Below are 113,814 nucleotides of genomic sequence, written 5' to 3' on the forward strand. Positions count from 1 at the left end.
TCTTGCTAACTACTTGATTCTAAACAATTCGGTGGTGGAGACGGCGGGAATCGAACCCGCGTTAGTATATGGCAAACCTTCTCGTGCCTACCCGAGCTTTGCCGCCATATCCTCGGCGCTCTCGTTGTAATAGATCTGGAGCATACGCAAATCCCTATGGCCGACCATGCGCGCCAGGTCCAGCACGTTTAGTTTTTTTGCCAGTCGTGTGATGGCCGCATGCCGGCTGTCGTGGAAGGTCAGTCCCTCGATGCAGGATCGTTCGCGCGCTTTACGGAAAAGGGCATCGAGCGAGGATGAGGAAATACCGAACAATGGCTCCTCGCCGGAGTCCGGCAACAGCGCCAGGAGTTCCAGCGCGCGCTTTGAAAGCGGCACGTCTCGTCGCACGCCGTTTTTATTGATTGAGGCGGGGAGGCGGGCGACGGCGCCATTCACCCAGGCTGGCATCAGTCCGCAGATTTCCCCGGCCCGCATCGCTGTCTCGATGGCGAAGAGGTAGGCGACCGCCACGGCCTGGCTCTTGGTCGCCACAGGCTCGTCGGCGAAGCCAAGTGCGTTGCACAGGCGTTCGATTTCATCCTCGGTAGGAATGCGTTCGCGTGAGGCGGCAGGCTTGGGGCGGCGCACGTCGCTGGTCGGACTGTCCGCAAGCCATTTCCATTCCTTGCGCGCAGTCGTAAAAACGTGAGATAGCAAGTTCAGCTCACGATTCACGGTCGCGCCGGTGACCTTGCTTTCACCGGTCATGCGCTGATCGCGCCAGGCGCCGAGCAGTTCAGGTGTCACGTTGGCCAGTTTGATATCTTTGATTTTCTGGCCGCCAATGAGCACTTCGCCGATGGCGTTGAGGCGCAGCCTTTCCCAGCGCTCGCCGCGCTTGTGGATGGATACTTCTTCCAGATACCTGTCGAATGCGTCGCCGCAGCTTTTCCCGATGACGATGCCACTGTCGGCGCCGCGCCGGATTTCGGTTTCGCGTTCCGACGCCCAGGCCGCAGCCTCGGCCTTGGTGCTGAATGTTTTAGATTCCCGTGTGCCGAGGATGGCGATTTCTGCCCGCCAACCGCCAACCCGTTTCCTGAATGAAGCCATGCATCCCTCTCGTTGAGGCGTAATCATGGCGTAAATTTGGCGTAATCGCTACTGGTTTTTGTCGGGTTTAATCTGGATTAAGGGAAATGTCGGGACGTAAAAAAAGCCACTAACCCGTTGATTATATTGGGTTTAATGGCTTTTTCGATGTTTCCAAATTCTGTGCGCTGGTGCCCGGAGCCGGAATCGATTTTCTATTAAAATCATGGAGTTAAAAGTTATTTTGGTAAATTTGCACCAAAATAACACACGCCAAAAGAACTCGCCGGGTCGAAATGGGAATCGAACCGATTCCTCTATTCCTGCTGACAGCCCATTATAACTGCCTCCAACTGCTCCTCATACTTTCGGGCGCGCAGCCAGTCCCGCGCCAGCGCCAGGACGATCTCGCCGTCCGTTGCCGCCGGCGCCAGCTGGTCAAACTCGTAGGTAGGCCGCTGCGGCACCGCGCTGATGCACGGCGCCATCACTGGCACCTCGACGCGCTGCGACGCCGGTGGCGTGGCGGCGCAGCTGGCCAGCAGTGCAATCGACGTGAGTTGTAAAGCGATACTTGACAACTGAATTTTCATCGCACACCCTCCAGCAGCAGCCTGACGGCCGGCATAGCCTCGTCGCAAGTCGTGGCGCGCGCGCCCGCGACCTGCACCAGGGCCGCGTCATACTTCTTGCCCTTGGCAGCGGCTGCCGCCTGTGCTGCAGCACCTCGTTCCTGTGCCGCCAGGGTTGCCTTGGCCATGCCATCGATGGCGCGGTTCTGCTCGCTGATCGAGGTACGCAATTGCGCGCTGATGCCCTGCTCTTGCGCCAGCGCCGCGCGCGCGGCATCCCGGTCGTCGGCGGCCAGCCACCAGCCAGTACCGCTTGAACTGGCCACAAGCAGCAGCACGGCGGCAAGGACGATGGCCGCAGCCTTCCAGATGCCGCTGACGGCGGCGCCCGCCAGCGCGCCCAGGGCGCTCACGCCAGCACCCGCTGCGCCACCGCGAACAGCGCCAGGCGCTCGGCCAGACCGTTCACGCCACCGTTGATGCGGCGCGTCACCCGCTCCTGGTCGCCAGCATCGGCCAAGGCGTTCAGCCCCTTCGTCTGCCAGAACCAGCCCGCCGAGCGGCAGGCGTTGACGGTCTGCTCGAGCAGCTCGGGCTTGGCCAGCAGGTCGAGGCCCAGCGCCTTTCCACAGGCGCCGTAGTTGGTGCGGCCGGTCACCTGCAGCAGGCCACGGCCACGGAAGCGCACGCCATCGCCGCGCTGCGTGTTGCCCAGGTCGACGCGGCCCTCGTAGGCCTGTCCGCTGGCCAGCTCACGCACATAGCGCAGCTGGCCAGACTCGTGCCCCACTTGGGACAGGAACGACGCCCGGCGCGCCGGCGTCGTGATTCCGAATTCCGCCATGGCTGCATTCAGCGGCTCCAGGAAGGCAGGCGCGCGCGCACGTGCCAGCGGCATGATGGCCACCAGCTGCGCCAGCGTCACGGCGCTCACAGGCCACCCCGAACGTCACGGACAACAGCGGCCGCGTCGCGCGCCAGCTCGCCGATGTCCTTGTCCTTGCGCTTGTCGAGCCAACGCACCGTGGCACCCAGTACCCACCAGGCGGGCAAACCAGCGGCCACCATCAGCGGTGCGGCGATGAACAGGAAGCCCATCGTTGGGTCGCTGCCGTACAGCACTGCCACTTCTTTCGCATTGTCGAACAGACTGGGCCACCAAGAGCGCACAGCTACCACCAGCGCAGGCCCCAGCAGGAAGGAAGAAATGATCGTCACGAAGAAGCGCGCGAACGCCTCCTTTTTTGTTTTTGGCCACATAAACATGAACCCCAGTGAGGTTGCGGCAGCACCGGCCAGAACCGGGATGCCAAAAATCTTAATCAGTGCGCCGCCGGCGGCGGTCGTTTCAAGGGCCATGGAGATATCTTTCATATGTTTAAAATGGAAAGGCCGCTTCAGCTAGCCCAAAAATCAGATGAAATTACCGTCTGAAATTCTGTTGTAGGATAGTGTGGCTACGAATGGCGTTAAATTGGCATAGGTATATGTGACCGACGTACCACCCACGCTGATAGCCCCCGACCCGGCATTATTTGTCGGCCCAGCCAGGGTCTGCAGGATCGATCCGCCGGATTGCCGCTGCGTGAAAATGAATGTCGCGGTGTTGAGCAGTGCCCCGTTACTAATTGCATACGAATTTGCATATACCAGATACACGCCATCGGAAAGAATCACTGCGCCTAAATTGATGGTTTGCGTTGCGCCATACGTTGTGCCGGCGATGAGCTTTGTTCCCTGAACCGAAAGACCGCCAGAGCCACGAAGAATCTGTTTGGGAAAATTGCCGCCTCCCTCACTACCTGGACCGATCAGGTCGGCTGGCTGGATGTTGATGTACCGGTCATATCCATCATGCCCAGAACCGTTATATGGGGCTGTTATGTTATGGCCCTGCACCAGATTATCGGAGCTGATACCGGCAATTGATACTGTCAGGACGCCGTGCCCATTGAAAGTGCCACCGATCGTGGAGGCCATCAGAGTCGGCGAACATGTCACTCCACGGCAGCCGTCCAGTTTTATGGCTGCGACATAGTCCGATGGGCCAGTGCCAGGAGGGGCATCTAATCCACTATTGTCGAAAACACCCGTCACACGCCCCCCGCGCGCTAATACCAGTCGGACGTCGTTGCTAGTTGTGGCGCCGCTAAATGTGCAGTCGATATCCACCACATCAGTCCTGTCAATATCGATCGCCTCCGTAAATCCCTGGCGCTGAATATCAACACCTGACATTTTGAATAATTCCAGATGCGAGGTGCGCACACGAATGCTGGAATAGATGCCACCGGGTGTACCGAACATGCGCCCGCCGTTTTGCACATAGCGACCGGTGCAGCCAGTGATGTAACTCGGCGCGCCGAACATTTCCGCGTTAGCATTGTTAATATCGATATAACTCAGGCTTGCATCGATATGCGCACCGGCCGTGTCCAGTTCACAATCCACTAAAAACAAATTAACGCCGCGGTTACCAATGAAACCATCAGAACGTATTGCCGGCGTGGTACCGACACCTGCAATACGGATGTGAGCTGGGGCATTCTGGAATACGCACTGCACAATGCGGAAGTCAGTCGCATCGACGTCGAAATATAGCGATCCGCCGTTAGGGTAATCTCCATAGTTGATGCCGCTCCCCGATAACGGCAGATCAAACGTACTGCCCACAGTCACGTACCAGAACTCCACCCATTGCACAGCGCTAGTTACGGCTGCGTTACAAAGGGTGCTGCCGTCCAGGCTGGCGCGACTCCATTTAATGATGGGTTTGTTCCGATTATCGCCAGCGACCACCGCAAAGCAGGTCCATGTAACAGTCCCGTCATTGACGGTTGCGCCCACAGTCGTGGGCCAGACGGGTTCGACAGCACCAGATACCCCTTTCATATTTGCGCGGTAATAAAACCCGTTGGATGTGGTAGGTAGGCGTGTGCTGAATTGCTGGAACTGATAGCTGGCCTGCCAGCGCCCCGAGGGCGTCACCCCCGTACTATCCATGATGATTCGCGTGTGACTACCTGTATTAGCGGGGTGCGCACGCGCAGTCAGCAAAATATTCGTTGGGAAGGTCGTTGTGCCCGTGACGCGCAGACGACCAGGCTCAACAATACCAACTGGCCGGCCCTGCCCAATTCCTGCCCACGGGGTGTTGGTGCTCACCGCGCGCCAAAGGCAGTTGGCAAATTTCTGGAATGCCACTGTGCTGTCAGTTTGACCTGTGTGGTCACAACCAAACCAAGCACTGGAGACACCACCCTCAAAGTTGCGCTTCCAGCATCCACCGCCAGCAGCCCTAAAAACGGTACCATCATCTGTGACCGAGGTGTTGTCGGATGGGTCTAGCACGAATGATCCCGCAATTGGGGCTGGTCGTGCAGTGACGAGGTAACCAGACACGTCAACGCGCTGACGTGGTCCGCTGTAGGCTTTTAGTGCTGCATAATCGGGAAGTTGTAGCGCTTGAAAAGATTGCGCGACAGTTTCGCCACCGTTGCCGATATTTTGCGATCCGGTAGCAGTTGACAGGTTAATAGACCCAATGTTATCGCGATCCCAGATCGTATTCCCCTGCGCATCCCTCAAGATGATCCGGTACAAATCATCACCGTACATCACGACCTCGCCGCGCGCGTTAGCCAGCGTAGGGTTGGTATTGGCAATGGTCAGCGCCGCATCCTGAAAGGTATTTTTCGGCGTCAGCGTACCAGCTGCGTACGTGAAGATCTGGCCGCCAATCAGCGGATTCCAGTTTGCATCCTGGAACAACTGCTTCGGTTGGGGTAATAGGCTGCCTGCCATGGACGTTCCAATAAAAAAAGCCCGCTAAGTAGCGGGCGTTTGTCGATGTACCGCACGGGGCGGGAGGTATTTTTGGTGCGGCGATGGCCGCCGGGGTTACTGGCGGTCACCTGGTGTCAGCGACGCCGCGCGATAAACTGTCGGTGCCGCTTTGTCGATCAGCCGATTGGTGTCCGTGCCGATACGCGTGGGCTGCTGCAGCTGCAGGTAGCGGCAGACAATGCTGTGTGTCACTACGGTGTTAGCGGCACCTGCACTGATGGGGCGAACAGCTTGTTGGCCGCCTGCGCGCCGCCAACACCGCCAAGGGCGCCGACGCGCGTCGAGAGCTGCAGGTTTTTGTCGTTGATACGTTGCACCAGGTTGACCAGGGAATTCATCTGCTGCTCGGCTTCAGGGCCGCGCATCAGCATGATCCGGCCCATCTGGTCACGTACGCGTTCGGGCGTGGCCACGCGGTTCCATGCATTTTTGGCTGAGCCAACGGCACTGAGCAAATTGCCGCCCTTGGCCGAGCCGAGCGCATGGGCGGCGTCGTTCATCGCCGACAGATCCAGGTCACCCATCCCCGACTGGCGTTCAGCAGTCTGCGAGCCTTGGTTGATGCGCTGAATATTCTTCATTTGCGCTTCCCGTGCTACATCGGCGGCGAACTCACGGTAGGCCCGGTCGCTGCCGAAAATGACGCGCAGCTTTTCCTGCATCGACGGGTTTTTCCACATGTTCATTATCTCGGTCTGCCCGGACTGCGATCCCAACTTGTCGCGCAGTCCCTCGAAGGCGCCAATACGGAAGGCCTGCTGCTCGCCTTCGCTCATATCGCGCACCACCGCCCTGATGGCGCCACCCTTTTGCTGAATCGCTTTCTCGCCGGCCTTGGCTGCATCCATCAAATCCGAGGGTTTTGAGTAAGCGTTACGAGCCGCCTGGTACAGCGATTGGCCAGTCTTCGTATCGGTTGTGACCTTGTCTAGTTCGTTCACCAGCTTGGTCCGCAGGTTGGTAACCTCTCGACCAAATGAGGTTACAGTGCCATCGCTTTTCAGGGCGGATGAAGATTTCAGCAGATCGTCCAGGCCCTGTTTAATATGGTCGAGATCTCCCATCTTCCACTTGCTGACCTGGTTGGTCAGGCCATTGACCGCTGGCGCCGTAACATCGAGGGAAAAAGGCTGCTGAGCAGCGGTGGCAATATCTCGAGCCATTTTTACGGCTTTTAGTTGGTCGGCCGCCTTGACGATCTCTTGCAGGTTACTCGAGGGGACCACTTCCACCTGACGTAGCTGCGAGTACAGCGGTGCTGCGTCCGCGCTGCGGCGCTTGGTCAAGGCAGCAATTGTCGACTCCATGCGTTGACCCTGCGTGTCGAGCGCGCTTTCAGCATCGGCCCGCAGGCGCGCGCCGGACGTGGCAGTGCGCTGATGCTGCAGGTTCGCCACGGCCTGCTTAGTACGCCCTGGTAAGGTAGCCAGCACGTCGAGCAAGGCGGACGAATTGCGGCCGCCCGCGTCGGCCAGCACGGCGGTATCATCGCCCAAGCGGTTGAAGCGCTTGGCGATCTGCAGCACGGGATTGATCGCCCCGCTGGTAAACAAGTCGCCAGTGGCATCGCGCGCGAAGGCCTGGGCAATTTTTTGGCGTGCATACTCGGCCGCAGCTGTTTCTGAAACGCGCTGCCTGACGTTGCCCGCGACGGCGCCCAGCACGCCAGTAACGGGCGAGGCGATGCCGCCGAAGGCCGCACTGGTAGCAGCTCCTTTGGCGCTGTCCGCGAGCGTGCCGCCAATGGTGTCCGCATTTGAATGCGTGGCGCCCAGCACGCCGCCGTACGCAGCGCCAACGCCGGCTGCCTGCGCCGCCCGTGGAGCCCAGCCGGTGAACTTTGTCCCGGTGCCAACGGCACCGGTTGCCTTTGCCAGTGAGTTGGCGCCCTTGAGCGCGGCGCCGCCCAGTGGCAGCGTCGCGAGGATTTCGCCGCCCACCTCGCCAGTGGCCGCCAACAGCGGGTTGCGTGCCTTGTACGGCGCAAGCTCCTCCGTCATCTTGGCGCGGCCGGCGTCGGCGTCGTTGACCAGCCAGGTACCGGCGCGGCTGAGTGCCGATTTTTTTGGCTTGTTCCCGGTCACCAGGTCGGACATTGATGGCGCGGTACCGCCGACGGCGTCGCCGAGGAATTCATACCATTTCCCGAGACCGCGCTGCGCGCCCAAGACCAGGCCACCAACACCTTTGCCCAGGCCGCCAGCGAGTGTGATGGCACCATCGACAACGCCGCCATCACCATCACTGGCAGCGGGCGCAGCTGCGGGAACGGGCTTTTCTTCCGGCATAGTCTGGATATATGCCGCCAGCTTTCGGGCACCTTCGGTATCGCCTGCCTTGTCGGCATTGCGCAAGGCAGTGTGCAGCTCGTCGCGAGTAGCCATCATTTGCCTCCATATTTCTTGAGCAATGCATCGATATCAGATGGCGCGCTGTTGGAAGGCGGCGCCACCGGGTTGGTAACGGTAGCGGCTTCCTTCTTGTAATTGAAGCGGGAGCCTGCATCTTTTCTGCCGGTCGACAATTCGTATTGCCGCTCCAGATTGTCCTTTTGTGCGGACATCAGATGCAGATAGCCGCCGATCACACCCTTCAGCTGCTTGGTGGTTTTGGCGTTGTCAAGCAAGTGCGACAGCTCTTGCCGCTCTTCCACACCGCCACCGCCGGCCACAATCGATTTAAGGACCTCTTTCGCCACAATGCCTTTTACAGCGTCAAAGTTCGTTGGCGCCGTACTGCCAGTGCTCTGCGCCACCGTGTTGGCAATCTTGTTGGCCAGCGGGACATTGCCGTTCCCCAGCGCGTCGACCAATTGATCCAGTTGCGACAGGTGGTCAGTTGCGGTCGAAAAGGAACGAATCGAATTGCCGGGCGTGCCGGTGGAGAAATCACGCATCGCCTTTTGCTTTGCGTCGTACTCTGTCGCATCGAAATTGGGGTATTTCGCGTTCACCCGGTCCATCAGGTTGGCAATTTTCGGATTGCGAAGCGCATAGCCGGTCGGCGCCTTCATGCGGCCTTGGCCGATTGCATCAACGGACGACTCCGAAAGGTCGGACGGAGCGTTGCCTTCTTCCTTGCTCTTATCGAATGTCAGTCGTTCGCGCGCCGTGCGGGCGCTGCTGTCGGTGGAGTACCTCGATGTATTTGCCGAGAGCACTGCATTGGCGTCAGGTTTGATGTAGGACATCGCATCCTTCGCCTTCATGACCTGCGCCATCACGCCATTGGCCCAGCCGTTCAGGCTCTTAGGGTCATCGCTAATGGCGCCGAGCTCGTCGAGCTTGGCCTGAGCCACCTGCGGCGAGATCACTCCGCTGTGCGCAGCTGCATTCAGCCCTGATTGGATTTGCGCCTTGGTCACCGCGGGGTTGTTCACCCAGGCATTGGCGAGCTGGCCGGCGATTTCAAATTGATGCATTGCCGTCTCTTGCAGCGACTTGCTGGTGTCGGCCTTGGTTTTCCCGACGTCAGCGGTTTTTGCGTCAATCTCGGCGGCGGTCTTGCGCTGGTCTTGAAATTGCTTGCCGTATGCCAGCCCGCGTGCGCCATAGCCTTGGGATGCCAGGCCGCGCACCACGTCGTCGCCGCTCTTGCCATCGGCAAGCAGCTGCGACAGGGAGTTTTCGCCTGCGCGCTCACGCTGGCTGTCGGCGAACGTCATGTCGGCCAGCCGGTTCTGGTTGCGCGCCTGCTGTACTTGCGCGACCTTGCCATAGGTGTCAAGAGGGTTGTCGAGCTGCACGCCGCGCGCTTGCAGAATAATGCTTGGGTCAAGTGTCATATTTTTATTCTCCGAATTTAAGGCGAGTAGCCGCTGCCGTAGTAGTCAAAATTCCCGGTCTGGTTGGTGGCCCCTTCCGTCACGCCGCTGCCCGTTCTACCATTGAGCAGTTGGTTTTGCGTGTACCAGTTGGTTGCCTGCCCCAGGCTATTGGTCAAGGCATTGCCATTCGCCACGTAGCCCGAGGCGCGCGCATTGCCGGCGCCCAGCTGGTTCTGGGCCACGCCAGATGCCGTGTTCAAGCCGGAGGACGTATTCACGTTGGACGCGGTCTGGCCGATGCCGGCAATGCTGGCCAGGCGATTTTTGTTGGTGGCGTCGCGATTGAAGGCATCGTTGAACTTGGTACTGGCGTAATCGTTGTTGTACTGGCTGGCCGCTTTCAGCGCAGCGCCGGACAGCAGGCCGCCGCGCGCGGCGGCGCTATTCGTGACGCCCTTCATGCCTTCGGTCAGGCCAAACTGGTAGCCAGGCTCTCCCTGCAAGTCCGCTCCAGTAAAGTCCTTCATTCCAGCCAATTTATTCATGGCCGTTACGCCCGCATCATAGAAGGGCTTGTTATCCTCGCGCGACTGGTTGTACATCGCCAGCTGCGTATCGTTCGCCTGATTTGCGGCCGACGTTTGTGCCTTGGCGGCCTTATTTGCTGAGTTCGATGCTACTACGCCACCCACTACGGCACTGCCAATTACCGCTGCTGCAACCATGATCAGCCTCCCAGCCATTTGCTGTAGTACGTCTCGACAGGCTCCGCGTCGATCAGCTTGAAAAGATAGCTTGCGTCCATGTGCACCTTCGAACCCATGAACCAGCGCTGTACGCCACGGCGGCGCAGCTCGCTTTCGACGAACTGGAACATGCGCAGGCCGGCACCACCCTTACGCTTGTCGGGGCGCAGGTAAAAGATATCGGTGGTGCAGGTCAGGCATGTGCGGTAGTGCAGGCCCGGGGCGATGAAGCCGATGTAGTAGCCCACCAGCTCGCCGGCGTCGCGCAGGGTGACGAACAGCAGGCCGCCCTGGCGCTCGCGCTCGATGTAGACGGCATATTGCGGATCGAGCGGCACCTGATCCTGATTCAAAGCCAGTTCGCGGTAATGACCGGGCAGCAGCGCCTTCAGCTCGGGCAGGTGCTGCTCGAAGTTTTCGATATGGCAGGTGATCATTTGGAGGTCCTCACGTCAATAATCATGTGGATGCGGTCGTCGGCGCTGTTGTTGATCACCTCATGTTCCTGGCTGTTATCGAACCACCACAGCTCGCCGGTAGCCATGTAGGTAGATTCGTCGCCGGCGCGGAAGACCACGCCGGGCTGGCTTTGTAGCACCAGGTGGAAGCGGCTGTAATAAGCAGTGTGGGCGGGCGTGTCGGAATGCGGGTAAATCAGGCCGCCTGGTGCGATCTTGTTGATCATCACTCGGCCCAGGCGCTCGCCGTCGACGCGCGCCATCACGCCCATCACCAGGCGCCGCGCCTCTGGCAGCACCGCATAGGCCGGATGGTCGATGCTTTCGTGCTGGTCGTACTTGCTGAGGTGATCTTTCAGCTCGGCTTCGGTTTCCAGCACGGCTTTTTCCGGGAAACGCAGCATGATCGATTCGATCTGCGCAAAAGGGCCTTGCGGATAGTCGCGCAGGTAGGTGTCGGCCTTCCACAGGCCGGGCCGGCGCTTGATCGCCAGCAGCAGCGGCATGATGTCGATTCCGGCGGTGATGAGTTGGAAGTTTTTCATGAGTAATAGGCCCCGGAAATAGCTTGAATGTTGACCACGCCAGCCGTGCTGGCGAAGCCCTGCAGGAAGTCCCCCGCCTTCATCTGCGGCACTTGCACGTCGACGTAGTCGTTGGCTGGGACGGACTTGGCGGGGAAGAAGTTGTTGGTGGCGCCGTTCGCGCCCGCCAGCGGCACGCTGTACAGCGTCACTGCCACGGCGGCGGCGCTGGTGTTAGTCAGGCGCAGGATGCCGTTGCGCAGCAGCATCGATGCCACTGCCGCTGGTACCGTCAGGATGGTGGCCGCGGTCGCCGTCAGCAGCACAGGCTCGAACAGCTTGTTGTATTGCATTGCCATCAGGTGACTCCATTTTCAAGGGTTGCGACGCGACGCGCCAATTCATTGCCGCTGATGCGGCTTGCTTGCAGTTCCGCCTGCAGGTCGTCGATAGTGCGCAGCAGACCGGTCAGCGCGATATCGCTACGCTCGAGCGCGGCCTGCTGATCGTCCAAGCGGCGCAGCAGGTCGTTGTTGGATGGGGGCAGGTTGTCTTGCTCCACCTCCAAGATGGACAGCATCACTTGCGCGGCCGCCACCAGAATGACGAGGTTGTCGACGATGGGTACCAGGGCGCTCGTTTGCTCGGTCAGCTGGGGCAGCGTGGTGCCGCCGGTCTCTGGCCCCACCTGGCGGACCAGATGGCGCACTGCGTCGACAAACACACGGTCAAATCCAGCAGCCAGCAATGCCGACTCGCTGATCTTGACGATGCTCATGCGTTATCGCTCCAGTTGGCCTTGATCAGTCGCTTGGACATGCCGTATTCGAACAGCTGGTTGGTGCCATAGTCGTGGCACACCAACTGCTTTCCGGCCATGCCATAGTTTCTCCGTTTGAAGTCGCACAAGAAGATGGGCATCTTTTCAGGGTAGTCTTTGTCGCTGGCAGGTCGCGTTCGGCGCATTACAAGAACCGAACCATTTGGGCTGATCGCCAAGCATTCGGCGAACCAGCGGCGCAGAGGCGTATCTTTCACCCTCTGCCACGTCTCCCACTCAACGACGTTTTGAAAGATGCCAGCGCGCTCTTCGACCTTTAAAACGCAATCGGGCATGAGGTTGCTGGTCCACACGGCGCGCGACATGCCCGTATAGAGCAGTTCATCGCACATCAAATTGAAAACCTCTTTATGCATCGGAGGGTGCTGGCTCATGACGTACCTGCCTTCAGGTCAAGATACGCGCCTTGCAGCACGATCTTGGCGTTGGCCGTGGTGGAGACTTCGAACACCCGGTCGCGGCCACTTCCAAGCCGGTTGAAATCGGGCTTGTTCAGGTATTCGCCCACCTTGCCGAGCGACTTGGTCAGCGTCGACGACCAGGTCTTGCCACCGTCGTCCGACCAGCGCATCCATACTTGCGGATCTGGCTCGTTGTCGTTGCCGACACCGGCCTCCATGTCCAGCGTTAGTTTGCTGAAAAACTGGCGCACGCCGCTGGTGGTCAGGTGCTGGAAGCTCTTGGTGCGGCGGATCGGGGCGCCGTTGTCGGTGTAGGTGTCGAGGTCGAGCTCGTAGATGTTGCCATTTTCCCAGTCGCCGACCAGATGCTTGCGCTTGTAGGCCACGTGGCAGTTGTCGCGCACGCGGCCGAGCTGGTTGCGCTCATCACGGTAGGCGCGCTCGTGCCACAGTCCTGTGGCCGAATCAAAGGCCCACGTCTTGCCAACCGTTGGGAAGCTGAGGACGTAGAAGCTGTGGCCACCTTGCTGGTAGCTGTAGGCCTGCGCATCATCGATGCGGCTGTACAGGCGCATTTCCTCTTCCAGCGCGTGCGTGCTGATGCGGCCTGGCTGGTAGCCGTTGGCGCGCCAGACCATGCCGTCACCACGCTCATCGCTCCCCAGCCAGAACAGGGAGTTGTCCATCTTGCAGACCGAGTTGGCTGCGGCGCAGCCGGTTTCCATCGTGGCGCCGCTGATGCGCTCAAACGGGAAGGTGGCGGTAGAGGCGCCGAAGACCTCAATTGACTCGGTGCCGAAGAACCAGATTTCGTTGTGGTCCTTGATCTGGCGCAGCAGCACGTCCGGTACGGACTCGGCGCTGGCGAAGTCGAGCGGGTCAAGTGTCAGGTCGAGCGCGCCGGTGATATAGAACTGCTGCGTGCCCGGCTTGTTGAAAATCAAGAAACTGTTGAGGATTTCCACAAAATCAGCGCCATACCAGCCCGCGCCGGCCATTGCCCCCACCGCCAGGGTGGTCAGGTTGACCGTGGGCGCCGTGGTCGTGCCATCCACGAACACGGCGGCCACGCCGTTGTCGGCCGCGCTGACCTGTCCGGATGCCGAGCCAAGCGCCGCCATGCGGGTCCAGATGCTGCCCGTGTAGCGGTACAGTTCACCACCGCGCGCAGCATACAGATCGCCATTGCTGGCCAGGTACAGGCAGCGCACGCCGCCGCTGCCGGGCACGGTCGACCACAGTTTGCGGCCGGGCGTGCCATAAAACGTGGTCGGCGCCGTGGCGTCCGGCGGATTTTCTTCCGGATACAGGTTCACGCAGCGCTGAGCATTGGCCAGCAGCGAGCGCGCCGTATAAGACGCGGAACTGAGCAGCACGCGGGCCATCAGCCACACACCCCAAAGCTGATGGGGGCACTTTCGGTCGCATAGGCCAGGGCCAGGCCGCGCCGCGCAAGGAAGCGCCGCTCGATATCCTGCCGGTCGCCAAGATTCACGCCGAACTTGATCGACACGTCGTTCGCGATCCACAGGCCAAGCAGGCCCAGCCACGTTTGCGCCACGTCGGGCATGGCGCCAAGCGCCGCATCAATGCCGATAGCCTGGTAGGTTATCGACAGACCCGGATTGGTGGCTGGCACCGGCCACAGATAGCCCGCACCATTGGCCGCGATGTAGATCTTTTGCGGCCTGGCGGCGACGTAGTCGGGTTGCTGGATCGCGTCGTAGTCCACTTTAGGGATCACCAGCAGATCGATGTTGGCGTTGTCGACCGTGTAGGATACGACCGGCACGCCGAAATAGTCGGCGGGCATGGCCACTTGCGCAGGCGTACCCGCCGACCAGGCCAGCGCCACTGGTGCAGCCGTGATCTTCGGCCACGACAGGTCGTGGATCGGCAGTTCCTTGATGATGTTCTGCAGCGCGTTCATGCACACGGTGTAGTCATCGGCCGCTGCTGTCTGGCCGGCGCCGATCACGCCGACGATCTGCAAGGCGTCGGTAATGGCATCCTGCGCCGTCAAGGTCCAGGTGGTGGACATTAGGCGGGCATGGCGCTGTAGGCGAAGCGTGGGATGCGCACGGGGCGCTCGGTGCCGTCTTCGGCCTTTACGGTCGTTTCGACCACGGCATGCTTCAGGCATTCCAGGAAGGCTTCCGAAATCGTCACTTCCTTGTCGCGCTGGATCAGGATCTGTTTGAAGTTGTGCACCAGCGGCACGTCGCCCTTGTCGGTGGCATCTTCGCCGCTGTGGATGGTGACTTTGAACATTTTTGGCGCCGGGGCGGCCTTTTCTTTTTCGAGGGTGGACATTGCATTGCTCCATAAAAAATGCCCGCCGGTTCAAGGGCGGGCATTCTGGGGTGGGAAACGCTGCAGCAGCGCTGCAGCCGGGTATTACAGCGACGCGGCAGATTCCAGGCGGATCATCCAGCTGTCGTTCAGGATCTTGGTCGTGGTGGTGGCTTTCCAGCCCACGGTGGAGCGCTGCTCCAGCGGGTCGGCGGTACCAGCCGAGCCCAGCGCCTTGACGTAGGTATTCATGGCATTGCCGGACAGCGGGCAGACGCCGTAGGAGTTATCGGCCAGGATCAACGTGACGTACACGTCGAAATTGGCGCCGTTGTTTTTGTACAGCGCCGTGCCAGCCGCGCCGCCGCCCGCGAAAATCTTGCAGTTGGTCGACGAGATGAAGCGGATATTCTTATAGGCGCCGATTTCATCTTCCAGCACGCCTTCCTGGCTGCCGTAGTCGGAAACCGAACGGTAACCGGCAATTTGCTCCAAGTCGAATTCCACGTCAGGATGCACCAGGGCGATGAAGGCCTTGCGCACCGAGCCCGTGCCCACCTTGTCGGTCGGCATGATACCTTCCTTGATGAACTTGGCGTTTTGCACCTTCAGGAAGCGAATCGCCTTGTCCAGGTCGGCCGCCGAGATCTTCACCGCGACGGTAGCGCGCGATGCCACGCCATTGGCGTAGGCGACGTTGGTGCCAGCCACCATGACGTCACGGCGCGCTTGGTCAATGGTGGTGCCCGCCTGGTCGCCCAGTACGTCGGTAGCTTCGGTAACAACCGCATCCTGGTTGGTCATCGAGACCAGGTCGGACAGGGTGATGAAGTCGCCGTACTGCGCCAGCGTGGCCAGCAGGTCGGTCACTGCCAGGCTGGAACCGGCTGGGGTGACGCCTTCGGTCAGCGGCACCGAGGCCACTGCCAGCTGCGAATAGCGGCGGAACTTGATCTGATTGCCATTGCGGGTGGCAATCGGGCGCTTTTGGCCGAAGCGGCCATGCACTTCGGCAGGCTGCGCGCGCGCCAGCAGGTTGCGGTCGTAAAACGCCTGGACGCCTGGTGGCACCTGGGTGATGGTGGTGGTTGCCATATCGTGAAGCTCCTATTGGTTGGTGGCTATCGATTAATAGCCTTTGACGCGCCTTACCTCTTTGGCAAAATCCGCGTCGCTCATGTTTTGAATGCGCTGAACGGCCTCCAGGTCCGGGCTGGCCGTAGCGCGTGTTGCGCCGCTGCTTGCCCCTGGAACGCTCATCGCCGACTTTTCCGCCTGCTTGGCCGCCTCGATGGCAAACCGCTTGCCCACCTGGCGTTCGGCGAACGCTACTTTTTCTGCTGTGATCTCACGAATGACCGCCAGCGGGTCGGCCCAGGCTTCACCCATGGCGTCACGCTTGGCCACCAGGGCCGCTTCCAGTTCCGGATCGATGGTGGTGTCGAAGATGCCCGGGTGGGCCGCTGCGACGATCGACTGCCAGTCCTGCTGCTGGCGTTGCGCTTGTTGCGCCGGGGCTGGGTCGCTGGTCACGTACTTGATGGCCTCGACCAATTCCGGGTTTTCTTCCAGAATCGCCGGCCGGGTAGCCTCGCGCTGCGCCTGCTGGCGTTCGCGCTCGATCTCGGCCAGAAGCTGGCGGCTCTTGGTGCCCCATGCCTGGGTATCCTTCAGCGCCTTTTCCGTCTTTGCCAGCCGGGTGCGCAGCTCTTCCAGGGTTTCTACAGCGGGCGCCTCGGTGCTGGCCGGGGCCGAGGTAGCCGCTGCTGGCGTTTGGGCCGTCTCGGCAGCTGCCGGGCTGGGCGTGACTTCGGTAGTGGTGCCGGTCGTGCCGGCGGCCGCCGCGTCAAGTTGGGCTGCTGCTGCATCGTAGTCCCTCTGGTATTGCTGCTGGGGTGTGAGATCAGGCATTGCTATTGCTCCTTGCTGGGTCCGCCGGGCGGCGGATAGTCCGTTGTTAAGCCGCGTCCGGATCGGATAGTGCGGCGCTGATATGGTCGCGCTCATGCAGCAGCGCGGCCGGTAATTCCAGCAGATCACGCAGCGCCTTGATGGCGCCACGCGTTTGTTCGTTGTTCTCACCGATCAACTGCACGGTCTTATCATCAATGCGCTGCTGAATCTCCAGGGCCACGCGCGGCCAGCAGCCGTTCAGTGCGGCCAGCGTGGTGTTCAGGCAGTCCAGCCGTGCGTCCAGCGTCGGATCGGTCGTCATTGGCCGCTCTCAGGCGTAAAAAAACCGCCATCGGGCGGTGCGTTGAGGTCGGGTGGTTGTGGCGGCATGCCTTGCGGATCGCCATCTATGGCGGCGGGGCCGGGATCGAGCGCCGCATCGGGCGCTTCAGGTATGGCTGGCTGGCCTGGCTGTTCCTGTACTTCGCCGGGCGGCATGCCTGCCATGCCTGGCGCTTCTGGTACGGCGGGCGTGGGCGCTGGTGCGGCGCCAGGTTGCGCCGCGGCCGCGGCCTGCTGCTGCTCGACAATCAACTCAATGCCGAATTCCTGCGCCAGTACCTGCGCCAGCTGGGCCGGCATGGTCGGGTAGATCAGTTTCAGGCGGTCGGTCTCTGCGCGGTAGCGGTCCAGCAGCAGCTTCTGGTTGTCGACTTCCTTGCTGTCACTCAGATCGTTGTATTTCTCGCCGATTTCCTTGAGTGAGGCCTCCAGCATCTGCACGTGCTGGTTAGTCTGCTCCATCTTCTGCTTAACCTGCGGCGGCACCTTGTCGCCGTCCTCTTCCTTCAGGATCGGGCTTTCCTTGCCGATTTCCATGCAGTGCCACGTTTGCTCGAGCAACTCGCGCGCGTCGATCAGCGCGGCCGTGGCTGGATTACTCATTGCCCAGTCGGCGAACGCGCGCAGCTTGTTGATTAGGATTTCTTTTTGCATGAAACTGCTCGTGCCGGTGGCCTGCCAGTCCATGAACGACGTCTTGCCGAAGCGCTTGATCTCGGCCCAGGCCTGCGCCGCCTCGTCACCGTGGATCTTCTGGACCGTCTCGACCTCTAGATACTTCAGGTTCCAGTTGATGATGCTTTCGATGATGGGCTCGATCCAGTTGGCGTCGATGTTCTGGATCACCTCCTTGATCGGCAGCGACGAGGCCGACATGATCATGCTGATGCCGGCCGCCGTCTTGTTCAGGTTGCGCGAGTCGTCGCCCTGGGTGTACTTGGTGATGCCGGTGTCGTCATCGCTGAACTGCTCGGACATGCGGATCACGTCGAGCCAGCCGCCGGTGATGTCCTCTTCCTTGTGGTCGATGATCGCGTTGGCGCGCTCTTCTGCCGACAAGCCCGCCTTCATCTGGAACACCTTGCCGGGATATTTCTTGAAGTCCTCGGTAGGCAAGAACTTGCTACGGTCAACGCTCTTGGTGCCCAGCAGAGCCATGCCTTTGCCTTCCATGAACAGGCGGAATGCCGCATTCACGGTCTTCTGGTGCGCGGCGTTGTTGTCGGCCACGCCCACGCCCCAAATCTCGTGGTCGACTTCCTCGTAGCAGCACGACAGCGCGGGCGTCTTGTCGCCATATGGGCTTTCGCTGACCTTCACCACCACGCCGCCAGCCATGATGGCGATCACGCTGATCATCGTGCCGGCATCGATACCGCTGGCATTCGGGTCGATAGGGCCGCCCAGCGCGCTGCGCGGCACCTTACCGAAAAAGCGCGCCACCTTGATGCGGCCGTTCTTGTTCCAGAATTCCATGTTGCCGCGCATCTGGCCGGCGATCTCCGAACCCGTCTCGCTGCCGTTGTTGGCGGCGCCCTGCAACGCCTCGCTGATGTTGCGGTACGACTTGTCGGCACGCCAGGCAGCGACGGTGTGCGGGCTCTCCATCGTTACCCAGAAGATGCCAAGGCCATCAGGGATGGTGCGTGCCTCTGGGTCGGGGTAGGCGTCCAGCGTGCTGCCCAGCTCGAAGTATGGGAAATCGAACTCGTATTTCTGTTCCTTGATCTGGGTGTGACCCAGGGAGTTGTCCGCCACGGTTTCGGTCAACGTTTCCTTGCGCACAAACGGCCCGTACACGAAGCCGGTACCGTAGGTGGCCAGCGTGTTGACGCCGGTCTTGATCATCTGCCGGAACTTCATGCGCTCCAGCTGCTCGGTGACGATATCCTCGACGACGTCGGCGAACTTGGCCAGCGACTCATTGGTCGGGTTGGTGTCGAAAGGCAGCTCACCATTGCCGAACAGCGCGTCGTTGATCTTGGCGCGGCTGGCGCGCACCTTGTTGCGGGTCGAGCCGATGAACAGGCCCGCGGCCTTCTTGGCGCGCGCGGCGCCCGTGCCGCTGGTGTCGTCGGCGCGCGGGATGCGCATCACGTCCTGGTAGCACTCCAGCAACTTGAGCTCTTGCGGCTTGCGCGCGCGCTCCCACTCCATCAGGCGCTCTTCCAGCAGGTTGCCGAGGGCACTGGTGGATTGGACTGCTTCGGTCATGGGTAGGCGCCTTAAAAGTAAAAGCCGTTGGAATCCGGCATCTGTTGTTCGATTTCGACGGAGAATTCCGCCTCTTTCCTACTGATGCCGTAGCGGCGCATCATCCAGGCGTAGCGCGTGGCCGCCATCAGGTCATCGGCCAGCTTGACGACCTTGCCGTCCTTGCGGTGGTACATCCGGAATTCTTCGAACCATTCCGTCAGGTGGCTGAACACCTTGAACTTCTTCAGCTGCATCCGCTGCAGCATGTCCTGCAAGCCTGCCTCGACGCCATTGGTGCCATCGGGGAAGGTGGCGCGCTCGGGCATCATCTGCAGGCCGGTCTTCTTGTACTGCGCGGCCAGCTGCTCGCCGCTGCCTTTGTCGTGTTGCAAGCCGTCATGCGGCCAGGCGATCGGCAGCCACCTCGGCCATTCCTTCAGCGACAGCGCGAACATTTGCGGTGTCTGCTCTTTCTGGCGGTGGCAATCAGTGACGTAGAACGTGTCGGTGTCGCGGTCCCATGCCACCTTGACGCCGGCGCTTGGGTGATCCCAGCCGAAGTCCATGCCGCCGCTCTGCGCCCAGTGCGCCGGGATCGGGAACGCTTCAACCTTCAGCGACTCTTCGTCGACCGGGAAGATGCGGCCCGAACCCAGCGACGGGATGCCTTTGGTGCGCGCCTCACGCTCGTGCGCGGGATAACTGGCGATAATTGCTTCACGCTGCTCGGGCGTGTAATGCCCTGCATCGTTGATCGTCATGTTCGTGACGTGGGTACCTGCTGGCTTGTCCAAGATGAAACGCTTCACCGTTGTCGTCATGCCCTTGAGGGGGGTGAAGGTCATGTACACCAGGCCATTCGTGGCGTTGGTACGGGTCAGACCTTCCATGTAGACGTCGTCATCGGGCTCTTCATCGAACCAGACCAGCTGCAGCGTCTCGGCCTGGAACTTCTCTCGGCCCTGGTCATAACTTTTAAAGCCCAGCAGACTCTCACCAGCCTGCACGTCGCCACCACCGCCGTGCAGGATCACCAGCGTATCGAGCGCATCGGCCACGCCGCGCTTGAGCGATTTATCCTTGATCGCGTCTTTCGGGATGGCGCCGGTACCGAGCGCGTTGATACGGCCACACAGCACTCGCTGTACTGAATCGCGCGTTACCTCGGTCGTCACACCGGCGGCCCAGCCCGCAATCGGCTTGTTGAAGACGCGGCCTTTCCAGTCATCGGGGTAGCGGCCGGTCATGTGCATGGCTGTTTCGAAGCCAGCGGACCAAGTCTTGCCAAGCTGGTTGCCCGCCATCAGTAGGCGCTCGCGGAACGTCAGGCCGGCAGCATGAAATTCCTGCTGCTTGGCGTACGCGCTGTAGAAGTTCAGGGCATTCTCGCGCTTGAATAGCTCACGGCCCTCCATCAGCTCCAGCAGCTCCATGCGCTCATCAAGCGACAGCAACGATAAATCCACCTTTACCCGCCAGCCTTCGCCAGAAGCTCGTTCAAGCGCCTATCGACCTGCTCCGGCGTTTTCTGCGGCGGTGGTGGCGGCTCGTTGTCCTTGTTCGCGTTCAGCAGCTTCAAGGGAATTTCCGCCGCACTGTTCGCCAGCTTGTGCAGCGCCGCCATGGCCGTCAGGTGCTGCGGCGTGCTCATCGGGTCCACTTCATCGACACGTTCGAGCGCCTGGCTGGCCATCAGCGACAAGCGGTGCATCGACGATGCGTTCAGCTCGGCGGAGCAGGCGACGTTTTCGCTGATGTTCGACAGCTTGCGCGCCAGGTCGGAAACGATGCGCTGCTTGCCGAGCGGCAATGTGCCGAACAGTTCGGCAATTTGCTTATTTGCCGCATCGGCCTGGACCATCTTTTCCGCTATGACACGCAGGTCTTTTTGCGCATTCGGCGCTTCGGCTTTATTCGGCTTTATTCTTCGGCGAATCGACGATTCATTGACGCCGAATTCTTGCGCCAGCGCGTTGATCGAAATGCCGTCGACCAGGTGGCGCCGCTCGACTTCAATCCACTGGGCATCGGTCAGCGACGATTTGCGACCCATGACCAGTTCTCCTATGAAAAAATACGCGCAGAATGCAAAAAGCCCGCGACCATTTCTGGTAGCAGGCTTATTTCCGGGCGCACGAAGCCCCGACAGGTCGAAATATACGCGGCTTTTTTCTTGGTTGCAACCTCTTTCAGCAGGCGATGCGGCTTTTCAGCAGCGAAAACAGCGATTCAATGGCGAGATCGAACACCACTTCAAAGTCCGCACGCCAGGCATTGAACGTGTTCAGCCCATAGTGCGAAAGTACGGCTGTGCGCTGCAAAACCGGCAGTTCCCACACGGCAGAATCGACCGCGCGCACTATGAGCTTGTCCACTTCGACCTCGATATCCTCGATGGAGTGAATGCGGGCGTCGGGCGCGCCCAGGCACTCACGCCGCGCGCCTTCGCCGACGGCGCCGCCGACGCTCATGCATTCCGCCCAACGGTCGAGCATGCCTTTGATGCTGTCGTAGTGTTCTTGTCGCATCGAATTTCCTATTTTTAATCTGTTTTTAATTGCACTTTTTGCCATTTTCCGAGGCGGTGCGCTGGATTTGTACCGATGACTACCGATAATCGTGCTATTCAGGATTCATGCGGTTTGCCGGGCTGGTCTTCGCCAGTTTCTCGCCGTGGTGTGAATCCCATTTTTTCGGCCATGCGGCCCTGGGCTTGCACAGCGATGTCGAGGTTCTTCTCAAGGTAGGCCATGGTGGTGCTGGGGTTCTTGTGACGCATGACCTTCTGGATGGTCTGGATCGGCACGCCGGATTCCGACAGCAGCGTGGCAAAGCTGCCGCGCAGGCGATGCGGCGTGATGCCTTTCGTCTTGCAGTGGGCGTTGGCAGTAGAGATCGGACGGCGCGCGAAGCCGGGCGGCTGCTGGCTGCCGTCCTTGCGCGCGGTAATCAGGCCTTCGGGTTGGCGCCGGGGTTGCAGGTAGTCGACCAGCCAAGCAGGCATAGGCACCGGCTCGGCTTCTTTGCCCTTGGTGATGCCGGGCGTGTAGGTGCGGCGCTCCCAGTCGATCCATTCCCAGCGCGCGCTGGCGGCTTCGCTTTCGCGCAGGCCCAGGCCGAACATGAAGCGGATGGCGGTGGAGACGGCGGGGGAGCGGCGGCCGGCGCCGTCGATGGCATCGAGCCACTGCATGGCCACGTCGAGCGGCAAGATCTTGCGCGGGCGCTTCTGTGTGCTGAGCATGGCCACGTTCCATGGCCGGCATGCCAGCATTCCCTGCGAAACAGCCCAATTCGTCACCAGCCGCATCACGCGCAGCCAGTGGTTGGCCGTGGCCGGCTCGCGCGTGGTCAGGTGTTCGTTACGGGCCAGCTCGATGTGGCGCGCAGTGATCTCGCTGACGAGTAGATCGCCCAGGTCGTACAGGTGCAGGCGGTAGCAGGTGCTGACGCTGCGCACGTGGGCGGCGCTCGACACCGGGCCGCGCACCAGTAGCCACTCGGCGAAGAGCGCGCGCAGCGTCGGTACCGGTTTACCGCCGTTCGTGCGCACCACCTCTTCATCGTAGGCGCGGCTGGCCACCGCTTCAGCGCGGGCCTTGGCGCGTTCGCGCGTGCTGCGCTGAACGCGGCTGCCGGCCACCTGGAAGCGGTAGTGCCAGATTTTTTTGACCTTGAACAGGGCGAATGTCATGGGCGCCACCAGGCGGATTGGTTGGGTGATTTCATCGTGCTACTTCCTCTTGTGGCTGAAAAAACTTGTTTATGGCATCGCTACGTCAGGCCGAGTACTTCCTTGGCATTCGCGATCTGCACCGCATAGAGCGTTTTGTCGCCAGCGTCCACGCGCTGCATGATCCGCCGCGCCCAGCGCAAATGGTCGAAGTCGCGCGGCTTGGCGGCCTTGTTCACGCCCATGGCGTCGAGCTCACGCAGCATGCGCGCGGCATCCTCTTTCGACAGGTTGGCCAGGCCGGGCGCGGGTAAGGCAACGGCGGGCGGGGGAATTGGCGCCCACTCGCTGCGCGCCATCTGGGCCTTCAGGGCGGCGGCCCAGCGGTCTTTCACCTGTCCATAGGATTGCGTCATCAAATCGCGTGAGAGCAGCATGGCTGCCCAGTAGACGGCTGGGTGCGACCACACCCCTACCTCACCCTTGCGACGAGCTTGTATACCATCCACAGCCTCGTGGTAAGCCTGCACAGGGTCTGCGAAAGGTTTGCATGCCTGGATAAACTCGGCGCAGGAGGGTGGTTTCTGGTAGCGGGTACGGCAAGCCTTGAGGCCGACCGCTACGTCTTCGGGCGTGATCCCTTCGTCTTCGAATGCCTCGACCCATGATTCGGCCCAGTTGTCGATCGCCTGCTGGCTGGCGAAGTTGGCGCTCCACCAGTGCGGGTAGGCGCCATCGAGCCGGTTGTACAGGTGGTCGATCATCGAAATACCGAGGCGGGGGTGCGGGTCGAACCACTTCGAATACGGCCGCGTGGTCGGCTCGGCAAGCGCGCCACCGGCCATGCCGGTCAGCGCGCTCATGTTGCAGGCCCTGGCGGCGGCCGGTGGCGGTTGACGTGCGCAGTGGGGTCGAACTTCGGTGGTCGGCCGCCGCCAAGGCCTGGCAGGGCACGCTCATTGCGCACCCAGTTGCGCCAGGTGGCCGCCCAATCGGCCTTTTTGCCCTTGGCGCCAGGCACCGCGATCCAGTAATCGCGGAAGCGCTGCACGGTTGCCTCGGCGGACAGGTCTGGCCGCTCGGTTTTGCAGAACGCGATGTCGGCTTCGGTCGGCGCCCAGTCCGCAGGCAACCGCGAAGCGGGTGCGGCTACCTCTGCTCTTGACCTTTCTTTTGTAGTTAACTTCTTCTCTTCTCTTTTCTTCTCTTCTCTAGCTAACGCTGGTGTAACGTTCTCAGCGTTACATGTAGCGTTACTCGGGGCGTCAGTGCGGAAATTCGCCACACGTTTCGCTGTCTGTGCGCGACCTTTTGCGGTTGCACCGTTGTGTTTTTCGAAGTTCGGCAGCATCAAACCGGCGCCGGTTTCCACCAGCCATGCCACGTCGATCATCGCTTGAGCGAACCCAGCAGCCCCCGCGATACGATCAAGTAACGCACATGTAACGCCGTCAGCGTTACCATTTACCGTTTGCTGGTCGAACCAGCGCCAGATGCGGAAAAGCTTGCCGACTGTCAAATCCGGGTCATCCCAGCCCATGCGCGCAGTGATCGCGAAGACCTCGGGTTTATCCGGTGTGGAGCATTCCAGTTTGAGCCATTCGCCTGCCATCACGCCACCTCGCCAGTTTCAGCGCCGCCCTGGCGGCGCACAACCGTCACTGGCTGCGGCTCGCTCGGGCCACGATGATGCGCCGTGGCCACGCTACAGGCGCTGGCAGCGGTCTTGCCCTGCAATGCCTGGCGCGTCGATGCCTTGATGGTGTAGGTGATGTTGCTGAGCTCGATGTGGGCCAGCAGCAGGCTGGCGAAATGCTTGCGCATGTTGCATTCCATGCCGGACTCTTCCAGATCAAAGCCAGCGCGCTCGCAGATCTGGTAGAAGGTGCCGGGACCGACCAGCAGCGTTTGCAGCACCAGGTATGGACGGGAGCCGACATACGGCATCAAGCGCGCCGTCATGGCTTCACCTGCGCTGCCTGGGGCTTCATCGAAAACGCGGAGTATGTTATTCTTGGCATGTTCGTTTTAAGTAAGAGTTTTAGGAAGCCCGCCTTGTACGCGGGCTTTTTTTCGTCCGTGCTTATTGCGCCTGCTGGTGCAGCGTTTCTTTCAGGAGGTAGCCTTCGAGCGCCCAGATCTTCTGCTCGGCGTTCAGACGCGCCACTTCCTGGCCGATTTCGGCGTCAAAGTTTTCCGGACTGGCACAAGCGCTTTCGCCGGTGACGGTGAAACCATTGCGCAGCACCAGGACGCAGAACGTCAGCAGATGCAGCGGCGGGGTCGAGCCATCGTCGACACCGCCATCGATGGCCGCGCCGCGCACGCCGTCAGCGGCCGTGAAGTAGTGCGTCTGTGCGATGGCTGCTTGAATGTCTGCTGGCGTGATGCGCGGCGCAGTCTTGCCCTTGGCCTGGATTTGCTGCTCGATTTCTTGATCGTTCATATTTCGCTTTCGATGTGTCGCCCGACCCGGTGAGCGACTGCCCGTCTTTCTCGTGCTTCCTTGCGCTGCATCTGCTGCACTTTTGATGAAGCGCAGACCTGATAGCTATCTGCGCTGCCATCCTGTAGCTGTCGGGGACTGCTTCCCGCTACGACGGCGGATCAGACGTGTTCATGTACTTGTCCGCCGCCTCGCGCAGCTTGTTGGTGTCGCGATACAACTGCGAACTCGCTTTAGCCCGCGCTTGCCCCTCTGGCTGGGCCTTGGCTGCCAGGTTGGCTCTGTCGCTCAGGCGCCATACGCACACTGCCTGCAGTGCGTAATCCGCTGCCGTCGCGCGCTGCTCTTTTTTCATCCTGTCCCTCGTCTTTCTGCGCCGGCGCTATCGGCCGGCCTATCGGTCTGATTTCGTACATTGGTTCCGCCTCTATTCCGTTAAACCCGCATGTGCATCTTGGGGATGACGCCGAAGCTCGGGCGGCAAGGCAGCAACTGGGACCGGCGGCGCGGGCCACCGTTGGGCCCTTCGCGACGGCTGCCTGGTTGGCTACCATGACGTTGCTGGCGCGCCCAATGCAACAAGCTCTGGCGGGCCTGGTCGCTGCGCGTGACGCCAGCTGCGGCGCATGCCTGCAAGATGGTTTTCTCTTCCTCGGGGTCGAGGTAGGTTTTCAACAGCTTCGTGCGGGTGGTGATACTCATGGGTTTCCTTTTAAAAGTGGATCTGGACTACGGGTACTGCGGTACTAAAAAATAGGGCGGGATACACCAACGTGTTAAATTACTAATTCCACAAAGCAATTAACTTGAAAGGTGTATCCCATGACTATTTGCCCTCACTGCAATCAGCAAATCGGCTCACTAACCATCCAGGCCCATACTGGCTATGCGCAAGGAGGAAGCTGGAAATGCATCACACTGGATTGCCCGAAATGTCACAAAGTTCTATCGGCGCAGATCGATCCAATCGCAATTAAATCGGATACGATCAACGCAATTAAACAGCGGTAGCCGAGCGGCAGCTGCACTCTGCTGCATTGCCTTTGCCTGCGCAGGCAGGCGAATGACGTACTTCCTGGCATCCCACCATGCCTTCCGCGCGCGGCGGACTCGCCAGGTGGGTGCGGTTCGAACCGAAGGGCATGGCTTCCACCTTGATCAGCACGCCGAACAGCTTGGCGACCAAGTGGACGGGGAGGACGCGCCAGCGCGCGTGGGTGGTGGTGCGGTTCATGGCTTTTCCTTTGGTTCGAGCGACGGCGGGGTGGCGGGCAGCACGACGCTGCGCGCTGGGACGGTGTCGAGGATGTTGGTGGGGGATGGGGGCTGGCGGCCGGCGTGGCCATGAGGGCGGGCGACAAGTCCGGGTGACTGGTTTAGGCGCAAATATTCCCAATCAACCTTCGCATTGAGTGCCTCGCACCGTGAGGCGCCATTTGAAAATTTTTCAATTTCAGGACATTTGTCCGCCGGAGCGTACCCGCGTTTGATCCACTCATAAACCGACACTGGACTGATCCCAAAATGGGCGGCCACTGCCGCAACACCCCCAGCACGAGCAATGGCTTCTTTGACTTGGGCTTGTGTATTCATAGGCTAATTATCAGGTTAAACCTAATAATTAGTCAAGGTTAAACCTTCTTTATTTTTGATAGGCTATGCCTTATGAAATTTCCTGAAATATTGCGGGCTCGCCGTAAAGAACTGGGGCTTACCCAGCAAGACATAGCCGATATCTGGGGCATAAAATCCGTCAACGTTTCCGACTGGGAGCGAGGAAAGGGTATGCCCGAAACAGCACGCCTCGGCGCACTAGCAAAACGCCTAGGGATGACCATCTCGGAATTGATGGGGGAAGCTACGCCTCGCCTTGACGCAAAAGATCGCACTGACGGCTCACGTGGAGCATCAAAGGTTAATGCGATTCACCCTGACGACCCGATGGACGATGACGTGGTCTACGTCCCGGAGTCGCGGATTGAATTTGCTGCAGGCAATGGCCGTAATGCCATGTATGAGCTGATCGAGGATCAGGAGCCGGCAAGCTACCGCCTGTCCTGGTTTCAAAAATACGGAATCAACCCCGAGCGCGTGCGTCGTTTCCGCGTTTCCGGCGAAAGCATGGAGCCGATGCTATTTGATCGAGATACCATCCTTGTCAATACAGACGAAGTAAACATTATTGATGGAAAAATGTACGCCATTCGATACGGCGACGAACTGCGGGTAAAGTATCTTTTTCGAAAACTTGACGGCACACTGACGCTTCGTAGTGTCAATCCACTGTTTAAGGACGAGGAAGTGCCGTCGCAGCTTGCGAATGAACACATATCCATAATAGGTCGGGTACGCGACCGCAGCGGGACAGGCGGGCTTTGAAATTTTCCGCGACAATTCGATAGATTTCCACATAGAAATATTTCATATAATGCAGCGGTGTAGCGTTGCGCCGAATGCTGAGCATAGGGAATGAGATGAGTAAATTATTCGTAGCAATCGCAGTGCTTTTTATCTCGGGATGTGCCACTCAGACGGGAGTCATATCCACCGGGCAGGATTCATATATGATCCTCAACCAAGGCACAGGGTTCTGGGCATCGTCGAGCACGTTAGTTGCAAATGCTACCCGCGAAGCTGGAAATCATTGTGCGAACCAGCGCAAACAGCTGGAGATTCTATCAACACAAGAGCGCCCAGTTGGGTTGCGACCTGGCGCCTACCCTGAGGGAGAAATTCGTTTCGCCTGCAAATAAAAAACACTACGCCCATGCTAGTACGGACAAGGCGCAACAGTAAGTCACCCTGTCGATAACTAAAAAGTAAAAATGAAAACAATAACCACGCTTGCGATTGTCGCTTTACTCGCAGCATGTCAGTCTGTAAGTGATGTTGTGCCAGCTGGGCAAGATACCTACCTGGTCGGTGCCACCGTCCGTGGCGGCATGAGCTCAGATGCCGAAGTAACTGCCATCAGCATCCGGCGTGGCAACGAGTTTTGTGCCGCTAAAGGGAGGCGCTTTGAGATCATGAATGCCGCCAACTCCGGCACACAAGGATGGACGCCGCAGCAGTCGCAAGTGATGTTTCGTTGCGTGGATGCGCAGATAGGCAACCCCTTATGATCTCGGGCACCTCTCAATAGCCCCCTCATAAACCCACGAAATGTGGGTATTTTTTCGCCCGTTGATTCGGACGCGGGATTGCTCTCAACAAAATTTCAAATAATTTAAGGTCAAACCTTGATTATTTATAGGTTAAGCCTTGCATTAAATTAAGGTTTAACCTAATATTCAATCCATCGACGCACCACATCAACCGATGGAGAGAAAATGTCACACACCGCCAGCCTCACCGCCACACCGTTCATCACCAGCACCACGACCACCGATGTCGGCAGCCAGTCCTTCATCCCGCCAGCGTTCCAGCCTGGCTTCATTCCTGCCGCAATCGGCGCCGCTTTTGCCGGCGGCATCTATGCCGGCATCATCCGCGGCGTGGATGGCAGTCCTGATCAGCACCTGGTTCTGGTGGAAGGAGAGGGCGTTGATTTGTCCTGGTCTGCCGCCGGCGCTTGGGCAGAGTCCGTGGGCGGTTCGCTGCCGACGCGCGCCGAGCAGGCGCTGCTGTTCGCCAACCTGAAAGACCAGTTCAAGTCGGACTGGTACTGGTCGGGCACGCAGGCCGGCCCCTCTCACGCGTGGGGTCAGGATTTCGACTATGGCGGCCAGAACGACGACCACCGCTCGTACGAGGGCCGCGCCCGCGCCGTCCGCAGATTGCCAATTTAATCCTTTATCCATTTCCTTTTCGTCCCGACCACGACATCCCAACACGGAGCCACTCATGATCAGCAATGCCGCCACGCCTTGTGCTACACCAGGCGCTGCCATCCCTCTCTCTACCTGTTCCCTTTGCCATCGCTCAGTCGATGCCAACAGCAATGCACGTGCTGACGCCATTGTCAGCGGCTTGCTCGACGCCGAATTGTGGCCGGTCGATAGCGAGCTGGTCACCGAAATCCGCGCCATGTTCCTGGCCCATTGGGGCATGGATAAGGGGCAGGCTGATGCGCGGATGTCCCGCCTCTATTACAGCTCGGCTGCCGCTTTGGTCCCCGTGGCCGGGCCTGGTGCCATTGGCAGTGTTTACGCTGGCGGTATCTATGCCGGGATCATGCGCGGCGTCGATGGTGCGCCTGACGAGCACCTGGTGCTGATGTCAGGTCAAGCCGAGGGTGTGACCTGGGATGCGGCGTGCGCCTGGGCCAAGTCGATTGGTGGCGAGCTGCCAAGCCGTCGCGAACAGCGCTTGCTGTTCATCAACCTGAAAGATGAATTCAAGGCTGAGTGGTACTGGTCCGGTGAGCAGGCCGGCCCCTCTCACGCGTGGTATCAGGTTTTCACCGATGGCAACCAGCTCAACCTCAGCCTCCGCTCGTACGAGGGCCGCGCCCGCGCCGTCCGCAGATTGCCAATTTAATCTTTTATCCATTTCAGCATGAGATCCGCCATGACTCTCGAAAACATTGCCTCAGCGTTGCCCGGAAATGCGCAAAGCTCTCCGCCGGACCGCGTGCGGCGCGTTTCCCTCGCCATGCCAAGCAAGGCGCTCTGCCTCGTTGGTGCCACCTACAGCCTGGCCAATGGCCGTGGCGAACGGATTGCAATGGTGTCGGTTGTGCCTCAAGGGCTGGGCGCCACGCGTACCGCTGCAGCTCGCATGGCGTACTCATCGGAAATGGCTGGAGTGATGCGTACCGCCAGCTTGGACTATGAATTATCCGGAGCGGTGGCACCGGAAACGGTCAGCTTGATGCGCCGCTTGCTCGAAGACATAGGTGCGGCATGAGTGCCCCGGACTTGCTTTTGATGATTCGGCACTGCGCCGCTGATGCGCACGCAAAGGAAGCAAGTGATGTGGATGCGCGTGCGCACGCTTTCATCGCTGCCTTGTCGGGCGCGTTGGAGCAGCACGATGCCATCGGTGCAGAAATGGTGTTTTCAATTCTGAGCATTACCCCAAAAGGAGATGCCAAATGATGGCCTTCACCGTCACCGTGCGCAGTGCAGGGCGCCTGCTGACGTATCCAGCCATCGGCAGCGACAGCTGCGCCGTGCACATGGCCGCCCTGGATCGATTCGGCGCCTGTTCCATCACCGTCAAACCAGCGTAAGGAATTGCCATGCGCAAGATGATCACCCTGCTGCACATGTATCGCCACTTCCGGCGCCTGGGCGCAGGCCAGTTTGGCTCTGCCCTCAAGGCTGTACGCGTCTACCAGACTGGATTCTGATATGCCGCGCGCCGATCCGGACCGCGCCGCACTGGAAATTGCGCACCACGCGCTGCAGACCACCATGTCGCTCGACGACATGCTGAAGCAGCGCCACTACGAACTGATTTTGAAATGCCTTGCCCGCCGGCACATGCAGCGCCGCGCGCGCATGGATGTGAAAAAGCTGCAAGCCAACGATCACGACTGATTTTAACCACGAGGAAACCATGGATATCAATACCCCAGCAGCACTTGTAAATACCCCGGGCGCCATTGGCGCTGCATTCGGTGGCGGCTTCTTCGCCGGCCTGATTAAAGTCGATGGCAAAGCATTCGCCCTGGTCGTGTCGCCAAAGCTGTTCGGTGAGTTCAAGGGCCGCTGGATCGCATCAGATGAAAGCGTGCCGGGCGCCGAGGATTATGCCGATGGCCTGGCCAACACGAACGCCATGGCCGCTGCTGGTAGCGAACTGGCCAAGACGGTGCGCGGTAGTGTCATCGAAGGCTTTGATGACTGGTATATCCCGGCTCGCGACGAGTTGGAGCTGATCTATCGCAACCTCAAGCCGACTGATTATGAAAACTCCGCCTCGTTCCGTGATGGTGAAAACCCGAGCAGCATGCCGATGGGGCGGCACTACACGGAAGATTGGCCGGCGCAGACCGGCGTGGCCGACTTCCGCGAAGGCGGCACGCAGGCGCTGGACGCGGTCTGGCACTGGTCCAGCACGCAGGCCGGCCCCTCTGGCGCGTGGGGTCAGGATTTCAGCCTTGGCTGCCAGTTCACCAACGGCCGCTCGTGCGAGGGCCGCGCCCGCGCCGTCCGCAGATTAGAAATTTAGCCCTTTAACCATTTCAACATGGCCAACCATACCGACCTGCCGATTTCCAAAGTTGCTTACGACCTGCTGGTGGTGGCAACCGACCTGACAAAAAATATGCCCCGCGACTTCAAGGCATCGGTCGGCAAGGAAATCCGCGACGAGTGCGTGCGCTTGACGGTGCTGATCTTCCGCGCAAACGTCGCGGGCGACAAAACACCGTACCTCGACAAGCTGCTCGAGCGCGCGCAGGTGATCGAGCTGCTGTTCCGGCTTTCCAAGGATCTGCGCTTTATCTCCGTCGCGCAGTATGCGCGGGCCATCGCACTGACCAGCATGATCGGCAAGCAGGCCGGCGGCTGGAGGAAATACACCGCATCGTCGCCTGCATCTTCCCGGTCAAGGCCGAGTTGACTGTGCGAATTTTTAATCTGGTCGTGCCGCTGGCTCACAAGGCCACCGCTATGCGCACCACAGTAACCACCTGGCGGCGTCCAGGCAGGCCTGGCGCAGTTTCCCCACTGATCGGCATGGCTTTCGGTGGGGCGACGTAGATAGCACGAATTGACGCAGGCCGGCCCCTCTAACGCGTGGAATCAGAATTTCAACAATGGCAACCAGAACAACAACAACCGCTCGTACGAGGGCCGCGCCCGCGCCGTCCGCAGATCATCCCGATGCGGACTTCACGCTCGAGCAGCTGGCCGTCGCATATTTCGACTGCCGCCGCAGCAAACGCAATACCCCCAGCGCCCTGGTGTTTGAGCAGCACCTGGAGCGTAACCTGATCAACCTGTTCGATGACTTGCAGGATGGCTCGTATGCGCCCGGCCAGTCGATTTGCTTCGTCGTCACGCGCCCGAAAGCGCGCGAGGTGTGGGCGGCCGACTTCCGTGATCGCGTCGTGCACCACCTGCTGTACAACAAAATCTCGCCTCGCTTTTACGCTTCGTTCATCAAGGACACCTGCGCCTGCATCCCCGGGCGCGGCACGATGTACGCGGCCAAACGCCTCGAGGCGAAGATCCGTAGCGTCACGCAGAACTGGGCCCGCCCGGCGTTCTACCTCAAGTGCGACCTGGCCAACTTCTTCGTCGCCATCGACAAGGACGTGCTGCGTGGGCAGATCGCCGCGCGCGTCAGCGAGCCCTGGTGGCTGCGCCTGGCCGAAACGATCCTGTTTCACGACCCGCGCGAGAACTACCAGCTGCGCGGCGAGACCGACATGCTGGCGCGCGTGCCAGCGCACAAGCGCCTGGTCAATCAGCCAGCGCACCTGGGCCTGCCGATTGGCAACTTGTCGTCGCAGTTCTTCGCCAACATCTACCTCGATGCACTGGACCAGCATGCCAAGCACAAGATCGGCGCCCGGCACTACATCCGCTACGTCGACGACTTCCTGCTGTTGCACGAATCGCCGCAATGGCTGGGTGCAGCGCTGGTCAACATCAACGAGTTCCTGCCCCGCGTGCTGCACGCCAACCTCAACCCCAGCAAGACGATCCTGCAGCCGATAGCGCGTGGCGTCGACTTCGTCGGCCAGGTCATCAAGCCTTGGCACAGCCGCACACGGCGCCGCACCGTGCGCGAGGCGGCCAGCCGTATTGCCGGCATCCCGGCGGCCGACGTGTTCGCGGCGGCCAACAGCTACTTCGGCCTGCTGCGCCAGGCGGACAGCAGCCACGCTGACCGTGCGGCGCTGGCGCGCGCGGTGATGCGGCGCGGGCATTGCGTCAACGGGGCGCTCACCAAAACCTATAGGAAATCCGCATGAAGCGCGACCTCTTCACCATGGCCCTTGACCTGGGCAACGAATTGATCATCGACAACTTCGCCGGCGGCGGCGGCACCAGCACCGGACTGGAACAGGCATTCGGCCGCCCGGTAGATATCGCCATCAACCACGATCCCGAGGCGCTGGCCATGCACGCAGCGAACCACCCGCACACCACGCACCTGTGCGAGAGCGTGTGGGACGTCGATCCGATCAAGGTGACGGGAAATCGTCCGGTGGGCTTGGTCTGGCTCAGCCCCGATTGCAAGCATTTCAGCAAGGCCAAGGGCGGCAAGCCCGTAGAAAAACGCATCCGTGGTCTGGCATGGGTGACGTTGCGCTGGGCTGCCAAGTGCAAGCCCAGGGTCATCATGCTGGAAAACGTCGAGGAATTCAAAACGTGGGGCCCGCTGCTGGTCGAGGCCGACGGCAGTGCCAAGCCGGACCCGGCCAAGAAGGGTAAGACGTTCGACAGCTTCATCCGCCAGCTGCGCGCGCACGGCTATACCGTCGACTACCGCGAAATGCGCGGCTGCGACCACGACACGCCCACCATCCGAAAGCGCTTCTTCCTGGTGGCGCGCCGCGACGGCATCGCCATCAAGTGGCCAGAGCCTACCCATGGCGCGCCGGACAGCATCGGCGTGCGCGCCGGCAAGCTGCGGCCGTACAGAACTGCGGCCGAGTGCATCGATTTCAGCCTGCCATGCCCGTCGATCTTCGAGCGCGACCGGCCGCTGGCGCCGGCCACGCTGCGCCGCATCGCCAAGGGCATCATGCGCTACGTGGTCGACGCGGCCGATCCGTTCATCGTCGGTGCTGGCGGCCCAGCGCGCGCTGGCGAGCCGCGCCCGACGGCCCGGCCGTTCGGTACGCTGCTGGCGCGCAACGACAGCTACTTCTGCGCGCCGACCATCGTCCCGGTAACGCACCAGGGCGGCGACCGCACCGAATCCATCGGGGAACCGTTCCGCACCATCACCGGCGCGCACCGCGGCGAGAAGGCGCTGGGCGTGGCCACGTTGGTGCAGGTGGGATACGGAGAGCGTGAGGGCCAAGCGCCGCGAGCGCTGGACATTGAGAAGCCGCTGGGCACCGTCGTCGGCGAGAGCAAGCACGCGCTGGTATCTGCCGTGCTGGTCGATGCCGCCCATGGTGAGGTATCGCCTGGCGGTGTAAAGCGCTGGGGGACGGGTGCGCACGACGTCGAGGCACCGCTCGGTACCGTGACGGCCAGCGGCAACAAGGCCGTGGCCACCGCGTTCCTGGCCAAGCATTACACGGGCGTCGTGGGTTCCGACCTGGCCGATCCTATCGGTACGATCACCGCCTGCGACCACCACAGCCTTGTGACGGCTTTCTTGACCGAGCACGCCAACGCGAGCAATCAGCGCGTGATGCCGGCCGACGAGCCGCTGCGCACCATCTGCGCCCAGGTCAAGGGCGGACATTTCAGCATGGTGTCTGCGCATATCCAACGCGACATGGGCGCCAGCGTCGGCCACGCCGCCGATGCGCCGCTCGGCACGGTCACGGCTGGCGGCGGCAAGTCGGCTCTGGTCACCAGCAATATGATCAAGCTGCGCGGCACCAGCACGGCGGCCGGTACCGACGAGCCGCTTGGGACTGTCAGCGCCGGGGGCCAGCACCACGCCGAGGTGCGCTCGTTCCTGCTGGCCTATTACGGCACCGACCAGTCGCAAGGCCTGGCCGATCCGCTGGCCACCGTCACCAGCCGCGACCGGTTCGGCCTGGTAACAATCCACGGCCAGGACTATCAGATCGTGGATATCGGCCTGCGCATGCTGCAGCCGCGTGAGCTGTTCCGGGCCCAGGGCTTCCCCGACGATTACATAATCGGCGATGACCCCGCCCAAGGACTGAAACTGACGAAGAGCGCCCAGGTGCGCATGTGCGGCAATTCTGTGTGTCCGCCCATGGCAAAGGCGCTGATTCTCGCCAACTTCGCGCATGAGCGCGAGATTGCGAGGGTCGCATGATGTACGACCTCGCCCGAGTCGAACGCCAGCACCAGGCAAACAACAAGGGACCGGTGTATTCGCTAATCCGCAAGCGCTGCGCCTGCGGCAAGGTCAGCACCGCGCGACAGCTGCGCCAATATGGTCGCTGTGTGACCTGTGTCCGGAGTACGCCATGACGAAATGCATCACCAGCGATAAATGGCGCGGCGAGCGTGACGAGCCTGTCAACCCGTCCACCGTGCGCTACAAGGCGCAGGAAGCGACCGCGCCCAGCTGCGAAGGCTGCCTGTTCGAGCGCTCCGTGGGCGTGTGCTCGACGGCCGCCGCGATGGCCGTGGCCAACGACCAGCCGGACTGCGACGACCGCTCACCGGCCGGCACGACCTACATCTACGTGCTGGATAAAAGCGATCCGCGCCAGCTCGACCTGATCAAACCCCTGAAACATCTGGAAAGCACATCATGAGCACTATGACCGAAGTACGAAAATTCCTGCGCCTGCCCTCGGTGATCGAGATCGTCGGTATCCAGCGCACGGCCATCTACGACCGCATCAAGAAGGGCACCTTCCCTGCGCCAATCAGCCTGGGCCCACGCGCTGTAGTGTGGGATTCGACAGCAATTGCCGCATGGCAGGAAAAAATTATCGAGGATGCGCGCGCGCCGTCGGCAAAAAACTAATGGGGGTAGAAATGGGGGTAGGAGAAAAAGAAAAAGCCCCTCTAGAGGGGCTTTTTCAAAATACTGGCGGAGACGGTGGGATTCGAACCCACGATACAGGTATAAGCCGTATGCATCCTTAGCAGGGATGTGCCTTCGGCCACTCGGCCACGTCTCCTAGCTGATTACTCAACTATGTCTCTGTAGCTAACTGCGCTGCAGCGACGAACGTCATAATATCGATTGCCCCCCCTTTGGTCAAGGGCGTGGGGCAATATTTTTAGATATTTAAGCTTTTTCCAGCTCGAACGCCTTATGCAGCGCGCGCACGGCCAGTTCCATGTACTTTTCATCGATCAGCACGGAAATCTTGATCTCGGAAGTGGAGATCATCATGATGTTGATGCCCTCTTCCGACAGGGTACGGAACATTTGCGACGCCACGCCAACATGGCTGCGCATGCCCACGCCGACGACGGACAGTTTCGACACTTTAGCGTCGCCCGTGATGCTGGCCGCGCCCAGCGATTCGCGGTTCGTTTCCAGCACGGCCAGCGCGCGCGTGTATTCGCCGCGCGAGACAGTGAAGGTGAAGTCCGTTTTACCGTCGACCGACTGATTCTGTATGATCATGTCGACTTCGATATTCGCGTCCGCCACCGGTCCCAGGATGTGGTAGGCCACTCCCGGGCGGTCGGGCACGCCGAGCACGGTGATTTTGGCTTCATCGCGGTTGAAGGCGATGCCGGAGATGACTGCTTGTTCCATGTTTGTATCTTCCTCAAACGAAATCAGGGTGCCTGAATTGGCTTCTATTTCCAGCGGCAACATCGGGTCGGTCAGCGACGACAGCACGCGCGTGGGAACGCGGTAGTTGCCGGCGAATTCCACCGAACGCGTTTGCAGCACTTTGGAGCCCAGCGAAGCCAGTTCCAGCATTTCTTCAAAGGTGATGGTCTTCAGGCGGCGCGCCTCGGAGACCACGCGCGGGTCGGTCGTGTAGACGCCATCAACGTCCGTGAAGATCAGGCATTCTGCCGCCTTCATGGCGGCGGCGATGGCCACGGCCGAGGTGTCGGAACCGCCGCGACCCAGGGTCGCGATGTTGTCGTGTTCGTCGACGCCCTGGAAACCGGTAATGATGACAATCTTGCCCGCATCGAGGTCGCGTTTGACTTTTTCGTCATCGATCGACTGGATGCGTGCCTTGGTAAAGGCGGAATCGGTCTTGATCGCGACTTGCCAGCCAGCATAGGATACGGCTTGTTTGCCGATCGCCAGCAGTGCCATCGACAATAGGCCGACGGACACTTGTTCGCCTGTCGAGGCGATCATGTCAAGTTCACGGGGATCGGGTTGATCCATGATTTCCTTGGCCAGTCCAATCAGGCGGTTGGTTTCGCCCGACATGGCCGATGGCACCACCACGATTTGATGCCCAGCGTCGTGCCACTTGGCAACGCGCTTGGCGACATTCTTGATACGGTCAGTCGAGCCCATCGACGTACCGCCATATTTGTGGACGATTAATGCCATAAGAGTGAAGTTTCCGCTCAAGAAGAATAAAAAAGGAGGGCTTTACTCTACATGCCGCAATGCAAAATAACAAGCTAAAAAGCGCATTAGCTCATACCGATTGCGCATATGGAAATAACCAATCCATGCAGTCGGGAGCGCATGGGCAGCCACTTGGCGGCCACCCCGGGAGTGGCCGTGGCGGCTGCCCTTACGCTCAGCAGGAGACCCAGCGCAGGGCGACGCGAGGACGATCCAGCAGACTCAGGCAATGGCAGTCGAGGCCAATACCTGCCGCGAACAGCAATTGTTGCGCCGCACAGACAAGGGGCAGGCGTTCACGTTCCCAGGCGGGCACGTCAAACGCCTGGTAGTGGTATTTCAAGCTCTTGGTGGGACGGTTCAAGGCCAGTTTCAGGCGCTCGCCGCCCTGGCGGAAGTCGATGGTCAAGGTTTGAGCTTGCAACCAGGCAATATCGATGCCTTGCCCGCCCGCTTCCACCGCATCGAAATGCAGCACGCCTCCGTAGGCGGGGAAGGCCAGGCTGGCTTCGCCCTGCCAGGTAAATTGCTGGCCGGCTTTTTCCAGACCCGGGATGCCGACATCGCTCTTGTCGCGCATGCCGGCCAGCTCATCGAGCTTGGGCGTCAGGTACAGCCGGTCGCGGTGGCGCCGCACGTGGCATTCGGGATGCGTCACCAGTAGTTGTGCATCGGGCCGCGCCTCTAACAGTTGCGCCAGCATTTCCGCCAACCATGCCGTCGACGGCATGCGCAAGCCGCGCGTGCCGAACCAGTGGCGCAGCAGGTTGTAGCAGCGGTCCGCACTCAGCTCGCGCAATTTCGCCAGCTCGATGCAATCGCCGTCCAGACAGTTTGCCAGGTCTTGCGTCGCCAGTTCCGTCAGCAGGCGCTGCGCCGATTGCGCGTGCTGGGCGCTGCGGGCGAAGCGTTCCTGGAATCCAGGAAAGGCCTGCGCCAGCACGGGCATCACCTGGTGTCGCAAGGCATTGCGGGCGAAACGGGGATCGTCGTTCGATTCATCATGGATGTGCACAATCGCATGCCGCGCCACATACGCTTCGAGCTGTTTGCGCGAGACGGGCAGCAGCGGGCGCGCCATCACCAGGTCCGGGTTGCCCAGCAGCTCGGGCGCGCTGTTGGCGCCATCCATGCCGGACAGTCCAGCCGTGCCGGAGCCGCGCAGCAATTGCAGCAGCACCGTCTCGGCCTGGTCATCCTGGTGGTGGGCCGTCAGCAGCAGGCGCACGCCATGCGCCGCGCACAGCTCGCCCAAGGCCGCGTAACGGCGCTTGCGGGCGGCCTCTTCCGTACCCGTCTTCGCATGCTTTTCCAGCGTGACCTTGCGTGCTTCAAAGGCGATGCCCATGCTGGCGCACAATTGCTCGCAGTGCAGCAGCCACGCATCCGCATGCGGGCTCAGGCCGTGATGCACGTGAAACGCGTGCAAGGCCACGCCGTGCTCCTGCGCCCAGGCATGCGCCAGGTGCAGCAGGGCCGAGGAATCGAGGCCACCGCTGAGGGCGATGCCGACGGGACTGCCAGCGGGCGGCAGGCAGGCGTCCAGCGCACCGGCAAAGATAGCGGCGACGGTGGCGGTTTGTTGCTTTTTCAATGTGGACTCCGGGAATGCAAAGAGGGACAGGCGGCTAAACGGATGGTGTCGTTTAGCGGACTGTCCCTGGAAATACTAATTCATTGCAGGCGAAAATCAGGGGTCAGACCCGACGGGACTCGGCGTCCCCGTCTAACCCCAGCATTTTGCTGCGTAGCCAATAACGCTTACTCGCTCGGCGTGGTTTCCTTGAACTTGCCGTAACTCAGCAGTTTTTCATGGCGCGCAGCCAGCAAGTCCTTGGTTTTCATGCCGTGGAACTGGCGCAGGGTGTCGGCCAGTGCGCGTTTCAGCAAGGTGGCCATCTGTTTCGGATCGCGGTGGGCGCCGCCCAGCGGCTCGTTGATGATCTTGTCGATCAAGCCCATGGCTTTCAGGCGGTGGGCGGTGAGGCCCAGCGCTTCGGCCGCGTCGGAAGCACGCTCGGCGCTCTTCCACAGGATAGAGGCGCAGCCTTCCGGCGAAATCACGGCATAGGTCGAGTATTGCAGCATCAGCACGGCATCGCCCACGGCAATCGCCAGTGCGCCGCCGGAACCGCCTTCACCGATGATGGTGGCGATCAAAGGCACTTTCAGCTCGGCCATCACGTACAGATTGTGGCCGATGGCTTCCGACTGGCCGCGCTCTTCCGCGTCGATGCCGGGGAAGGCGCCTGGCGTATCGACGAAGGTGAAGATGGGCAAGTTGAACTTTTCAGCCACTTTCATCAGGCGCATGGCCTTGCGATAGCCTTCGGGCTTCGGCATGCCGAAATTGCGCATGGCGCGTTCTTTCGTGTCACGGCCCTTCTGGTGGCCGATGACCATGCACGGCTGGCCGTTGAAGCGGGCCAGGCCGCCCACGACGGACAGATCGTCCGCGTAGCTGCGGTCGCCATGCAATTCGTGGAAATCAGTAAAGATTTCATTCACGTAATCCATGGTGTAAGGGCGCTGCGGGTGGCGCGCGATCTGCGCCACTTGCCATGGCGTCAGCTTGGCGTAGATATCTTTGGTCAGCTGCTGGCTCTTCTTGGCCAGGCGGTCGATCTCTTCCGAGATATCGACGGCCGAATCGTCTTGCACGAAGCGCAACTCTTCGATCTTGGAATCGAGTTCCGCGATCGGCTGTTCAAAATTGAGGAAAGTCGTTTTAGTCATTGTACCTCCAGGTTTTACCGGCCACGGCGCCAGGGCGCGCGGCATCATCTATGTTTATTTTACCGTACCGGCTGCTGCGCCGGGGGCTGCATCGGGTGCGGCAGGGGCGGCTGCAGGGTCGAGACTGCGCCACAAATACCACGTCGCCACGGTGCGCCACGGTTCCCAATTGGCGGAAACTTCGCGCGCATCGCTGCGAGAAACTGGTTCGCCGGAGAAATAATTGACGCTGATGCCCTGGATCAAACCGGGGTCGTCGAGCGGCAAGACGTTCGGCCGGAGCAAATTAAATATCAAAAACATCTCGGCTGTCCAGCGGCCGATACCACGGATCTGCACCAGTTCGGCGATGACGGCTTCGTCATCCATCTGGTCCCACTGGCTCGCATGCACGCGCTTGGCCTTGAAATGGTCGGCCAGGTCGAGGATGTATTCGGTCTTGCGTTTGGACAAACCGCAGGCGGACAGTTGCTCGGCGCCTGCCTTCAACACTTGTGAAGGCGTGCATTTCGGGCAAGCCAGCAGCAGCTTTTTCCAGGCGGCATCGGCCGCCTTGGGCGTGATCTGCTGCCCCACCAGCGAACGGGCCAGGGTAGTAAACGGGTCGCTATGACCGACCAGGTGCAGGTCGCCAAATTGCGGGATGAGCTTTTTCATGATGCGGTCGCGCTTCATCAGCTCGATCTTCGCCTCTTCCCAGTAGTGCGGCACCTGGATCACCTGCGCCGCCACCGGGGCTTCCCCGTTTTCCCTGGACGTCGCCATCATGCGCGGCGCCAGTTGGTCGAGCCGTCAGGCTTGTCTTCGAGAATGATGCCCGCCGCCAACAGTTCAGCGCGGATCTTGTCGGACTGGGCAAAGTCGCGCGCCTTTTTCGCCGCGCTGCGCGCCGCGATGGCCGCTTCGATGCCGGCCGCCTCGTCCTGGCCGCCGGCGGCGCCAACGGTCGCTTGCAGGAATTGCTGCGGCGTGCGTTCCAGCAAGCCGAACACGCCCGCCAGGCCCTTCAATTGACGCGCCAGGGCGGGCGACTTGCTCTTGTTGACTTCCGTTGCCAGGTCGAACAGGGCGGCCACGGCCAGCGGCGTGTTGAAATCGTCGTCCATGGCCTCGGCCACGCGCACGGCATGCGCTTCGCTCCAGTCGATGCCACCCTCTTCCACCGCCACGTCGGCCAGCGCCGTGTACAGGCGGGTCAGGGACAGACGCGCATCATCGAGGTGCACGTCCGAGTAATTCAGGGGGCTGCGGTAGTGCGCGCGCAGGATGAAGAAGCGGATCACTTCGGCATCGAACTTTTGCAGCACTTCGCGGATGGTGAAGAAGTTACCGAGCGACTTGGACATTTTTTCATTGTCGAGACGCACGAAACCGTTATGTATCCAGTAATTCACGCTGGTATGGCCGAACGCGCCTTCGGATTGCGCGATCTCGTTTTCGTGGTGTGGGAATTGCAAGTCCGCGCCGCCGCCATGGATGTCGAATTGTTCACCGAGCAAGGCGCAGGACATGGCCGAGCACTCGATATGCCAGCCAGGGCGGCCCTTGCCCCATTTCGCATCCCACTTGACTTCTTCCGGCTCGGACTCTTTCGACGACTTCCACAGCACGAAGTCGAGCGGATCGCGCTTGCCCGTGTTCACGTCCACGCGCTCGCCGGCGCGCAGGTCGTCGAGCGACTTGCCCGACAGCTTGCCGTAGTTGGGGAAGTTGCGCACGGCGTAATTGACGTCGCCATCGGCGCCCTGGTAAGCGAGGCCCTTCGCTTCCAGTTGCTCGATCAGGCGCAGCATCTGCGGCACATATTCGGTGGCGCGCGGCGTATGGTCGGGCGTCAAAATACCCAGCGCGGCCGTGTCTTCATCCATGTAGCGGGTGAAACGCGTCGTCAGCTGGGAAATCGTCTCGCCGTTTTCCACGGCGCGACGGATGATCTTGTCGTCGATGTCCGTAATGTTGCGCACATAGGTGACGTCGAAACCGGACGCCTTCAGCCAGCGGTAGATGACGTCAAAGGCCATCATCATGCGCGCATGGCCGATATGGCAATAATCGTAGATGGTCATGCCGCACACGTACATGCGTACCTTGCCCGCTTCCATCGGGACGAATACCTGCTTCTCGCGCGCCAGGGTGTTGTAAATCTTTAGATTGCTCATCGTGCTTTGCAAGTGGAGCGGCCGCCAGCCTGGCAAAACGACAGACAGGCGCGGACACCGGGGGTGCCGCGCCACTGAACTGCCGTGTGCGCCAAGACTGGTCGACCCGCTATATTGTTGTTCTTGTTTGTTAGAATTAGGGCGTTAGCGGTCAAGTATAACATTGATAAAAACCAGACTGGCCCGATATGAATTAGGTTTTTACGATGTTCAACCAAAACTCACTTCTTTAGCGCGACAGCGAGTTTAAAGAAAAATAACGATCAAGGACGCCTCCATGCAAGAAACCAAATCGAAACGCCTGTCTTTCCTGGCCCGCTTCTGCACCCTGTTTGCCGGCCTGACCCTGGGCAGCGCCGTCGTGGCGGCCGCTCCGGCGACCGCCCTCGACCCCACGCCGCACGTGGCCCTGAAAACCAGCATGGGCGAGATCGTGCTGGAGCTGGATCAGGAAAAAGCCCCGAAAAGTGTGGCCAATTTCTTGCAGTATGTCAAAAGCGGTTACTACAAGGGCACCGTGTTTCACCGTGTCATCGACGGCTTCATGATACAGGGCGGCGGCTTCGACAAGAACATGAAGCAGAAAGCCACCAGGGCGCCGATCAAGAATGAAGCGCAAAACGGCTTGCAAAACGTCAGCTACAGCATCGCCATGGCGCGCACGGGCGACCCGCATTCGGCCACCGCGCAATTTTTCATCAACGTCAACGACAATGGCGCGCTCGACTACCCTGGCCGCGACGGCTTCGGCTACACGGTGTTCGGCAAAGTCATCAAAGGCATGGATGTGGTCGACAAGATCAAGGCCGTGCCCGTCGCCGACAAGGGACCGCATCAGAACGTGCCGGTCACCCCCGTGGTGATCGAATCGGCGACTTTACTCAAGTCTGCGCCCGCAAAACTGTAAAATAGCGTTTTTACGGCCCGGAACCACGCGGGCCGTTGAATCATTTATCATCCAATTTATTAAGGATCATCATGACCTCCGTCATCATCACCACCAATCTGGGCAAGATCACCGCTGAACTGGACGCTGAAAAAGCGCCGAAAACGGTTGCCAACTTCCTGGCCTACATGCAGGCCGGTCACTACGACAACACGATTTTCCACCGCGTCATCGACGGCTTCATGATCCAAGGCGGCGGTTTCGAGCCAGGCATGAAACAGAAGCCTGCCGACACCACCGTGGAAAACGAAGCCAAGAACGGCCTGAAAAACGACACGTACACGCTGGCCATGGCCCGCACGTCGGACCCGCATTCGGCATCGGCCCAGTTCTTCATCAACATCAAGAACAACAGCTTCCTCGACTATCCAGGCCAGGACGGCTGGGGCTACGCCGTGTTCGGTAAAGTTACCGAAGGCAAGGAAGTCGTCGACGCCATCCGCGCCGTGAAAACCTCGCGCGCCGGCATGTTTGCCGACGTGCCAGTGACGGACGTCATCATCGAAAAAGTTGAAGCAGCGTAATCAAGCTACAGCATCATGAATAACAGGCATTGCAGCGTTTTCGCCTCTCCATGCACTGCATTTTTTGGGAGCGTTGAACGATGACAATGCCTGCCGCACTCTTTATTTCCGACCTGCACCTGCAGAGCTCACACACGCGCACCAGCGCGGCGTTTCTTTCTTTCCTGGAACACCATGCGCAATACGCGCAAGCGCTGTATCTATTAGGCGACCTGTTCGAATACTGGGCCGGCGACGATGACCTGGAAGACCCTTACAATGCGCGCATGACGGCCGCCATCCGCGCCGTCAGCGATGCGGGCGTGCATGTCTACTGGATCGCCGGCAACCGCGACTTTCTTGTCGGCTCCGGCTTTGCCGCCGCCGCCGGTGCTACCCTGCTCAGCGAACCGCATGTGGCCACGATTGCCGGCCAGCGCATCGTCTTGCTGCATGGCGATGCCGAATGCACGAAAGACGTGCAATACATGGAGTTTCGCGCTATGGTGCGCCAGCCTGCCTGGCAAAAACAGTTCCTGTCCATGCCGCTGGCGCAGCGCAAGGCCGTCATCGCCGGCTTGCGTCAGCGCAGTCGCGAGCACAATGGCGAAAAAGCCATGGATATCATGGACGTCACGCCCGACGCAGTCGCCCGGGTCTTTGCCGAACATGCCAGCACCGTGATGATCCACGGCCACACGCACCGCCCTGCCCTGCATAAAATCGGCGCAACCTTGCGCTATGTCTTACCCGACTGGGAATGCGACGTGACGGCGCAGGAAGCGCAGCGCGGTGGCTGGATCGCCATCGATGCGCGCGGCAACATCACGCGCCACGCTCTGAACGGCGACTGCATCGACTAGAGCTGCGCCCGCATAGAACGGCTTGACAGCCACGGCGCCGGCGCGGCGCCATGCGCCGGCTGGCCGCTTCAGTCAGCTCACCGCTCGTACGCATCCAGCTTGAACAGGCCCACCATGGCGGAAAGTTGCTGTGCCTGCTCCTGCATGGCTTGCGCGGCCGCCGCCGCCTGCTCCACCAAGGCCGCATTCTGCTGCGTCGCATCATCCATGCTGATGATGGCCTGGTTGACTTGCGCGATGCCCTGGCTCTGCTCCTGGGTTGCCGTACTGATTTCCTGCATCAGCGTGGTCACCTTGCCGATGCTGTCAACCACGTGGCGCATGGCGTCGCCTGCTTCGCCTGCCAGCTCGCCGCCATGCTGTACCTGCGCTCCCGAGGCGCCGATCAGTTCCTTGATTTCCCTGGCCGCGCCGGCGGAACGCTGCGCCAGGCTGCGTACTTCGCTCGCTACCACGGCAAAGCCGCGACCCTGCTCGCCAGCGCGCGCCGCTTCGACGGCCGCATTCAGGGCCAGGATGTTGGTCTGGAAAGCGATGCCGTCGATGACGCCCGTGATCTCGGCGATCTTTGCCGACGACAGCCGGATGGCACCCATGGTGTCCACCATGCGCGCGACCACCGTGCCGCCCTGCCGGGCCAGTGCGCAGGCTTCTTGCGCCAGCGTGCTCGCCTGCTGCGCATTGCCGGCGTTCTGGCTGACCGTGCCCGTCAATTGCTCCATCGAAGCGGCCGTCTGTTCGAGCGAGCTTGCCTGCGCTTCCGTGCGCGCCGACAAGTCCAGGTTGCCCGTGGCGATTTGCTGCGATGCCGTGGCGATCGCCGTCGCATTGCCGTGCAGCTGGTGCACCGTGCCGGCAAGATCCTGCTGCATGCGCGCGATGCTGTGCAACAAGCTGCTGCTGTCGCCCGCACGCAGCGCCACCGGCGTGGACAGGTCGCGTCCTGCGATGCGCCGCGTCACGTCGCCCGCATAGGCCGGCTCGCCACCGAGTGCGCCGAGCACGCTGCGGATCACCTGCCAGCCCAGCGCCGACATCACCGCCAGCGCGGCCAGGAAGAACCACAGCGACTGCAGCGCCGCCTGCCAGAATGCCTTGTCGATATCGTCGTTAAAAAAGCCCGTGCCTATCCACCAGCCCCAAGGCTTGAAGACGATGATGCCGTTGAGCTTAGCCACCAGTCGGCCCTCGCGCTTGCTTTTCAAGGACACCAGGCCCACCTCAGCGCGGGCAAGCGCCTCGACATAGGCCTGGGAATCGGGGCGGCCATCCATCGTCTCGCCCTCGGCGATCACGCCGATATTCTTGGGATTCGGATGTACCAGGTTCAAGCCATTGGGCAGCCGTGCCCAGTAATAGCTCTTGCCGTCGTTATTGAGCTGGGTCAGCGCTTCTTTTGCCGCTGCCTGCGCTTGCTCGCGCGTCAGGCGGCCGGCCAGCTCCTGCGCATGGTAGTGCGCGGCCAGGTGTTGGCCCATCTTGAGCATGTTGATGATCTGCGCTTCACGGTCATGCAGCATGGCATTGTGCAGCGTACGCAGGCTGGCGGCACCCAGCATGGCCATGGCCAGCAGAGCGGTGCCAACGAGCAGCAGCAGGCGTTGAGAGACTTTCATGGGGCGTTCCTTGTAATGCGCGAAGGCATGCAATCGGCCACGACAGGCGTGCCTGTCCCCGCCCGGCTTGGTGATGGCGGGCGATGGGCGATGCGGCGGCGTTCTAGCGCTTGGGTTTGACGGCGAGATGCGGCATGAAATACTCAGGCCGCAGTTTGCGGGTAATTTCCAGTACCGGCAGCACATGATCGAGATGGCTGCGCATGGCGGCGACGGCGTGCTGCGGGTTGCCCGAGGCGACCGCCTCGACCACGCCCGCGTGTTCGGCCATGACGTCGCTCATGCGCCCTTCCAATGGCAAAGTCAGCTGGCGATAGCGGTCCATCTGCGTTTTCGCCTGCAATATCATGGGCCATACGCCGGGATAGCCGGACAGCTCGGCCAGGGCCGCGTGGAAATTCTCATCGGTACGGTGAAATCCCCGTATGTCGTTGCGTACGATGCACTCGGCCTGGGCCGCCAGGATGGCGCGCAGGCTGGCGATGCCTTCCGGCGTCGCCCTTTCAGTGGCCTTTTCGATGATGGCCGTTTCCAGCGCACAGCGCACCAGCATGGCTTCCTCCAGCGAGTCGAGCGGGATACGCGCGACAAACGTGCCCACGCGCGGCAGCACTTCGATCAGGCCCTCTTCGGCCAGGCGCTGTACTGCCTCATGCACGGGCGTGCGGCTGGTGCCCAGTTCATCGGCCAGGTCCTTCTCGACGATACGGGTGCCGGGCAGCATGCTCATGTCGACGATACGCTGGCGCAGCAGCCCATAGATGCGGCGGGCGGCACTGACACCGGTTTCGCCATCGGCGAGCGTAAGAGGGGACGTCGAATTCATAGACTGTGTATAGGTACGGCAAAGTTAGACAAAAAAAACAGTGTATTCGATGATACCGCGTCTGCGTTCATCCGGCAGGCATTTCCGCGCGGGCGATGATGGCGCCGCGCTGGCCTATGACGCAGGCGGCCAGGCGGTGCCCGGCGCGCGCCGCCGCTGCCGGCGGCTGGCCCGCCAGGCGCGCCGCCACATAGGCCGCGCCGAACGAGTCGCCGGCGGCCGTGGTGTCGACCACCTTGGCCACCGGCTGCGCCGGCACTTCCTCCAGGACGCCCTGATGCAGGATGATGCAGGGCTGCGCTCCCCGCTTGAGCACGATCTCGGGCACGCCCAGCGCGCTGCTGCGGGCCAGTACCTGCGCCACATCGGCCGGCCCGTACAGCGCATCCTCGTCGTCGAGCGTGAGCAGGGCCAGGGAGGCCAGGCTCAGCACGCGATGATAGATGGAAGCGGCGGCATCGGCGCTGTCCCACAGGCGCGGACGGTAGTTATTATCGAAGATGATGCGCCCACCCAGCGCCTTGCATTGCGCCAGGGTGGCCAGCAACAGTTCTCGATCCGCCGGCGGCAGGATGGCAAGGCTGATGCCGGACAGATAAACGTGGCGCGCTTGCGCCAGCTGCTGCAGGATGGCCGGCGCCTGCGGCCCGCGCATCCAGTGGCGCGCGGCCGAATCGCTACGCCAGTAATGGAACTTTCGCTCGCCGTGGGCGTCCGTCTCGATCAGGTACATGCCGGGCAGCTTGTCGTCCAGGCGCTGCACGCAGTGCGTGTCGATGCCCTCCTCCTGCCAGCTGGCGTGCATGTCGTCGGACAGGCCATCGATGCCCAGCGCCGTGACATACGCGACCTTGTGCCGCTGCGGATCGGCCAGGCGTGCCAGGTATAGCGCCGCGTTCAGTGTGTCGCCGCCAAAACGGTAGGCCATGGCCTGTTCGCTGGTGGCGCGCTGCAATTCAATCATGCATTCGCCGATGACGAATACGGTGTGTGCTGCTGTCACGACAATATCCTTCCAAAAAAAAGCAAGCGCGGCGCCGCAGCGACATCCACGGGGATGGCCGGTGCCGCGCCGTTGGCGCTGAACCGCCTGGTTCTGGCGGTTCAGGCCGGACTTCGCCGTATTACTTCTTGTCCCAGGTCGAGCCAAACAGGTTCGACTGGCCGATGGCCGGGAAATCGACGAAGGCCTTGCTGCAATCGACCACTTTATCGACGTCGACTGCCTGCGTCGCCGTGCCGTTGACCGTCACGCGCTCGGCCGCGTTGGCGAAAATCGGCAGGTTAGTGCCCTTGATCGTCAGGTTCGCGTCCGATGACGTCATCGTCGTGCCGTTCGGCGTATCCGTCACTACGTTGTTCAAGGTCATCACCAGAGGATACTGCGGGTTGGTCAGTCCGCCTGTGTTTTCCTTGAAGCCCTGCAGCTTGATGGCCGTATTGCCCAGGATACGCACGTTATCGAGGGTAATGTCGTGGAAGTTCGGATATTGCGGACCAGCCGACGGCAGCGCCTTGGTGCTGTAGTAGGTGGTAAACAGCAGCGCATTCAAGGCATCGCGGATGCAGATATTGCGGTAGTGGATGTTGCTCACTTCGCCGCCACGCGCATAGTCCGACTTGATGCGCAAGCCTTCTTCCGAGTGCGTGAACGAATTGTCGTACACCTCGACGTTGGTCACGCCCGCATTCGTTTCGCTGCCGACCGAAATCCCATGGCCCCAGTAAATGTGGTTATGCGCGATGACGATGCCATGCTTGCGGTCCGAACGCACGTCGCGCTTGCCATCGATGGCGAACAGGCCGGAACCCGCAGGCGATGGATTGGCGCTGCCTTTCAGGGCCACGTCATCGTCGCCGGTGCTGACGAAGTTATACGCGAAGACAAAGTTCTTCAGGTAGCCGTCAAACGACATGGCACCGGCCGAGGCGGTCTTGCTGCCCGTGGCCAGCTTGCCGGAAATGGCCTTGCCAGCTGCGCCCGGATCGAATGCGTCGGTGTTTTTGACGTTGTCCGCATTGTAGGTGTCACCGTTGTACAGCGGGTTGCCGTTGCCGGCCGGATTGGCGAATGCGGCCAGGGTCGGTGTCTGCACCTTCACGCCCCACACCGTCAAGCCATCGACGCCGCTAGGCACGACGTGGAAGTTGGCGCTGTTATTGAGCGAAATGCGGTACAGGGTGAGGTTTTTCGCATAGTTGAAGACCATCATGCGGAAATTCGACTGCGAGCCCGTGCCCGTCACGCCGTTTTGCACCATATTGCCCAGGAAGGCCAGATCCCACCAGCTCATGTTGCGTGCCGACGATTTCGAGTCGACCGTGGTGCCGCCGTTGTCGCACGACACGCCGTCGGCCGCCTGCTTGCCCGTGGCGTACATGGCGTAGGTGTTCGAGCATGTCATGTCGACCTTCATCAGCGGATACAGCTTGTTGGTGGTGACGATTTCCGCATACGCGCGGCTGTCGATCGAGCCATCGCCCATGACGGCCGAGTTGACCAGGTTGGAGCCGTTGATCAGCGCCGAGCAATTGCCCGAGCTGCCAGCCTTGGTGGAGCTGACGGCCGTATTGCCGCAGTACGGACCGGCCGGATTCGGCGAATAGGTGGTCACGTCGCGCGAGGCGTACAGGGTCACGCCCTTGTCGATCCACAGGGTCACGCCCGATGGCAAGGTCAAGGGACCGCTGATGAAGCCATCACCCACGCCGGCGCTGTTGACCACCAGGCGCACGGCGAACTTGCTGCCGCGGTATTCCGGCTTGGCCAGCTCTTCGCCCGAAACCCCGGCGATATTGACGTTCTTGACGTTGGCGGCTTTTTGCGCGGCCGTGGCGGCGGCATCGGCGGCGGCAATCTTGGCGCCCACTTCGGCGTCGACGGCAGCGCCGCAGGCGTCAAGCGCGGCCTGGATGCGCGCCTGGTCCGGGTTTGCCGTGGCGGTGGTGACCGCCACGCCCACGCCAGGCTTGGATGGATCGGCTTCCGGCGGCAGCGAGCCATCGGGACGGCGCACCAGGTTAGCGGAGGCTTCGAGCGTGGCGCAGACCTGGGTGTCCTTCGGCAGCGTCGGCTCGGCCGGCAGGTCAGGATCGAAGGAGGTGGTTCCTACCTGGTACACGCTGCCGGGATTGTAGGTCGTGGCGGTGGCACCGTCGGTGCTGCCGCCGCCTCCGCAGGCGGCCAGCATGGCGGCCAGTGGCAATGCGACGCATGCCTGCGCCCAGCCTGAATTGATTTTTTTGCTATCTGACTTCATGAATGCATCTCCTGATATCAGCGCCGCTCTGAGGTGGCAGCGCTATATAAATGGGCCGGCCGCTCGGTTCTGCTGGAACCGCTGGCCGGCGGTGTCCCGGCTTGCGCCGGGCTACTTCAGAAACGGGCGATAAAGCCGAAGCCGAACGCACGCGGCGAATTGCCTGGCGCAAGGAAGGCATCGTCCTTGCCCGCGTTGTTGCTATGCAGTGGCGACTGGCCCAGGTTGACGTTTTGCTGCGACTTGTTGTTGATGCGCGTGAAGTACACATACGGCATGAACTGGTCGTCGATCTTGTAGGTCGCGCCCAGCGACACCTGCGTCGCGCCAAAATCGTCCGGCTTGGCGAAGGTGGTGTTGTCGAGCTTGCCCAGCTTGCCCGCTGCGAGCATCACGGTCACGTCGTAGCCGACTTCCTGGCTCAGCGAGGCCATCACGGAACGCTGCTTCATGCTGCCCGTCTGCAGGGCGGTGTAGATGTTGCCGGGCGTCGGCAGCGATTGCACCGCGTAGCCATAGCTGCCGGACTCGAAGCCCAGGCCGACCGATGTCTTGGTGGGGAATTGATACGTCGCCAGCACTTTGTAGAACGAAGTGTTCACGCCGCTCACCGAGGTATTGCGCATGCCGAAGCCCTTCGACAGGTTTTCCACGTCGACGCCCGTGTTTTGCTGGCGATCGTAGCCGGCGCCGATCGAGAATGCGCCTATGCTGTACTTGGCAGCCAGCGCATAGCGCGCGCGGTCGTCGCCGGTGTCGCGCACTTCGTCGAAGCCATAGGAAGCGCCAAGCTGGAAGCCGCGCCATGCGGGCGACAGGTAATGCGCCGAGTTCTTGTAGCGCGCCTCGCCGCGGCCGAACAGGCTGTCGGCGTTGCCACTCAGCTGGGCCGAGGTATTGTTCCAGACGTCGACGCCCTTGACGGTCAGGCCCAGGTTGCCGCCCAGGGCGCCGCCCGAACCCACCAGGCTGCGGTACACGGAATCGTTGTTGCCGATGACAAAGCGGCCGAAGCGCTTGCTCTCGATACCGACAAAGGTATTGCGCGATTCGATGGTGGAGGATTTGCCCTGGCCATTGATGCCGCCTTCGTCGAAGTTGTTCAAGCTGCCTTCGATCTGCCAGATGCCGCGGATGTCGTCGCGCAAGCCGATCGAGCCGGCAAAGCCGATGCGCGAATTGCCGTCGGAAATGCGGCCGCGGCTGGCGTATGGCGTGGCGCCGCCGACGGCTTTGACCGACTCGATCTCGCCATTCAGGAAACCGTAGATGCGGGTTTCGACATGGCGGTTCTCCAGGATGCCTTCGGCCAGCGCGCTGCCGGACAGGGCCGCCAGGATGGCTGCCGCCAGGACACGGCGGGTGCAATGGTGGTTCAGTGGTGTCATGTGCTTCTCCTCTTCTCGCGCCTTGATTGGCGCCTATGTATAAACAGCAAAAAAACAGCTCCCCGCCTGCGCCGCGCGGCGCAGGTCAGCAGGAAAAAACGGGAGGGTGTCAGGCCATCAGGCGCTGAAGGCAGGCTTGCCCAGTGGCACGCCAGGGGCGGCGATCTTTTCGCGTATCAGCAGGCATACCACGGCCGCCGCCACCAGGTCGAAGCCGGCCAGCAGCATGAACAGGGGGCTGTAGCCGACCAGCGTCACCAGCACGCCGAACACCAGCGTAAAGATGGTGGCGCCCAGGTAGCCGGACATGCCGGCCAGGCCCGTGGCGGTAGCCACTTCGTTCTTGCCGAAGACGTCGGAAGTGATCGAATACAGCGCACCGGACAGGGTCTGGTGCGCAAAGCCGCCTACGCACAGCAGGGCGATGGCCGCATACGGACTGGCCACCAGGCCGATACAGGCCGGGCCGATCATGCACACGGCGCCGACGATGACGACCAGCTTGCGCGAGGTGAACAGCGACACTTTCCAGTATTGATGGAACCATGGGCTCAGATAGCCGCCCAGCACGCAGCCGATGTCGGCCGCCAGGAACGGCAGCCAGGCAAACATGGCGATTTCCTTGATGTTCATGTGGCGTTCGGTCGCCATGTACAGGGGAATCCAGGCATTGAAGGTTTGCCAGGCCGGCTCGGACAGGAAGCGCGGGATGGCGATGGCCCAGAAATTGCGGCTGCGCACGATCTGGTGCCAGCGGGTCTTGGGTGCCTTGTCGCTGTGGTGGGTCGCTTCCTGACCTTCCAGGATGAACTCGCGCTCCTGGTCCGACAGGCGTTTCTGGTCGCGCGGGTGCTTGTAGAAAGCCAGCCACAGGCCCGTCCAGACGATGCCGATGGCGCCGACGATGACGAAGGACATTTGCCAGCTGCCGTGCAGGATGGTCCAGACCACCAGCGGCGGCGCGCACAGGGCGCCGATGGAAGAGCCGATATTGAACCAGCCGATGGCGACCGAGCGCTCCTTGGCGGGGAACCATTCGGTGGTCGCTTTCACGCCGGCGGGTATGCCGGCCGCCTCCGTGAGGCCCAGCATGCCGCGGAACAGCGCCATGCTTTGCCATCCGGTGGCCATCGCCGCACAGGCGCAGGCGACAGACCAGGCCAGGGCAAAGATGGCAAAACCGAGCTTGGTGCCGATGGCGTCGATGACATAGCCGGCAATCGGCTGCATCAGTGCATAGCAGACCTGCCACGCCACCACGATATAGGAATACTCCTGGGTGGTGATATTGAGTTCACTCATCATCGTTGGCGCTGCCACCGACAAGGTATTGCGTGCCAGGTAATTGACGATCAGTCCAGCCGTAACCAGGCCGACCATCCACCAGCGCATGCCGCGTATTTTAGTCATGTTGTCTCCCTCTATCCATCCAAGGCGGCGCCGCTGCGCCGCCACTTTTTGGGCCGTTCAGCCTTCCTGGGGAAGTGCCTTCGACCTCGGTTTTTATGGGTGCTGCCGGTATTGCTGGTCTTGCCCTACTGCTCAATCTTTACGTCGCCTGCAGGGCGCCGCGCATGCCATCGGCCGTGATGCGCGCCAGCGCCGCCGTCACGGCTGGCGCCAGGCCTGGCACCGCATTCAAGTCGCGGCCCCATACCTTGCCGTTGGCCAGCCAGCCCTGCACCAGTTGCGCCAGGCTTTGCGTGCCGCTGTCGACGTCCAGCCAGGCCGCTTCAAACCAGGCCAGGCTGGCCGCGTCGTCCGACAGTGCGATCACGTCGCCGCGATACAAACGCATGGTGGCGGCCAGGGCCAGCACCAGGCGTTGCGGCAACTTGCCCTGCACTTCCACGTAGCGCAGCAGTTGCGGCGCGATGCGCGCGGCAAACTTGCTCCAGCTATTCAAGGCGATCGCGGAGAGGCGGTGCTCGATGTAGGGATTGCGGAAGCGCAACAGCACGTCGCGGGCGAACTGCTGCAGCTCGTCCTGCGGCAGCGGCAGCGCAGGGATGATTTCCTGCGCCAGGGTGTCGGCCAGCCAGGCGCCGACTTGCCCGTCGCTGACGGCAGCACCGACCGTGTCGAGCCCCGCCAGCAAGGCCACCGGCACCAGCGCCGTATGGCCGCCGTTCAGGATGCCGACCTTGCGTTTCTTATACGGCGAAATATCGTCGACCAGCCGGATATTCAGGTCCGCGCCAGCCAGCTTCAATTCATCGGCCAGCCAGGCCGGGCCTTCGATGACGAACAGATAGTAGTATTCGGCCGCCACCATGAACTGGTCGCAATAACCGAGTTCTGCCTCGATAGCAGCTGCGTCCTGCGGATAGCCGGTGACGATGCGGTCGACCAGGGTCGAACAAAACACGCAGGCCGACTCGATCCAGGCGGCAAAGCCGGCATCGAGCTGCCACAGGCGGGCGAAGTGCAGCACGGCAGCCTTCAAGGCCGGGCCATTGTCTTCGATCAATTCGCAGGGCAGCAGTACCACGCCTTTTGCGCGCTCGCCCTCGAAGTACGCATACCGGTCGAACAGCAGGCGCGCCAGCTTGGCGGGGAAGCTCGAAGGCGGTGCATCGTCGAAGGCGTCGCTGTCATTGGTGGCGATGCCCGCTTCGGTGGTGTTGGAGACGATAAAGCGCAGCGCGGGCAGGCTGGCCAGCGCCAGGTAGTCGGCATACATCGTGGCCGGATTGATCTCGCGCTGCACGCAGTCGATGGTGCGGCAGGTGCTGACCGCCTGGCCCGTTGCATCGAGGCCGCGCACCACGGTGGTAAACAAGCCGTCCTGCACGTCGAGCAGGGGCGAGCCGCTGCCACCGCGCGGACGCACCACGACCACGCCGGCATCGAGGCCGCTGCGTTCGTTGAGCAGGTCGATCTGCCAGTCAAAAAAGCCGCGCATGAAATTGCCCTGGCCGAACTGCAGGAACTTGATCGGCAAGTTGAACGGTGCACTGCGGCGCAATGCTTGCAAGGGGATGTGGTTCACAATGAAATGTCGCGTTTCCAGAAAATGAAGTCGTATTGCTGCAGGCGGTCGGCCTTGGCCTGGTACTGGCCGCCGGCAGTCGCCACCACCAGGTCGAACAGGCCGTTGGCCACGTCCGGCAAGGGCTGGCCTTCGATCACGGGGCCGCAGTCGTAGTCGATCAGGTCGGCCAGCTTTTTGGCCACCCACGTGTTGCTGGATATTTTCAGCACCGGCACGATCGGGTTGCCCGTCGGCGTGCCGAGTCCGGTGGAAAACAGCACCACATTGGCGCCCGAGGCCACGATGCCCGTCACCGATTCGACATCGCCGCCCGGGGTGCACAGCAGGGACAGGCCCGGTTTCGGACTCTGTTCGCCGTAATCGAGCACGGAAACGATGGGCGAGGTGCCGCCCTTCTTCGCCGCGCCGGCCGATTTCATCGCGTCCGTGATCAAGCCATCGCGGATGTTACCGGGGCTGGGGTTGTCGGCAAAATGCGTGCCCACGGCTTCGGCGCGCGCTTCAAAGTCGCGCATCAGACCGAGGAAGCGGCGCTTGTCGTCGTCGTTTTCACAGCGCTCGATGAGGTTGGCCTCGACGCCGCACAGTTCAGGGAATTCGGCCAGGATGGACGAACCGCCCACGGCCACCACCATGTCCGACACCAGGCCCATGGCCGGGTTGGCGGAGATGCCGGAAAAGCCGTCCGAGCCGCCGCACTTGACGCCGATTTTCAGGTGCGCCAGCGGCACCGGCTGGCGCCGCACCTTGTTCGCTTCCTTCAGTTGCGCCAGCGTGTCGGTCAGCACGGCCTTCATCATGGCGTCTTCGCTATCCCACTTCTGCTGCTCGTAGATCAGGCAAGGCTTGTCGAAATGCGGGTTCTGTTTCGCCAGCGCCTCCTGGAACATGGCGATCTGCGCGTTCTGGCAGCCCAGGCTGAAGACCGTAATGCCCGCCACGTTAGGATGGTCGGCGTAGGCCGATAATATTTTGCACAGCGAGCGCGCATCGGCACGCGTACCGCCGCAACCGCCGTTGTGCGTGATGATGCGCACGCCGTCCAGGTTCGGGAAGGGGCGCACGACGGGCTTGGGCGCCTCCATATCCTCGCCCAGCAAGGACAAGGTGAACGACGCCAGGTCGTTGCGCGTGTAGCCGAGCGGTGCTTCGAGCGCATTGCGCAGATGTTCGACGTTGCGGTTTTCACAGAAGACCAGGGGGAAGATCAGCCAGTAATTGGCCGTGCCCACCCTGCCGTCGGCGCGTACCACGCCGGGAAAGGTGGCGCCTTCGAGACGCGCCACGTCGGGCGGCGTCCAGGTGTACGGCGCCTGCGGTTCCAGCTCAACTTCGGCCGCGTAATGGTGCAGATTTTCCGTGGTGACGGCTTCGCCGCGGCGGATATCCACCGTGGCCTTGCCAACCGGTACGCCGTACAGGCGCAGGATGTCGCCGGCCGCGAACGCGCGGCGGGCCAGCTTGTGCTTGGTTTTGACGGCACTGCTGATAAGGATGGACTCGCCCTCCCAGTTCACCACTTCACCGGCGGCCAGGTCGGACAAGGCGACCAGCATGTCGTCGTCGGGATGGATGCACAACACTTTTTGCATGACAGTTCCTGGCGACGGCTTAGAGTTGGAAATACTTCTGGGCGTTTTCGTAGCAGATGCCGCGCACGATGGTGGCCAGTGCCTCGAAATCGTTCGGATACTCGCCGCCGTGCACCCACTCGCCGATCTGGCGGCATACCAGGCGGCGGAAATAGTCGTGGCGCGGATAGGAAGCAAAGCTGCGCGAATCGGTCACCATGCCGACGAACACGCCCAGCACACTGTGATTGCCGAAGCCGACCAATTGCTGCAGATTGCCTTCCTTGTGGTCGTTGAACCACCACGCCGGGCCGAACTGCAGCTTGCCGGCCACGCTGCCATCCTGGAAATTTCCAACCATGGTCGACAGCACTTCATTCATGTTCGGGTTCAGGCAGAACAGCATGGTCTTGGGCAGGCGGTCATCCAGGTCCAGCGCGTTGAGCAGCGAGGCCAGGCCAGCACTGCAACCCATGTCGGAGATCGAGTCGTAGCCTGTGTCCGGCCCCAGCAAGTCGCGCATGCGGTCATTGTTGTTGCGCTGCGCGCCGATGTGCAGGCACATGGTCCAGCCGTAGTTTGCATATACGCGGCCGATCGCCTCGAGCAGACCGCGCAGGTACAGGCCGTTTTCCGCTTCGTTGAGCAAAGTGCCTTGCAGGCGCTTGGCAAACAGGGCTTCGAGCTCATCGGCGCTGGCCGCCTGCGCGGGCAAGGTCACATCGACGGCATGATCCGAAATGCGCGCACCACGGGCATGGAAGAATTCCACGCGCACGGCCAGCGCGGCGATCAGCGAAGCAAATGAAGTGACGGGCACGGACGACACGTCACCCAGGCGTTTGAGGTAGTCAGGGAAACGCGGCTGGTTGATGCGCATGGCCTTGTCGGGACGGTAGGCTGGCAGTACGCGCGTTTTCAGGCCGGAGGCGGCGATTTCTGCGTGCTGCAGCAGGTCATCGGCAGGATCATCGGTGGTGCAGGCAATCTCAACGCCCGCCTGTTCCAGCAGGGACCAGGTGTCCATCGTCGCCAGCATGGCATTGGCCTGTTCCCAGATCGCATCGGCATTCGCCTCGTTGATGATGAGATCGATATTGAAGATGCGGCGCAGTTCCAAATGGCTCCAGTGGTGGATCGGATTGCCGATCGCCAATGGCAGCACCTTGCAGAAGGCGCGGAATTTTTCCTGGTCCGAGCGCTCGCCCGTAATGAATTCCTCGGCCACGCCTGCCGTACGCATCAGACGCCATTTGTAATGGTCGCCCGCCAGCCACAGCTCGGCGATATTACGGAAAGTCTTGCGGCTGGCGATCTCGCCCTGCTGCAAGTGCGAGTGGTAATCAATGATGGGCAGGTCGGCGGCGACCTCGTGATACAGCTTGCGCGCCGTATCGGTAGTGAGAAGAAAATCCTGATTCATGAACTCGGTCATCGTAACCATCTCCTAGCTGTGCGCGACTTGGCCGTCGCACTGTGTTTTGTGGTGGCACCAAATTGGCGCACTCTGATATATCAGAATATTAAATGTAATATATCAGAAGGCGCAAGCAAAAAATCGACTAGCGGTGAAATGAGCAATAGGGAAACAACAGGCGGATGTCTCGTGGCGTGCCGGTGATGGCCTGGCATCGGGCGAAGTTCAGCCTTCAGTGCTGCTCAGGAAAACCTCAGCGTGGGCCCTGCCGTGCTTTCGCCCCGGCCATTCAGCGCGCCGAAAGAGCGTGGATGGGATGGGTGCGATTTCGCTGCCCGCGATCAAGGTGGTTTCCCGCAATCAGGCACTGGCCTGGAACTTGGGTAACGCTGCGCATCCGGGACGCCGATTCCGTCATGGAGGCGGTCTCCACTATTTTTGATCGGAATACGTATGGATAGAAAACCAGCACAAGGTTGACATCTATTTTTTCACTGTTATAGTTAACTACAACACCAACTCAATACATCACGGAGCTTCCATGCCTACAGCATTTTTCACGCGCTGCACCGCCCCGCCCTTTTCGGAGCGCATCCCATGAGCGCGGAGTGGAACGACAATAGCCCCATCTACCGCCAGCTCAAGGCCAGGGTGGTGGGCATGATGCTCGATGGCGTGCTGCAATCGGGCGACGCCTTGCCTTCGGTGCGCCAGGTGGCGGCCGATTATCAATTGAATCCCATCACGGTCTCGCGCGCCTATCAGGAACTGGTCGACGATGCCCTGGTGGAAAAACGCAGAGGACTCGGTATGTATGTCTTGGAAGGCGCCCGCGACAAATTGCTGGCCAGTGAACGCGAGCGCTTCCTGCGCGAAGAGTGGCCGGCCTTGCTGGAACATATCACCCGCCTGGGCCTCGACCTCGATCAACTGTTGCAAGCGAGCCGCGACAATGGCGCGCACGGAGAGAACGCATGAATGCATTGAACAAGGACAGCGTCATCAGCGCACGCGGCCTGCGCAAACAGTATGGCAAGCAGGTGGCCATCGACAGCATCAGCTTCGATATCGCGCCAGGGCGCATCGTCGGCTTGATCGGGCCTAACGGTTCCGGCAAGACCACCACCCTGAAAGCCATCCTGGGCCTGACGGGCTTCGATGGCGACTTGTCGGTGCTGGGGCGTGATCCGCGCGTGCAACGCGACGCGTTGATGGAAGACGTGTGTTTCATCGCCGACGTGGCCATCCTGCCGGGCTGGCTGCGCGTGGCCGACGCCATCGATTTCGTTGCCGGTGTGCATCCGCGTTTCGACCGCAGCAAGGCCGAACGCTACCTGGCCCACACCAAGCTGTCGCCGAAAATGAAGGTCAAAGCCATGTCGAAGGGCATGGTGGTGCAGCTGCACCTGGCGCTGGTGATGGCCATCGACGCCAAACTGCTGGTGCTCGACGAACCGACGCTTGGCCTGGATATCCTGTACCGCAAGCAGTTCTACCAGAATCTGCTGGAAGACTATTTCGATGAAAACAAAACCATCGTCATCACCACGCACCAGATCGAGGAAGTGGAACACATCCTCAGCGACCTGATGTTCATTCGCGACGGCCAGATCGTGCTGGCGTCGAGCATGGAAGAGGTGGGCGAGCGCTACATCGAAGTGATGGTGGGCCCGCAGCACGTCAATCCGGCGCGCGCCCTGCAGCCGATCAGCGAACGCAGCGTGTTCGGCAAGTCGGTGATGCTGTTCGATGGCGTCGCCCGCACTCAACTGGCCGCCTTGGGAGAAGTCCGCACGCCCAGCCTGGCTGACCTGTTTGTCGCGACCATGAAAGGATCGTACCAATGAGTATTTCCCCTGCAAACAAGATGCAATGGCTAATACGGCGTGAATTGTGGGAACACAAGGGCATGCTGGTGTGGACACCGGCCCTGATCGGCGTCGTCATGACGGTGCTGGGCGCCCTGATGGCGGCCGCGACCGTCGCCAAGACCAAGATGCACACGGCACTCATCGTCAATGGCGAGGAAATTTCCTGGAGCGCCATTTTCAATACCCGCACCTTCGGCCCGCGCCGCACGGAAATCATCGACGCCGTGGCCAACAACTATACCTACACGGCTGCGCCGCTGTTCCTGGCACTGGGCTTCCTGGTGTTTTTCTACTGCCTGAGCGCCCTGCATGACGACCGCCGCGACCGCAGCGTACTATTCTGGAAATCGCTGCCCATCTCGGATGCGCAGACGGTGCTGTCGAAAGCGGCCATCGCCCTGCTGGTCGCGCCGCTGCTCGTCGCCGCCGCCGCCAGCCTGACGTCGCTGGCCCTGATCCTGATCCTGAGCGGCGTGCTGGCGGCCAATGGCATCCACGTGTTTACCGAACTGCTCGCTTCTCCGGGTCTGTACCTGGGACCGCTGCGCGTGTTCGGCTTGCTGCCCGTGTATTGCCTGTGGGCCTTGCCGACGGTCGGCTGGCTGTTGATGGTATCGAGCTGGGCCAAGTCGAAAGTCTTCCTGTGGGCCGTCGGCGTGCCACTGCTGCTGCTCATCCTGACGGTCTGGGCAGGCAAGCTGACGCAGACGGAAAACGATGTCAGCTGGATACAGATGAATGTCATCGGACGCGCACTGCTGGGCACCCTCCCCGGCAGCTGGTATCTGTTCGAACCGGGACTGCTGCCGCAAATGCACGCGCTGGCAGAGGGAGGATCGCACATGGCACGCATCGATGTGTTCAGCAATTCCTGGTCCAGCCTGGCCTTGCCAGCCGTCTGGCTGGGTGCGGCGGCAGGCGCGGCGCTGATTTACGCCGCCATCCGCCTGCGCCGCTGGCGCGAGGAAGGCTGACAGCGCCATATCACTGCCCCATGAAAATCGCCCCGCCCGTCGGGGCGATTTTCATTTCTACCCCGCTCACTACCTCCTCAAATAATAACTACTTTACAGATAGTTATTAACTAAAAAATTTTCACCACATAAAGACTATGCAATTGATAGCATTCATTCGATATGAAAATTGTAAATAGTTATTTTTATCGTATTTTATTTTCAATCAATTTTGATAATCATCATGCAAAAAGCAACAACTAGCAATTCGATAGCAAGATGGTTTTTTGGATAAAAGGCGCAGGAATACTGAGGCGCGAAAGAAGATTCAAGAAAAAATACCGATTTCGTGACAATTCGTGATTATTCCCTTGAGCAAAGCTTGACAGAATAAATGCATGAAAAATGATCAAAAAGAAATTGATAGTTTCAAAATAGAAACTATCATCAGAGTGCAAGGCAGTACATGCGACGTGCAAATACCGCTTCCTGCCAGCGCGTGTCGCCTGACAAGGCAGTGCTCGACGCAAGGAAAAACAGGAGGACGACGGCAAGTAAAATAAATACAAAAATAATATTTTTAATATTACTGAAGGAGCATTTTTTTACATCAGCGCTTTTCCTCCAATTATGTTTTACTTGCCAGCATCAACATCGGAAACACTCAGATTCGACCACGGCCCAAGCCACGCCGGAGCATGCAAGGAAACGAATTATATTATTAATTTTTTAAGCTCTTAGAAAATAGACACCTAACCACTTCCGGAGACTTTCAAATGGCCACCACCCAGAATCCAGCACAAGTTCCCGTCAATGCCGAAGGCGCTGGCACCAGGCTCGCGACGCCCGCAAAAAAAGCCGTCAATCCAAGAACCGGCGAGCGCAAGCAGTATGACGACGATGAACTGATAAAAGGGACCGATGCCAGTGCGACCATGCCGCCTGAAAATGTCGTCGAAGTCACGGGAAGCGCCGAGAGCGGCGATGCCGGCGCCCTGGGCGCGGCGGCTGCTGCCGCCGCTGCCGCCGCCGCCTTGGCAGCGGGTGGCGGTGGCGCCGCTGCAGGCCAGTCCGGCGGCACCGACCTCGGCACGCCGCAAAGCGATAACAACGGTGGCGCCGCAGGTGCGGCGGGCACTGGCGCGGGCGCAGCAGGCATCCCCAGCGGCAGTGTCGTGGATGTTGCCGGGGCGTCGGCTGGTGCCGGTGCTGGCGTTGGCGCTACGGGTGGTTTGGGTGGACTGGGCGTGCTGGGCGCACTCGGCGGCCTTGGCCTGGTTGCCGCCGCAGCGGGAGGTGGCGGCGGAGGCGGTGCAGCGGCCGGTGGTGCCGGCACGGGTGGCACTGGTGGCACGGGGACGGGCGGCACGGGCACTGGCGGCACGGGAACGGGAGGAACGGGCACGGGCGGTACGGGCACGGGCGGCACAGGTGGCACGGGGACGGGAGGGACGGGGGGCACAGGAGGTACGGGGGGCTCGACTGGCGGACAGGGTGGCACGGGGAATCAGTCCACCACCACCATCGTGACCGACGCAGCGGTGCTGGCCGCCGCCGCCGCCGTCGCCGCCGCCAACAATGCCCTGGCCGATGATGCAGCGGCAGCAACAGCAGCGGCCACGGCAGCAGCTTCGCTGGCAGCGGCGAATGCGGCCATCCTCGCCGACCAGCTGGCAGCGCAAGCCGCCGCCGCTGCTGCAGCAGCCTTGCTCGCCGCCAATAGCGCCAGCAGCGATGATGCGCTGGCGGCCAGCACGGCCGCCGCCGTGCCGGGCGCGCAGGCCGCTGCTGGCGCCGCCACGAACGACGACAACGCGGCAGCCACTGCGGCGGCAGCCGCCGCAGCGTCGCAAGCGGCCAGCACGTCGGCACAAAATGACGATGCGGCTGCCGTCACGGCCGCTGCCAACGCCGCCGCCGCGCACGCCGCCGCCGATGCGGCACAAACGCAAGCGGACCAGACCAACGCCCCCGCACTGCAAGCCATCGCCGATGCAGCCGACGTCGTCGCCACTGCAGCCAACACCCAGGCAGGGCTGACCGATGCGGCGGCGCTGGCTGTCGTCTCGGCCAATGATGCCGCCGCTGCCGCTGCCGCCACCGCGCTGGCCGATGCCACGGACGCCACCGCGCTGGACCTGGCGGCAACTGCCGCCGCCAATGCCGCCGTTACGGCAGGCATACAGGCCAGCCTGACCGACGCCGCCGCACTGGCCCTCATTTCAGACGCCGATGCCGCCAACGCCGCTGCAGTCGCCAGCGTGGCCGCCGCCACCGATGCTGCCGCCCTGGCCGCCGCCTCGAACGCCGCCGCCACTGCGGCAGCAAATGCGGCGACAGCGGCCAATGCCACCGATGCCACAGCACTCGGCATCGCCGCCACCGCTGCCGCGAATGCCGCCACCGCCGCCAGCACGCAAGCAGGACTGACCGACGCCGTGACGCTGACCATGGCTGCGGATGCCGCTGCCGGCGTCGCCGCCTGGGATGCCTCGATCGCCAACGCCACCGATGCTGTCGCCCTGCAGGCAGCTGCCAACGCCGCCGCCACGGCCGCGGCAAACGCGCAGACCCAGGCCAACATGACGGATGCGCCTACCCTGGGCCTGATCGCCGACGCCGCCACAGCGGCAGCGGACGCCGCGCAATTCCAGGCCGGCTTGACCGACGCGGCTGCGCTGGCCCTGATTTCCAACGCAGACGCTGCCGCTGCGGCGGCCGCCGCATTGGCCGCCAGTAGCGATGCCGCCGCGCTCGACGCCGCTGCAGCCCTTGCCGCCACGATGGCCGCCAATGCCGTCGTCACCGCCAGCCTGAGCGATGCGGCCGCCCTGCAAATTAGCGCCGATGCGGCCGCCAGCACGGCCGCCGCTGCCGCCACGCAAGCTGCATTGACGGACGCCGCCGCCCTGCAAGTGATTTCCGACAGCGACGCGGCCGCCGCGCTGGCGGCGCAAAACACCGCCAACCTGACGGACGCGGCGGCCCTTGCCGCAGCCGACGCGGCCGCCGCCAGCGATGCGGCCCATGCGCAAACAGTGGCCGACCAGACAGATGTCGTCGCCTTGCAGCAAGCGGCCGACCAGGCCGATGCCGATGCGGCCGCCGCCAATGCGCAAGCGAGCCTGCTGGACGTCAATGTCGCCCTGAATGCCTTCAATCTTGCCAACCTCGCCGCCCTGGCCGCCAACGTCACAGCCGGCCAGACCAGCGTCATCGACCTGACGGCCACCGTCAATGCCCTGCAGCTCGATGCCGACAATGCCGATATCACTGCCGGCCTGACGGATGCCACCCTCCTTGCCGGCATCTCCACCGCCGATGCGCTGACGGCGGCCGGCTTGCAAGCCACCGCCGAGCTGACCGATGCCGGAGCGCTCATCGCCGCCGCCGCGGCTGCTGTCTCGACGGCGGAAACGGCCGCCCTGCTGGGCGGAATCGATATCTCGGCCGTCAGCGCAGCTGCCGCCGCACAGGCCGCCGCCACGACTGCGGCCGCTCAGGCCGCGCTGACCGATGCCGGTGCGCTGGGCGTGATTTCCACAGCGGACGCCGCCGCTGAAGTTGCCGCGCAGACTGCTGTGACCTCGTTGACGGCCGCCAATACGCTGGCACAAAACGCGCTGGCCACGGCACAATTTATTGCCAACCAAACCGACGCCGTGGCCCTCGGCCTGGTGTCATCCGCCGCCGATGCGGCCGCAGCAGCCGCCGTGACGACGGCCGGCCAGACCGACGCCATCGCGCTGAGCCTCATTTCCACCGCCGATGGCCTGGCCGCCGCCTCCGCCGCCAGCCTGGCAGCGCTGACGGATGCCACGGCGCTGGGACTCATTTCCACGGCCGAGGCAACCGCCGCTGCCGCCTTGCAGGCGACGGCCAACCTGACGGACGCCGCCGCCCTGGGCCTGGTCGCCACGGCCGCCGCCGCCGCTGCTAATACGGCGACGAATGTTGCCAACCTGACCGACGCCGTCGCACTGGGCAGCGTCTCGGCGGCCGCCACCACTGCCGCCAATACGGCTGCCGCCACCGCCGCGCTGACCGACGCCACGGCCTTGGGCCTGGTCGCCACAGCCGATGCGGCGCTGGCCGCCACGGCGCAAACGACGGCCAACCTCACCGATGCCGTGGCATTGGGCCTGGTATCGACGGCCGCCAACGCTGCCGCCAGTGCCGCTGCCGCCACTGCCAACCTGACCGATGCCGTCGCCCTGGGCACCGTCTCGGCCGCCGCCACTGCCGCTGCCAACACGGCCGCCGCCACCGCTGCGCTTACCGATGCCGTCGCCCTGGGGCTGACGGCCACCGTCGACGCGGCCGCTGCCGCCGCCGCGCAAACTACAGCCAACCTGACGGACGCCGTCGCCCTGGGGCTGGTGGCAAGCGTCAATGCCACGGCCGCCACAGCCGCCGCCGCCGTCGCCGGCCTCACCGACGCCGTCCTGCTGGGTACCCAGCATACGCTCGACGTCACGGCCGCCACCGTCGCGGCCACCAAGGCAGCCTTGACCGATGCCGCCGCCCTCACCACCGTCGCCAACAACGATGCCGCGAATGCCGCCTCCCTGGCCGCCTATTCGGCAGCCCATCCGCTCGACCTGGTGGCGGCACTGGCGGCCACCGTCGCCACCACCACGGCCTCCTTGTCGCTCGCCGCCGCTCAATCGGCGCAAGCCGATGATGCCGCAGCTGCCTCGACGGCAGCCACGGCGGCAGCCTCCTTGACAGCCCTGAACAATGCGATCGCCGCCGACAATGCCGCCACCGCTGCGGCCACGCTGGCCCTGACTTCCCAGGCGGCAGCGACGGCAGCACAGCTGGACGATACCGCCGCAGCCACCGCAGCCGGCGTGGCTGCCACCTCGCTGGCAGCGGCCCAGGCGGCGCAGGCGGCCGACGCCGCCGCCGCGACGACGGCAGCGACGGCAGCGTCTGCCCTGGCCGCCCTGAATGCGGCCTTGCAAGCCGATGCCAATGCGGCAGCCACCGCCGCGACCGCCGTGACGGCAAGTGCCGCCACCGCCGCTGCCATCGCCGACGATCTGGCGGCAGCCACGGCGGCCACTGTCGCCAATGCCTCGCAAGCGGCCGCGCAAGCGGCGCAACTGGCAGACAATGCCGCCGCCAGCACCGCCGCCATCGCCGCCAACGCGCTGGCCGCACTCAATGCGGCGCTGGCCGACGATGCGGCGGCCGCTGCGGCCGTGCTGAACGCCACCAATGCAACAGCCGCTGCAGCCGCCGCCACCGCCGCCGACACGGCCGCTGCGGCAGCTGCCGCCACGGCTGCCATTTCAGCCGCCGCCACGCAGCACGCACAAGCCGACGATGCCGCAGCCGCAGCCGCCGCCCTTACGGCAGCGGTCTCGCTGACCGCCACCCAGGCCGCCCAGGCTGCCGATGCAGCCGTCGGCACGACTGCCGCCACGGCGGCCGCCGCCCTGGCCGCACTAAACCAGGCACTGGCCGACGATAGCGCCGCCGCCACTGCAGCGACGGTTGCGAGCAACGCGCAAGCGGCCCTGAATACCGCCACGACAACACTCAACGCGGCAATACTGGCTGCCAGCGCCTCGCTCGCTGCCACCAATGCGGCCTTGGCAGACGATGCCACGGCCGCCAGCACAGCGGCAGCTGCGGCAGCTGCCCAGGTCCTTGCCGACGCCGCCGTGCTGGCCGATGTCGGCCTGGCAGCGATCGCAACGGCGGCCAACAACGCACTCGCCGCCGCCAGCGCGGCACTGGCCGCCGACGATGCCGCCGCCAATGCCGCGCACACGGCCGCGCTCTCGGCCGCCGCCACTCTGGCAGCACAACTGGCCGATACGGCGGCCCTGAATGCCCATGCCGCGCTGACTGCGGCCATCGCCAACCTGAATGCCGCCGTCACGGCCGATACCAACGCGACGAATGCCGACAATGACAAGACCGTGAAACTGAACCTCCTGCTCACCGCCCAGGGAGCAGCCGATGACGCGGCCCAGGCCAATGCCAATGCGGCCGCTGCCCATGCGGCGCTGGCGGCGGCCCAGGCCGATGATGCAGCGGCGGCCACCGCTGCCGCGAATGCGGCGTCGGCGCATGCGGCGGCGGTCGCGGCGCAAAATGCCGATGCCGCTGCGGCAGCGGCAACGGCGCAAGCGGCCATTTCCCTGGCCGCCACCCTCAATGCCCAGGCCGACGATGCCACTGCGGCCGCTGCCGCCACGGCAGCAGCGAATGCACAACTGGCACTGGACGCGGCCCTTGCCGCCGATGCCAACGTCGCCACCACCGCTGCAGCGGCGGCAGCGGCCCAGTTGGCGGCGCAAAATGCGCACGACGCCGATGCGGCCGCCGCAGCGGCAGCGGCGGCAGCGGCCATTTCCCTGGCCGCCACGCAGGCAGCACAGGCCGATGACGCGGCGGCCGCGCTGGCGGCGGCCAATGCCGCCAATGCCCAGGCAGCGCATGACAACGCCGTCGCCGACGACCAGGCCGCCGCAGCCGCCGCAGCCGCAGCAGCGCTGGCGCAGGCGGCTGCAACGGCGGCAGCAGCCGCTGACGCCACGGCAACAGCGAGCGCCGCAGCAGCGGCAGCGGCGCTGCTCGCCGCGCAGGCGGCGCAAGCCGACGATGCGGCCGCAGACCTGGCAGCGGCGAATGCCGCTGCCGCCGCAGGTGCCCACGCGGCCGCCATCGCCGCCGACGCCCTGGCCGCCAGCACGGCGGCAACGGCGGCCACTGCGCTGGCGGCCGCCACGGCAGCGCAGAACGACGACGATGCGGCAGCGGCAGCGGCTGCACAAGCTGCCATTTCGCTGGCACAGACGCAGGCGGCACAGGCCGACGATGCGGCAGCAGCAGCAGCCACCGTCAACGCCAACAATGCGGCGGCAGCGGCGCTGGCCGCCCATGCCGCCGATGCCGCAGCACCGCTGGCGCAGGCGCAGGCAGCCGCTTCGCTGCTGGCCCTGCAGGCGGCGCAAGCCGACGATGCCGCCGCTGCCAGTGCGGCGGCAGCCGCCGCGCAGGCGCATGCCAACGCGAACGCGGCGTATGCGGATGACGCGGCAGCGGCCCAGGCGCAAGCCGATGCCCAGGCCGCCGACATCGCCCTGGCGCAAGCGAACGCCCTCGCCGCGCAAACCGACGCCAATGCCCTGGCTGCGGTGTCGAATGCGGACGCTGCCAACGCCGCCGCCGCGCAGGCGCTGGCCGACCAGACCGATGCCGTGGCACTCACGCAGGCTGCCGATGTGGCTGCGGCAGCGGCGCTGGCGGCGGCGCAGACGGCCGACCTGACCGACGCCAACGCCCTGCACCTGGCAGCCGATGCGGCCGCAGCGGCAGCCCTGCAAGCGCAGGCGCAGGCCGACCTGACGGACGCAAATTCGCTGACGCTGGCGGCGAACGCCGATGCTGCGGCGGCAGCGGCAGCCCAGGCCCAGGCCGACCTGACCGATGCAAGCCAGCTGTTCGTGCTGAGCCAGAACGCCCTGCACAATCCGCTGACGGTGGCTGACTTCAGCACCGGACTGCCTGCCGCCGGCGGCGATGTGATCGACATGTCCGCCATCGCCGACCTGACGGCATCGGTGGCCGTGGGCGTCAACCTGGGCACGGACTTTGGCGCCGACAACCTGTTCATCTTCGACGGCACGTCCGTGTCGATCGGCGCGGCGGCCAGCGCCATCGCGGCCGACAACAGCGTCTTGTCGGGACAGGGCTACATCGTCATCGCCGATGCGCAAAACAGCGGCGCCGTGACCGTGTATCACTCGAGTGACCTGAGCAACGCCAACGCCATCGACACGGCGCTGGTGCTGCTGAGTGGCGTGAACATCACGCAACTGACGGCGGCCAACTTCGTCGTCTGAAGCAGCCCCCCACGCCAGGCACTGCGCCAGGCACGGCAGCGGGAGCGCAGAGCAGCGCGCTCCCGCCACACCTTGAAATGCGTCAGGCCTAGTGCCGGAAAAATACGGGATGAGATTACGCGCTTTCCCAGCATTCTCCTCACTGCCATGCATCGCAGCCTTGCTGGCGGCCGTGGCCATGGCAGCGGCCCCCTGTTTCGCCGGCGCCCAGGGCGCCACCGCCTGGAGCTTCGACCAGGTCTTGCAGCAGGCACTGCAAAGCCATCCGTCCGTCCAGGGCAAGCGTTCGGCGCAGGCGGCCGCGCGCGCCGAACTCGATGGCGCGCAGTGGCAACGCTTCCCCAGCCTCTCGGCCGAAGTCCCCACAGGTTCCCGGGAAACGGGCGGCGTGGTGCGCATCGAGCAGCCGCTGTGGAGCGGCGGGCGCATCGACGCCGGCATCGATGCCGCCGGCAGCCGGGTCGATGCGGCCGGCGCCGCCATCGAGGAAGAACGCCTGGCCCTGTCCCTGCGCGTGATTGCCGCCTACACCGAGGCGCTGCGCCAGACGGCCCGCGTGCGCTCGGCCGGGGAAGGCTTGCTGGAGCACCAGCGCCTGCTGGACATGATCAAGCGCCGCGTGGTGCAGTCGGTCAGTTCGCAGACGGACCAGCGCCTGGCAGAATCGCGCACCTACCAGGCGGCCAACGATGTGTCGAATGCGCGCCAGGCGCTGGAAAACGCGCTGGCGCAGCTGTCGCAACTGGCCGGCAAGCCGGTGCGCCTCGTCAGCGCCACCGGCATCGGCGTGGGCGAACCCTTGCCCGACGCCAGCCTGGAACGGGTCATGCGCCAGGCCATCGATTACTCGCCCACCCTGCAGCGCCTCGATTTCGAGGCGCAGGCAGCCGATTCCGAGATCACCCTGCAGCGCTCGGCCTACATGCCGAAGGTGGTACTGCGCATGGAAAAGCCCACGGGCGGCATCAATGCCGACAACCGCACGCGCGCCATGCTGGTGCTGCAGGCGCAGCCGGGCGCCGGCCTGTCGGCCAAGGCTGGCGTGGACGCCGCCGTGGCCCGGCGCGAAGGCGCGCGCGCCGCGCACGATGCGGCCGAGCGCGAGGTGCGCGAGCGTTTCACGCTGGACTGGAACGAAGCCGAAGCGAGCCGCCAGCGCCTGGGCAATGCGGGCGAGGCCAGCACTACCTCGACGCAGGTATTCGAATCGTATGCGCGCCAGTACGTGATCGGCCGCAAGAGCTGGAACGACGTGCTCAACGCCGTGCGCGAAGCGACCCAGGCGCAGTTTTCACTGGAAGACACGCGCGCGCAGGCGATTGCCGCCAGCCTGCGCCTGGCCGCGCAGACGGGCACCCTGGCCGGACGCACGGCGCCGGCTGGCCTGGCGCGCGCGAATTGACAGCGACATGATGCAAACAGGAGACAGCGTGGATACCTCCATCAAACATGGCTTGCTGACATTGATCGAGCGGGCCGCCCGCCTGACGGGCCAGCACGTCGCTAGGGCGCGCCTGGCCGACTTGCAGCGCCAGCTCGATGACGTCGACGACAACGGCACACCCGGCGCGGTATTGACCACCATCTGGCAGGCGGCCGGGCTGGACGGCGCGGCGCGCCAGTTGCACGAGCCGACGCCGGGCGAACTGCCGTTCGCCGTGTATAGCGCCAGCACGGGCTGGGGCTTGCTGCAATCGCGCGGCGCCGATGGTGCCTGGCGCGGCGAAGGCGTCGACGGGCGCTCCTTGCAACTGCTCTCGCTGGCCGGCCTGGCTTGCGTGGGCTTGCCACGCCGCAGTGAGAAAAGCGGCACCCGCCCCGGCGCCCTGGGCCTGGTGCGCAACGCCCTGTGGCTGAAGAAAGGCGTATTTGTCGACGCCGTGCTGGCCACCGCACTGGTAACCCTGCTGACCATGGCCACCTCGCTGTTTTCCATGCAGGTGTACGACCGCGTCATCCCGAACCAGAGTTTCAGCACCCTGTGGGTGCTGGTGGTGGGCGTGGCCCTGTCGATCGGCCTGGAATTTCTCCTCAAGCAGGTGCGCAGCCGCATCGTCGACCACTCGTGCAATGACGTCGACCATGAACTGTCCGAGTGGTTTTTCCAGCGCATGCTGGGCATCCGCATGGAAGCGCGCCCGGCCTCAGTGGGCACCCTGGCGGCGCAGGTGAAAGGCTTTGAAATGGTGCGCGGCGTGCTCACCTCGACGTCGCTGTTCGTGCTGACGGACGTGCCTTTCGCCCTGATTTTCCTGGCCATGATCACCATCATCGGCGGCTGGCTCGTGGTGGTGCCGCTGGTGGCACTGCCGCTGGCCCTGGTGTGCGGCCTGATGTTCCAGCGGGCCATCCAGAACCATACGCGCAAGAACCTCAACGCCAGCAACCGCAAGGCGGGCTTGCTGGTGGAAGCCGTCGATGGCGTCGAAACGCTCAAGGGCAGCAGCGCTGAATGGATGATGCAGGCGCGCTGGGCCGACCTGGTGGCCGAGAGCAGCCACGCCGAACAGAATATCCGCGACTACGCAGCCCTGTCACAAAACATCACGGCCGCCTTCCAGCAGCTGACCAACGTGGCGCTGATCTCCATGGGCGCGTGGTTCGTGGCGGAAAACCAGATGACCATGGGCGCCCTGATGGCGTGCACCATCATCAGCAACCGCGCCCTGATGCCCATCGTGCAGCTGCCCGCCGTGATGGTGCAATGGGCGCATGCGCGCGCCTCGATCGATGGCCTGGAACAGGTCATCAGCCTGCCCAACGAGGCCGACAACGCGCAGTTCGCGCTGACGCCGCGCAGCCTCGATACGGGCGTGCGCTTCGAACGCATCCGTTTTACGTATGGCGGCGCGCAAAAGGTGGCGCTGGAAGTGGAAAACCTGGCCATCCGCCCCGGCGAACGGGTCGGCCTGGTCGGCGCCATCGGCTCGGGCAAGAGCACCTTGCTGAAACTGGCCTCGGGCCTGTACCAGCCGGCCGAAGGCAAGACCTATCTGGGCGACGTCGACATGGCCTTGCTGGCACCGGCCGTGGTGCGCGAAATGGTCGGCTACCTGCCGCAGGAAACGCGGCTGTTCAGCGGCAGCCTGCGCGACAACCTGCTGCTGGGACTGGCCGATCCGGGCGAGGAAGCGATACTGGCGGCGGCCAGGCGCACGGGCTTGATCGAGCTGATACTGGGCCAGCCACGGGGGCTGGCGCTGGCCATCACCGAGGGCGGACGCGGCGTCTCGGGCGGCCAGAGGCAACTGATCGCCGTCACGCGCCTGTTGCTGGCCAAGCCGCGCATCTGGCTGCTCGACGAACCGACGGGCGCCATGGATGCAAAAACGGAATCTCGCATCGTGGGGCTATTGGGTGAACTGGCGGCCGAAGGCGTGACCATGGTCGCCACCACGCACAAGAACGCCCTGCTGCCCCTGCTCGACCGCCTGGTGGTGCTGCAGGCGGGACGGGTGCTGCTCGACGGCCCGCGCGATGCCGTGCTGGCCAAGCTGTCGGGCAAGCCGCAGGCCGTGCCTGCGCCAGTGGCGCAAGGAGCAGTCGCATGAAACTGGCCAAGGTCGAAACGCGGGAAGAAGCGAAACGGGGCCGCCTGCTGATCTGGAGCTGCACGGCCGCGCTGGCGGGCGTGATCGCCTGGGCGTCGTGGGCGGAGCTGGACCAGGTGACGCGCGCCAACGGCCAAGTGATCGCCAGTTCGCGCAACCAGATCATCCAGGTGGCCGATGGCGGCGTGCTGGCCGAACTGCGCGTGCATGAAGGCAGCGTGGTGAAAAAGGGCGAACTGCTGGCGCGCTTCGACCGCACGCGGGCCGAAACGAGCTACCTGGAAAGCACGGCCAAGGCGGCCGGACTGAAGGCGGCCGTGGCGCGCCTGCAGGCGGAAGTATTTGGCGGCGCGCCGAAGTTCCCGCCCGAACTGCAGGCGTTTCCTGAATTTCGCGCCAACCAGCTTGCCCTGTTCAGCAAGCGCCAGGGCGCCGTGCAGGCCGAGGTGAGCTCGCTGGACAGCGCCATGAAGCTGATCAAGGAAGAACTGGACATGAATCTGCCGCTGCTGGAAACGGGCGACGTGAGCCGCGCCGAGGTGCTGAAACTGCGGCGCCAAGTGGTCGACATCCAGGCGCAGATCACCAACCGGCGCAACAAATACCTGCAGGATAGCCAGACGGACCTGGTAAAAGCCCAGGAAGACCTGGCCGGCGTGCTGCAAACGGTGACGCAGCGCAAGGAACAGCTGGGCTCGACGGACATTTACGCCCCAACCGACGGCATCGTGCGCAATGTGCGGCTCACCACCCTGGGCGGCGTGGCCAAGCCGGGCGAGGAAATCCTGCAAATCGTGCCCACGGACGATGACCTGATCATCGAGGCAAAAGTCAAACCGGCCGACATCGCCTTCATCAAGCCCGGCCTGCCGACGGCCGTGAAGCTGGACGCCTACGACTACGGCATTTACGGGCGTTTGCGCGGCACCGTCAGCTACATCAGCGCCGACACTTTAAGTGAAGACAACAAGGGCAACGAGCAGCCGTACTACCGCGTGCAGATCAAGACCAGCGGGCGCAAGCTGATGGGCAAGAACGGCGAGCCGATTCTGATCCAGCCCGGCATGACGGCCACCGTGGAAATCAACACGGGACGCAAGACGGTCTTGCGCTACCTGACGAAACCGATCACCAAGACGTTTTCAGAGTCGCTGGGGGAACGCTGACGCAGCGTGCTTTTAGCCGGCAGGCTTCAAGCGGCCAATGACGCTCGCCACCTTGGCGGTAATCATGTCGACCGCAGGGCCGTTGGCGCCATGCGGCAAAATGACATCGGCATTGCGCTTGGTCGGCTCGATGAATTGCTTGTGCATCGGGCGCACTGTTTCCAGATACTGCTCGATGACGCTTTCCACCGAACGGCCGCGTTCCGTGATATCGCGTTGCATGCGGCGGATGAAGCGCACGTCGGAAGCCGTATCGACAAAGATCTTCAGCGACATCATGTCGCGCAAGTCTTCGTCATACAAGGCAAACAGGCCTTCGATCACGATCACCGGGGCCGGCTTGACTGGAATGGTCCTGCTGGAGCGATTGTGCAGCGTGAAGTCGTACTCGGGCATCTCGATCGCCTCGCCGTTGCGCAAGGCCTGGATGTGCTGTACCAGCAATGGCCATTCGAACGCCTGCGGATGATCGTAATTTTGCTGGCGGCGAACTTCAGGGGTGAGGTGCGTCTGGTCGCAGTAGTAATCGTCCTGCATCACGACCGAGACCATGTCGGCGCCAAACGACGCCAGCACCTGCTGTGATACGGTGGACTTGCCACTGCCGCTTCCGCCAGCGACACCAATGATAAACGGTTGGAAAGAAATCTTATTCATGCCGAATGATACCGGAAACGCGAACGAACTGACAGGGAGCGGCTGAGGAGCCGGGCCTGTCAAGCGCCATGCACCAGCCGCGCATACAGCTCGGCCACCCGCTCGGCCGTGATGCCGTCGCGCTGTTCGATCGCCAGCGGATGCTCGGTCGGCTCCAGCTCGAGGAATGGGCGCACGCCATCGTCGCGCAGGTGCACGCGGGTTTTCAGATTCAGTGTGGCCGGATAGACGGGCAGCTGCGTGCTGAGCCAGCCGAAGAAGGGACCGATGTGCGCGCGCTTGGCTGCATTGAAACAGGCGTCCCACGCATCGAAGCTCTCGCCGCTAAGCGACACCCACACGCCCCAGCTGAACGGTTCTTCAACGCCATGCACGGGGATGTCGATGGTGGCGCGCACGAAGCAGTACGCTTCATCGACGATGCAAGCGTCGCTGTCGAGCTGGCAGCGCGCTTCGCGCTCGGCGGGCGCCATCTGCTCAATCAGCCACGGCGCATCGGCGCCGAAGCTGGGCATGCCCGTGTGGGTCTCGCCGCAGGAGCGGCACAGGAAGGAAAAACTCACGCGCGGATACCGCCTTACTCGAACTGCTTGCGGAACGCTTCGAACTGCGCCGCCAGGCCATCGAAATCGCTGCGCAATTGCAGCACTTCCTGTTCCAGCTGGGCCACGCGGCTGCCCTGCTGCGGCGCGCTGACGGCGCCGGCAAAACCGGCCGCCGTCTCGAACTGCGCCAGCGCTTCCTCGCCGCCCAGCAAGTGGCCGTAGCGCGGTTCCTTGGCGCCGGGGGCCACCATCAGCTTGGCCACCAGCGGCGGGTATTTGTCGATCAGGAACTGCAGGCCGGATTCGACTTCCGCCACGGACTTGAATTCATGCACGCGGCCACTGCGGCTGCGGATCTCGCCAGCCGTCTGCAAGCCGCGCAGCATCAAAATCGTCAGGATAGCCAGCTTGTCTTGTTCCAGCGACCACTTGATACGCATACGGTGCTCGTACTTGGCGACGCGCGCGCCCGCCTGCGTGATGCCGTTGACGAATTTGCGCTGCATCAGGCGCTGCAGCACGTCGTACACGGTTTCCTCGGACAGGGCCATGACCGGGTCGCGGCTGGACAACTGGTTGCAGCCGTTCGTCAGGGCATTCAAGGACAGCGGATAGCTGTCCGGCGTCAGCGCTTCTTTTTCGGCCAGCACGGCCAGCACGCGGATCTCGAAGGGGTCGAGCAGATTCGGATTGTCAGTGCTTTTTTCGCCTGCCGTCACATCAGTGTTCATGCCTATATCCTTAATCAACCAGCTTGTTCATTTTCTCGGAATCGAATTTATCACACTCAGGCACTGCCTGGCAGCAGATGCCCGCCGCCTTCAGGGTGGCGAGGATGGTTTCGATGCGCTCTTCCTGCGCCACCGCATGCGTGATCAGCCCCTGCAAGGCTTTCGACAGCGGATCGTCGCCGTTCGGCGTCACGCCATACGCGGCAAACAAATGCGCCGTGCTGCCTTCGCGCAAGGCGCTGACATCCTTTTGCACGATGTGCGCCGGGTTGCCCACGGCGGTGGCACCGGATGGCACGGGTTTCAACAGCACGGCGTTCGAGCCCACCTTGGCATACTCGCCCACGGTGAAGCTGCCCAGCACCTGTGCGCCGGCGCCGACGATGACGCCACGCTCCAGGGTCGGATGGCGCTTGGTGCCGCTGTGCAGCGAGGTGCCGCCCAGGGTCACGCCCTGGTAGATGGTGCAATCGTCGCCGACGACGGCCGTCTCGCCGATCACCACGCCGAAACCGTGGTCGATGAAGACGCGCCGACCGATGACCGCGCCCGGATGGATCTCGATGCCCGTGATGATGCGGGCGATATACGAAATGAAGCGCCCCACCCACTTCATGTGCCGCCTCCAGCACCAGTGCGCCCAGCCATGCATGACGATCGCGTGCAGGCCCGGATAGCAGGTCAGCACCTCCCAGCCATTGCGGGCGGCGGGGTCACGTTCGATGATGCTGTTGATGTCTTCGCGCAGGTGGTGGAACATAATGGAAACGGATAAGGTGGAACGCAAATGGTAGCGTATTCGGCGGCGTGCTGCCGGAGAGGCAGATAAACAACCGCCGCCTCAAGGGCGGCGGCTGATTTTTTTGGAAGCACTACAAAACGGTCAGGACGTTTTTATGCTTCCAGGGCGATGCGCTGGCGGCGGGCTTCGTACAGACAGACACCGGAAGCGACCGACACGTTCAGGCTCTCGACGGAGCCGAACATCGGGATGCTGACGAGGATGTCGCAGGTGTCGCGCGTCAAACGGCGCATGCCTTCGCCTTCGGAACCCATGACGAGGGCCGTCGGGCCCGTGAAATCGGCTTCGTACAAGCCTTTTTCGCCGTCGTCCGACGTGCCGATCAGCCAGATGCCGCGCTCTTTCAGTTCACGCATGGTACGCGCCAGGTTCGTCACGGTGATGTAAGGGACGGTTTCGGCGGCGCCGCTGGCGACCTTGGCGGCCGTGGCGTTGAGGCCCACGGCGCGGTCCTTCGGCACGATCACGGCATGTGCGCCGACGCCGTCGGCCACGCGCAGGCAGGCGCCCAGGTTATGCGGATCGGTGATGCCGTCGAGTATCAACAGCAGCGGCGGGCCATCGATGGCGTCCAGCAGCTCATCGAGATTGCGCGCCAGCGACAGCTGCGAGGCAAAGGCAATCACGCCCTGGTGGCGGCGCGTGCCGACGATCTTGTCCAGACGCGACGAGTCGACCGGCATGACGCGCACGTTGGCCGCCTTGGCGGCGGCGATCATGTCCTTCATGCGGCCGTCGACGCGGCTGGCATCGACGAAAATTTCTTCCACGGACGACGCTTCATGACGCAAACGCGAGGTGACGGCGTGGAAGCCGAAAATCATTTTATTCTTCATTTGTTATCGCTTCTTTTAACGCTTGCTTTTGCTTGTTTTTGATACAGTTTTTGCTGCACGTGGTGCCGCCGCAGCGGGTGCCGCGGCTGGTTTCTTGCTGCGCTTCGGCGCAGCGGCCTTCGGGGCTGCCGCCTTCGGGGCTTCCTTCACGGCTGCCCTGGCGGCAGGCTTGGCTTGCGCCTTGGCGCCATTGGAGCGGCCGCCTGAACCATTGCCAGCCTTGCCACTGGCCTTGATCTCATGGCGCTGCTCGGTCGCGGGACCGGGCTTGACCATGGATTTCTTGTCGCCCTTGCGCTTGCCGCCGCCGTTTGGTTTGGCCGGCGCTTCTTCGCCCGCCAGTTCCGCATCGGTGACCAGGCGCAGGTCGATCTTGCGCGTTTCCAGGTCGACACGCGCCACTTGCACCGTCAAACGGTCGGTCAGCTGGTAGCGCTTGCCCGTGCGTTCGCCGCGCAGTTCGTGGCGCGCATCGTCATACTGGAAGTAGTCGGTACCCAGCTCGGTGACGTGCACCAGGCCTTCGACAAACAGGGTGTCGAGCTGCACGAACACGCCGAAAGTGGTCACGCCGGTGATGGTGCCGGTAAATTCCTCGCCCAATTTATCTTGCATGAAGTAACACTTCAGCCACGCTTCCACGTCGCGCGACGCTTCGTCGGCGCGGCGTTCGTTGGCCGAGCAGTGCACGCCCAGCGCGTCCCAGATGGTCAGGTCCGTCTTTTTCGGCTTGCCGTCGGCCTTGTCCTTGGCTTGCTGCTTGCGCGTGGCGTTCGACACGTTGGTGTTCAACACGACTTTATCGGACAGCTTCGGCTCGTATTTCTTGCCTTGCAAAATAGCCTTGATGGCGCGATGCGTCAGCAAGTCGGGATAGCGGCGGATCGGGCTGGTGAAGTGGGCGTAGGCCTCGTAGGCCAGGCCGAAGTGGCCGATATTGTCCGGGCTGTAGACGGCTTGCTGCATCGAGCGCAGCAGCATCGTTTGCAGCAGGGCTGCGTCGGGACGCAGCTTGATCTGCTGCATCAGGGTCTGGTAATCCGACGCCGATGGCGTGTCGCCGCCCGTCAGGTTCAGGCCCACTTGCTTGAGGAAGGTGCGCACTTGCGTGAGCTTTTCCTTGGTCGGGCTGGCATGGATGCGGTAAGTACCCGGATGCTTGTTGCGCAGCAACAAGTCGGCCGCGCAAACGTTGGCCGCCAGCATGCACTCTTCGATAATCTTGTGCGCTTCATTGCGCGTGCGGGGAATGATCTTTTCGATCTTGCCAGCCGTATTGCAGACGATATACGTTTCCGTCGTCTCGAAATCGATGGCGCCCCGCTCCGTGCGTGCTTTCAGCAAGGCGCGGTAGACGGCTTCCAGATTCTGCAGGTGCGGCAAGATGTCCGCGCGGCGCGCCGCTTCGGGTCCCTTGGTATTGCCCAATACGGCAGCGACTTCGTCATACGTAAGGCGCGCGGCCGAATGGATCACGGCAGGGTAGAACTGGTAAGCCTTGAGTTCACCCTTGTCGCTGACGACGGCGTCGCAGACGAGGGTCAGACGGTCGACGGCCGGGTTCAGCGAGCACAGGCCATTCGACAGCTTTTCCGGCAGCATCGGGATCACGCGGCGCGGGAAGTACACGGACGTGCTGCGTTCGAGCGCGTCGACATCGAGCGCGTCGTTCGGCTTTACGTAATGGCTGACGTCGGCAATCGCGACGATAAGGCGGAAGCAGTTGGCGCGGCCGATCTTGACAGGTTCGCAATACACGGCATCGTCAAAATCGCGTGCGTCTTCACCATCGATGGTGACGAGCGGCACGTCGCGCAGGTCGACACGGTCTTTCAGGTCGGCCTCGCGCACCTCGAACGGCAGTTTTTCAGCTTGCTTGAGGGCAGCGGCGGAGAAGATGTGCGGCACGTTGAATTTGCGCACGGCAATTTCAATTTCCATGCCGGGATCATCGAGCGCACCGAGCACTTCGACGATCTTGCCGACCGGCTGCTTGAAGCGCATCGGTTGCTCGGTCAGCTCGACGCTGACGATCTGGCCAGCCTTCGCCTTGCCCACCGAACCGGTCACCAGGATATCCTGGCCGATGCGCTGGTCTTCGGGCGCCACCACCCAGGTACCGTTTTCCTGGATCAGGCGGCCGATGACGTGGGTATTGGCGCGGTAGGTGACTTCCACGATCGTGCCTTCCGGGCGGCCGCGGCGGTCCGTGCCGACGATGCGGGCCATGACCTTGTCGCCATGCAGTACTTTCTGCATTTCTTTCTCAGGCAGGAACAGGTCGGCGCTGGCGTCGTCGGGAATGACAAAGCCGAAGCCATCGCGGTGGCTGGTGACGCGACCGGCGACAAGCGCGCTCTGGTCTGCCAGGCTGAACACACCGCTGGCGTCAGACTTCAGCTGGCCGTCGCGCTCCATCGCCTTCAGGCGACGGACCAGGACATCCATGGAATCGGCATGCACTTGCAGCGTTTTCCCGAGAGACTGCGGGTCGAGAGGCGCGTTGACGCTGCGGAATATGCCGAGAATGTCCTCCCGGCTGGGGATGGTGTGGGTATTTTGGCTCAAAAGTATTTCTATAGTTGTTATTGACAGTGATCAAACGGAAGACAAAGACCGATGACATCACCGTCAATATTGACACGGTGATGTCCGGTAGTGTACCGGAGGACGCCTTGGTTTGCCTAACGGAGAGCGTAGCGGAAACCGAACAAGTGCCCAGCCGGTGAGAAAAAGGAGAAAAGCTGCGCAATGCCTTTGACTTCGGCAAATATTGCTCTATAATCTCTGTCTCTTGCAGCGGCAAACCTTCACGGGAATGCTGTTACAGGAAAGCGGTACAGGGTTGATGTGCAGTATGGAGCGAAAGCTCATCTGGCGCAAAACTCTTCAAGTCGCTATAATAGCAGAATTGTTGTGAAGTTATTTTTCAACAAGTAGTAGAGCAGCATCAGTGCCCACGTGGCGGAATTGGTAGACGCGCATGGTTCAGGTCCATGTGCCTTCGGGTGTAGGGGTTCGAGTCCCTTCGTGGGCACCACCAGCAACAAGTTGTTGATTGTTGTGATCCGCAGTAAAGTAGCAAGGCAGTATCGCAGTTAGCAGCACAATGCCCACGTGGCGGAATTGGTAGACGCGCATGGTTCAGGTCCATGTGCCTTCGGGTGTAGGGGTTCGAGTCCCTTCGTGGGCACCATTACCTCATTCGCAAAAAAGCCGCAAACTTTCACAAGTTTGCGGCTTTTTTCATTCCAGAATGCCGCGCGCCGCTCGGCTTCCCTCGCCGGCGGCGCCCTGCCCTTATTTGGCCAGCGCCTCCTTCACGGCGTCAAACAGGCGCGTCGTCGGACGACCAATCAGCGCACTCAATTGCCGGCCATTGTCTTCCAGGCCGCCCTTGGCCGCGCCCGCATCGGAATCTGCCAGCAGACCGGCAAAGCCTTCCGGCACGCCGACGCTCACCAGCGCCGCCTGGAAGTTCGCCTGCGGCAAATCCTGATACACAATCGCCTTGCCGGACTGGCGCGCCACTTCGGCTGCGTACTCGGTCAGGCTAAAGCCTTGGTCGCCGGCCAGCTCATAGATGGCTTGCGGCTGCCCGGCTGTCAGGACAGCGGCGGCGGCCGCTGCGTAATCGGCGCGCGCAGCCGACGAGAAGCGCCCGTCTTGCGCCGCGCCCAGCACGACGCCATGCTCAAGCACGGGCGCCAGGTGTTCCGTATGGTTTTCCAGATACCAGCCGTTGCGCAGGAAAGTGTACGGCAGGCCGGACGCGCGGATGGCAGCTTCCGTGGTCACGTGCTCGGCGGCCAGGCCCAGCGGCGACGTGTCGGCGCGCAAGACACTGGTATACGCCAGCAGGGACACGCCGGCCCGCTTGGCAGCATCGATGACATTCTGGTGCTGCTGCGCGCGCTGCCCCACTTCGCTCGATGAAATCAGCAGAATCTTCGTTGCGCCCTTGAACGCCGCGTCGAGGCTGGCGCCATCGTTGTAATCGGCCTGGCGCACGTGCACGCCCAATGCAGCCAGTTCGGCCGCCTTGGCCGGATTGCGCACGGCGGCGATGATGCTGGCTGCGGGTACGGATGTGAGCAGGCTGGCGATGACGTGCTGGCCCAGATTGCCTGTGGCGCCGGTGATGACGATCATGATTTCTCCTTGGAGGGTGAGGTGTAAAACCCTATAATAGGACTATTACTTACTTATTGTAAGTACGTACCTTTTGGTAAGTATGAATTAACACTAGAACAATGAAGGCCAACTATCATGTCCACAGACACTCCCGGCGCCAGCCTGCGCGCCGCCCTCGACCGGCAAAACCAGGGGGCACACCTGCTGGCGGCCGCCTGCCCGTCGCGCGCCGTGCTCAGCCACCTGACCAGCCGCTGGGCCGTGCTGGTGCTGGTGCTGCTGCTGAGCGGCAAGCGGCGTTTCAGCGAACTGCGCCGCGAAGTGGGCGGCGTCAGCGAAAAAATGCTGGCGCAAACCCTGGAAGCGCTGGCGGGCGACGGCTTCGTGCTGCGCCAGGCCTACCTGGTGATACCGCCCAAGGTGGAATACAGCCTCACGCCACTGGGACGCGAGGCGGCCGAACGCCTGGCCGTGCTGGTAGACTGGATCGAGGATAATTACCCGCGTATCGAACACGCGCGTGCCGAGCTGGCGACGGTGCAGGAGGCGAAAAACGCCGCCTGAATGCGTGCTGCGACCTTTGCTTTTGGTCATCAAGAATTATCGTTTACTCCTACTTGCCTTGATGTAATACTAGGCCCATGAAACGCGTAAGGGCGCGACACCATGAACCAGTTGATTTCTTCCATCAGCGACCGGGCCAATGTGCTGCTGGTCAGCAATTCGCCGAACGATGTGCGCGAACTGCTGTATGTGCTGGACCGGCATAATCTGGGCACGGGACTGGCGGGCGATATCGACAAAGGCGTGGAACTGGCGGCCGGCGGCACGGACCTGATCCTGCTCGACGCGGCCCTGGCAGGCACGAATATCGGCGCCACCTGCATGCGTCTGCGCAATGCGGGCGGACGCCACGGCGTGCCCCTGCTGCTGATGTCGGCCACCCCCAGCGCCGAGGAACAGGGCCGCAGCGTGGGCGCTGGCGCTTCCGATTACATCAAGATGCCCTTCAACGCGCGCGATGTGGCGGAAAAAATCCTCATGGAACTGGCGCTGCACAAGGCCGAGGCACCCGCGCCGCGTGCCGCCACGCCACCGCGCCCCCTGCATCCGCAAACGCTGGAAGTCAATTACCATTCCATCCTCGCCGGTTCGCCCGATGCCGTGCTGCTGTTCGATATCGACAACCGCCTGCTGATCGACGCCAACCACCTGGCCGAAGAATTGTTCGGCCTGCCGCTGGCCGAACTGCTGCAAGGCGGCATGGAACCGCTGTTTCCCGAGCATCAGGGCGATGGGCGCGCCTCGCCGCCACTGCTGGAAGAAAAGATCCGCGATACCTTGCAAGGCAAGATCGTCGTCTTTGGCGCCAGCTGTTGCCACCGCGACAGCCACCCGATCGCCTGCGAAATCAGGCTGATGCGCCTGTCCGTGCCGGGCCGCCAGCTCGTGCATGCGCGCATCATCGATTTGACCGAACGCAATCTCGCCGAAGCGATGCGCGCGGGCCAGAGCGCCCTGCTGGAAATGGTCGCCAAGGGCGCTCCCCTGACCCCCACCCTGAACCAGTTGCTGCTGCTGATCGAAGGCCAGTCGCGCGGCGTGGTCTGCTCCATCATGCTGCTCGACGACGACGGCATCCGCATGCACAGCGCGGCCGGCCCCAGCCTGCCGCCCGAGTACATGGCCCTGCTCGAAGGCGTGGCCATCGGTCCCGGCGTGGGGTCTTGCGGCACCGCCATGTTCCTGCGCGAACCGGTGGTGGTCGCCGACATCATGCACGACCCGCTATGGGCGCCCTACCGCGAGCTGGCGGCGCCGTTCGGCTTGCGCGCCTGCTGGTCGCGCCCCATCTTCGGCCAGGATGGCGCCGTGCTCGGCTCCTTCGCCATGTACTACCGCGAGGTGCGCAAGCCCGATGCGCGCGACCTGGAACTGATCGACACGGCCACCGACCTGGCCGGCATCGCCATCGGCCGCATGCGTCACGAACGCGAGTTGCAGCGCCACCGCGCCCACCTGGAAGATCTGGTGGCCGAACGCACGGCGGCCCTGACGCTGGCCAACGCGCACTCGGAACAGACGAACCGCGAATTGGCCGCCGCGCTGGAAAACCTGTCCATCACGCAGGAAGAACTGGTGCGCCGCGACAAGCTGGCCGCGCTCGGCGCGCTGGTGGCCGGCATCGCGCATGAACTCAATACGCCGATCGGCAACGGCCTGGTAGTGGCCACCACCATGGCCGAACGCACGCGCGAAATCCAGGCCAGCCTCCTCGCTGGCCTGCGCCGCTCGGAACTGGAGGCCTACCTGACCCAGGCCGGCGAGGCGGACGCCATCATGCTGCGCAACCTGCAGCGCGCCGCCGACCTGGTCTCGAGCTTCAAGCAGATCGCCGTCGACCGCGCCAGCTCGCAGCGCCGCCACTTCCTGCTGCGCCAGTTCATCGCCGAACTGATGCTGCCCCTGTCCACGCCGCTCAAGGCCGCCGGCCTGAGCCTGACACAGGACGTGCCGGACGACCTTGCCATGGACAGCTATCCAGGTCCGCTGGGCCAGGTGCTGAGCAACCTGCTGGAAAACTGCCTGCGCCATGCCTTCGAGGGCTGCAACGGCGGCAATATCGCCATCAGGGCGCGCGGCAGCGACGATGGGAAGACGGTCACCATATCCATCGCGGACACGGGCGTGGGCATCGCCGACGACGACCTCTTGCATGTCTACGACCCCTTCTTCACGACCAAGCTCGGCTCCGGTGGCTCGGGCCTGGGCCTGCACGTGGCGCACAACATCGTCACGGGCGTGCTGGGCGGCCATATCGACGCCACCAGCAGCACCGGTGCCGCCAGCGGCACCACTTTCACCCTGCAGCTGCCCGCCACGGCGCCGCAATCGCCCGCCCCCTGACGCGCAGGCGCGCTACAATGCCAGCAGGCTTTTCTTTTGGAGCACTTATGAAATACCTGATCGCCACGGCCCTGCTGCTTGCTTGCGCTTGCGCAACGGCCGGACCTGCCCCCTGGTACCAATGGCGCAGCAAGATCGACGGCACCCTGGCGTGCGCCCAATCCACCCTGGGATTTGGCTGGGAACTGGCCTCGGGGCCTTATAAAGATAGCCGTTGCGAAAAACCGGCGCTTGTTAAATAATGAGGCCATGACCACACGGGGCACCGGCTTGAGATCAAGCGATGGCAATGCGGCGTCGAAAGAGTATGGAACGATAAGAACGTATCTATTCAAACCGAGGAGACCACATGTTTACGAATCCCGAACAATTCGCATCGGCCACCAAGGCCCTGTTTGAATTCCAGCTGATGACCTTCAACAGTCTCACCTCCAAGGCCGTGCAGGGCGTGGAACAGGTGCTGGCCCTGAACATGGCCACCGCCAAGTCCGGCATCGAGGATGGCCTTGCCGCCGGCAAGGAAATCAGCCAGGCCAAGGATCCGAAAGCCGCCATGGCAGCCGCTGCCGCCCAGCTGCAACCGGGCGTGGCTGGCGCAAAAGCGTATAAACAGCAACTCGACGACATCATCAAGGAAATCCACACGGAATTCACCACGGCCGCGCAAGCCCACGTGGCCGAAGCGAAAAGCAATTTGAGCGCCCTGATCTATGACGTCACGAAAAACGTGCCGCCAGGCTCGGAAAACGCCGTGGCGATCGTCAAGGCCGCCATCGACAATGCCTTCCTCGGCTACGAGCAAGTCACCAAGGCCACGCAACAGGCCGTCAAGACCGTAGAAGAGCAGATTGCCAAGGCCAGCGCGCAAGTGGCACAGGCCACGGAAAAGGCCACGGCCGGCGCACAAGCTGCGGCTGAAAAGGCGGCGCCTGCGGCCAAGCCGAAGGCGACCAAGAAGTAAGTTCGCAACTATCGGGACCTGATTCCTCAGGTTCCGATAGGCATGATCCGGTACGCGCAGCGCCTTCCCCCTTCCAGCAGATATTCGCTGCGTTCCACCGTGCAATCGTTCCCCAATACCCGCTGAAAGATGGCCAGCTCCGCGCGGCAGAAATTCTGGCATGCCGTGGCCGCCGCGCAAATCGGGCAATGGTTTTCCACCAGCAGCACACTGCCATCGTCCTGCGGCTCCGCATGGGCCATGTAACCCTCGCCATCGCGTGCCCGCGCCAGGCTATCGACTCTTTGCGCCAGCGCAAGTTGCGGATCGACCAGCTTGGCATAGGCGGCTTCGCTGCTGCGCTCGCGCGCACCGATCAATTTATCCAGGCCCTCGTCGCCGAAAAGCGTTTTCACCTGCGTAATCAATTCCAAGGTCAGGTCGGCATGGCGGTCGGGAAAGCGCGCATGGCCCTCCCGCGTCAGCGCCCAGCGCCGCGATGGGCGCCCTACCTTGTCGGCCACATCCTCGAACGCCACCAGGCCACGCTCCAGCGCCGCTTCCAGCTGGCGCCGCGCGCCCATGGACGTCATATCGAGCAAGGCCGCCAGTTGCTGCGCCGTCTGCGGCCCGCGCATCTTCAGCAGGAACAGGGTCTGCCCGGACATGCCCCCGCTCATGCCCGCGCCTTGGCGTCTACGGCGCCGTCCAGCTGCCGGCGCCAGGCGGCCATGCGCCAGGCGGCCCAGGCGGCGGACACGGCGCCGGCGACAAGGATCAGGCGCGTGTCGATCAGGGTCAGCACGGAGCCGCTCAAGGCCACGACGATGTTGGCGATGCAAAAGGTGGTGGCCAGTAAACCCATCACGGCGCCCTGACCGTGCGCGCTGAAGCGTTCGGCACACCAGCCCTGTATCACCGTGTTGTACAAGGCATTAGGAATGCCGAACAGCACGATGGCGGCGATACCCACCCAGATATTGCCCAGCGCCAGCACGCCTACGGCCAGCGCCACGCCACAGGCATACCAGCTGGCGCGCAACAGCGGCGCATGGCGGCTGGGACCGCCCGCCAGCAAGGACGTGACCGTCATCGTGCCGCACAGGCCCACATTCACCCAGGCAATCTCCTGCGCGTGGTAATTGGCCGTCTCGACCAGCCACAGCGGATAAAACTCGTAAAAGCTGGCCACGCCGCACGTCAGCGCCAGCTGCACGATAAACAAGGTGCGCAGCTCGGCATGGCGCAGCAGATTCAGGGAATGGCGGTCGCGCGCCACTTGCCACCACGACGTCGTCAGCAGGGACGGCGTTTCGCGCGGCAGGCCGGCGGCCACCAGCACGGCGACCAGCATCAGGGCGGCGGCGGCGATCCAGAACGGCACCGTCACGCCCCAATGCAGGGTCGCGCCCGCCAGGATCGGGCCCACCAGCCAGCCCAGGTAAAACGCGCCATTCAGCCACGACATGGCACGCAGGCGCAATGGTCCCGTCAGTTGGTCGGCCAGCATGGCGCGCGCCACGGCGCCGTTGCCTTCCAGCAAACCCGTGATGAAACGGGCGACGATGAACAGCGGGTAGGACTGGATCACCAGCGCCCAGGCCGTGATGGCGTGGCCGATGGCGGCGCCCACGGCCGTGCGCATCAACAAGGGGCGGCGGCCATAGCGGTCGGACAAAGGGCCCAGCAAGGCTGAGCCGATCAGCAAGCCCAGGGGATTGATGGTCAGCGCCAGGCCGAACAGTAATTTGGATGGCAAGCCCATAAAATTATTGAAGGCGTTCGGCGCCTCGGCGGCGAACAGAGGCGGCAGGATAGGATACGGCAGGGAAGCGCCGATGGTCGACAGCAGCGCCAGCAAACAGGCGGCGGAAATCAGGATGAGGTTTTTCATGCAGGCTCGATGTGTATTATCTGGCAAGATTACGGGAGTTGGCCATATAAGTAAACTAAAATGTTTACTAATTATGACCATCATCGCTGCCGTGCGCGCCATCGCCTCGGCTATCATTGCCCCATGAATCACGTTTAACAGGGCCAACATGACACTGTCAGAAATTGAACACCAATACGACTTCAGCTATCCTGCACTGTACCGCCAACTGGAGCGCGACGGCATGCTCGACGTGGGCGCATATGGCCCCGACTGGTACAAGCTGGTCTATCCCACCTTGAAAGACCGGCCCACCCTGCTGCTGCACGCGGACGATGTCGAATTGCTCGCTATCGAGGCCGTTGCCGACGCCGTGGCGAGCCTGCTGGACACGGACGACTACCGGAAAATCGATCCCGCGTTCCAGTTCATTCCGTTTGCGCAAACGGGTGCCGGCGACCACTACTGTTTTTTCGCATCAAGCCAGCACGATGGCGAGCTGCCCATCGTGCTGCTGTGGCATGACCAGAATGAAGCCCAATACCTGGCCAAAAACCTGCAAGACTTCCTGTTTCACATGTTGTTGAATAGCATGGCGGACCAGGATACGTACAACGAGGTCAGCGACGAGGAGTTCAGGGATCAACTGGCAAAAACCCTGGGCACGCACGCGCGCTATCTGACGGCGCGGCAAGCCGAGGTGCTGCAAGCCTTGCTGGCCAGGGACATCATCGATTACGAAGTGACATTGCCGAGGGGCAGAAAAGAAGCGCACCGGGGCTTGCTGACCGATATCGAGCTGGCCAGCCTGCGCGAGGAACTGATTCCTTACGATAAGTTCGACAGCAGTTTTGCCTACAGTACGGTTGCCTGAACATAATTCGCTGGGCAAGCGGCGAACTAAGGTTTAAACTGTATATAAACACAGTAAAACCCATCACCTAGCTAGCTGCCCTATTGCCCCCCATGTTGAGAGTCCTGGAAAATCCCCTGTACTATCTGGATAATTTCCAGGATGTGCTGAACTGGATCGGCGCGCGTTACGCCGATCTGCTGAGTGCTGAAGAAACGCAGTTCATCGCCGCATTCGGCGCACTGCCGCAGCCTTCGCGGGCTCTGTTCGTGCGCCTCGTCATGCGCAAGGGCTGTCTGTTCCGCGCCAGCAAGCTCAACTACCCGGAAATCGGCGACACGCGCGCGGCCGCCCTGCCCCTGCTGGCCTTGGCATGGGTGGAAGCCGATCCCGTCATTACGCTCGACGAGCTGTTCGAGCTGCTGCTGAAAGGGGAAATCGCCCAGGCCTTCGTGCTCGCCGCGCCCCTGAAGGCGGCGCGCAAGGCGGAGCAACTGGAGGCCTTGCGCGAACAGCATGCGGAAGCGAAACCGTTTTCCGCATGGCATCCGGCCGGTACCGATGTGCTGTACCGTATCGGCTTGCAGCCCCTGTGCGACCGCCTGCGCCTGATTTACTTTGGCAATTATCACCAGGACTGGTCGGAATTCGTGCTGTCCGACCTCGGTGTGTATCAATACGAAAAAGTGGAATTCTCGCCGCAATCGCGCGGTTTTCGCACGCGCCAGGATATCGAGCACTATGCAGTGCTGCACCAGTGCCGCGAACGCTACAACGACAGTGCGCCGGCAGACGAAGTGCTGCAGGAACTGGCGGCACTGCCCTTGTCCCGGGACAATACCTGGCTGGCCAGCCGGCGCGACAAGCTGCGTTTCCAGATCGCCCAGCACCTGGAAAAATGCCAGGACTGGCAGGCCGCCTATCATGCCTATGCCGATTGCCGCTATCCGGGCGCGCGGGGCCGCGCCATCCGCGTGCTGGAAAAAGATGCACAGCCGCAAGCAGCCTATGACAGGCTGCTCATCGCCCTGGCAGCGCCGGAAAGCGAAGCGGAACAGCAATTGCTGCTGCGCATGGCGCCCCGTTTGCGACGCAAGCTGGGCCATGCGAAGCTGGCAGCCAGCGCGGCGGCGGCCGTGGAGCGCATCGACCTGCTGCTGCCGCATCCAGGCGAAGCATGCTATGTGGAAGCGGTGGTGCAACAGCACTTGATGCAGGATGACGCGCCCGTGTACTACGTGGAAAACACCCTGATCAACTCGCTGTTCGGCCTGCTGTGCTGGCCCGCCATCTTCAAGGCCATGCCGGGCGCCTTCTTCCACCCGTTCCACCGTGGGCCGGCCGACTTGCACAGCGCCGATTTTTACCCGCGCCGCAGCACGGACTTCGCCGCCTGCCTGGCACAACTGGACGACGGCAGCTACCACGCAGCCATCCGCGCCATGCGTGCCGCCAAGCATGGCATCGTCTCACCCTTCGTCAGCTGGGAGGTGCTGGACGATGGCTTGCTGGACCTGGCACTGGCCTGCATCCCGGCCGCGCACCTGAAGAAGGCGTTTGAACGCATCTTGCTCGACATTAAAAGCAACCGCAGCGGCTTTCCCGACCTGATCCAGTTCTGGCCAGCCGAGCAGCGCTACCGCATGATCGAAGTCAAGGGTCCGGGCGACCGCCTGCAAGACAACCAGCTGCGCTGGATCGCCTATTGCGCCGAGCATGCCATGCCCGTCAGCGTGTGCTACCTGCAGTGGCAGGTGGCCACATGAGCGCCAGGCGGTACACGATCGCCGTGCGCGCCCTGTGCGAATTCACGGCCAAGGTAGGCGACCTGGACTTGCGCTTTACACCCTCGCCTACGGCGCAGGAAGGCATGGCCGGCCATGCCACCGTCACCGGCCGGCGCGACGACGATTACCAGCGCGAAATCAGTCTTGCCGGCGACTTCGGCCCCCTCCATGTGCGGGGCCGCGCCGATGGCTACGACCCCGCGCGGCGCCAGCTGGAAGAAATCAAGACCTACCGTGGCGACTTGGGCACCATGCCCGCCAACCACCGCCAGCTGCACTGGGCGCAGGCGCGCATCTACGGCCACTTGCTGTGCCAGCAGCTGAACTTGCCCATGCTGCGCGTGGCGCTCGTGTATTTCGACATCGCCAGCCAGAAGGAAACGCTCATGCATGAGGAATGCACGGCCGAAGCACTGCGTCTGTTCTTCGAACAGCATTGCGCCCTCTTCCTCGACTGGGCCGAGCAGGAAATGGCACACCGCGCCAACCGCGATGTGCAGCTCAGCAGCATGGCCTTTCCCCATGCCAACTTTCGCCCGGGCCAGCGCCAGCTGGCCGAGGCCATGTACAAGGCCAGCAGCCGTGGCTGCGGCTTGCTGGCGCAGGCGCCGACGGGTATCGGCAAGACGGTGGGCAGCCTGTTTCCCATGTTGAAAGCCACGGCCGCGCATGGCCTGGATAAACTGTTTTTCCTCGCCGCCAAGGTGCCCGGGCGGCAAATGGCGCTCGACGCCTGCGCCATCCTGAAAGACAGCGCCCCGCTGCTGCCTTTGCGCGTGCTGGAACTGAGCGCCAAGACCAGCGCCTGCGAACATCCTGACAAAGCCTGCCACGGTGAATCGTGTCCGCTGGCCCAGGGCTTTTACGACCGTTTGCCGCTGGCGCGCGAGGTGGCGCTGGCCAGCGGCTTGATCCTGGACAAGGAAGCCGTGCGCGCCATCGCCTTGCAGCAAGGTATTTGCCCGTATTACCTGGGCATGGAGCTGGCGCGCTGGAGCGATGTCGTCATCGGCGACTACAATTACTATTTCGACCTCAGCGCCATGCTGTACGGCATGACCCTGGCCCACGACTGGAAAGTCAATGTGCTGGTCGACGAAGCGCACAATATGGTGTCGCGCGCGCGCAGCATGTATAGCGCTGAACTGGCGCAGATCGACCTGAAAATGCTGCGCAAGTTCGCGCCCGATGCCTTGAAAAAGCCGCTGGACCGCCTCGCGCGCCAGTGGACGGCCCTGCTCAAGGAACAGGATGGCGATTACCACGTGCATCCCGCCTTGCCGGACAAATTCTTTGGCGCCCTGCAAGGACTTGCCACGGCCATCGGCGATTACCTGGCCGAACATGCGGCGGCCCTCGATGAAGACTTGCAGCGCTTTTATTTCGACGTGCTGCTGATCAACCGCCTGGCGGAGAGTTTCGGCGAGCATTCGCTGTTCGATGTCAGCAAGATAAATACGGGATCCACTGCTGGCTCCACCGTCTGCATCCGCAACATTGTGCCCGCTCCCTTCCTCAAGGAACGCTTCGCGGCCAGCCACAGCACGGCCCTGTTTTCCGCCACCCTGAGTCCGTGGAATTACTACAGCGACACACTGGGCATGCCGGCCGATACAGCCTGGGTCGACGTGGAATCGCCGTTCCAGGCGGCGCAATTGTCCGTGCGCGTGGCCGACAGCATTTCCACGCGCTATCAGCACCGCGCCGCTTCGCTACTGCCCATCGCCCAGCTGATGGCGCGCCAATATGCGGAAACGCCGGGCAACTACCTGGCCTTCTTCAGCAGTTTTGATTACATGGAAAAGACAGCCACCCTGTTCGCCCAGCATTATCCCGACGTGCCCACCTGGCAACAGCCGCGCCGCATGGATGATGCTGCACGCGCGCAATTCCTCGGTCGTTTCGGCCTGGACACGCGCGGCATCGGCTTTGCCGTGCTGGGCGGCGCCTTTGGCGAAGGCATCGACTTGCCCGGCGCACGCCTGATCGGTGCCTTCATCGCCACCCTGGGTTTGCCGCAGATCAATCCCGTCAACGAGCAGATCCGCCAGCGCATGGGCGACATCTTCGGCGCCGGCTACGACTACACGTATCTGTATCCGGGCATGCAGAAGGTGGTGCAGGCGGCCGGCCGGGTCATCCGCACCCAGTCGGACAAGGGCGTCGTGTACTTGATCGACGACCGCTTTTCCCGCCCGGAAATCCGACAACTCTTGCCCACGTGGTGGGATGTGCAGCTAGCCAACTAATAATCTGAGTTTTTGATACCCTGCCTTGCTCACGGGTATGCGCGTATCGTCGTGCAAGACGGCCACGTGACTGTCCCTGGTGGCCGCCTCGATGCGGCGGATACCATCGATATTGAGCAGGTACGACCTATGCACGCGCAGGAACTTGGCGGGATCGAGCTGGGTTTCCAGTTCCCCCAGCGTCTGGCTTTTCAGGTAAGACTTGCCTTCGGAACGGATGCTGATGTAGTCATCCTGCGCCTCGATGTAGTCGATGCGAGCGCTGGCGATCACGTGGACCTTGGCACCGTCGCGTATCAGCACGCGGTCCAGGGGCGCGACCCGCGTGGCCGCCTCGCGCGCCACCGTCAGCACCGTCTCGGGCATGCTGCGCTGGGCGCGCGCATGGGCCAGCGCCTGCTCGAAGCGCTGTTCGCTGAACGGTTTCAGCAGATAGTCCAGGGCATGGCATTCGAACGCTTTCAAGGCGTACTGGTCATAGGCCGTGACAAAGATCAAACGCGTCTTCGCGCCGATCAGTTCCGCTACCTCAAAGCCGTCCAGGCGCGGCATCTGGATGTCGAGAAATACCAGTTCCGGCTCCAGGTCCGCGATGGCCTTGACGGCATCGAAGCCGTTGGCGCACTCGGCCACGATCTCGATATCGTCGTGGCGCGCCAGGTATTCGCGCAACACGCTGCGCGCCAGCAATTCATCATCGACGATGGCGACCCGCAGTCTTGCCTGCCTCATGCTTCCTCCGTGTCGCCGGTCTGCGCCGGCATGGAAATCATCACTTCGAAATGGCCGTTTCTTCGGCCCCAGTGCACGCTGGCCTCGTGGCCATACGCGCCCGCCAGGCGCTGGCGCACATTCTCCAGCCCCACGCCATTGCCACGGTCCGGCCCCTGATCCGCATCCACCGGGTTGCGCACGGCGATCTGCAGCAGGCTGCCGGCGCGCCGCACCTCGATGGCAAGCAGGCCGCCCTGCGTCAAGCCACAGATACCATGCTTGACGGCATTTTCCACCAACGGCTGTATCAGCATGGGTGGCAGCAGGCAGGCCAGTGCGGCGGTGTCGATGGCTTCCATCACTTGCAGGCGTTCGCCGAAGCGCACTTGTTCGATGGCCAGGAAATGGCGGATCAGCACCATTTCCTGCTCTGCGGTGATGTGCTGGTGCGCTTCCAGGCTCAGGCTCTGGCGAAAGAAACTGGCCAGTTGCACCGTCATCTGGCGCGCGCCCGCCGCATCGATCGACGTCAGGGCGCTGATGGAATTGAGGCTGTTGAACAGGAAGTGCGGATCGATCTGCGTGCGCAGCATGCGCAATTGCGCCTCCTGCGCCGCCAGTTGCGCTTCCAGCCCCCGCTGCTCGGCCATCCTGGCGCGCACGAATTCCAGCAACAGATAATGCACGGCGGCAGCCAGGCAATACAGCAGCACACCCAAGCCGAAGAACAGGGCCAGCAGCGATTGCGTCAGGTTCACGCCCAGCCAGCGCAGTTCCAGCAACAGGCTGACGCTATTCAGAAATTGCAGCAGCGTCGCCCACAGCAAGCCCGCGAACAGCGCCGCCACCCCCATCACGCCGGCGATGGCAAGCGGATGGCGGGCGTGCAAGGGGTAGGCGCGGCACAGGTAAAATGCGGAAAATCCCGAACCGATCGCGTACACGAGCGTGGCGGGCACCACCAGCAGGACGGCATTAGGCCAGGGCGCATGGGCCACCCTGGCCAGGACAAAGGCCAGGGCCAGGCCCAGCGCGATGCAGACCAGGAACACCACCACGGCGCCGCGCCGCTTCGACAAGGCCCCCGACATGCGCGCCTAGTTGCGGATTTCCAGGCCGCCCATGATGGCGTAGCCCGTCACGTACAGGCGTTTGGCCTGGTTCGGCGGCACGATAGTCTTTTCTTCGAAGCCGCCGAGGATGGGCGTGCCCTGCAGCACGACGCTCCAGTCGGGCGGAATCTTGATGGTGACGCCGCCGCACAGGGCAAATACGTTGAGCACGGCTTCACCTTCGATCGACGCCTGGCGCAAGTCGATTTCGCAGCCGGCCATGATGACATTGATATCGCCGCCCTTGAAGCGCTGCGACGACACGCGCCGCACATAGCCGCCCAGGATCGCCGTCACTTCGATGATGCTGTCATCGTCCGCCTGCCCGCTGGCGCCTGGCGCTGCAGTGGCATCGGCGGCGTCCTTGTCGAGCGACACGGCGCCATTCCTGGCCTGGCCGAACGCGTCTGGCGCCGCGCTGCCGTCTTGCTGCGCGGCAAAGCGCCGGCGGCGCTGGCGCTGCTGTGCGCCTGGCAGGGACTTCGACACCACGGCCACGCCCACGCCGATGATCAGCAAGGGCCACAGCAAGTCCCAGTTCATATAGAAGATGCCCATGTGCTTGAGGGTCCAGACCACGCCCAGCAGCACCAGCATGCCGCCCATTAAATAGCCGTTCGCGCTGCGGCTTTGCGACAGTTTCAGCAAGCCAAATACGATCAGCGCCGTGGGCCAGAAGCGGAAGGTGTAGCGCACATTCAGGAAACCGAGGTTATCGAGCAAGAACAGCAACCCCAGGCCGATGACGATGACGCCCAGCACGATCTGCGATGGCGAGTGCAGCGGCGGTTTATTTTTCATGCTCGGACTCCCGGTAGGCAATAAAATGTTTGTTCAACAGCGGTTCCAGCACGAGGCCCACACCCCAGGCGATCAGCAAGGCTGGCCAGCTATTGTAGAAATTCAAGTCCCACAATTGTTCATACGACACATACCACCAGGCAGCGAAAAAGAGTAGCCACAAGCCACTCAGTACCTGCTTGGCGGACACGGGCGTGAGCAACTTGTTCAGGCCAAAGACGAGCAATATCAGCGGCCAATAATGCCATAGTGCATAGTAATCGTGGAGATAGATCACATCGAGCCGGTCCAGCAGGATGACGGCGCCGATGGCGATCAGCAGCACGCCCCACAGCAACTGGGCACGGCGGCAATAAGCGGTTTCAGATTTCACGGTCACCCCTTGATATTGGATGATCGTAAAGATACGCGGATTTCGCGCGCGCGAAAACACCGCTTCGGCGAATGGCGGACAAGTGGCGGTGAATGGCGCAGCGACAGGAACGGCAGGCAAAAAAAGACCGGCTGGCGCCGGCCTTGAAGGGGTTCGCACGACACACCGCGACCCGGAGTCGCAGTGCGCTGCCGCGCGGCGCCAACGCGCCGGCAAGGAAATCTGGTGCCGATCCTTGAGGCGACCGGCTGACCTGCTGGAAGATCGAACATGCCGCCAACTTCACGGCAGTGCGTCTCAACCAAGCAAGGCCATCATACTCCTGATCGCCACATAGCACCGTTCGCTAGCGCACACAGATGGGGTTTTGCTGAGCTACATCAAACGGCGCTGGCATGCGGCGGCTTGAGCATGTCGTGCTTGATCCACTCCAGCACCGATGGCCCCTGCGGCTGCCAGCCCAGCGTGCGCGCCCGCGTGCCGCGCACGCGGCTGTTGGAGCCGAGGCCGTAGGAAGCCATCTCGTCACCCCATTCAGCAATGGCTTCCGGCAAAGGCCAGTCCTGCGCAGGCCCCAGCTCCAGCGCCTGGGCGATGGCGGCCGTCATGTCGCGGAAGGCAGCTTCGCCCGACTCGACAAAGTAAAAGGTGCCGGCCGGCGACTTTTCCAGCGCCAGCAGATACAGGCTGACGACATCGTCGATATGCACAGTCGACCAACTATTGCGGCCCGGCCCCACGTGGCGCACGATGCCGCTCTTGCGCGCCTGCTTGCGCAAACGGGGCAATTGCACGCTGTCGCGCGGCAAGGCGCCATGGCCATAGATCAAGGTGTTGCACAACACGCTGGCGCGCACGCCATTGCTCGCGCTGGCCAGAACCAGCTCATCGATGGCGACGCGGGCCGCCTTGTCGGCCGTGGGCGCAGGCAACCTGTCTTCATAATAAATCTGTTGCGTCCCCTCGCCGCCCGAGGCGTCGCCCACGATGGACGAACCGCTGGTATGCAGGAACACCTTGTTCGTGCCGGCCAGCGCTGCGAGGATGGCTTCGACGGCGCCCCGGTGGTCGCTGCTGGCGGCATTGATGACGGCGTCCGCCGCCTTCGCCTGCTCGATGAGCAATGCGCCCTCGTTCAGGGTGCCGACGATCCCCTGCACGCCAATGGTCGCCAGCTCGGCCACCTGTTCCGGTTTGCGCACGAGGCCCGTGACCTGATGGCCGGCACGCACGAGGCCCGCCGCGATGGAACTGCCGATGAAACCTGCCGCGCCTGTCAAGAATACGCGCATCATTACTCCTTTGTTGGTTCTGATTGCAATCAATCACACCAGCAAAGTATGCCCGCTTTCGTCTTTCGCAAAAAGCAGCTACACGGCAAAAGATCTATGACTTGGGCGCAACAATCTTCTGTTTGAGCTGCAGGGCGGCGATGTAGCGGCTCCGGTATGCGGGGTCTTCCGGCGTCAGCAAAGTGAGCCTGTCACGCGCTCGGGTGGCGGCCACATAAAAACGGTTTTCTTCTTCCAGCGGGTCGGTCTTGCTGCGCGGGAATTCATCGACGGCCAAGTAGGGCAAAATCACATGGTTATATTCCAGGCCCTTGATCTGGTCGATGCAGGCGATCACCAGCCTGGCCTTGCCACTGGTTACGGCAACAGCCTCTTCCATCTCGCCCAGCCAGCCGGCAAAGCCCCCCAGCGCCACACCCGCCTCGCTGCAGACGGCAATAAAGCCGTGCAGGGAACGGGCCACCACCCGCGCCTGGGCCGGGTCGACATAGATGCGGCGCGCCGTCTGTTCCAGCTGCATCAAGCCAAAGATGTGCCGCAGGGCGTCGCCCGCCAGGGCATCGGCGGGCAGTGCGCGCAGATAATCGACCGCGGCCAGGGTCAGCGCCGCCTTGTCCTGGTTCTGCGATTTGGCCAACTGGTTCGTCAAGAATCCTTCCAGCAAGTCGGGATAGTTGGCCACGTCGGCCTTGGCTTGCTGCAATTCCGTGCGCGTAAACGGAATTTCCGCGAACGCCACCAGGGCTTCGAGTATCTCGCCGCGGCGCGGGCCGCTCTTGATCGCATGCAAGTCCTTGCGGGCGATGGCCACCATGCCGCGCAGCATCAGCACTTCCAGGCTCAGCAGATAGCTGTTCATGTCCACCAGGCCATACGCGATGCCGCTCTGGAACAGCGCCGTTTCCACACGAATGGCCTGGTCGCGGTCGCGCAGCAAGATCGCCGTGGTGCCAGCATGCGCGTGTTCGAGCGCGGCGATCATCTGGGCGCTGCACGCCTGCGGCTGCGCATGGTCGTACTCGAGCAGCTCGATGTGGGTGGCACGCGACAGGGCCGACACGCTGGCCTTGTTCTTCAGCACGCCCACCGCCTGCGCCAGTTGCGGGCCGTAGCGGTAGGAGGCCGTCAGCGGCAAACGCTGCAAGGCGGGGAATTCCTGCTCGAAGCGCTGGCGCAGGAAGCGGTGGTCGGCGCCCGACCACGTGTAGATCACTTGATCCTTGTCGCCGGCGCCGCAGAAAAACGCGTTGCCCCGCCGTATCAGCATGGTCAGCAGGCGGAACGACGCTTCGTTCAAATCGTGCAATTCATCGGCGACGATGATCTGGAAGGCCGGCAATTGCTGGCGCAAGGGCTCGTCGCCATCGAGCATGCGTACCAGGTCGTAGGTGGCATCGAACGGTGCGCGGAACTGGATATCGCCCGTGTCGGCGCCGCGCAAGCCTTCGTATTCGCGCAGCCACAGATAGTGCGTGCGCGACATGCCCAGCAGCTCCAGATTATCGTCGAGGGAGTTGCTCTCGAAGTCAGGATTTTGAAAATCCAGGCGTGCCTTGGTGCGCAACTGCAGTTTCAAAAACTCGGCAATCGACCCATTCGTCGTATTGATTTCCAACGGATAGCGGTGTGCGTATTTCTCCGCCACGACTTCCAGCGCTTCCCAGGCCACGGGGCGCAGCTCTTCATCGCGGCGCATGGATGCCACCTGCCTGTTTTCCAGCTGCAGCAGCACCTTGGCGGCAAAGGCGTCGAAGGTGTCGATGACGAGGCGCTTGACGACGCCCAGCGGCACGCCCACTTCCAGCAGGCGCTGACGCAGGGCCACGCGCGCCGCTTCCGTGAACACAAGGGCCAGCATGCGTTCGGGCGCGCGGCCACGGTGCAGCGCCTCGGCCAGGCGCAGGGCCAGGGTCGTCGTCTTGGCGGCGCCAGCATTGGCGTCGATCAGCACCACTTTCTTTTGCGCCGTCTGGATAGCCACCTGTTCCGGCGTGGGCGTGATGCGTTTGGGAATAAACTGCGGGGCGTTATCTGTACTCAAAAGAATTCCTGAAAGGGTTGCTGCTCTTCCTGCCGTTACCAGGCGCAGGTGCGCAGGCCGGCAAAGATGTCGCCGCGCTCGGGCGCGTGGAAAGCGCGCATGCGCGCCGAATGCAGGCGCGGCGGCGTGGCGAAGGCAGCGCCGCGCAGCACCTGGTGCCGCATGAAATACGGCGCCGAGTATTCGCGCCAGCTGTCCACCGCAAAGCCCGGATACGGTTCGAACGGCGTCGCCGTCCACTCCCATACCTGTCCCCAATGAAAACGGGGATGGCCGGACAGCGCAGCATACTCCCATTCGGCCTCGGTCGCCAGGCGCCGCCCCGCCCAGGCGCAGTACGCTTGCGCTTCATACAGGTTGATGTGGCGCACGGCTTCATTCGGCGGCAAGGTCGTGCGCTGGCCGAAACGCATGGTGCGCCACTGCGTCGCTTCGCGCAACCAGTACAAAGGAGAGGAACGCTCCTGCTGCATCAGCCAGGCGCTGCCGGCCGCGCTCCAGAACTGGCGGTTCTGGTAGCCGCCGTCGGCGACAAAATCGGCAAACTGGGCGTTCGAGACGGGTAAGGCATCCATGCTGAACGGCGGCACGTAGCAGGCATGGGGCGGCGATTCATTGTCGAAGGCAAACCCGGCGCCGCGCGGCGAACCCAGTTCGATACTGCCGCCAGGAAAAGCGATCTGCCCTGCCCCTGGCGGCAATGCCGGGCTGGCCGCCAGACATTCCGGCGCTTCCAGGCCCAGCCATTGCAAACCTGCCAGCATTTCTTCGCCACACATGTCTTCATGCGCCAAGGCCAGCCGGTATGGCGCCAGGGCGCTGTCGACATTGGCTTCGCGCGAGAGTTTATCGAGGACCCTGTCGTACACTTCGTGGCAATACGTTTTCACGGCGCCCGGACTGGGCAGTTCCAGCTTCCAGCGCGCGCCATGCTCGACCATGTTGGCGTCGAACAAGTCGTCGCCGCGCGTCAGCAGGGAGTTATAAACGGCGTCGGCCGGATGGCTGGAAGCGGCTTCGCGCAAGATGAACCACTCGGCAAACCAGGCGATATGCGCGAGTTGCCACAAGGGCGGATTGAGGCGCGGATGGCGGGGCAAGCCGGCCACCACATCCAGGCCGGCAGTGACGTAAGAGTCGAACAGGGACAGGGTGTCCTGGCGCGCGGCCTGCAGCGACTGGGCCAGTTGCTGCGCGCCGGCATGGCGAAAAGAGGCGTTGATTAAATTCATGGCCTGATTGTAACGACTTATGCCAACCTTGCACTAGTCGCAAAGGAAACAAGGGGGCGCCATGCCCCCCAGCCTACTTGACCAGCAACTCGCCCTGTAGTGGCGTGACGACGGATTTGGGCATGCTGACGATAAAGCTGCTGCCCTTGTCGGCCACCGACTGGATGGCCAGAGTGCCCCCGTGGCGCAGCAGCACGTGCTTGACGATGGCCAGGCCAAGGCCCGTGCCCTGGGTTTCGCGCGAGCGGCTCTTGTCGACACGGTAAAAACGTTCCGTCAGGCGCGAGATATGTTCCTGGCTGATGCCGATGCCCGTGTCTTGCGCGATGAATTGCGGCCCGGCCGGCCCATCCTGCCAGCGCAGGGTGATGCTGCCGCCGGCCGGCGTGTAGCGCACGGCGTTCGATGCGAGGTTGCCAAACGCGCTGTACAGCTCGTCATAGCTGCCCAAGACGTCGGGGCCCTTGCATTCCATGCTCACTTCATGCTTGCCTGCCGACAAGCCCTTGGCGTCGCGCAAGACTTGCTGCATGAGCTTCTTGATATCCACTGGCTCGGGACGCAGCGGGTAGTCGACCGATTCCAGGCGCGACAGAGTCAGCATGTCCTCGATCAGATGCTGCATGCGGTGACCCTGCTCCGTCATCAGCTTGAGGTGGGCGGCGCGCGTGGTGGCATCCAGGTCCAGTTCGGCGGAAGCGATTTCCAGGAAGCCCACGATGACCGTCAGCGGCGTGCGCAATTCATGCGAAGCATTGGCGATGAAGTCGCGGCGCATCATTTCGATGCGTTCCGTCTCCGTCACATCGTGCGTGACGAGGATCTGGCGGCGGTTTTCAAAGGGAATGATCTGCACGATCAGCTTGCGGTTGCGGAAGGTGATCGTCAGCGGCTGGTCGTAACGGCCCAGGATGATGTAATCCATGAACTCGGGGCTGCGGATCAGGTTCGTCACGCGCATGCCCTTGTCGCGCTCGTGCGTCAGGCCCAGGTGTTTCTCGGCGGCAGGGTTGCACCATTCAAGGAACAGCACGTCATCCATGATGACGACGCCGTCGGGCAGCAGATGCATGGCCTGGCGGAAACGCGCCAGCCATTCCGTCAGCTCGGCCTGGTTTTTCTCGTCGTCGCGGCGCATGCGGTACAGGCGCGCGAAGATGCTGGTCCAGGCGCCCCAGCCATCGGGCAGCTTGGCGCTTTGGGGATTGTCCAGCCAATTGCTCAGCTGGAACAGATACGACAGTTGCACGAACACCATCATGGCCATCAGCACGAAGGCGATGCCCAGCGCATACGTGGCGCCAAACAGATACCAGACGACGGCCACGCCCAGCAGCGCCAGCACCATGCGCAAGGCGGCCGGCACCCAGAACAGCAATTTCGGATTCATAGAGGCCAGCTTTACTTTTCAGACAACATGTAGCCAACGCTGCGCACTGTCTTGATCAGGCTTTCCGCCTCTTTCAAGGCTTTGCGCAAGCGCAATACGTGGACGTCGACCGTGCGCTCCTCGATCACCACATGGTCGCCCCACACCTTGTCGAGCAGCTGGCTGCGCGAAAACACGCGCTCCGGATGGGCCAGCAGGAATTTCAGCAGCTTGTATTCGGCATGGCCGATATCGATCTTCTGTTCATCCATCATGACGGTGCAGCTGACGGGGTCGAGGGCCACATTGCCGGCGCGCATGGGCGCCTGCGCGTGTTCCGGACTCTTGCGTCGCAACAGCGCCTTGGCGCGCGCCAGCAGCTCGCGCGGCGAGAACGGCTTGGTGACGTAATCGTCGGCCCCGCTGTTCAAGCCAGCCAGCTTGTCTTCTTCCATGCTCTTGGCGGTGAGCATGATGACGGGGATGGCGGCAAAATTGCGGTCGGCGCGGATGCGCGACAGCAGGCGCAAGCCCGTCTGGTCCGGCAGCATCCAGTCGAGCAGAATCAGATGCGGCGTGCGGTGCTGGATGAATTCCCAGGCATCGGCGACGTTTTGTACAGAACAGCAATTCCAGCCGGATTCGCGCAGCGAATAGGTCACCAGTTCAACGATGGCCGGCTCATCTTCAACAATCAATACCGTGGTTTTATCAGATGCCATAAAGCTTACTCAGGGAGCTCCTCGGAAATGGCGGGAGCAGCCACCTTGGTGTGGCGGATGTCCTTGCCTTCAACCACGTAAATCACGTATTCGGCGATGTTTTTCGCATGGTCGCCGATCCGTTCGATGGCCTTGGCCACCCACAGGGTATCGAGCGCCGCCGAAATCGTGCGCGGGTCTTCCATCATAAAGGTGATCAAGTTGCGCATGATAGACCGAAACTCATGGTCGATGATGGCATCCTGTGCAATTAATTGTAAAGCCTGCTTGCCATCGTTGCGGGCAAACGCATCGAGCGCGTCGTGCAGCATGTCGGTGGCTGTATTGGCAATGCCGCGCACCATCTCGTAATGGTTGACGACGCCGTTGCCGCGCTTGTGCAAATTCTTCGCCACGCGGGCGATTTTGGTCGCCTCGTCGCCTACGCGCTCGAGGTCGGTAATCACCTTGATGGTGGCCATGATGGTGCGCAAATCGTTGGCGGCCGGCTGGCGGCGCACGATCAAATGGCTGCAGGCGTCGTCGAGCGACACTTCCAGCTGGTTGACGACGTCGTCTTCGCGCATCACGCGGTCGGCGCGTTCCGGATTACCGATGCGAAAGCACGTCATCGCGTCGAGGAACTGGGTTTCAACGATGCCGCCCATCAGGAGCACTTTCGAGCGGATCGCTTCGAGTTCGTTGTCGTATTGCTTGGATGAATGTTCGCCTATCATGCTGTCTCTCCGTATTCAGTTGTCTTGTATGTAGCGCTGTGCGAGGGATCAGCCGAAGCGACCCGTGATGTAATCCTGCGTTTCCTTGCGGGCCGGATTCATGAAAATCTGGTCCGTTTCGCCGAATTCCACCAGCTCGCCCAGGTACATATAAGCCGTGTAGTCGGAGCAGCGCGCCGCCTGCTGCATATTGTGCGTCACGATGGCGATCGTGTAATCCTGTTTCAGTTCGCTGATCAGCTCTTCCACCTTCGAGGTCGAAATCGGGTCCAGCGCCGAGGTCGGTTCATCGAGCAGCAGCACGTCCGGCTTCACTGCCACGCCGCGCGCGATGCACAGACGCTGCTGCTGGCCGCCCGACAGCGACAGGCCGCTCTTCGAGAGTTTGTCCTTGACTTCGCCCCACAGGGCCGCCTTTTTCAGGGCCCACTCGACGCGCTCGTCCATCTCGCCTTTTGACAGGTCTTCATACAGGCGCACGCCGAAGGCGATGTTGTCGTACACGGACATGGGGAACGGCGTCGGCTTCTGGAACACCATGCCGACCTTGGCGCGCAGCATGTTGACGTCCTGGTCGGCGTCGAGCACGTTGCGGCCGCGGTACAGGATGGAGCCTTCCGCGCGCTGGCCAGGATACAGGTCATACATGCGGTTCAGGGTGCGCAGCAGCGTCGATTTTCCGCAACCGGACGGGCCGATGAAGGCCGTCACCTTTTTCTCGTGGATGTCCAGGTTGACGTTATGCAAGCTTTGCGTTTTACCGTAAAAAAAGTTCAGGCCAGAAATCTCGATGGTTTTTTTCTTTGGTGCCAAGTCTTGGGCTGGATTCATTTGCGTATTCATATGGGTTCGCTTCGCTCGATATCTGTTTAATTAGGGACTTTTTGGCTGAACACGGTGCGCGACAGGATATTCAGGGCCAGCACGCTGAAGGTGATCAGCAGTGCGCCACCCCAGGCCAGCGAGCGCCAGTTGTCGTAGGGGCTCATCGCAAACGATGCGATGACGGACGGCAAGTTGGCCATAGGCGCATTCATGTTGAAGCTTTGGAACTGGTTATTCAGGGCCGTAAACAGCAGCGGTGCCGTTTCGCCGGCGATGCGGGCCAGAGCCAGCAGCACGCCAGTAATGACACCGGCCTTGACGGCGCGCAAGCGCACCAGAGTGGCGACCTTCCAGCGCGGCGCGCCCAGGGCAAACGCTGCTTCCAACAAGCTGTTCGGCACCAGACGCAGCATATTGTCCGTCGTGCGCACCACCACCGGCACGGCGATCAGCGACAAGGCGATGGCGCCGGCGTAACCGGAGAAATGTTTCACATGCGCCACGTACAGCGCATACACGAACAGGCCGATGACGATGGACGGGGCCGACAGCATGATGTCGGTGACGAAACGCGTCACGTGCGCCAGCCGGTTTTCTTCGCCGTATTCGGCCAGGTAGATGCCGGCCAGGATGCCGATGGGCGTGCTGACAACGGTGGCCAGGCCCACCATCAGGGCGCTGCCGACGATGGCATTGATCAGGCCGCCGCCTTCGCTGCCGGGCGCCGGCGTCGTTTGCGTGAACAGGTCGAACGACAGGGCGCCGAAACCCTTGATCACCAGGGTGAACAGAATCCACACCAGCACGGCCAGGCCCAGGGCCATGGCGGCCACCGACAGGGCGATGCCGATGCGGTGCATCAGCAGGCGCTTGCGGTAGACCGGGTTCATGGCCGGCTTGGCCGGAGCGTCGTGGGTGCTAACTTGGCTGAGCTGGCTCATTTCGTGCCTTCCTTGCGGGACATGCCAGCCAGCATCAGCTTGGCGGCGGATAAGACGATAAAGGTGATGACAAACAGGATCAGCGCCAGCGAGAACAGCGAGGACACGTGCAGCGCCGATTGCGCTTCGCCGAATTCGTTCGCCAGCAAGGAAGTGATGCTGTTGCCGGCGGCAAACAACGACCACGACAGTTTATTCGCGTTGCCGATGACGAAGGTCACGGCCATGGTCTCGCCCAGCGCGCGGCCCAGGCCCAGCATGACGCCGCCAACGACGCCGGTCTTGGTGTATGGCAAGACGATCTTGCGCACCACTTCCCAGCGCGTGCAGCCCAGGCCGTAAGCGGATTCCTTCAGCACGGCAGGGACGATTTCAAACACGTCGCGCATCACCGAGGCGATGAAGGGGATGATCATGATGGCCAGTACCAGACCGGCCGTCAGCAGGCCGATGCCCATCATGGGGCCGCTGAACAGCTGGCCGATGACGGGCACGTTGCCCAGCGTCGCCTTCAGGATGGGCTGGACGTGGTCGGCAAACAGGGGCGCGAAGACGAACAGGCCCCAGATGCCGTAGATGATCGATGGCACGCCGGCCAGCAGCTCGACAGCCGTGCCCAGCGGGCGACGCAGCCAGGCCGGGCAGATTTCCGTGAGGAACAGGGCGATGCCGAAGCTGACAGGAAAGGCGATCAGCAGGGCAATCACCGACGTCACCAGGGTGCCGACGATGGGGATCAGGGCGCCGTACTGGTCATTGACGGGGTCCCATTCTGCCGACACGATGAAATGCAGGCCGAAGCTCTTGAAGGCCGGTATCGATTCCATGATCAGCGAAATGATGATGCCGACCAGGACAATCAGCACCGACAGGGCGAACAGCATCGTCACCTTGTGGAACAGGAAGTCCTGGAGGCGCTGCTTGCGCATGGTGGAAAGCATTTGCGTGTGACTGATGGAATCGGTCATGGTGCCGCCTGGCATGGGGATCGTGGAAGAGGTAGATTGTGCGCTCATAATGTGCCATGTGGGTGGTACTGCAGGTACTGCTATTTTTATCTTGCTCTTTTAGCCAGGACCGCCTGCAAGGGCTTGCGGGCGGTCCTGGCTAACTCCCTGCCCCGCCGTGTTGCTGGCGGAGGGGCAAGGATGGTACTGCTGTGGTCAAGCTATCGAATTAATAGATGGCTTTGCCCGAAGCATCTTTCAGGTTGGCTTTCCACGATTCCTGCACCAGTTTCACGACCGATGCTGGCATCGGCACGTAGTCCAGTTCAACAGCAGCGGCGCCGCCGTTCTTGTAGGCCCAGTCGAAGAATTTCAGGACTTCTTTTGCCTTGGCTGCGTCAGGCTGGACTTTGTGCATCAGGATGAACGACACGCCGGTGATAGGCCAGCTGTTCTTGCCAGCCTGGTCGGTCAGGACCACACCGAAGCCTGGGGTTTGCGTCCATGGTGCCGAAGCGGCTGCTGCCTTGAAGTTTTCGTCGTCAGGCTGCAGGTAGTTGCCATCCTTGTTTTGCAACTGGGTGTGCGACATATGGTTTTTCTTGGCGTAAGCCCACTCGACGTAGCCGATCGAACCCTTGATACGCTGTACGTTGGCGGCGACGCCTTCGTTACCCTTGCCGCCCACGCCCACGGCCCATTTCACAGCCGAGCCAGCACCGATTTTCGATTTGAATTCCGGGTTGGTTTTCGACAGGAAGTCGGTGAACAGGAAAGACGTGCCCGAACCGTCGGCGCGGTGCACCACGGTGATTTCCGTGTCCGGCAGCTTGACGCCGCTGTTCAAAGCAGCGATCTCAGGAGCGCTCCATTTGGTGATCTTGCCCAGGTAGATGTCGGCAACGACCTTGCCCGTCATCTTCAGCTGGCCTGGCTTGACGCCGTCCAGGTTGACGATGGTGACCACGCCGCCCATGATGGCAGGGAACTGCATCAGGCCTGCTTCTTCCAGCTCTTCTGCCTTCAAAGGCATGTCCGAGGCACCGAATTCAACAGTCTTGGCCTTGATTTGCTTGATGCCGGCGCCGGAGCCGACGGACTGGTAGTTCAGGCCGTTGCCCGTATTGGCTTTGTAAGTTTCAGCCCATTTGGCATAGATCGGGTACGGGAAGGTCGCACCAGCACCTGTCATATCTGCCGCCATGACGGAAGCGGAAGAAAATGCCATCGCTGCCGAAGCACCCACGACGATAAATTTGAACATTTGCTTCATTTGCATATCAAGTCCTCAGGGTTGTTAGGGCACAAAGTCCCGGTTGAATGCTGCGCAGTCTAGCAAGCGAATATGACAGCTTTATGACATGGGTAAAAAATCCTGAAATAATTGGCTACGCCCCGGGAATCAACATTTGCGGCGCGGATAATGACAGAAGGGGCGACGCTTTATGACAGCTTATGTCACGCTTACGTCATATTTCATGATTACACTCACAACGCGTCATACATGATGAAATACGGCTAGAATTAACTATCTGCAAAGACAAAAGAATATGAAACCTGAACTGCACACGGAAGTGACCAAATCGGGCATCCTGCTTGACCGCGAACTGTCGCAACTGACTTTCAACCGGCGCGTGATGGCCCAGGCGGAAGACCCGAACATTCCGCTGCTCGAGCGCCTGCGCTACCTGTGCATCGTCAGCAGCAACATGGATGAGTTCTTCGAGGTGCGCGTGGCCAGCCTGTTGGCGGCCGGCAGCATCGGCGGTTCGTTGGCCGGCCACCCTGCCCTGGCGGCCAACCTGGAACGCATCGGCAAGGAATGCCATGCGCTGGTGGAACGCCAGTACGAGATATTAAATAGCGAAGTCTTGCCGGCCTTGCGCGAAGCGGGCGTGCATTTGCTGCGCGACAGCGACCGCAACGAGGCGCAGCGTGCGTGGGTCAAGCAGTATTTCGACCGCGAAGTGCGCCCCTTGCTGACCCCCATCGGCCTCGACCCGGCCCATCCGTTCCCGCAAGTGGTAAACAAGAGCCTCAATTTCATCGTTTCGCTGAGCGGCAAGGATGCCTTCGGCCGCGGCACGGCGATCGCCATCGTCAAGGCGCCCCGTGTCTTGCCACGCGTCATCAAGCTGCCGGACGACATTTCCGGCGACGGCGTATCCTTCTGTTTATTGTCTTCCGTCATACACGCGCACATTTCCGACCTGTTTGCCGGGCGCGAAGTGATTGCCTATTCGCAATTTCGCGTCACGCGCGACAGCGACCTGTGGGTGGACGAAGACGAAGTCAAGAACCTGCGCCAGGCCTTGAAGGGCGAACTGGTGGGGCGCCAGTTCGGCACCTCCGTGCGCCTGGAAGTGGCGCGCAATTGCCCGCCAGAATTGTCGCAATTCCTGCTCGACCAGTTCAGCCTGGATCAAAGCCGGCTGTACCGCGTCAATGGCCCCGTGAACCTGGTGCGCCTGTCGGAAATGATCGACCACGTGAAGCTGCCGGAATTGCGCTTCCCGCCGTTTTTCCCCGGCCTCGCGCACAAAGCCATCGGCAACGACATCTTTGCCGCGCTGAACAAGCACGACATCCTGCTGCATCACCCCTACCAGTCGTTCCAGACGGTGATCGACTTCATCCGCAGCGCCGCCTACGACCCATCCGTCGTCGCCATCAAGCAAACGATCTACCGCACGGGCATGAATTCGGACTTGATGGAGTCACTCATTACAGCGGCGAAAATGGGCAAGGAAGTGACCGTCATCGTGGAACTGATGGCGCGTTTCGACGAGGAAGCCAATATCAACTGGGCCGACAAGCTGGAACAGGCCGGCGCGCAAGTCGTGTACGGCGTGGTGGGCCTGAAAACCCATGCCAAGGTGGCGCTCGTCATCCGCCGAGAAGAAGGCGCGCTGCGCTTCTACGCCCACTTGGGTACCGGCAACTACCACCCCACCACCACCAAGCTGTACACGGACTTCGGCTTGCTGACGGCGAACCAGGACCTGGCAGTGGAAGTGAACGAAGTCTTCATCCACCTGACCAGCCTGACCAAGCCGCACAACCTGAACCATCTGTGGCTGGCGCCGTTCGGCCTGCAAAGCGAGATCATCAAGGCCATCCGCAACGAAGCGAAGATCGCCCGCTCCGGCCAGCGCGGGCGCATCATCGTGAAGGTCAATGCGCTGGTGGATGAATCCGTGATCCGCGCCCTGTATGCGGCCTCGACCGATGGCGTGAAGATCGACCTGATCGTGCGCGGCGCCTGCACCCTGAAACCGGGCGTGCCTGGCTTGTCGGAAAACATCAAGGTACGCTCCGTGATCGGCCGCTTCCTCGAACACAGCCGCATTTACTACTTCCGCAACGACCTGGCGCACGATGTCTACCTGGCCAGCGCCGACTGGATGAGCCGCAATCTGTTCCGCCGCGTGGAAGTGGCCTTCCCCGTGCTGGACCGGGCACTGAAGCGGCGCGTGATCGCCGAAGGCTTGAATCCATATTTGAAGGATAATACGAATGCATGGGAACTGGAGCCGACGGGCCAGTACGCGCGCCGCAAGCCGCGCGGCAAGCAAACACCGTTCAGCGCCCAGCAGTATTTGATGCAGACACTGGGCACGCCGAGCGCGGAGGTCGGCGAATAGGCAGCTTTCGACTTTCTACACAGAGGAGTACAACATGGACCTCATCTTGTGGCGCCACGCAGAAGCCGAGCCGGGCGTCCCCGACCTCGAACGCGCCCTGACCGTCAAAGGCCAGAAACAGGCGCGCCGCATGGGGGAATGGCTGGCCTCGCAACTACCGGAAAATTGCCGCATCCTCGTCAGCCCCGCCCTGCGCACCCTGCAAACGGCGGAAGCGCTGGGGCGCAAGTTCAAGCTGATGCCGGAACTGGCGCCCGGCGCCGAGGCGGAAGACATCCTGCAGGCGGCCAACTGGCCCAGCGGCAAGGAAACCGTGCTCATCGTCGGCCACCAGCCCACGCTGGGCCAGGCGGCCGCCCTGCTGCTGACGGGCGAGGAGCAGGAATGGGAGATGCGCAAGGCCAGCGCGTGGTGGTTCTCGCAGCGCGAACCGGGCGATCCCATCAGCGTCTATTTAAAAGCCGTCATGGCGCATGACCTGGTGGTGAAATAAGGGTGGTGAAGCAGGGAAATGCGCAAAAAGTGCGCTGGGACAAATACTGGCAGGAATTGCAACTCGTCAGCCTTGTAAAGCGCTGCCGATCTGCTAGAGTTTAATGGCATCAACGACGTGTTGGAGCAATGCTCTGGCACCTTGAGCAACCCAGCGGACAGCCGCTCAACGGCGGCTGAAAGACCATGTTAACCTTCCTCGTTTTTCTCTTCATCGCCATCTTCGCCGCCATCATCGGCTTTGTCGCCTTTGAACTGATCGAAGAAATGCGCGGCAGCCACCACAAGCTGATGGACCGCTACCACGAGTAGCGTTCACCTCGGCACTATCGCATGGCGCCAGCGACGGCCTACCGGCCCGTCCCTCGCGCCATCCTTGCACCGCCCAACAAAACTGACTGCGCGTCGCGATTTGCAGGCTGCGATGCTCACTGCCTCGGCGGCCCCGTGCACGACACAGTTCCGCCTCTCAAGCACCACTGCCTTCCGCTCGCTACAGTTTTGTAGCGAGCTCGTACCTTAAACTCCCGTCTTGAACTTCGTATAGATACGCGTCATCAGCCGGCGGATATCGGCCGTTGTCGCTTCCGGTGCGGCCATGCGCTGCTTGTCGGCGTCAGACAGGAAGATAGCCTTGTTTTCGCCGATGTCCTTGCGTACATACTTGATACTGGCCGGATTCGGATTCGCGTAAAACACCTTGTTGCTCAGGCTGGCATGCACTTGCGGACGCAAAATGTAGTTAATGAACAGGTGCGCATTGTTCGGGTGCGGCGCGTCGGCCGGGATGGCCATGGTGTCGAACATCAGGGCGGCCGTCTTTGGCACCAGCACCTGGATCACATTGCCATTCTTGGCATCGATGGCGCGCTGGCGCGCGATATTGATATCGCCCGACCAGCCCAGCGCGACGCAGACAGAACCGTTGGCCATGTCATTAATGTAACCGGACGAGCTGAACAGGGTCACATAGGGACGGATGGCTTGCAGCACCTTGCCCGCTTCCTGGTAGTCGGCGCTGGACTTCGAGTAGGCGGGTTTGCCCAGGTATTGCAGGGCGGCAGGCAGCACTTCCGATGGCGAGTCGAGGAAGGACACGCCGCACGATTTCAGCTTCGCCGCATATTTCGGGTCGAAGATCAGGTCCCAGGCATTCTCAGGCATGGGCATGCCACCCAGCGCCGCCTTGACCTTGTTGACGTTGATGCCCACCGTCGTGTAACCCCACAGCCAGTCGACCAGGTAATCGTTGTTCGGGTCGATCTTCGACAGCTTGGCTTGCAGGTTGGAGTCCAGGTTGCCCAGGTTCGTCAGCTTGCTCTTGTCGAGTTTGCGCAGCAGGCCCGCATCGATCTGCAGGCGCGCCCACTGGGCCGTCGGCACGACGATGTCGTAGCCGGACTTGCCCGCCACCAGTTTCGCATTGAGGATTTCGTTATTGTCGAAAACGTCGTAGCGTACCTTGATGCCCGTTTCCTTTTCAAAATTCTTGATCGTATCGTCGCCGATATAGTCGGACCAGTTGTAGATGTTCAGTACTTTTTCTTCCTGGGCCTGGGCAGGCAAGGCCAGCACGGCTGCCGCCAAGGTCAATCCCACTCCAATGCGCCGTCCTGCTTGCCATGTGTTTGCCATCGTATCGCCTCCAGAAGAATCAGAAAATAGTGCCGATGATAGCAAGAAGGGCGCGATCAGGTCTAGCCTGATCGCGCCCTTGCCTATCGCGCAATATGAACGCGGCAGCTTACACCTTGTCCAGCCCCACTTGCGCGCCCGAAAACACCAGGTTGCCATGCTGGGCGTCGATGCGGATCTCGTCTTTCGGGCCAAACTTGCCTTCCAGGATCAGCTTCGACAGCGGATTTTCGATCTGCTGCTGTATCGCCCGTTTCAAAGGACGTGCCCCATACACCGGGTCGTAGCCCGCTTCGGCGATTTGCTGCAAGGCCGCGTCGGTCAGGCTCAACTGCATGTCCATGCGCGCCAGGCGCTCTTCGAGAATTTTGAGCTGGATCTTCGCGATCGCGCCGATGTTTTTCTCGTCGAGGCCGTGGAACACGACGATCTCATCGATGCGGTTGACGAACTCGGGACGGAAGTGCGCGCGCACCTCGGCCATCACGGCCAGCTTCACGACGCCGGGATCATCGCTTTCCATGGCCTGGATTTTATGCGAACCCAGGTTCGAGGTCATGATGATGACGGTATTCTTGAAGTCCACCGTGCGGCCCTGGCCGTCCGTCATGCGGCCATCGTCGAGCACTTGCAGCAGCACGTTGAAGACGTCGGCATGCGCCTTTTCCACTTCGTCGAGCAGGATCACGCTGTACGGCTTGCGGCGCACGGCTTCCGTCAGGTAACCGCCCTCGTCGTAACCCACATAGCCGGGCGGCGCGCCGATCAGGCGGGCCACGGAATGCTTTTCCATGAACTCGCTCATGTCGATGCGTATCATCGATTCTTCCGTATCGAACAGGAAGGTCGCCAGCGCCTTGCTCAGCTCGGTCTTGCCCACGCCCGTCGGCCCCAGGAACATGAAGGAACCATAGGGACGGTTCGGATCGCTCAAGCCGGCGCGCGAACGGCGGATGGCGTCAGCCACGGCCGTGATCGCTTCATCCTGGCCCACGACGCGCTCATGCAGCTTTTCTTCAATGTGCAGCAGCTTCTCGCGTTCGCCCTGCATCATGCGCGACACGGGGATGCCCGTCGCGCGCGACACCACTTCGGCGATTTCCTCGGCGCCCACCTCCGTACGCAGCAGTTTCGGCTGGTCGGGATCGCGTTTCGGGATGCCGCTGTCAGCCTGCTTGAGCTGGGCTTCCAGCTGCGGCAGTTTGCCGTATTGCAGCTCCGACACTTTCTGCCAATTGCTCTCGCGGGTTGCCTGCTCCATCTGCAGCTTGACTTGTTCGATTTCTTCCTTGATGTGCGTGCTGCCCTGCACCACGGCTTTTTCCGCCTTCAGGATTTCTTCGAAGTCATTGTATTCGCGCTGCAACTTGACGATCTCTTCCTCGATCAAGCCCAGGCGGCGCAAGGACGCTTCGTCTTTTTCCTTCTTGACGGCTTCGCGCTCGATCTTCAGCTGGATCAAGCGGCGTTCCAGCTTGTCCATCACTTCCGGCTTGGAATCGATCTCGATCTTGATCTTTGCCGCCGCCTCGTCGATCAGGTCGATCGCCTTGTCGGGCAGGAAGCGGTCCGTGATGTAGCGGTGCGACAGCTCGGCAGCGGCGATGATGGCCGCGTCCGTGATTTCCACCTTGTGGTGCAGCGCGTACTTATCCTGCAAGCCGCGCAGGATGGCGATGGTCGCCTCCACGGTCGGCTCGTCGACCAGCACTTTCTGGAAGCGGCGTTCCAGCGCGGCATCCTTCTCGATGTACTTGCGGTACTCGTCGAGGGTAGTCGCGCCCACGCAATGCAGTTCGCCGCGCGCCAGCGCCGGTTTCAGCATATTGCCGGCATCCATCGCGCCTTCGGCCTTGCCCGCGCCCACCATGGTGTGCATCTCATCGATGAAGACGATGGTTTGCCCCTCATCCATGGCCAATTCCTTCAGCACGGATTTCAGGCGCTCCTCGAATTCGCCGCGGAATTTCGCGCCGGCCAGCAAGGCAGCCATATCCAGCGAGAGTACGCGCTTGCCTTTCAGGGACTCGGGCACTTCGCCATTGACGATGCGCTGCGCCAGGCCTTCGACGATGGCCGTCTTGCCCACGCCCGGCTCGCCGATCAGCACGGGATTGTTCTTGCTGCGGCGCTGCAGGATCTGGATGGTGCGGCGAATTTCATCGTCGCGGCCGATCACAGGGTCGAGCTTGCCCTTGCGCGCCCGCTCCGTCAGGTCCATGGTGTATTTTTTCAAGGCTTCGCGCTGGCCTTCGGCCTCTTGTGAATCAACCTTGTTGCCGCCGCGCACGGCCTCGATGGCCGATGCCAGTGCCTTGCGGGTCAGGCCGTTTTCGCGCGCCAGCTTGCCGCAGTCGGACTTGTCGTCCGTCATGGCCAGCAAGACCATTTCGCTGGAGACGAACTGGTCGCCCGCCTTTTGCGATTCTTTGTCGGCAAGATTGAGCAAGGCCACGAATTCACGGCTGACCTGCACGTCGCCGCCCGTGCCCGACACCTTCGGCAAGCGTTCGAGGGACGCGCCCAGAGCCTTGGTCAGCCCTCCCACGTTGACACCGGCGCGCTGCAACAGCGAGCGGGCACCGCCGTCGTCCTGGTTCAACAGGGCCGTCAGCAGGTGGACTGGTTCGATATACGGGTTGTCGTTGCCCACGGCCAGGCTTTGTGCATCGGCCAGGGCTTCCTGTAACTTGGTGGTGAGTTTGTCTTGTCGCATGAAAAGCGCTCCCGGTTAATTAGTTGTTAACCAAATTGGGGTGAGGCGGTCCTTTTCAAGCATACACAAAGCATAAAACTGATGCATTGTTGCAAATGCTAACGTGCGCGGCAAATACGCCTCAGCTGGCCCGCGCCGTCCATTTATCCAGTGCTGTCTCGTCGCTGTCGCGCGCATCGACCCAGCGCGCCCCTTCCGGCGTGTCTTCCTTCTTCCAGAACGGCGCCTGCGTCTTCAGGTAATCGATGATGAATTCGCAAGCGGCAAAGGCTACGCCCCGGTGAGCGGACGAGACCGCCACCAGCACGATCTGCTCCTGCGGCAGCAGGGGCCCCACGCGGTGGATCACCGACGCGCCAGCGAGGGGCCAGCGCTCCCGCGCCTGCTCCACGATGGCAACGATGGACTTTTCCGTCATGCCCGGATAGTGCTCGAGCTCCATGGCAGCCACGTCCAAGCCTTCGTTCATGTCGCGCACCGTACCGACGAAGCTGACGACGGCGCCCACCTTGGGGTTGCCTGCACGTAATTGTGCAATTTCTTGACTCAAGTCAAAATCGGCTTGCTGGACGCGGACGGAAATGCTCATTTGACGCTGCCTCCTATGCGGCGCAGCAAGGTTTCAATGCGGCTGGCCGTGCGCGCATCGGTGGCGGCGGCAATCGCGCACAGCTGCATCAGCTGCGACACTTGCGTGAGCGGCTTCTGGCCCGATTTCAGCGACGATTGCAACACTTCCACCTGCATTTTCAGGCGGTCGCGGGCAAATTCGGCGCCGCTGTCGACGCCGGCGACGATTTCCAGGCGCAAGACTTCCTCACGCAAGCGCTCCTGGTTGGCCTGCAATTGTTGCACGTAGGCGGCCGCGCCCTCGCCCAGCGCGGCCTGGGCGGCGGCAAAGCGCTGCTGCAGGCTGCGTTCGTACTGGGCGTCGAGCGGCGGCAAGGCGCTCCAGCGCTGATCCCAAGCGGCAGCGTCGGCGCTGTCGCCCCCCTCGAGCAGCGAGGTTTCCAGCGCCTGCACCAGGCGCAGCTTGTCGCGCAGGGCATTCGCCTGGGCCGCACCGGCACGCTCGGCGATGGCATCCGCTTGCGCTTGCACGCCGG

At 62.2% G+C, this 113,814-nt stretch carries 108 protein-coding genes and 3 tRNA genes (1 of these 111 only partly in view); 36 read left to right on the forward strand and 75 right to left on the reverse strand.

The window, feature by feature from the left end:
• Positions 1–87: 87 nt before the first annotated feature.
• The 33 genes from K0F85_RS10855 to K0F85_RS11015 all read right to left on the reverse strand — a co-directional run bounded on the left by K0F85_RS10855 (position 88) and on the right by K0F85_RS11015 (position 26,663).
• Positions 88–1,095 (reverse strand): site-specific integrase, encoded by a 1,008-nt coding sequence (locus tag K0F85_RS10855; RefSeq protein WP_219116076.1) that lies wholly within the window; start codon positions 1,093–1,095, stop codon positions 88–90.
• A gap of 296 nt (positions 1,096–1,391) precedes the next feature.
• Positions 1,392–1,667 carry a hypothetical protein gene (locus K0F85_RS10860; protein ID WP_219116077.1) on the reverse strand — a complete coding sequence of 92 codons (276 nt, stop codon included), beginning with the start codon at positions 1,665–1,667 and terminating at the stop codon, positions 1,392–1,394.
• Entirely contained in the window at positions 1,664–2,059 is a 396-nt protein-coding gene (locus K0F85_RS10865; RefSeq protein WP_219116078.1) for a hypothetical protein, read from the reverse strand. Before K0F85_RS10865 ends, K0F85_RS10860 begins: the two co-directional genes overlap by 4 nt.
• Positions 2,056–2,580, reverse strand: a complete 525-nt coding sequence (locus K0F85_RS10870; RefSeq protein ID WP_257572690.1) for a glycoside hydrolase family 19 protein — start codon at positions 2,578–2,580, stop codon at positions 2,056–2,058. The genes K0F85_RS10865 and K0F85_RS10870 overlap by 4 nt, the downstream gene beginning before the upstream one ends.
• On the reverse strand, positions 2,577–3,020 hold the full coding sequence (locus K0F85_RS10875; protein WP_257572691.1) for a hypothetical protein: 444 nt from the start codon (positions 3,018–3,020) through the stop codon (positions 2,577–2,579). The genes K0F85_RS10870 and K0F85_RS10875 overlap by 4 nt, the downstream gene beginning before the upstream one ends.
• A gap of 39 nt (positions 3,021–3,059) precedes the next feature.
• A complete protein-coding gene (locus tag K0F85_RS10880; protein ID WP_219116079.1) occupies positions 3,060–5,450 on the reverse strand; it encodes a hypothetical protein in 2,391 nt (796 codons plus the stop codon).
• A gap of 233 nt (positions 5,451–5,683) precedes the next feature.
• The gene (locus tag K0F85_RS10885; protein ID WP_219116080.1) at positions 5,684–7,879 is read right to left on the reverse strand and encodes a hypothetical protein; all 2,196 of its coding nucleotides are present in this window, start codon (positions 7,877–7,879) and stop codon (positions 5,684–5,686) included.
• The gene (locus tag K0F85_RS10890) at positions 7,876–9,276 is read right to left on the reverse strand and encodes a hypothetical protein (protein ID WP_219116081.1); all 1,401 of its coding nucleotides are present in this window, start codon (positions 9,274–9,276) and stop codon (positions 7,876–7,878) included. The genes K0F85_RS10885 and K0F85_RS10890 overlap by 4 nt, the downstream gene beginning before the upstream one ends.
• 17 nt (positions 9,277–9,293) lie before the next feature.
• A complete protein-coding gene (locus tag K0F85_RS10895; RefSeq protein WP_219116082.1) occupies positions 9,294–9,983 on the reverse strand; it encodes a hypothetical protein in 690 nt (229 codons plus the stop codon).
• A gap of 2 nt (positions 9,984–9,985) precedes the next feature.
• Positions 9,986–10,441 (reverse strand): GNAT family N-acetyltransferase, encoded by a 456-nt coding sequence (locus tag K0F85_RS10900; RefSeq protein WP_219116083.1) that lies wholly within the window; start codon positions 10,439–10,441, stop codon positions 9,986–9,988.
• A complete protein-coding gene (locus tag K0F85_RS10905; protein ID WP_219116084.1) occupies positions 10,438–11,007 on the reverse strand; it encodes an aspartyl/asparaginyl beta-hydroxylase domain-containing protein in 570 nt (189 codons plus the stop codon). Before K0F85_RS10905 ends, K0F85_RS10900 begins: the two co-directional genes overlap by 4 nt.
• Positions 11,004–11,345 carry a hypothetical protein gene (locus tag K0F85_RS10910; protein WP_219116085.1) on the reverse strand — a complete coding sequence of 114 codons (342 nt, stop codon included), beginning with the start codon at positions 11,343–11,345 and terminating at the stop codon, positions 11,004–11,006. The genes K0F85_RS10905 and K0F85_RS10910 overlap by 4 nt, the downstream gene beginning before the upstream one ends.
• A complete protein-coding gene (locus K0F85_RS10915) occupies positions 11,345–11,764 on the reverse strand; it encodes a hypothetical protein (RefSeq protein WP_219116086.1) in 420 nt (139 codons plus the stop codon). The genes K0F85_RS10910 and K0F85_RS10915 overlap by 1 nt, the downstream gene beginning before the upstream one ends.
• Entirely contained in the window at positions 11,761–12,201 is a 441-nt protein-coding gene (locus tag K0F85_RS10920) for a hypothetical protein (protein WP_219116087.1), read from the reverse strand. The genes K0F85_RS10915 and K0F85_RS10920 overlap by 4 nt, the downstream gene beginning before the upstream one ends.
• Positions 12,198–13,604 carry a hypothetical protein gene (locus K0F85_RS10925; RefSeq protein ID WP_219116088.1) on the reverse strand — a complete coding sequence of 469 codons (1,407 nt, stop codon included), beginning with the start codon at positions 13,602–13,604 and terminating at the stop codon, positions 12,198–12,200. Before K0F85_RS10925 ends, K0F85_RS10920 begins: the two co-directional genes overlap by 4 nt.
• Positions 13,605–13,612: 8 nt before the next feature.
• A complete protein-coding gene (locus K0F85_RS10930; RefSeq protein ID WP_219116089.1) occupies positions 13,613–14,269 on the reverse strand; it encodes a hypothetical protein in 657 nt (218 codons plus the stop codon).
• Positions 14,269–14,541 (reverse strand): hypothetical protein, encoded by a 273-nt coding sequence (locus K0F85_RS10935; RefSeq protein ID WP_219116090.1) that lies wholly within the window; start codon positions 14,539–14,541, stop codon positions 14,269–14,271. Before K0F85_RS10935 ends, K0F85_RS10930 begins: the two co-directional genes overlap by 1 nt.
• 84 nt (positions 14,542–14,625) lie before the next feature.
• The gene (locus K0F85_RS10940; RefSeq protein ID WP_219116091.1) at positions 14,626–15,615 is read right to left on the reverse strand and encodes a N4-gp56 family major capsid protein; all 990 of its coding nucleotides are present in this window, start codon (positions 15,613–15,615) and stop codon (positions 14,626–14,628) included.
• A 33-nt stretch (positions 15,616–15,648) separates the two neighbouring features.
• The gene (locus K0F85_RS10945) at positions 15,649–16,431 is read right to left on the reverse strand and encodes a hypothetical protein (protein ID WP_219116092.1); all 783 of its coding nucleotides are present in this window, start codon (positions 16,429–16,431) and stop codon (positions 15,649–15,651) included.
• 46 nt (positions 16,432–16,477) lie between these two features.
• The gene (locus K0F85_RS10950; RefSeq protein WP_219116093.1) at positions 16,478–16,735 is read right to left on the reverse strand and encodes a hypothetical protein; all 258 of its coding nucleotides are present in this window, start codon (positions 16,733–16,735) and stop codon (positions 16,478–16,480) included.
• Entirely contained in the window at positions 16,732–18,969 is a 2,238-nt protein-coding gene (locus tag K0F85_RS10955) for an alanine and proline-rich secreted protein Apa (protein WP_219116094.1), read from the reverse strand. The genes K0F85_RS10950 and K0F85_RS10955 overlap by 4 nt, the downstream gene beginning before the upstream one ends.
• A gap of 11 nt (positions 18,970–18,980) precedes the next feature.
• Positions 18,981–20,405: a terminase large subunit gene (locus tag K0F85_RS10960; RefSeq protein ID WP_257572692.1), complete on the reverse strand. Its 1,425-nt coding sequence runs from the start codon at positions 20,403–20,405 to the stop codon at positions 18,981–18,983.
• A gap of 14 nt (positions 20,406–20,419) precedes the next feature.
• Positions 20,420–21,004 carry a hypothetical protein gene (locus tag K0F85_RS10965; RefSeq protein ID WP_219116095.1) on the reverse strand — a complete coding sequence of 195 codons (585 nt, stop codon included), beginning with the start codon at positions 21,002–21,004 and terminating at the stop codon, positions 20,420–20,422.
• Between the two features lie 136 nt (positions 21,005–21,140).
• Entirely contained in the window at positions 21,141–21,479 is a 339-nt protein-coding gene (locus tag K0F85_RS10970; RefSeq protein WP_219116096.1) for a hypothetical protein, read from the reverse strand.
• A gap of 98 nt (positions 21,480–21,577) precedes the next feature.
• Positions 21,578–22,645, reverse strand: a complete 1,068-nt coding sequence (locus K0F85_RS10975; protein ID WP_219116097.1) for a site-specific integrase — start codon at positions 22,643–22,645, stop codon at positions 21,578–21,580.
• 80 nt (positions 22,646–22,725) lie between these two features.
• Positions 22,726–23,487 carry a replication protein P gene (locus K0F85_RS10980; protein ID WP_219116098.1) on the reverse strand — a complete coding sequence of 254 codons (762 nt, stop codon included), beginning with the start codon at positions 23,485–23,487 and terminating at the stop codon, positions 22,726–22,728.
• Entirely contained in the window at positions 23,484–24,236 is a 753-nt protein-coding gene (locus tag K0F85_RS10985) for a hypothetical protein (protein ID WP_219116099.1), read from the reverse strand. Before K0F85_RS10985 ends, K0F85_RS10980 begins: the two co-directional genes overlap by 4 nt.
• Positions 24,236–24,586: a hypothetical protein gene (locus tag K0F85_RS10990; protein ID WP_219116100.1), complete on the reverse strand. Its 351-nt coding sequence runs from the start codon at positions 24,584–24,586 to the stop codon at positions 24,236–24,238. The genes K0F85_RS10985 and K0F85_RS10990 overlap by 1 nt, the downstream gene beginning before the upstream one ends.
• Positions 24,587–24,707: 121 nt before the next feature.
• Entirely contained in the window at positions 24,708–25,070 is a 363-nt protein-coding gene (locus tag K0F85_RS10995; RefSeq protein WP_219116101.1) for a Gp49 family protein, read from the reverse strand.
• A 148-nt stretch (positions 25,071–25,218) separates the two neighbouring features.
• Positions 25,219–25,425 carry a hypothetical protein gene (locus tag K0F85_RS11000; protein ID WP_219116102.1) on the reverse strand — a complete coding sequence of 69 codons (207 nt, stop codon included), beginning with the start codon at positions 25,423–25,425 and terminating at the stop codon, positions 25,219–25,221.
• Between the two features lie 80 nt (positions 25,426–25,505).
• On the reverse strand, positions 25,506–25,772 hold the full coding sequence (locus tag K0F85_RS11005) for a hypothetical protein (protein ID WP_219116103.1): 267 nt from the start codon (positions 25,770–25,772) through the stop codon (positions 25,506–25,508).
• 295 nt (positions 25,773–26,067) lie between these two features.
• Positions 26,068–26,304, reverse strand: coding sequence for a hypothetical protein (locus K0F85_RS11010; RefSeq protein ID WP_219116104.1), 237 nt, complete (start codon positions 26,302–26,304; stop codon positions 26,068–26,070).
• Positions 26,301–26,663, reverse strand: coding sequence for a YdaS family helix-turn-helix protein (locus tag K0F85_RS11015; RefSeq protein ID WP_219116105.1), 363 nt, complete (start codon positions 26,661–26,663; stop codon positions 26,301–26,303). The genes K0F85_RS11010 and K0F85_RS11015 overlap by 4 nt, the downstream gene beginning before the upstream one ends.
• Before the next feature lie 72 nt (positions 26,664–26,735).
• Here K0F85_RS11015 and K0F85_RS11020 point away from each other — a divergent pair, with 72 nt between their 5' ends.
• The 14 genes from K0F85_RS11020 to K0F85_RS11085 all read left to right on the forward strand — a co-directional run bounded on the left by K0F85_RS11020 (position 26,736) and on the right by K0F85_RS11085 (position 35,603).
• Positions 26,736–27,449, forward strand: a complete 714-nt coding sequence (locus K0F85_RS11020; RefSeq protein WP_219116106.1) for a LexA family transcriptional regulator — start codon at positions 26,736–26,738, stop codon at positions 27,447–27,449.
• 446 nt (positions 27,450–27,895) lie between these two features.
• Entirely contained in the window at positions 27,896–28,192 is a 297-nt protein-coding gene (locus K0F85_RS11025) for a hypothetical protein (RefSeq protein WP_219116107.1), read from the forward strand.
• 207 nt (positions 28,193–28,399) lie between these two features.
• Positions 28,400–28,858, forward strand: coding sequence for a DUF1566 domain-containing protein (locus tag K0F85_RS11030; RefSeq protein WP_257572693.1), 459 nt, complete (start codon positions 28,400–28,402; stop codon positions 28,856–28,858).
• Positions 28,859–28,913: 55 nt separating this feature from the next.
• On the forward strand, positions 28,914–29,549 hold the full coding sequence (locus K0F85_RS11035; RefSeq protein WP_219116108.1) for a hypothetical protein: 636 nt from the start codon (positions 28,914–28,916) through the stop codon (positions 29,547–29,549).
• Between the two features lie 30 nt (positions 29,550–29,579).
• On the forward strand, positions 29,580–29,918 hold the full coding sequence (locus K0F85_RS11040; protein WP_219116109.1) for a hypothetical protein: 339 nt from the start codon (positions 29,580–29,582) through the stop codon (positions 29,916–29,918).
• Complete coding sequence (locus K0F85_RS11045; protein WP_219116110.1) at positions 29,915–30,109, forward strand: hypothetical protein; 195 nt, start codon at positions 29,915–29,917, stop codon at positions 30,107–30,109. Before K0F85_RS11040 ends, K0F85_RS11045 begins: the two co-directional genes overlap by 4 nt.
• Complete coding sequence (locus K0F85_RS11050; protein ID WP_175445109.1) at positions 30,106–30,243, forward strand: hypothetical protein; 138 nt, start codon at positions 30,106–30,108, stop codon at positions 30,241–30,243. The genes K0F85_RS11045 and K0F85_RS11050 overlap by 4 nt, the downstream gene beginning before the upstream one ends.
• 121 nt (positions 30,244–30,364) lie before the next feature.
• Complete coding sequence (locus tag K0F85_RS11055; RefSeq protein ID WP_219116111.1) at positions 30,365–30,553, forward strand: hypothetical protein; 189 nt, start codon at positions 30,365–30,367, stop codon at positions 30,551–30,553.
• Positions 30,554–30,572: 19 nt separating this feature from the next.
• Positions 30,573–31,187 (forward strand): DUF1566 domain-containing protein, encoded by a 615-nt coding sequence (locus tag K0F85_RS11060; protein WP_219116112.1) that lies wholly within the window; start codon positions 30,573–30,575, stop codon positions 31,185–31,187.
• An 18-nt stretch (positions 31,188–31,205) separates the two neighbouring features.
• Positions 31,206–31,580, forward strand: a complete 375-nt coding sequence (locus tag K0F85_RS11065) for a four helix bundle protein (RefSeq protein ID WP_219116113.1) — start codon at positions 31,206–31,208, stop codon at positions 31,578–31,580.
• A gap of 196 nt (positions 31,581–31,776) precedes the next feature.
• Positions 31,777–32,940, forward strand: a complete 1,164-nt coding sequence (locus K0F85_RS11070; RefSeq protein ID WP_257572694.1) for an RNA-directed DNA polymerase — start codon at positions 31,777–31,779, stop codon at positions 32,938–32,940.
• A complete protein-coding gene (locus tag K0F85_RS11075) occupies positions 32,937–34,940 on the forward strand; it encodes a DNA cytosine methyltransferase (protein ID WP_219116114.1) in 2,004 nt (667 codons plus the stop codon). Before K0F85_RS11070 ends, K0F85_RS11075 begins: the two co-directional genes overlap by 4 nt.
• A 154-nt stretch (positions 34,941–35,094) precedes the next feature.
• Entirely contained in the window at positions 35,095–35,388 is a 294-nt protein-coding gene (locus K0F85_RS11080) for a hypothetical protein (RefSeq protein WP_219116115.1), read from the forward strand.
• Positions 35,385–35,603, forward strand: a complete 219-nt coding sequence (locus K0F85_RS11085; RefSeq protein WP_219116116.1) for an AlpA family transcriptional regulator — start codon at positions 35,385–35,387, stop codon at positions 35,601–35,603. Before K0F85_RS11080 ends, K0F85_RS11085 begins: the two co-directional genes overlap by 4 nt.
• 64 nt (positions 35,604–35,667) lie before the next feature.
• Here K0F85_RS11085 and K0F85_RS11090 read toward each other — a convergent pair.
• The 6 genes from K0F85_RS11090 to cysS form a co-directional block, all read right to left on the reverse strand.
• Positions 35,668–35,760, reverse strand: a tRNA-Ser gene (locus K0F85_RS11090).
• A gap of 110 nt (positions 35,761–35,870) precedes the next feature.
• Positions 35,871–37,118, reverse strand: a complete 1,248-nt coding sequence (locus K0F85_RS11095) for an aspartate kinase (protein WP_219116117.1) — start codon at positions 37,116–37,118, stop codon at positions 35,871–35,873.
• A gap of 196 nt (positions 37,119–37,314) precedes the next feature.
• Positions 37,315–38,733 (reverse strand): tRNA lysidine(34) synthetase TilS, encoded by a 1,419-nt coding sequence (gene tilS / locus K0F85_RS11100; RefSeq protein WP_219116118.1) that lies wholly within the window; start codon positions 38,731–38,733, stop codon positions 37,315–37,317.
• 167 nt (positions 38,734–38,900) lie between these two features.
• Positions 38,901–39,875, reverse strand: coding sequence for an acetyl-CoA carboxylase carboxyltransferase subunit alpha (locus K0F85_RS11105; RefSeq protein ID WP_034756951.1), 975 nt, complete (start codon positions 39,873–39,875; stop codon positions 38,901–38,903).
• Between the two features lie 54 nt (positions 39,876–39,929).
• Positions 39,930–40,643, reverse strand: coding sequence for a DNA-3-methyladenine glycosylase (locus tag K0F85_RS11110; RefSeq protein WP_374198673.1), 714 nt, complete (start codon positions 40,641–40,643; stop codon positions 39,930–39,932).
• A complete protein-coding gene (gene cysS, locus K0F85_RS11115) occupies positions 40,640–42,034 on the reverse strand; it encodes a cysteine--tRNA ligase (RefSeq protein WP_219116119.1) in 1,395 nt (464 codons plus the stop codon). Before cysS ends, K0F85_RS11110 begins: the two co-directional genes overlap by 4 nt.
• A 277-nt stretch (positions 42,035–42,311) precedes the next feature.
• Here cysS and K0F85_RS11120 point away from each other — a divergent pair, with 277 nt between their 5' ends.
• The 3 genes from K0F85_RS11120 to K0F85_RS11130 all read left to right on the forward strand — a co-directional run bounded on the left by K0F85_RS11120 (position 42,312) and on the right by K0F85_RS11130 (position 44,346).
• A complete protein-coding gene (locus tag K0F85_RS11120; protein ID WP_219116120.1) occupies positions 42,312–42,941 on the forward strand; it encodes a peptidylprolyl isomerase in 630 nt (209 codons plus the stop codon).
• Positions 42,942–43,012: 71 nt separating this feature from the next.
• Positions 43,013–43,504 (forward strand): peptidylprolyl isomerase, encoded by a 492-nt coding sequence (locus K0F85_RS11125; RefSeq protein WP_035817428.1) that lies wholly within the window; start codon positions 43,013–43,015, stop codon positions 43,502–43,504.
• Positions 43,505–43,590: 86 nt separating this feature from the next.
• Positions 43,591–44,346 carry a UDP-2,3-diacylglucosamine diphosphatase gene (locus tag K0F85_RS11130; RefSeq protein ID WP_219116377.1) on the forward strand — a complete coding sequence of 252 codons (756 nt, stop codon included), beginning with the start codon at positions 43,591–43,593 and terminating at the stop codon, positions 44,344–44,346.
• A 77-nt stretch (positions 44,347–44,423) separates the two neighbouring features.
• Here K0F85_RS11130 and K0F85_RS29115 read toward each other — a convergent pair whose 3' ends face one another.
• The 9 genes from K0F85_RS29115 to uxaC all read right to left on the reverse strand — a co-directional run bounded on the left by K0F85_RS29115 (position 44,424) and on the right by uxaC (position 57,437).
• The gene (locus K0F85_RS29115; protein ID WP_219116121.1) at positions 44,424–45,962 is read right to left on the reverse strand and encodes a methyl-accepting chemotaxis protein; all 1,539 of its coding nucleotides are present in this window, start codon (positions 45,960–45,962) and stop codon (positions 44,424–44,426) included.
• Positions 45,963–46,065: 103 nt separating this feature from the next.
• Positions 46,066–46,788: a GntR family transcriptional regulator gene (locus K0F85_RS11140; protein ID WP_219116122.1), complete on the reverse strand. Its 723-nt coding sequence runs from the start codon at positions 46,786–46,788 to the stop codon at positions 46,066–46,068.
• Positions 46,789–46,855: 67 nt separating this feature from the next.
• Entirely contained in the window at positions 46,856–47,791 is a 936-nt protein-coding gene (locus K0F85_RS11145) for a sugar kinase (protein ID WP_257572695.1), read from the reverse strand.
• Positions 47,792–47,912: 121 nt separating this feature from the next.
• Positions 47,913–50,048, reverse strand: coding sequence for a glycosyl hydrolase family 28 protein (locus tag K0F85_RS11150; RefSeq protein ID WP_219116123.1), 2,136 nt, complete (start codon positions 50,046–50,048; stop codon positions 47,913–47,915).
• A gap of 116 nt (positions 50,049–50,164) precedes the next feature.
• Positions 50,165–51,436, reverse strand: a complete 1,272-nt coding sequence (locus tag K0F85_RS11155; protein ID WP_219116124.1) for a porin — start codon at positions 51,434–51,436, stop codon at positions 50,165–50,167.
• Between the two features lie 117 nt (positions 51,437–51,553).
• Positions 51,554–52,846, reverse strand: a complete 1,293-nt coding sequence (locus K0F85_RS11160) for an MFS transporter (RefSeq protein WP_219116125.1) — start codon at positions 52,844–52,846, stop codon at positions 51,554–51,556.
• A 139-nt stretch (positions 52,847–52,985) separates the two neighbouring features.
• Positions 52,986–54,428 (reverse strand): tagaturonate reductase, encoded by a 1,443-nt coding sequence (locus K0F85_RS11165; RefSeq protein WP_219116126.1) that lies wholly within the window; start codon positions 54,426–54,428, stop codon positions 52,986–52,988.
• Entirely contained in the window at positions 54,425–56,023 is a 1,599-nt protein-coding gene (locus K0F85_RS11170) for a UxaA family hydrolase (RefSeq protein WP_219116127.1), read from the reverse strand. Before K0F85_RS11170 ends, K0F85_RS11165 begins: the two co-directional genes overlap by 4 nt.
• A gap of 19 nt (positions 56,024–56,042) precedes the next feature.
• Entirely contained in the window at positions 56,043–57,437 is a 1,395-nt protein-coding gene (uxaC, locus tag K0F85_RS11175; RefSeq protein ID WP_219116128.1) for a glucuronate isomerase, read from the reverse strand.
• Positions 57,438–58,016: 579 nt separating this feature from the next.
• Between uxaC and K0F85_RS11180 the strand changes: the two genes are divergently transcribed.
• From K0F85_RS11180 to K0F85_RS11210, 7 genes are all read left to right on the forward strand, one after another.
• Positions 58,017–58,397, forward strand: a complete 381-nt coding sequence (locus tag K0F85_RS11180; RefSeq protein ID WP_219116129.1) for a GntR family transcriptional regulator — start codon at positions 58,017–58,019, stop codon at positions 58,395–58,397.
• Positions 58,394–59,266, forward strand: a complete 873-nt coding sequence (locus tag K0F85_RS11185) for an ABC transporter ATP-binding protein (protein ID WP_219116130.1) — start codon at positions 58,394–58,396, stop codon at positions 59,264–59,266. Before K0F85_RS11180 ends, K0F85_RS11185 begins: the two co-directional genes overlap by 4 nt.
• Positions 59,263–60,264, forward strand: a complete 1,002-nt coding sequence (locus tag K0F85_RS11190) for a hypothetical protein (RefSeq protein WP_219116131.1) — start codon at positions 59,263–59,265, stop codon at positions 60,262–60,264. The genes K0F85_RS11185 and K0F85_RS11190 overlap by 4 nt, the downstream gene beginning before the upstream one ends.
• A gap of 755 nt (positions 60,265–61,019) precedes the next feature.
• On the forward strand, positions 61,020–68,105 hold the full coding sequence (locus K0F85_RS28715; RefSeq protein WP_257572696.1) for a hypothetical protein: 7,086 nt from the start codon (positions 61,020–61,022) through the stop codon (positions 68,103–68,105).
• Positions 68,106–68,283: 178 nt separating this feature from the next.
• Positions 68,284–69,507 carry a TolC family protein gene (locus tag K0F85_RS11200; RefSeq protein ID WP_219116132.1) on the forward strand — a complete coding sequence of 408 codons (1,224 nt, stop codon included), beginning with the start codon at positions 68,284–68,286 and terminating at the stop codon, positions 69,505–69,507.
• 28 nt (positions 69,508–69,535) lie between these two features.
• Entirely contained in the window at positions 69,536–71,656 is a 2,121-nt protein-coding gene (locus tag K0F85_RS11205) for an ATP-binding cassette domain-containing protein (RefSeq protein ID WP_219116133.1), read from the forward strand.
• Entirely contained in the window at positions 71,653–72,822 is a 1,170-nt protein-coding gene (locus K0F85_RS11210; protein ID WP_219116134.1) for an HlyD family type I secretion periplasmic adaptor subunit, read from the forward strand. The genes K0F85_RS11205 and K0F85_RS11210 overlap by 4 nt, the downstream gene beginning before the upstream one ends.
• Before the next feature lie 12 nt (positions 72,823–72,834).
• On the opposite strand, the gene udk is transcribed toward K0F85_RS11210, so the two are convergent.
• The 6 genes from udk to rnr form a co-directional block, all read right to left on the reverse strand.
• The gene (gene udk / locus K0F85_RS11215; RefSeq protein ID WP_219116379.1) at positions 72,835–73,479 is read right to left on the reverse strand and encodes a uridine kinase; all 645 of its coding nucleotides are present in this window, start codon (positions 73,477–73,479) and stop codon (positions 72,835–72,837) included.
• Positions 73,480–73,538: 59 nt separating this feature from the next.
• A complete protein-coding gene (locus K0F85_RS11220; RefSeq protein ID WP_219116135.1) occupies positions 73,539–74,042 on the reverse strand; it encodes a DUF2199 domain-containing protein in 504 nt (167 codons plus the stop codon).
• Positions 74,043–74,056: 14 nt separating this feature from the next.
• Positions 74,057–74,755 carry a YceH family protein gene (locus K0F85_RS11225; RefSeq protein ID WP_219116136.1) on the reverse strand — a complete coding sequence of 233 codons (699 nt, stop codon included), beginning with the start codon at positions 74,753–74,755 and terminating at the stop codon, positions 74,057–74,059.
• Positions 74,756–74,765: 10 nt separating this feature from the next.
• Entirely contained in the window at positions 74,766–75,515 is a 750-nt protein-coding gene (cysE, locus tag K0F85_RS11230; RefSeq protein WP_219116380.1) for a serine O-acetyltransferase, read from the reverse strand.
• Positions 75,516–75,649: 134 nt separating this feature from the next.
• Positions 75,650–76,393 (reverse strand): 23S rRNA (guanosine(2251)-2'-O)-methyltransferase RlmB, encoded by a 744-nt coding sequence (rlmB, locus tag K0F85_RS11235; RefSeq protein ID WP_034756912.1) that lies wholly within the window; start codon positions 76,391–76,393, stop codon positions 75,650–75,652.
• 15 nt (positions 76,394–76,408) lie between these two features.
• Positions 76,409–78,961 carry a ribonuclease R gene (gene rnr, locus K0F85_RS11240; RefSeq protein WP_219116137.1) on the reverse strand — a complete coding sequence of 851 codons (2,553 nt, stop codon included), beginning with the start codon at positions 78,959–78,961 and terminating at the stop codon, positions 76,409–76,411.
• Positions 78,962–79,348: 387 nt separating this feature from the next.
• Between rnr and K0F85_RS11245 the strand changes: the two genes are divergently transcribed.
• A tRNA-Leu gene (locus K0F85_RS11245) sits at positions 79,349–79,433 on the forward strand.
• Positions 79,434–79,504: 71 nt separating this feature from the next.
• Positions 79,505–79,589: transfer RNA gene (locus tag K0F85_RS11250), tRNA-Leu, on the forward strand.
• Positions 79,590–79,693: 104 nt separating this feature from the next.
• On the opposite strand, the gene K0F85_RS11255 is transcribed toward K0F85_RS11250, so the two are convergent.
• Complete coding sequence (locus tag K0F85_RS11255) at positions 79,694–80,545, reverse strand: SDR family oxidoreductase (RefSeq protein ID WP_219116138.1); 852 nt, start codon at positions 80,543–80,545, stop codon at positions 79,694–79,696.
• A 117-nt stretch (positions 80,546–80,662) separates the two neighbouring features.
• Here K0F85_RS11255 and K0F85_RS11260 point away from each other — a divergent pair, with 117 nt between their 5' ends.
• The 4 genes from K0F85_RS11260 (at position 80,663) to phaP (ending at position 84,395) form a co-directional block, all read left to right on the forward strand.
• Positions 80,663–81,091: a helix-turn-helix domain-containing protein gene (locus K0F85_RS11260; protein WP_219116139.1), complete on the forward strand. Its 429-nt coding sequence runs from the start codon at positions 80,663–80,665 to the stop codon at positions 81,089–81,091.
• Between the two features lie 102 nt (positions 81,092–81,193).
• Entirely contained in the window at positions 81,194–83,434 is a 2,241-nt protein-coding gene (locus K0F85_RS11265; RefSeq protein ID WP_219116140.1) for an ATP-binding protein, read from the forward strand.
• 47 nt (positions 83,435–83,481) lie between these two features.
• Positions 83,482–83,676, forward strand: coding sequence for a hypothetical protein (locus K0F85_RS11270; protein ID WP_219116141.1), 195 nt, complete (start codon positions 83,482–83,484; stop codon positions 83,674–83,676).
• A 107-nt stretch (positions 83,677–83,783) separates the two neighbouring features.
• Entirely contained in the window at positions 83,784–84,395 is a 612-nt protein-coding gene (gene phaP / locus K0F85_RS11275; RefSeq protein ID WP_219116142.1) for a TIGR01841 family phasin, read from the forward strand.
• A gap of 26 nt (positions 84,396–84,421) precedes the next feature.
• Here the strand turns inward: phaP and K0F85_RS11280 are convergent, their stop codons facing one another.
• Together K0F85_RS11280 and K0F85_RS11285 are read right to left on the reverse strand one after the other, a co-directional pair.
• On the reverse strand, positions 84,422–85,054 hold the full coding sequence (locus K0F85_RS11280) for a metalloregulator ArsR/SmtB family transcription factor (RefSeq protein ID WP_219116143.1): 633 nt from the start codon (positions 85,052–85,054) through the stop codon (positions 84,422–84,424).
• On the reverse strand, positions 85,051–86,268 hold the full coding sequence (locus K0F85_RS11285) for an MFS transporter (RefSeq protein WP_219116144.1): 1,218 nt from the start codon (positions 86,266–86,268) through the stop codon (positions 85,051–85,053). The genes K0F85_RS11280 and K0F85_RS11285 overlap by 4 nt, the downstream gene beginning before the upstream one ends.
• A 148-nt stretch (positions 86,269–86,416) precedes the next feature.
• On the opposite strand from K0F85_RS11285, the gene K0F85_RS11290 reads away from it, so the two are divergent.
• The 3 genes from K0F85_RS11290 (at position 86,417) to K0F85_RS11300 (ending at position 91,136) form a co-directional block, all read left to right on the forward strand.
• Positions 86,417–87,121, forward strand: a complete 705-nt coding sequence (locus K0F85_RS11290) for an SMI1/KNR4 family protein (RefSeq protein WP_219116145.1) — start codon at positions 86,417–86,419, stop codon at positions 87,119–87,121.
• A gap of 92 nt (positions 87,122–87,213) precedes the next feature.
• A complete protein-coding gene (locus K0F85_RS11295) occupies positions 87,214–88,866 on the forward strand; it encodes a VRR-NUC domain-containing protein (RefSeq protein WP_219116146.1) in 1,653 nt (550 codons plus the stop codon).
• The gene (locus K0F85_RS11300) at positions 88,863–91,136 is read left to right on the forward strand and encodes an ATP-dependent DNA helicase (RefSeq protein WP_219116147.1); all 2,274 of its coding nucleotides are present in this window, start codon (positions 88,863–88,865) and stop codon (positions 91,134–91,136) included. Before K0F85_RS11295 ends, K0F85_RS11300 begins: the two co-directional genes overlap by 4 nt.
• Here the strand turns inward: K0F85_RS11300 and K0F85_RS11305 are convergent.
• The 14 genes from K0F85_RS11305 to pstS all read right to left on the reverse strand — a co-directional run bounded on the left by K0F85_RS11305 (position 91,125) and on the right by pstS (position 105,500).
• Positions 91,125–91,853: a LytTR family DNA-binding domain-containing protein gene (locus tag K0F85_RS11305; RefSeq protein WP_219116381.1), complete on the reverse strand. Its 729-nt coding sequence runs from the start codon at positions 91,851–91,853 to the stop codon at positions 91,125–91,127. The two genes, K0F85_RS11300 and K0F85_RS11305, sit on opposite strands and share 12 nt — an antisense overlap.
• Before the next feature lie 11 nt (positions 91,854–91,864).
• Positions 91,865–92,941, reverse strand: a complete 1,077-nt coding sequence (locus K0F85_RS11310) for a sensor histidine kinase (protein WP_219116148.1) — start codon at positions 92,939–92,941, stop codon at positions 91,865–91,867.
• A gap of 6 nt (positions 92,942–92,947) precedes the next feature.
• On the reverse strand, positions 92,948–93,763 hold the full coding sequence (locus K0F85_RS11315) for a LiaI-LiaF-like domain-containing protein (protein WP_219116149.1): 816 nt from the start codon (positions 93,761–93,763) through the stop codon (positions 92,948–92,950).
• On the reverse strand, positions 93,753–94,136 hold the full coding sequence (locus K0F85_RS11320; RefSeq protein WP_257572699.1) for a LiaI-LiaF-like domain-containing protein: 384 nt from the start codon (positions 94,134–94,136) through the stop codon (positions 93,753–93,755). The genes K0F85_RS11315 and K0F85_RS11320 overlap by 11 nt, the downstream gene beginning before the upstream one ends.
• A gap of 380 nt (positions 94,137–94,516) precedes the next feature.
• Positions 94,517–95,428 carry an NAD-dependent epimerase/dehydratase family protein gene (locus K0F85_RS11325; protein ID WP_219116383.1) on the reverse strand — a complete coding sequence of 304 codons (912 nt, stop codon included), beginning with the start codon at positions 95,426–95,428 and terminating at the stop codon, positions 94,517–94,519.
• A 94-nt stretch (positions 95,429–95,522) separates the two neighbouring features.
• The gene (locus tag K0F85_RS11330) at positions 95,523–97,469 is read right to left on the reverse strand and encodes a UvrD-helicase domain-containing protein (protein WP_219116150.1); all 1,947 of its coding nucleotides are present in this window, start codon (positions 97,467–97,469) and stop codon (positions 95,523–95,525) included.
• 35 nt (positions 97,470–97,504) lie between these two features.
• Positions 97,505–98,701, reverse strand: a complete 1,197-nt coding sequence (gene senA, locus K0F85_RS11335; RefSeq protein WP_257572700.1) for a selenoneine synthase SenA — start codon at positions 98,699–98,701, stop codon at positions 97,505–97,507.
• Between the two features lie 73 nt (positions 98,702–98,774).
• The gene (phoR, locus tag K0F85_RS11340) at positions 98,775–100,091 is read right to left on the reverse strand and encodes a phosphate regulon sensor histidine kinase PhoR (RefSeq protein ID WP_219116151.1); all 1,317 of its coding nucleotides are present in this window, start codon (positions 100,089–100,091) and stop codon (positions 98,775–98,777) included.
• Positions 100,092–100,102: 11 nt separating this feature from the next.
• Positions 100,103–100,792, reverse strand: a complete 690-nt coding sequence (locus K0F85_RS11345) for a response regulator (RefSeq protein ID WP_034755074.1) — start codon at positions 100,790–100,792, stop codon at positions 100,103–100,105.
• A gap of 5 nt (positions 100,793–100,797) precedes the next feature.
• Positions 100,798–101,508: a phosphate signaling complex protein PhoU gene (gene phoU / locus K0F85_RS11350; RefSeq protein WP_034778131.1), complete on the reverse strand. Its 711-nt coding sequence runs from the start codon at positions 101,506–101,508 to the stop codon at positions 100,798–100,800.
• Between the two features lie 48 nt (positions 101,509–101,556).
• The gene (gene pstB / locus K0F85_RS11355; RefSeq protein WP_010396817.1) at positions 101,557–102,339 is read right to left on the reverse strand and encodes a phosphate ABC transporter ATP-binding protein PstB; all 783 of its coding nucleotides are present in this window, start codon (positions 102,337–102,339) and stop codon (positions 101,557–101,559) included.
• 38 nt (positions 102,340–102,377) lie between these two features.
• Positions 102,378–103,274, reverse strand: a complete 897-nt coding sequence (gene pstA / locus K0F85_RS11360; RefSeq protein ID WP_219116152.1) for a phosphate ABC transporter permease PstA — start codon at positions 103,272–103,274, stop codon at positions 102,378–102,380.
• The gene (gene pstC, locus K0F85_RS11365) at positions 103,271–104,242 is read right to left on the reverse strand and encodes a phosphate ABC transporter permease subunit PstC (protein WP_219116153.1); all 972 of its coding nucleotides are present in this window, start codon (positions 104,240–104,242) and stop codon (positions 103,271–103,273) included. Before pstC ends, pstA begins: the two co-directional genes overlap by 4 nt.
• 208 nt (positions 104,243–104,450) lie before the next feature.
• Positions 104,451–105,500: a phosphate ABC transporter substrate-binding protein PstS gene (gene pstS / locus K0F85_RS11370; protein WP_102121061.1), complete on the reverse strand. Its 1,050-nt coding sequence runs from the start codon at positions 105,498–105,500 to the stop codon at positions 104,451–104,453.
• A gap of 271 nt (positions 105,501–105,771) precedes the next feature.
• Here pstS and ppk1 point away from each other — a divergent pair, with 271 nt between their 5' ends.
• The 3 genes from ppk1 to K0F85_RS28720 all read left to right on the forward strand — a co-directional run bounded on the left by ppk1 (position 105,772) and on the right by K0F85_RS28720 (position 108,669).
• Positions 105,772–107,865 (forward strand): polyphosphate kinase 1, encoded by a 2,094-nt coding sequence (gene ppk1 / locus K0F85_RS11375; protein WP_219116154.1) that lies wholly within the window; start codon positions 105,772–105,774, stop codon positions 107,863–107,865.
• 34 nt (positions 107,866–107,899) lie between these two features.
• Positions 107,900–108,358, forward strand: coding sequence for a phosphohistidine phosphatase SixA (gene sixA / locus K0F85_RS11380; protein ID WP_219116155.1), 459 nt, complete (start codon positions 107,900–107,902; stop codon positions 108,356–108,358).
• Between the two features lie 185 nt (positions 108,359–108,543).
• Entirely contained in the window at positions 108,544–108,669 is a 126-nt protein-coding gene (locus K0F85_RS28720; RefSeq protein WP_254926692.1) for a hypothetical protein, read from the forward strand.
• 207 nt (positions 108,670–108,876) lie between these two features.
• On the opposite strand, the gene K0F85_RS11385 is transcribed toward K0F85_RS28720, so the two are convergent.
• From K0F85_RS11385 to K0F85_RS11400, 4 genes are all read right to left on the reverse strand, one after another.
• A complete protein-coding gene (locus K0F85_RS11385; protein WP_219116156.1) occupies positions 108,877–109,992 on the reverse strand; it encodes a polyamine ABC transporter substrate-binding protein in 1,116 nt (371 codons plus the stop codon).
• Between the two features lie 109 nt (positions 109,993–110,101).
• Entirely contained in the window at positions 110,102–112,708 is a 2,607-nt protein-coding gene (gene clpB / locus K0F85_RS11390) for an ATP-dependent chaperone ClpB (RefSeq protein ID WP_219116157.1), read from the reverse strand.
• Positions 112,709–112,829: 121 nt separating this feature from the next.
• Positions 112,830–113,291, reverse strand: a complete 462-nt coding sequence (gene moaE / locus K0F85_RS11395; RefSeq protein WP_374198692.1) for a molybdopterin synthase catalytic subunit MoaE — start codon at positions 113,289–113,291, stop codon at positions 112,830–112,832.
• Between the two features lie 2 nt (positions 113,292–113,293).
• Positions 113,294–113,814: the final stretch of a DUF349 domain-containing protein gene (locus K0F85_RS11400; protein WP_219116159.1), read on the reverse strand. Its footprint extends 2,059 nt past the window's final position; only the last 521 of its 2,580 coding nucleotides appear in the window; its start codon lies off the right edge, out of view; it ends in the stop codon at positions 113,294–113,296.

This window comes from Janthinobacterium sp. UMAB-56 (assembly GCF_900095265.1).
Classification (GTDB): domain Bacteria; phylum Pseudomonadota; class Gammaproteobacteria; order Burkholderiales; family Burkholderiaceae_D; genus Janthinobacterium.

Excerpts from the sequence above, each read along its gene's own strand:
- K0F85_RS11030 (WP_257572693.1), top strand. The coding sequence starts at position 28,400 with ATGTCACACACCGCCAGCCTCACCGCCACACCGTTCATCACCAGCACC.
- pstC (WP_219116153.1), bottom strand. The coding sequence starts at position 104,242 with ATGACCGATTCCATCAGTCACACGCAAATGCTTTCCACCATGCGCAAG.
- K0F85_RS11200 (WP_219116132.1), top strand. The coding sequence starts at position 68,284 with ATGGCAGCGGCCCCCTGTTTCGCCGGCGCCCAGGGCGCCACCGCCTGG.
- K0F85_RS10910 (WP_219116085.1), bottom strand. The coding sequence starts at position 11,345 with ATGGCAATGCAATACAACAAGCTGTTCGAGCCTGTGCTGCTGACGGCG.
- K0F85_RS11345 (WP_034755074.1), bottom strand. The coding sequence starts at position 100,792 with ATGGCATCTGATAAAACCACGGTATTGATTGTTGAAGATGAGCCGGCC.
- K0F85_RS10900 (WP_219116083.1), bottom strand. The coding sequence starts at position 10,441 with ATGATCACCTGCCATATCGAAAACTTCGAGCAGCACCTGCCCGAGCTG.
- K0F85_RS11085 (WP_219116116.1), top strand. The coding sequence starts at position 35,385 with ATGAGCACTATGACCGAAGTACGAAAATTCCTGCGCCTGCCCTCGGTG.
- K0F85_RS10990 (WP_219116100.1), bottom strand. The coding sequence starts at position 24,586 with ATGACGGCGCGCTTGATGCCGTATGTCGGCTCCCGTCCATACCTGGTG.
- K0F85_RS11035 (WP_219116108.1), top strand. The coding sequence starts at position 28,914 with ATGATCAGCAATGCCGCCACGCCTTGTGCTACACCAGGCGCTGCCATC.
- pstB (WP_010396817.1), bottom strand. The coding sequence starts at position 102,339 with ATGAATCCAGCCCAAGACTTGGCACCAAAGAAAAAAACCATCGAGATT.
- K0F85_RS11080 (WP_219116115.1), top strand. The coding sequence starts at position 35,095 with ATGACGAAATGCATCACCAGCGATAAATGGCGCGGCGAGCGTGACGAG.
- K0F85_RS10955 (WP_219116094.1), bottom strand. The coding sequence starts at position 18,969 with ATGACCGAAGCAGTCCAATCCACCAGTGCCCTCGGCAACCTGCTGGAA.
- K0F85_RS11290 (WP_219116145.1), top strand. The coding sequence starts at position 86,417 with ATGACACTGTCAGAAATTGAACACCAATACGACTTCAGCTATCCTGCA.
- K0F85_RS10965 (WP_219116095.1), bottom strand. The coding sequence starts at position 21,004 with ATGGGTCGCAAATCGTCGCTGACCGATGCCCAGTGGATTGAAGTCGAG.
- K0F85_RS10995 (WP_219116101.1), bottom strand. The coding sequence starts at position 25,070 with ATGAACGATCAAGAAATCGAGCAGCAAATCCAGGCCAAGGGCAAGACT.
- K0F85_RS11070 (WP_257572694.1), top strand. The coding sequence starts at position 31,777 with ATGGCAACCAGAACAACAACAACCGCTCGTACGAGGGCCGCGCCCGCG.
- pstS (WP_102121061.1), bottom strand. The coding sequence starts at position 105,500 with ATGCAAATGAAGCAAATGTTCAAATTTATCGTCGTGGGTGCTTCGGCA.
- K0F85_RS11120 (WP_219116120.1), top strand. The coding sequence starts at position 42,312 with ATGCAAGAAACCAAATCGAAACGCCTGTCTTTCCTGGCCCGCTTCTGC.
- K0F85_RS11285 (WP_219116144.1), bottom strand. The coding sequence starts at position 86,268 with ATGAAAAACCTCATCCTGATTTCCGCCGCCTGTTTGCTGGCGCTGCTG.
- K0F85_RS11065 (WP_219116113.1), top strand. The coding sequence starts at position 31,206 with ATGGCCAACCATACCGACCTGCCGATTTCCAAAGTTGCTTACGACCTG.
- K0F85_RS10980 (WP_219116098.1), bottom strand. The coding sequence starts at position 23,487 with ATGAGCGCGCTGACCGGCATGGCCGGTGGCGCGCTTGCCGAGCCGACC.
- K0F85_RS11110 (WP_374198673.1), bottom strand. The coding sequence starts at position 40,643 with ATGATGGCGACGTCCAGGGAAAACGGGGAAGCCCCGGTGGCGGCGCAG.
- K0F85_RS11260 (WP_219116139.1), top strand. The coding sequence starts at position 80,663 with ATGTCCACAGACACTCCCGGCGCCAGCCTGCGCGCCGCCCTCGACCGG.
- K0F85_RS11020 (WP_219116106.1), top strand. The coding sequence starts at position 26,736 with ATGAAATTTCCTGAAATATTGCGGGCTCGCCGTAAAGAACTGGGGCTT.
- K0F85_RS11210 (WP_219116134.1), top strand. The coding sequence starts at position 71,653 with ATGAAACTGGCCAAGGTCGAAACGCGGGAAGAAGCGAAACGGGGCCGC.
- K0F85_RS10905 (WP_219116084.1), bottom strand. The coding sequence starts at position 11,007 with ATGAAAAACTTCCAACTCATCACCGCCGGAATCGACATCATGCCGCTG.
- K0F85_RS11225 (WP_219116136.1), bottom strand. The coding sequence starts at position 74,755 with ATGAACACTGATGTGACGGCAGGCGAAAAAAGCACTGACAATCCGAAT.
- K0F85_RS10855 (WP_219116076.1), bottom strand. The coding sequence starts at position 1,095 with ATGGCTTCATTCAGGAAACGGGTTGGCGGTTGGCGGGCAGAAATCGCC.
- K0F85_RS11170 (WP_219116127.1), bottom strand. The coding sequence starts at position 56,023 with ATGCAAAAAGTGTTGTGCATCCATCCCGACGACGACATGCTGGTCGCC.
- K0F85_RS11180 (WP_219116129.1), top strand. The coding sequence starts at position 58,017 with ATGAGCGCGGAGTGGAACGACAATAGCCCCATCTACCGCCAGCTCAAG.
- K0F85_RS11045 (WP_219116110.1), top strand. The coding sequence starts at position 29,915 with ATGAGTGCCCCGGACTTGCTTTTGATGATTCGGCACTGCGCCGCTGAT.
- K0F85_RS11050 (WP_175445109.1), top strand. The coding sequence starts at position 30,106 with ATGATGGCCTTCACCGTCACCGTGCGCAGTGCAGGGCGCCTGCTGACG.
- K0F85_RS10895 (WP_219116082.1), bottom strand. The coding sequence starts at position 9,983 with ATGGTTGCAGCAGCGGTAATTGGCAGTGCCGTAGTGGGTGGCGTAGTA.
- K0F85_RS28720 (WP_254926692.1), top strand. The coding sequence starts at position 108,544 with ATGTTAACCTTCCTCGTTTTTCTCTTCATCGCCATCTTCGCCGCCATC.
- K0F85_RS10950 (WP_219116093.1), bottom strand. The coding sequence starts at position 16,735 with ATGACGACCGATCCGACGCTGGACGCACGGCTGGACTGCCTGAACACC.
- senA (WP_257572700.1), bottom strand. The coding sequence starts at position 98,701 with ATGAATTTAATCAACGCCTCTTTTCGCCATGCCGGCGCGCAGCAACTG.
- K0F85_RS29115 (WP_219116121.1), bottom strand. The coding sequence starts at position 45,962 with ATGAAAGTCTCTCAACGCCTGCTGCTGCTCGTTGGCACCGCTCTGCTG.
- K0F85_RS10880 (WP_219116079.1), bottom strand. The coding sequence starts at position 5,450 with ATGGCAGGCAGCCTATTACCCCAACCGAAGCAGTTGTTCCAGGATGCA.
- K0F85_RS10915 (WP_219116086.1), bottom strand. The coding sequence starts at position 11,764 with ATGAGCATCGTCAAGATCAGCGAGTCGGCATTGCTGGCTGCTGGATTT.
- udk (WP_219116379.1), bottom strand. The coding sequence starts at position 73,479 with ATGAATAAGATTTCTTTCCAACCGTTTATCATTGGTGTCGCTGGCGGA.
- phoR (WP_219116151.1), bottom strand. The coding sequence starts at position 100,091 with ATGAATCCGAAATTGCTGTTCTGGGTGCCGGCCGCCTTGCGCATGGTG.
- K0F85_RS10930 (WP_219116089.1), bottom strand. The coding sequence starts at position 14,269 with ATGTCCACCACCTGGACCTTGACGGCGCAGGATGCCATTACCGACGCC.
- ppk1 (WP_219116154.1), top strand. The coding sequence starts at position 105,772 with ATGAAACCTGAACTGCACACGGAAGTGACCAAATCGGGCATCCTGCTT.
- K0F85_RS10875 (WP_257572691.1), bottom strand. The coding sequence starts at position 3,020 with ATGAAAGATATCTCCATGGCCCTTGAAACGACCGCCGCCGGCGGCGCA.
- K0F85_RS11055 (WP_219116111.1), top strand. The coding sequence starts at position 30,365 with ATGCCGCGCGCCGATCCGGACCGCGCCGCACTGGAAATTGCGCACCAC.
- K0F85_RS11040 (WP_219116109.1), top strand. The coding sequence starts at position 29,580 with ATGACTCTCGAAAACATTGCCTCAGCGTTGCCCGGAAATGCGCAAAGC.
- cysE (WP_219116380.1), bottom strand. The coding sequence starts at position 75,515 with ATGTTCCACCACCTGCGCGAAGACATCAACAGCATCATCGAACGTGAC.
- K0F85_RS11280 (WP_219116143.1), bottom strand. The coding sequence starts at position 85,054 with ATGAGCGGGGGCATGTCCGGGCAGACCCTGTTCCTGCTGAAGATGCGC.
- K0F85_RS11155 (WP_219116124.1), bottom strand. The coding sequence starts at position 51,436 with ATGACACCACTGAACCACCATTGCACCCGCCGTGTCCTGGCGGCAGCC.
- phoU (WP_034778131.1), bottom strand. The coding sequence starts at position 101,508 with ATGATAGGCGAACATTCATCCAAGCAATACGACAACGAACTCGAAGCG.
- K0F85_RS10935 (WP_219116090.1), bottom strand. The coding sequence starts at position 14,541 with ATGTCCACCCTCGAAAAAGAAAAGGCCGCCCCGGCGCCAAAAATGTTC.
- K0F85_RS11005 (WP_219116103.1), bottom strand. The coding sequence starts at position 25,772 with ATGAGTATCACCACCCGCACGAAGCTGTTGAAAACCTACCTCGACCCC.
- K0F85_RS11105 (WP_034756951.1), bottom strand. The coding sequence starts at position 39,875 with ATGACTAAAACGACTTTCCTCAATTTTGAACAGCCGATCGCGGAACTC.
- K0F85_RS10890 (WP_219116081.1), bottom strand. The coding sequence starts at position 9,276 with ATGACACTTGACCCAAGCATTATTCTGCAAGCGCGCGGCGTGCAGCTC.
- K0F85_RS11150 (WP_219116123.1), bottom strand. The coding sequence starts at position 50,048 with ATGAAGTCAGATAGCAAAAAAATCAATTCAGGCTGGGCGCAGGCATGC.
- K0F85_RS11010 (WP_219116104.1), bottom strand. The coding sequence starts at position 26,304 with ATGAACCGCACCACCACCCACGCGCGCTGGCGCGTCCTCCCCGTCCAC.
- K0F85_RS11060 (WP_219116112.1), top strand. The coding sequence starts at position 30,573 with ATGGATATCAATACCCCAGCAGCACTTGTAAATACCCCGGGCGCCATT.
- K0F85_RS11125 (WP_035817428.1), top strand. The coding sequence starts at position 43,013 with ATGACCTCCGTCATCATCACCACCAATCTGGGCAAGATCACCGCTGAA.
- K0F85_RS11270 (WP_219116141.1), top strand. The coding sequence starts at position 83,482 with ATGAAATACCTGATCGCCACGGCCCTGCTGCTTGCTTGCGCTTGCGCA.
- K0F85_RS10970 (WP_219116096.1), bottom strand. The coding sequence starts at position 21,479 with ATGCGACAAGAACACTACGACAGCATCAAAGGCATGCTCGACCGTTGG.
- K0F85_RS10985 (WP_219116099.1), bottom strand. The coding sequence starts at position 24,236 with ATGGCAGGCGAATGGCTCAAACTGGAATGCTCCACACCGGATAAACCC.
- K0F85_RS10975 (WP_219116097.1), bottom strand. The coding sequence starts at position 22,645 with ATGACATTCGCCCTGTTCAAGGTCAAAAAAATCTGGCACTACCGCTTC.
- K0F85_RS11190 (WP_219116131.1), top strand. The coding sequence starts at position 59,263 with ATGAGTATTTCCCCTGCAAACAAGATGCAATGGCTAATACGGCGTGAA.
- clpB (WP_219116157.1), bottom strand. The coding sequence starts at position 112,708 with ATGCGACAAGACAAACTCACCACCAAGTTACAGGAAGCCCTGGCCGAT.
- K0F85_RS11295 (WP_219116146.1), top strand. The coding sequence starts at position 87,214 with ATGTTGAGAGTCCTGGAAAATCCCCTGTACTATCTGGATAATTTCCAG.
- K0F85_RS11265 (WP_219116140.1), top strand. The coding sequence starts at position 81,194 with ATGAACCAGTTGATTTCTTCCATCAGCGACCGGGCCAATGTGCTGCTG.
- pstA (WP_219116152.1), bottom strand. The coding sequence starts at position 103,274 with ATGAGCCAGCTCAGCCAAGTTAGCACCCACGACGCTCCGGCCAAGCCG.
- K0F85_RS11140 (WP_219116122.1), bottom strand. The coding sequence starts at position 46,788 with ATGAATTCGACGTCCCCTCTTACGCTCGCCGATGGCGAAACCGGTGTC.
- K0F85_RS11015 (WP_219116105.1), bottom strand. The coding sequence starts at position 26,663 with ATGAATACACAAGCCCAAGTCAAAGAAGCCATTGCTCGTGCTGGGGGT.
- K0F85_RS10920 (WP_219116087.1), bottom strand. The coding sequence starts at position 12,201 with ATGAGCCAGCACCCTCCGATGCATAAAGAGGTTTTCAATTTGATGTGC.
- K0F85_RS28715 (WP_257572696.1), top strand. The coding sequence starts at position 61,020 with ATGGCCACCACCCAGAATCCAGCACAAGTTCCCGTCAATGCCGAAGGC.
- K0F85_RS11255 (WP_219116138.1), bottom strand. The coding sequence starts at position 80,545 with ATGATCGTCATCACCGGCGCCACAGGCAATCTGGGCCAGCACGTCATC.
- K0F85_RS11160 (WP_219116125.1), bottom strand. The coding sequence starts at position 52,846 with ATGACTAAAATACGCGGCATGCGCTGGTGGATGGTCGGCCTGGTTACG.
- rlmB (WP_034756912.1), bottom strand. The coding sequence starts at position 76,393 with ATGAAGAATAAAATGATTTTCGGCTTCCACGCCGTCACCTCGCGTTTG.
- K0F85_RS10940 (WP_219116091.1), bottom strand. The coding sequence starts at position 15,615 with ATGGCAACCACCACCATCACCCAGGTGCCACCAGGCGTCCAGGCGTTT.
- K0F85_RS11185 (WP_219116130.1), top strand. The coding sequence starts at position 58,394 with ATGAATGCATTGAACAAGGACAGCGTCATCAGCGCACGCGGCCTGCGC.
- phaP (WP_219116142.1), top strand. The coding sequence starts at position 83,784 with ATGTTTACGAATCCCGAACAATTCGCATCGGCCACCAAGGCCCTGTTT.
- K0F85_RS11095 (WP_219116117.1), bottom strand. The coding sequence starts at position 37,118 with ATGGCATTAATCGTCCACAAATATGGCGGTACGTCGATGGGCTCGACT.
- K0F85_RS11025 (WP_219116107.1), top strand. The coding sequence starts at position 27,896 with ATGAAAACAATAACCACGCTTGCGATTGTCGCTTTACTCGCAGCATGT.
- K0F85_RS11385 (WP_219116156.1), bottom strand. The coding sequence starts at position 109,992 with ATGGCAAACACATGGCAAGCAGGACGGCGCATTGGAGTGGGATTGACC.
- K0F85_RS11325 (WP_219116383.1), bottom strand. The coding sequence starts at position 95,428 with ATGCGCGTATTCTTGACAGGCGCGGCAGGTTTCATCGGCAGTTCCATC.
- K0F85_RS10860 (WP_219116077.1), bottom strand. The coding sequence starts at position 1,667 with ATGAAAATTCAGTTGTCAAGTATCGCTTTACAACTCACGTCGATTGCA.
- K0F85_RS11315 (WP_219116149.1), bottom strand. The coding sequence starts at position 93,763 with ATGAAAAATAAACCGCCGCTGCACTCGCCATCGCAGATCGTGCTGGGC.
- K0F85_RS11075 (WP_219116114.1), top strand. The coding sequence starts at position 32,937 with ATGAAGCGCGACCTCTTCACCATGGCCCTTGACCTGGGCAACGAATTG.
- K0F85_RS11300 (WP_219116147.1), top strand. The coding sequence starts at position 88,863 with ATGAGCGCCAGGCGGTACACGATCGCCGTGCGCGCCCTGTGCGAATTC.
- K0F85_RS11310 (WP_219116148.1), bottom strand. The coding sequence starts at position 92,941 with ATGTCGGGGGCCTTGTCGAAGCGGCGCGGCGCCGTGGTGGTGTTCCTG.
- K0F85_RS10885 (WP_219116080.1), bottom strand. The coding sequence starts at position 7,879 with ATGATGGCTACTCGCGACGAGCTGCACACTGCCTTGCGCAATGCCGAC.
- sixA (WP_219116155.1), top strand. The coding sequence starts at position 107,900 with ATGGACCTCATCTTGTGGCGCCACGCAGAAGCCGAGCCGGGCGTCCCC.
- uxaC (WP_219116128.1), bottom strand. The coding sequence starts at position 57,437 with ATGACCGAGTTCATGAATCAGGATTTTCTTCTCACTACCGATACGGCG.
- K0F85_RS11130 (WP_219116377.1), top strand. The coding sequence starts at position 43,591 with ATGCCTGCCGCACTCTTTATTTCCGACCTGCACCTGCAGAGCTCACAC.
- K0F85_RS11000 (WP_219116102.1), bottom strand. The coding sequence starts at position 25,425 with ATGAAAAAAGAGCAGCGCGCGACGGCAGCGGATTACGCACTGCAGGCA.
- cysS (WP_219116119.1), bottom strand. The coding sequence starts at position 42,034 with ATGAGCAATCTAAAGATTTACAACACCCTGGCGCGCGAGAAGCAGGTA.
- K0F85_RS10945 (WP_219116092.1), bottom strand. The coding sequence starts at position 16,431 with ATGCCTGATCTCACACCCCAGCAGCAATACCAGAGGGACTACGATGCA.